This window comes from Pseudoalteromonas sp. APC 3355 (genome assembly GCF_030407615.1).
Lineage (GTDB): Bacteria > Pseudomonadota > Gammaproteobacteria > Enterobacterales > Alteromonadaceae > Pseudoalteromonas > Pseudoalteromonas distincta.
Genome location: NZ_JASDDB010000001.1, coordinates 559,914 through 675,256, shown reverse-complemented (window position 1 = coordinate 675,256; position 115,343 = coordinate 559,914). Strand labels below are relative to the sequence as shown.

Annotated in this window: 103 protein-coding genes and 2 pseudogenes (2 of these 105 cut by a window edge); 64 read left to right on the top strand and 41 right to left on the bottom strand. The window is 38.6% G+C overall.

Features of this window, described 5'->3' with window-relative positions; genetic code table 11:
- The 4 genes in view from ccoP to ccoN are tightly spaced (at most 12 nt apart) and all read right to left on the bottom strand, a layout consistent with a single transcriptional unit that may run on beyond the window.
- Positions 1-231: the 5' end (the start) of a cytochrome-c oxidase, cbb3-type subunit III gene (gene ccoP, locus QMA08_RS02950; protein ID WP_039490091.1), read on the bottom strand. It extends 804 nt beyond the left edge of the window; the window shows 231 of its 1,035 coding nt (coding positions 1-231); the start codon lies at positions 229-231; the stop codon falls past the left edge of the window.
- The gene (locus tag QMA08_RS02945) at positions 228-413 is read right to left on the bottom strand and encodes a CcoQ/FixQ family Cbb3-type cytochrome c oxidase assembly chaperone (RefSeq protein ID WP_024597380.1); all 186 of its coding nucleotides are present in this window, start codon (positions 411-413) and stop codon (positions 228-230) included. The genes ccoP and QMA08_RS02945 overlap by 4 nt, the downstream gene beginning before the upstream one ends.
- Positions 414-419: 6 nt before the next feature.
- Positions 420-1,094 (bottom strand): cytochrome-c oxidase, cbb3-type subunit II, encoded by a 675-nt coding sequence (gene ccoO, locus QMA08_RS02940; RefSeq protein WP_024597379.1) that lies wholly within the window; start codon positions 1,092-1,094, stop codon positions 420-422.
- Between the two features lie 12 nt (positions 1,095-1,106).
- Positions 1,107-2,540 carry a cytochrome-c oxidase, cbb3-type subunit I gene (ccoN, locus tag QMA08_RS02935; protein ID WP_002961515.1) on the bottom strand — a complete coding sequence of 478 codons (1,434 nt, stop codon included), beginning with the start codon at positions 2,538-2,540 and terminating at the stop codon, positions 1,107-1,109.
- 340 nt (positions 2,541-2,880) lie between these two features.
- Between ccoN and QMA08_RS02930 the strand changes: the two genes are divergently transcribed.
- From QMA08_RS02930 to QMA08_RS02920, 3 genes are all read left to right on the top strand, one after another.
- Positions 2,881-3,306, top strand: coding sequence for a hypothetical protein (locus QMA08_RS02930; protein ID WP_290173659.1), 426 nt, complete (start codon positions 2,881-2,883; stop codon positions 3,304-3,306).
- A 621-nt stretch (positions 3,307-3,927) separates the two neighbouring features.
- Positions 3,928-6,510 (top strand): TonB-dependent receptor, encoded by a 2,583-nt coding sequence (locus tag QMA08_RS02925; RefSeq protein WP_290173657.1) that lies wholly within the window; start codon positions 3,928-3,930, stop codon positions 6,508-6,510.
- Between the two features lie 104 nt (positions 6,511-6,614).
- Positions 6,615-7,967, top strand: coding sequence for a hypothetical protein (locus tag QMA08_RS02920; RefSeq protein WP_024597376.1), 1,353 nt, complete (start codon positions 6,615-6,617; stop codon positions 7,965-7,967).
- A 54-nt stretch (positions 7,968-8,021) separates the two neighbouring features.
- On the opposite strand, the gene QMA08_RS02915 is transcribed toward QMA08_RS02920, so the two are convergent.
- The 8 genes from QMA08_RS02915 to QMA08_RS02880 form a co-directional block, all read right to left on the bottom strand.
- Entirely contained in the window at positions 8,022-8,276 is a 255-nt protein-coding gene (locus tag QMA08_RS02915) for a hypothetical protein (RefSeq protein ID WP_002961511.1), read from the bottom strand.
- A 19-nt stretch (positions 8,277-8,295) separates the two neighbouring features.
- A complete protein-coding gene (locus tag QMA08_RS02910) occupies positions 8,296-9,132 on the bottom strand; it encodes a peptidoglycan binding protein CsiV (RefSeq protein WP_138488892.1) in 837 nt (278 codons plus the stop codon).
- The gene (mfd, locus tag QMA08_RS02905) at positions 9,132-12,605 is read right to left on the bottom strand and encodes a transcription-repair coupling factor (protein WP_290173652.1); all 3,474 of its coding nucleotides are present in this window, start codon (positions 12,603-12,605) and stop codon (positions 9,132-9,134) included. The genes QMA08_RS02910 and mfd overlap by 1 nt, the downstream gene beginning before the upstream one ends.
- A gap of 59 nt (positions 12,606-12,664) precedes the next feature.
- Entirely contained in the window at positions 12,665-13,558 is an 894-nt protein-coding gene (locus QMA08_RS02900; RefSeq protein WP_290173650.1) for a carbon-nitrogen hydrolase, read from the bottom strand.
- Complete coding sequence (locus tag QMA08_RS02895) at positions 13,555-14,610, bottom strand: agmatine deiminase family protein (protein ID WP_290173648.1); 1,056 nt, start codon at positions 14,608-14,610, stop codon at positions 13,555-13,557. The genes QMA08_RS02900 and QMA08_RS02895 overlap by 4 nt, the downstream gene beginning before the upstream one ends.
- Positions 14,611-14,667: 57 nt before the next feature.
- Positions 14,668-15,276, bottom strand: coding sequence for a PilZ domain-containing protein (locus QMA08_RS02890; protein WP_002961502.1), 609 nt, complete (start codon positions 15,274-15,276; stop codon positions 14,668-14,670).
- A gap of 219 nt (positions 15,277-15,495) precedes the next feature.
- Positions 15,496-16,263, bottom strand: coding sequence for a haloacid dehalogenase type II (locus tag QMA08_RS02885; protein ID WP_039490075.1), 768 nt, complete (start codon positions 16,261-16,263; stop codon positions 15,496-15,498).
- Entirely contained in the window at positions 16,263-16,913 is a 651-nt protein-coding gene (locus QMA08_RS02880; protein ID WP_039490073.1) for a peroxiredoxin-like family protein, read from the bottom strand. The genes QMA08_RS02885 and QMA08_RS02880 overlap by 1 nt, the downstream gene beginning before the upstream one ends.
- A gap of 122 nt (positions 16,914-17,035) precedes the next feature.
- Between QMA08_RS02880 and QMA08_RS02875 the strand changes: the two genes are divergently transcribed.
- Positions 17,036-17,923 carry a LysR family transcriptional regulator gene (locus QMA08_RS02875; RefSeq protein ID WP_002961497.1) on the top strand — a complete coding sequence of 296 codons (888 nt, stop codon included), beginning with the start codon at positions 17,036-17,038 and terminating at the stop codon, positions 17,921-17,923.
- Here the strand turns inward: QMA08_RS02875 and QMA08_RS02870 are convergent.
- The gene (locus QMA08_RS02870) at positions 17,903-18,418 is read right to left on the bottom strand and encodes a DUF2937 family protein (protein WP_290173643.1); all 516 of its coding nucleotides are present in this window, start codon (positions 18,416-18,418) and stop codon (positions 17,903-17,905) included. The genes QMA08_RS02875 and QMA08_RS02870 overlap by 21 nt on opposite strands.
- 52 nt (positions 18,419-18,470) lie before the next feature.
- On the opposite strand from QMA08_RS02870, the gene QMA08_RS02865 reads away from it, so the two are divergent.
- The 4 genes from QMA08_RS02865 to QMA08_RS02850 all read left to right on the top strand — a co-directional run bounded on the left by QMA08_RS02865 (position 18,471) and on the right by QMA08_RS02850 (position 23,379).
- Complete coding sequence (locus QMA08_RS02865) at positions 18,471-18,593, top strand: hypothetical protein (RefSeq protein ID WP_290173641.1); 123 nt, start codon at positions 18,471-18,473, stop codon at positions 18,591-18,593.
- A 98-nt stretch (positions 18,594-18,691) separates the two neighbouring features.
- Complete coding sequence (locus QMA08_RS02860; protein WP_182725168.1) at positions 18,692-19,258, top strand: RNA polymerase sigma factor; 567 nt, start codon at positions 18,692-18,694, stop codon at positions 19,256-19,258.
- Positions 19,255-20,334, top strand: a complete 1,080-nt coding sequence (locus tag QMA08_RS02855; RefSeq protein ID WP_002961493.1) for a FecR domain-containing protein — start codon at positions 19,255-19,257, stop codon at positions 20,332-20,334. Before QMA08_RS02860 ends, QMA08_RS02855 begins: the two co-directional genes overlap by 4 nt.
- A gap of 9 nt (positions 20,335-20,343) precedes the next feature.
- Positions 20,344-23,379: a TonB-dependent receptor gene (locus QMA08_RS02850; protein WP_290173637.1), complete on the top strand. Its 3,036-nt coding sequence runs from the start codon at positions 20,344-20,346 to the stop codon at positions 23,377-23,379.
- A 73-nt stretch (positions 23,380-23,452) separates the two neighbouring features.
- Here QMA08_RS02850 and QMA08_RS02845 read toward each other — a convergent pair whose 3' ends face one another.
- The 7 genes from QMA08_RS02845 to QMA08_RS02815 form a co-directional block, all read right to left on the bottom strand.
- Positions 23,453-23,845 (bottom strand): biopolymer transporter ExbD, encoded by a 393-nt coding sequence (locus tag QMA08_RS02845; protein ID WP_039490063.1) that lies wholly within the window; start codon positions 23,843-23,845, stop codon positions 23,453-23,455.
- A 313-nt stretch (positions 23,846-24,158) separates the two neighbouring features.
- A complete protein-coding gene (locus QMA08_RS02840; protein ID WP_002961486.1) occupies positions 24,159-24,602 on the bottom strand; it encodes a PA2169 family four-helix-bundle protein in 444 nt (147 codons plus the stop codon).
- A gap of 177 nt (positions 24,603-24,779) precedes the next feature.
- Positions 24,780-25,718 carry a LysR family transcriptional regulator gene (locus QMA08_RS02835; protein WP_002961484.1) on the bottom strand — a complete coding sequence of 313 codons (939 nt, stop codon included), beginning with the start codon at positions 25,716-25,718 and terminating at the stop codon, positions 24,780-24,782.
- 19 nt (positions 25,719-25,737) lie between these two features.
- Positions 25,738-27,456, bottom strand: a complete 1,719-nt coding sequence (gene aceK / locus QMA08_RS02830; RefSeq protein ID WP_002961482.1) for a bifunctional isocitrate dehydrogenase kinase/phosphatase — start codon at positions 27,454-27,456, stop codon at positions 25,738-25,740.
- Positions 27,457-27,559: 103 nt separating this feature from the next.
- Positions 27,560-28,039: a DUF4124 domain-containing protein gene (locus QMA08_RS02825; RefSeq protein WP_002961480.1), complete on the bottom strand. Its 480-nt coding sequence runs from the start codon at positions 28,037-28,039 to the stop codon at positions 27,560-27,562.
- 86 nt (positions 28,040-28,125) lie between these two features.
- Positions 28,126-29,622 carry a DUF3413 domain-containing protein gene (locus QMA08_RS02820; RefSeq protein WP_290173632.1) on the bottom strand — a complete coding sequence of 499 codons (1,497 nt, stop codon included), beginning with the start codon at positions 29,620-29,622 and terminating at the stop codon, positions 28,126-28,128.
- A 5-nt stretch (positions 29,623-29,627) separates the two neighbouring features.
- Positions 29,628-29,840 (bottom strand): DUF1414 domain-containing protein, encoded by a 213-nt coding sequence (locus tag QMA08_RS02815; protein WP_002961475.1) that lies wholly within the window; start codon positions 29,838-29,840, stop codon positions 29,628-29,630.
- Between the two features lie 62 nt (positions 29,841-29,902).
- Here QMA08_RS02815 and yejK point away from each other — a divergent pair, with 62 nt between their 5' ends.
- Positions 29,903-30,919 carry a nucleoid-associated protein YejK gene (gene yejK, locus QMA08_RS02810; RefSeq protein ID WP_002961473.1) on the top strand — a complete coding sequence of 339 codons (1,017 nt, stop codon included), beginning with the start codon at positions 29,903-29,905 and terminating at the stop codon, positions 30,917-30,919.
- A 949-nt stretch (positions 30,920-31,868) separates the two neighbouring features.
- On the opposite strand, the gene rne is transcribed toward yejK, so the two are convergent.
- Positions 31,869-35,162 carry a ribonuclease E gene (rne, locus tag QMA08_RS02805; protein WP_290173628.1) on the bottom strand — a complete coding sequence of 1,098 codons (3,294 nt, stop codon included), beginning with the start codon at positions 35,160-35,162 and terminating at the stop codon, positions 31,869-31,871.
- 772 nt (positions 35,163-35,934) lie between these two features.
- On the opposite strand from rne, the gene rluC reads away from it, so the two are divergent.
- From rluC to QMA08_RS02790, 3 genes and pseudogenes are all read left to right on the top strand, one after another.
- On the top strand, positions 35,935-36,894 hold the full coding sequence (gene rluC / locus QMA08_RS02800; RefSeq protein WP_024596136.1) for a 23S rRNA pseudouridine(955/2504/2580) synthase RluC: 960 nt from the start codon (positions 35,935-35,937) through the stop codon (positions 36,892-36,894).
- Positions 36,891-37,304: pseudogene (locus QMA08_RS02795) on the top strand (HAD hydrolase-like protein); the annotation flags it as partial. The gene rluC and the pseudogene QMA08_RS02795, both read left to right, overlap by 4 nt.
- Positions 37,305-37,620: 316 nt before the next feature.
- A pseudogene (locus QMA08_RS02790) lies at positions 37,621-37,866 on the top strand (HAD-IA family hydrolase); the annotation flags it as partial.
- Between the two features lie 9 nt (positions 37,867-37,875).
- Here the strand turns inward: QMA08_RS02790 and QMA08_RS02785 are convergent.
- The gene (locus QMA08_RS02785) at positions 37,876-38,475 is read right to left on the bottom strand and encodes a Maf family protein (RefSeq protein ID WP_138488900.1); all 600 of its coding nucleotides are present in this window, start codon (positions 38,473-38,475) and stop codon (positions 37,876-37,878) included.
- A gap of 131 nt (positions 38,476-38,606) precedes the next feature.
- On the opposite strand from QMA08_RS02785, the gene yceD reads away from it, so the two are divergent.
- The 14 genes from yceD to QMA08_RS02715 all read left to right on the top strand — a co-directional run bounded on the left by yceD (position 38,607) and on the right by QMA08_RS02715 (position 50,544).
- Positions 38,607-39,131 carry a 23S rRNA accumulation protein YceD gene (gene yceD / locus QMA08_RS02780; RefSeq protein ID WP_007375269.1) on the top strand — a complete coding sequence of 175 codons (525 nt, stop codon included), beginning with the start codon at positions 38,607-38,609 and terminating at the stop codon, positions 39,129-39,131.
- Between the two features lie 9 nt (positions 39,132-39,140).
- On the top strand, positions 39,141-39,311 hold the full coding sequence (gene rpmF / locus QMA08_RS02775; RefSeq protein ID WP_002962381.1) for a 50S ribosomal protein L32: 171 nt from the start codon (positions 39,141-39,143) through the stop codon (positions 39,309-39,311).
- 12 nt (positions 39,312-39,323) lie between these two features.
- The gene (gene plsX / locus QMA08_RS02770; RefSeq protein WP_290173624.1) at positions 39,324-40,364 is read left to right on the top strand and encodes a phosphate acyltransferase PlsX; all 1,041 of its coding nucleotides are present in this window, start codon (positions 39,324-39,326) and stop codon (positions 40,362-40,364) included.
- A 52-nt stretch (positions 40,365-40,416) separates the two neighbouring features.
- Entirely contained in the window at positions 40,417-41,343 is a 927-nt protein-coding gene (gene fabD, locus QMA08_RS02765; protein ID WP_039490050.1) for an ACP S-malonyltransferase, read from the top strand.
- Between the two features lie 11 nt (positions 41,344-41,354).
- On the top strand, positions 41,355-42,101 hold the full coding sequence (gene fabG / locus QMA08_RS02760; protein WP_002962378.1) for a 3-oxoacyl-ACP reductase FabG: 747 nt from the start codon (positions 41,355-41,357) through the stop codon (positions 42,099-42,101).
- A 250-nt stretch (positions 42,102-42,351) separates the two neighbouring features.
- Positions 42,352-42,588 (top strand): acyl carrier protein, encoded by a 237-nt coding sequence (acpP, locus tag QMA08_RS02755; RefSeq protein WP_002962377.1) that lies wholly within the window; start codon positions 42,352-42,354, stop codon positions 42,586-42,588.
- 216 nt (positions 42,589-42,804) lie between these two features.
- Positions 42,805-44,043, top strand: coding sequence for a beta-ketoacyl-ACP synthase II (gene fabF / locus QMA08_RS02750; protein WP_290173619.1), 1,239 nt, complete (start codon positions 42,805-42,807; stop codon positions 44,041-44,043).
- A gap of 59 nt (positions 44,044-44,102) precedes the next feature.
- Positions 44,103-44,918, top strand: coding sequence for an aminodeoxychorismate lyase (gene pabC, locus QMA08_RS02745; RefSeq protein ID WP_290173618.1), 816 nt, complete (start codon positions 44,103-44,105; stop codon positions 44,916-44,918).
- Complete coding sequence (gene mltG, locus QMA08_RS02740; RefSeq protein ID WP_149602836.1) at positions 44,912-45,898, top strand: endolytic transglycosylase MltG; 987 nt, start codon at positions 44,912-44,914, stop codon at positions 45,896-45,898. Before pabC ends, mltG begins: the two co-directional genes overlap by 7 nt.
- A gap of 6 nt (positions 45,899-45,904) precedes the next feature.
- Positions 45,905-46,531: a dTMP kinase gene (gene tmk, locus QMA08_RS02735; RefSeq protein ID WP_002962371.1), complete on the top strand. Its 627-nt coding sequence runs from the start codon at positions 45,905-45,907 to the stop codon at positions 46,529-46,531.
- Between the two features lies 1 nt (position 46,532).
- On the top strand, positions 46,533-47,447 hold the full coding sequence (locus tag QMA08_RS02730; RefSeq protein WP_290173615.1) for a DNA polymerase III subunit delta': 915 nt from the start codon (positions 46,533-46,535) through the stop codon (positions 47,445-47,447).
- An 11-nt stretch (positions 47,448-47,458) separates the two neighbouring features.
- On the top strand, positions 47,459-47,785 hold the full coding sequence (locus QMA08_RS02725) for a PilZ domain-containing protein (protein WP_002962367.1): 327 nt from the start codon (positions 47,459-47,461) through the stop codon (positions 47,783-47,785).
- 115 nt (positions 47,786-47,900) lie between these two features.
- The gene (locus tag QMA08_RS02720) at positions 47,901-48,680 is read left to right on the top strand and encodes a YchF/TatD family DNA exonuclease (RefSeq protein WP_024600474.1); all 780 of its coding nucleotides are present in this window, start codon (positions 47,901-47,903) and stop codon (positions 48,678-48,680) included.
- Positions 48,681-48,684: 4 nt separating this feature from the next.
- Entirely contained in the window at positions 48,685-50,544 is a 1,860-nt protein-coding gene (locus QMA08_RS02715) for an alkaline phosphatase D family protein (protein WP_290173612.1), read from the top strand.
- A 596-nt stretch (positions 50,545-51,140) separates the two neighbouring features.
- Here QMA08_RS02715 and QMA08_RS02710 read toward each other — a convergent pair.
- The 4 genes from QMA08_RS02710 to QMA08_RS02695 form a co-directional block, all read right to left on the bottom strand.
- Positions 51,141-52,457, bottom strand: coding sequence for an O-antigen ligase family protein (locus tag QMA08_RS02710; protein WP_290173610.1), 1,317 nt, complete (start codon positions 52,455-52,457; stop codon positions 51,141-51,143).
- Between the two features lie 99 nt (positions 52,458-52,556).
- Positions 52,557-53,108, bottom strand: coding sequence for a hypothetical protein (locus QMA08_RS02705; protein ID WP_169060106.1), 552 nt, complete (start codon positions 53,106-53,108; stop codon positions 52,557-52,559).
- Between the two features lie 23 nt (positions 53,109-53,131).
- On the bottom strand, positions 53,132-55,135 hold the full coding sequence (locus QMA08_RS02700) for an EAL domain-containing protein (protein WP_290173607.1): 2,004 nt from the start codon (positions 55,133-55,135) through the stop codon (positions 53,132-53,134).
- Positions 55,119-55,814, bottom strand: a complete 696-nt coding sequence (locus tag QMA08_RS02695; RefSeq protein WP_290173605.1) for a transglutaminase-like cysteine peptidase — start codon at positions 55,812-55,814, stop codon at positions 55,119-55,121. Before QMA08_RS02695 ends, QMA08_RS02700 begins: the two co-directional genes overlap by 17 nt.
- 298 nt (positions 55,815-56,112) lie before the next feature.
- Here QMA08_RS02695 and galU point away from each other — a divergent pair, with 298 nt between their 5' ends.
- The 21 genes from galU to QMA08_RS02590 all read left to right on the top strand — a co-directional run bounded on the left by galU (position 56,113) and on the right by QMA08_RS02590 (position 80,087).
- The gene (galU, locus tag QMA08_RS02690) at positions 56,113-57,012 is read left to right on the top strand and encodes a UTP--glucose-1-phosphate uridylyltransferase GalU (RefSeq protein ID WP_024590377.1); all 900 of its coding nucleotides are present in this window, start codon (positions 56,113-56,115) and stop codon (positions 57,010-57,012) included.
- A 30-nt stretch (positions 57,013-57,042) separates the two neighbouring features.
- Positions 57,043-58,179, top strand: a complete 1,137-nt coding sequence (gene wecB / locus QMA08_RS02685) for a UDP-N-acetylglucosamine 2-epimerase (non-hydrolyzing) (protein WP_290173603.1) — start codon at positions 57,043-57,045, stop codon at positions 58,177-58,179.
- A gap of 22 nt (positions 58,180-58,201) precedes the next feature.
- Complete coding sequence (gene wecC / locus QMA08_RS02680; RefSeq protein ID WP_290173602.1) at positions 58,202-59,452, top strand: UDP-N-acetyl-D-mannosamine dehydrogenase; 1,251 nt, start codon at positions 58,202-58,204, stop codon at positions 59,450-59,452.
- A gap of 5 nt (positions 59,453-59,457) precedes the next feature.
- On the top strand, positions 59,458-60,003 hold the full coding sequence (locus tag QMA08_RS02675) for a serine acetyltransferase (RefSeq protein ID WP_290173600.1): 546 nt from the start codon (positions 59,458-59,460) through the stop codon (positions 60,001-60,003).
- Positions 59,996-61,147 carry a VpsD family glycosyltransferase gene (locus QMA08_RS02670; RefSeq protein ID WP_290173599.1) on the top strand — a complete coding sequence of 384 codons (1,152 nt, stop codon included), beginning with the start codon at positions 59,996-59,998 and terminating at the stop codon, positions 61,145-61,147. The genes QMA08_RS02675 and QMA08_RS02670 overlap by 8 nt, the downstream gene beginning before the upstream one ends.
- Complete coding sequence (locus tag QMA08_RS02665) at positions 61,144-62,562, top strand: lipopolysaccharide biosynthesis protein (protein ID WP_290173597.1); 1,419 nt, start codon at positions 61,144-61,146, stop codon at positions 62,560-62,562. Before QMA08_RS02670 ends, QMA08_RS02665 begins: the two co-directional genes overlap by 4 nt.
- Positions 62,555-63,766, top strand: a complete 1,212-nt coding sequence (locus tag QMA08_RS02660) for a VpsF family polysaccharide biosynthesis protein (RefSeq protein ID WP_290173595.1) — start codon at positions 62,555-62,557, stop codon at positions 63,764-63,766. The genes QMA08_RS02665 and QMA08_RS02660 overlap by 8 nt, the downstream gene beginning before the upstream one ends.
- The gene (locus QMA08_RS02655; RefSeq protein WP_290173593.1) at positions 63,753-64,184 is read left to right on the top strand and encodes a DapH/DapD/GlmU-related protein; all 432 of its coding nucleotides are present in this window, start codon (positions 63,753-63,755) and stop codon (positions 64,182-64,184) included. Before QMA08_RS02660 ends, QMA08_RS02655 begins: the two co-directional genes overlap by 14 nt.
- Positions 64,184-65,521, top strand: a complete 1,338-nt coding sequence (locus QMA08_RS02650) for a phenylacetate--CoA ligase family protein (protein ID WP_290173592.1) — start codon at positions 64,184-64,186, stop codon at positions 65,519-65,521. Before QMA08_RS02655 ends, QMA08_RS02650 begins: the two co-directional genes overlap by 1 nt.
- Positions 65,522-65,525: 4 nt before the next feature.
- Positions 65,526-66,644: a sugar-transfer associated ATP-grasp domain-containing protein gene (locus tag QMA08_RS02645; protein ID WP_169043501.1), complete on the top strand. Its 1,119-nt coding sequence runs from the start codon at positions 65,526-65,528 to the stop codon at positions 66,642-66,644.
- Between the two features lie 12 nt (positions 66,645-66,656).
- On the top strand, positions 66,657-67,718 hold the full coding sequence (locus tag QMA08_RS02640; RefSeq protein WP_290173589.1) for a glycosyltransferase family 4 protein: 1,062 nt from the start codon (positions 66,657-66,659) through the stop codon (positions 67,716-67,718).
- Complete coding sequence (locus QMA08_RS02635) at positions 67,715-68,893, top strand: aspartate-semialdehyde dehydrogenase (RefSeq protein ID WP_290173587.1); 1,179 nt, start codon at positions 67,715-67,717, stop codon at positions 68,891-68,893. Before QMA08_RS02640 ends, QMA08_RS02635 begins: the two co-directional genes overlap by 4 nt.
- Before the next feature lie 39 nt (positions 68,894-68,932).
- The gene (locus tag QMA08_RS02630; protein WP_101162733.1) at positions 68,933-69,661 is read left to right on the top strand and encodes a WecB/TagA/CpsF family glycosyltransferase; all 729 of its coding nucleotides are present in this window, start codon (positions 68,933-68,935) and stop codon (positions 69,659-69,661) included.
- A gap of 700 nt (positions 69,662-70,361) precedes the next feature.
- The gene (locus QMA08_RS02625) at positions 70,362-72,578 is read left to right on the top strand and encodes a choice-of-anchor A family protein (RefSeq protein ID WP_290173585.1); all 2,217 of its coding nucleotides are present in this window, start codon (positions 70,362-70,364) and stop codon (positions 72,576-72,578) included.
- Between the two features lie 101 nt (positions 72,579-72,679).
- On the top strand, positions 72,680-73,078 hold the full coding sequence (locus QMA08_RS02620) for a 3-phosphoshikimate 1-carboxyvinyltransferase (protein ID WP_290173583.1): 399 nt from the start codon (positions 72,680-72,682) through the stop codon (positions 73,076-73,078).
- A 222-nt stretch (positions 73,079-73,300) separates the two neighbouring features.
- The gene (locus QMA08_RS02615; protein ID WP_290173582.1) at positions 73,301-74,704 is read left to right on the top strand and encodes an undecaprenyl-phosphate glucose phosphotransferase; all 1,404 of its coding nucleotides are present in this window, start codon (positions 73,301-73,303) and stop codon (positions 74,702-74,704) included.
- On the top strand, positions 74,688-75,902 hold the full coding sequence (locus tag QMA08_RS02610) for an outer membrane beta-barrel protein (RefSeq protein WP_290173581.1): 1,215 nt from the start codon (positions 74,688-74,690) through the stop codon (positions 75,900-75,902). The genes QMA08_RS02615 and QMA08_RS02610 overlap by 17 nt, the downstream gene beginning before the upstream one ends.
- Positions 75,902-76,420: a polysaccharide biosynthesis/export family protein gene (locus QMA08_RS02605; RefSeq protein WP_010554202.1), complete on the top strand. Its 519-nt coding sequence runs from the start codon at positions 75,902-75,904 to the stop codon at positions 76,418-76,420. The genes QMA08_RS02610 and QMA08_RS02605 overlap by 1 nt, the downstream gene beginning before the upstream one ends.
- A gap of 22 nt (positions 76,421-76,442) precedes the next feature.
- Positions 76,443-78,650: a polysaccharide biosynthesis tyrosine autokinase gene (locus tag QMA08_RS02600; RefSeq protein WP_290173578.1), complete on the top strand. Its 2,208-nt coding sequence runs from the start codon at positions 76,443-76,445 to the stop codon at positions 78,648-78,650.
- Between the two features lie 14 nt (positions 78,651-78,664).
- On the top strand, positions 78,665-79,393 hold the full coding sequence (locus QMA08_RS02595; protein ID WP_290173576.1) for a CpsB/CapC family capsule biosynthesis tyrosine phosphatase: 729 nt from the start codon (positions 78,665-78,667) through the stop codon (positions 79,391-79,393).
- Positions 79,386-80,087, top strand: coding sequence for a VpsP family polysaccharide biosynthesis protein (locus QMA08_RS02590; protein WP_290173574.1), 702 nt, complete (start codon positions 79,386-79,388; stop codon positions 80,085-80,087). The genes QMA08_RS02595 and QMA08_RS02590 overlap by 8 nt, the downstream gene beginning before the upstream one ends.
- Positions 80,088-80,499: 412 nt before the next feature.
- Here the strand turns inward: QMA08_RS02590 and rsmF are convergent, their stop codons facing one another.
- Positions 80,500-81,951: a 16S rRNA (cytosine(1407)-C(5))-methyltransferase RsmF gene (gene rsmF / locus QMA08_RS02585; protein ID WP_290173573.1), complete on the bottom strand. Its 1,452-nt coding sequence runs from the start codon at positions 81,949-81,951 to the stop codon at positions 80,500-80,502.
- A gap of 265 nt (positions 81,952-82,216) precedes the next feature.
- Between rsmF and QMA08_RS02580 the strand changes: the two genes are divergently transcribed.
- The 8 genes from QMA08_RS02580 to QMA08_RS02545 all read left to right on the top strand — a co-directional run bounded on the left by QMA08_RS02580 (position 82,217) and on the right by QMA08_RS02545 (position 95,897).
- Complete coding sequence (locus tag QMA08_RS02580; RefSeq protein ID WP_002962362.1) at positions 82,217-82,909, top strand: GntR family transcriptional regulator; 693 nt, start codon at positions 82,217-82,219, stop codon at positions 82,907-82,909.
- Positions 82,910-83,083: 174 nt separating this feature from the next.
- Complete coding sequence (gene prpB / locus QMA08_RS02575) at positions 83,084-83,962, top strand: methylisocitrate lyase (protein ID WP_138488929.1); 879 nt, start codon at positions 83,084-83,086, stop codon at positions 83,960-83,962.
- 312 nt (positions 83,963-84,274) lie between these two features.
- The gene (gene prpC, locus QMA08_RS02570; RefSeq protein ID WP_290173569.1) at positions 84,275-85,399 is read left to right on the top strand and encodes a 2-methylcitrate synthase; all 1,125 of its coding nucleotides are present in this window, start codon (positions 84,275-84,277) and stop codon (positions 85,397-85,399) included.
- 129 nt (positions 85,400-85,528) lie between these two features.
- Positions 85,529-88,138, top strand: a complete 2,610-nt coding sequence (acnD, locus tag QMA08_RS02565) for a Fe/S-dependent 2-methylisocitrate dehydratase AcnD (protein WP_290173568.1) — start codon at positions 85,529-85,531, stop codon at positions 88,136-88,138.
- A gap of 11 nt (positions 88,139-88,149) precedes the next feature.
- Entirely contained in the window at positions 88,150-89,316 is a 1,167-nt protein-coding gene (gene prpF, locus QMA08_RS02560) for a 2-methylaconitate cis-trans isomerase PrpF (RefSeq protein ID WP_290173567.1), read from the top strand.
- Between the two features lie 501 nt (positions 89,317-89,817).
- Positions 89,818-92,853 (top strand): hypothetical protein, encoded by a 3,036-nt coding sequence (locus QMA08_RS02555; protein WP_290173565.1) that lies wholly within the window; start codon positions 89,818-89,820, stop codon positions 92,851-92,853.
- A gap of 62 nt (positions 92,854-92,915) precedes the next feature.
- Positions 92,916-94,007 (top strand): hypothetical protein, encoded by a 1,092-nt coding sequence (locus QMA08_RS02550; RefSeq protein ID WP_290173563.1) that lies wholly within the window; start codon positions 92,916-92,918, stop codon positions 94,005-94,007.
- A 9-nt stretch (positions 94,008-94,016) separates the two neighbouring features.
- Positions 94,017-95,897: a hypothetical protein gene (locus tag QMA08_RS02545; RefSeq protein WP_290173562.1), complete on the top strand. Its 1,881-nt coding sequence runs from the start codon at positions 94,017-94,019 to the stop codon at positions 95,895-95,897.
- 134 nt (positions 95,898-96,031) lie between these two features.
- On the opposite strand, the gene QMA08_RS02540 is transcribed toward QMA08_RS02545, so the two are convergent.
- Together QMA08_RS02540 and QMA08_RS02535 are read right to left on the bottom strand one after the other, a co-directional pair.
- Entirely contained in the window at positions 96,032-96,673 is a 642-nt protein-coding gene (locus QMA08_RS02540; RefSeq protein ID WP_039489977.1) for a CPBP family intramembrane glutamic endopeptidase, read from the bottom strand.
- A 65-nt stretch (positions 96,674-96,738) separates the two neighbouring features.
- Positions 96,739-97,314 (bottom strand): inner membrane-spanning protein YciB, encoded by a 576-nt coding sequence (locus tag QMA08_RS02535; protein ID WP_033038311.1) that lies wholly within the window; start codon positions 97,312-97,314, stop codon positions 96,739-96,741.
- Between the two features lie 191 nt (positions 97,315-97,505).
- Here QMA08_RS02535 and QMA08_RS02530 point away from each other — a divergent pair, with 191 nt between their 5' ends.
- Complete coding sequence (locus tag QMA08_RS02530; protein ID WP_007375441.1) at positions 97,506-97,775, top strand: HU family DNA-binding protein; 270 nt, start codon at positions 97,506-97,508, stop codon at positions 97,773-97,775.
- A gap of 381 nt (positions 97,776-98,156) precedes the next feature.
- A complete protein-coding gene (locus tag QMA08_RS02525; protein ID WP_007582489.1) occupies positions 98,157-98,735 on the top strand; it encodes a type 1 glutamine amidotransferase domain-containing protein in 579 nt (192 codons plus the stop codon).
- Between the two features lie 66 nt (positions 98,736-98,801).
- Here the strand turns inward: QMA08_RS02525 and trpA are convergent, their stop codons facing one another.
- The 6 genes from trpA to QMA08_RS02495 are packed head-to-tail and all read right to left on the bottom strand — an operon-like array spanning position 98,802 to position 105,390.
- The gene (gene trpA / locus QMA08_RS02520) at positions 98,802-99,623 is read right to left on the bottom strand and encodes a tryptophan synthase subunit alpha (protein WP_024595006.1); all 822 of its coding nucleotides are present in this window, start codon (positions 99,621-99,623) and stop codon (positions 98,802-98,804) included.
- Positions 99,620-100,804, bottom strand: a complete 1,185-nt coding sequence (trpB, locus tag QMA08_RS02515; RefSeq protein WP_290173558.1) for a tryptophan synthase subunit beta — start codon at positions 100,802-100,804, stop codon at positions 99,620-99,622. The genes trpA and trpB overlap by 4 nt, the downstream gene beginning before the upstream one ends.
- A gap of 7 nt (positions 100,805-100,811) precedes the next feature.
- Positions 100,812-102,176, bottom strand: coding sequence for a bifunctional indole-3-glycerol-phosphate synthase TrpC/phosphoribosylanthranilate isomerase TrpF (gene trpCF / locus QMA08_RS02510; protein ID WP_002961581.1), 1,365 nt, complete (start codon positions 102,174-102,176; stop codon positions 100,812-100,814).
- Positions 102,169-103,206: an anthranilate phosphoribosyltransferase gene (trpD, locus tag QMA08_RS02505; RefSeq protein ID WP_290173555.1), complete on the bottom strand. Its 1,038-nt coding sequence runs from the start codon at positions 103,204-103,206 to the stop codon at positions 102,169-102,171. The genes trpCF and trpD overlap by 8 nt, the downstream gene beginning before the upstream one ends.
- An 11-nt stretch (positions 103,207-103,217) precedes the next feature.
- Entirely contained in the window at positions 103,218-103,820 is a 603-nt protein-coding gene (locus QMA08_RS02500; protein WP_024594803.1) for an aminodeoxychorismate/anthranilate synthase component II, read from the bottom strand.
- Position 103,821: 1 nt separating this feature from the next.
- Positions 103,822-105,390, bottom strand: a complete 1,569-nt coding sequence (locus tag QMA08_RS02495) for an anthranilate synthase component 1 (protein ID WP_182736529.1) — start codon at positions 105,388-105,390, stop codon at positions 103,822-103,824.
- Between the two features lie 464 nt (positions 105,391-105,854).
- Here QMA08_RS02495 and QMA08_RS02490 point away from each other — a divergent pair, with 464 nt between their 5' ends.
- From QMA08_RS02490 to QMA08_RS02470, 5 genes are all read left to right on the top strand, one after another.
- On the top strand, positions 105,855-106,709 hold the full coding sequence (locus QMA08_RS02490; protein ID WP_002961577.1) for a PHP domain-containing protein: 855 nt from the start codon (positions 105,855-105,857) through the stop codon (positions 106,707-106,709).
- Complete coding sequence (locus QMA08_RS02485; protein ID WP_002961576.1) at positions 106,706-107,326, top strand: L-threonylcarbamoyladenylate synthase; 621 nt, start codon at positions 106,706-106,708, stop codon at positions 107,324-107,326. The genes QMA08_RS02490 and QMA08_RS02485 overlap by 4 nt, the downstream gene beginning before the upstream one ends.
- A 6-nt stretch (positions 107,327-107,332) precedes the next feature.
- Positions 107,333-108,169: a ScpA family protein gene (locus tag QMA08_RS02480; protein WP_002961574.1), complete on the top strand. Its 837-nt coding sequence runs from the start codon at positions 107,333-107,335 to the stop codon at positions 108,167-108,169.
- A gap of 146 nt (positions 108,170-108,315) precedes the next feature.
- Positions 108,316-108,867, top strand: a complete 552-nt coding sequence (locus QMA08_RS02475) for a cytochrome b (RefSeq protein ID WP_290173551.1) — start codon at positions 108,316-108,318, stop codon at positions 108,865-108,867.
- Between the two features lies 1 nt (position 108,868).
- Positions 108,869-109,450, top strand: a complete 582-nt coding sequence (locus QMA08_RS02470; protein ID WP_272451270.1) for a YceI family protein — start codon at positions 108,869-108,871, stop codon at positions 109,448-109,450.
- An 84-nt stretch (positions 109,451-109,534) separates the two neighbouring features.
- Here the strand turns inward: QMA08_RS02470 and QMA08_RS02465 are convergent, their stop codons facing one another.
- Positions 109,535-110,377, bottom strand: a complete 843-nt coding sequence (locus tag QMA08_RS02465) for a transporter substrate-binding domain-containing protein (RefSeq protein ID WP_193226307.1) — start codon at positions 110,375-110,377, stop codon at positions 109,535-109,537.
- 139 nt (positions 110,378-110,516) lie between these two features.
- Positions 110,517-110,684 (bottom strand): hypothetical protein, encoded by a 168-nt coding sequence (locus QMA08_RS02460; RefSeq protein WP_002961566.1) that lies wholly within the window; start codon positions 110,682-110,684, stop codon positions 110,517-110,519.
- 371 nt (positions 110,685-111,055) lie between these two features.
- On the opposite strand from QMA08_RS02460, the gene QMA08_RS02455 reads away from it, so the two are divergent.
- Positions 111,056-111,556 carry a hypothetical protein gene (locus QMA08_RS02455; protein WP_290173548.1) on the top strand — a complete coding sequence of 167 codons (501 nt, stop codon included), beginning with the start codon at positions 111,056-111,058 and terminating at the stop codon, positions 111,554-111,556.
- Between the two features lie 48 nt (positions 111,557-111,604).
- Here the strand turns inward: QMA08_RS02455 and QMA08_RS02450 are convergent, their stop codons facing one another.
- Positions 111,605-112,408 (bottom strand): hypothetical protein, encoded by an 804-nt coding sequence (locus QMA08_RS02450; RefSeq protein WP_138488943.1) that lies wholly within the window; start codon positions 112,406-112,408, stop codon positions 111,605-111,607.
- Positions 112,409-112,596: 188 nt separating this feature from the next.
- Here QMA08_RS02450 and icd point away from each other — a divergent pair, with 188 nt between their 5' ends.
- Entirely contained in the window at positions 112,597-113,865 is a 1,269-nt protein-coding gene (gene icd / locus QMA08_RS02445) for an NADP-dependent isocitrate dehydrogenase (protein WP_138488944.1), read from the top strand.
- A 12-nt stretch (positions 113,866-113,877) separates the two neighbouring features.
- Here the strand turns inward: icd and QMA08_RS02440 are convergent, their stop codons facing one another.
- The 3 genes from QMA08_RS02440 to QMA08_RS02430 form a co-directional block, all read right to left on the bottom strand.
- On the bottom strand, positions 113,878-114,309 hold the full coding sequence (locus tag QMA08_RS02440; RefSeq protein WP_002961558.1) for a hypothetical protein: 432 nt from the start codon (positions 114,307-114,309) through the stop codon (positions 113,878-113,880).
- A gap of 421 nt (positions 114,310-114,730) precedes the next feature.
- Positions 114,731-114,937, bottom strand: coding sequence for a hypothetical protein (locus QMA08_RS02435; RefSeq protein WP_007375422.1), 207 nt, complete (start codon positions 114,935-114,937; stop codon positions 114,731-114,733).
- 74 nt (positions 114,938-115,011) lie between these two features.
- A protein-coding gene (locus QMA08_RS02430; RefSeq protein ID WP_290173545.1) for a LysR family transcriptional regulator crosses the window boundary here: on the bottom strand, positions 115,012-115,343 show its 3' portion. The gene runs 616 nt beyond the window's last position; 332 of the gene's 948 nt are visible here — the last part of the coding sequence; its start codon lies off the right edge, out of view; it ends in the stop codon at positions 115,012-115,014.

The following is a 115,343-nucleotide window of genomic DNA, read 5'->3' as shown; positions in this document are numbered from 1 at the left end:
TGGGTAAGCTGCAAGGTAATATACTGACCAAATAAAAGTTGCGAAAAACATGTAAGTCCACCATTTTGGTAGTGGATTATTTAGCTCTTCAATGCCGTCAAATTCATGTCCACAGCTTTCACCTTCTTTTACGCCAGCATAGTTTTTTAAGTTCCAAACTAATAGGCCAAAGATGATGCATAAGCATGCAAGGGTTAATACAATAACCCAAATACTCCAAAAGCTAGTCATTTTTCAGACTCCTTTTCCTCGTTAGAGAGTGTGTTGTTATGTTTTTTTTCATCTTCGAAAATGGCATTAGCAGCGCTATCAAAACGATTTTTGCTACGCTTGCTGTATGCCCATACAACAATCACAATAAACAATACTAAAATTACCAGAGTCAAAATGCCTCTGTATGTTCCGTAATCCATAATAATTTACTTCAAGTGGGTACCAAGTTGCTGTAAATACGCGATTAGAGCTTGGATTTCTGTTGCGCCTTCGCCGTTATTCATAGCGTTAACTTTTTCAACATCAGCTTTAAGTTCTTCGTCGCTGCCATAACCTAGGCCCGGGTGTTTAGGGTTTTCTGGGTTAATAGCAAAAGTATCACGGAAAATTTGTAGTTTTTTCAGAGTCAGGCTTGTATCTACCTTATCCTCTGCTAACCAAGGAAAACCTGGCATATTCGACTCAGGAACCACAGCACGTGGGTCAACTAAGTGAGCATAATGCCAATCGTCCGAGTAACGTTTACCAACGCGAGCAAGGTCAGGACCAGTACGTTTAGAACCCCATTGGAAAGGGTGATCCCATACTGATTCGCCCGCTACAGAGTAGTGACCGTAACGCTCAACTTCATCACGAAAAGGGCGGATCATTTGTGAGTGACAGTTATAACAACCTTCACGTACATATATGTCACGGCCTTCCATTTCTAAAGCATTAAGAGGGCGTAGGCCTTCTACTGGTTTAGTTGTGTCGTCTTGGAACATTAGCGGAGTAATTTCCACTAATGCACCAAAGCTGATAGCAAAAACAGTCAGAATAGCCATAAGGCCAACGTTCTTTTCTACTATTTCATGTTTGTTTTGTGAATTTTTATTGCTCATCATCTCACTCCGTTATGCTAATTGTGCTTGCGCGTCTAACTTCAGAGATTCTTTCTCAGCTGAAATTGTACGGAAAACGTTATAAGCCATAACTAACATGCCTGTTACGATGAATACACCGCCTACAAAACGCATAATGTAGAAAGGATGCGACGCTTCTAAAGACTGCACAAAGCTGTACATTAATGTACCGTCGGCATTTACCGCACGCCACATTAGACCTTGCATTACACCAGAGATCCACATTGCAACAATGTATAAAACAACACCTACAGTGTGTAACCAGAAGTGGGTGTTAACCAATTTAACGCTATACATACGACCTTGCGCAAATAACGCAGGAATTAAGTGGTAAATAGCACCAATTGAAATCATAGCAACCCAACCTAGTGCACCTGAGTGTACGTGGCCGATTGTCCAATCTGTGTAGTGAGATAACGCATTTACAGATTTAATTGCCATCATAGGGCCTTCGAACGTAGACATACCGTAGAAAGACAATGAAACAACTAAGAAGCGTAGTACTGGATCAGTACGCAGTTTATGCCATGCGCCTGATAGGGTCATAATACCGTTAATCATACCACCCCAAGACGGTACGAATAGGATAATAGACATAACCATACCTAAACTTTGCGTCCAATCAGGAAGTGCAGTGTAGTGAAGGTGGTGAGGACCTGCCCAGATGTATAATGAAATTAATGCCCAAAAGTGAACTACCGATAAACGGTATGAGTAAACTGGGCGACCTGCTTGTTTTGGTACAAAGTAATACATCATACCCAAGAAACCAGCAGTTAATAGGAAACCTACAGCGTTATGACCGTACCACCACTGAACCATAGCATCTACCGCACCTGCGTAGATTGAGTATGATTTAGTTAACGACACAGGCACTGCCATGCTGTTTACAATGTGTAGTACTGCAACAGTAATAATAAAACCAGCATAGAACCAGTTAGCAACATAAATGTGCGACACTTTACGCTTGATTAAAGTACCAAAGAATACAATAGCGTAAACAATCCAAACCACAGCGATTAAAATATCGATTGGCCATTCAAGTTCTGCGTATTCTTTTGAGCTAGTAATACCAAGTGGTAATGTAATTACTGCTAATACAATAACTAGCTGCCAGCCCCAAAATGAAAAGGCGGCGAGTTTGTCTGAGAAAAGACGCGTTTGACAAGTACGTTGTACGACGTAATAAGACGTCGCAAACAGTGCACTAGTACCAAATGCGAAAATTACTGCGTTCGTGTGTAACGGACGTAGTCGAGAGTAAGTTAACCATGGTGTATCAAAGTTAAGTGCTGGCCAAGCTAATTGGGCAGCAATCAGAACCCCAATACTCATGCCAACGATGCCCCAAATCACTGTCATAATAGCGAATTGGCGTACAACCTTATAGTTATACTCAGTTTGTGATGCTACTGTTTGGCTCATTTTCTGGCTTCCGCTGCAATAAATGCGTTTAGAAATGAATTACCCACTATTAAAAGTGGGGCCTACTATTTTTCTCAAGCGTGTTACCTAAAACTTTCAATACATGAAAACTTCAGAAAAAAAACTTGAGAAACCCTTATTTTTTGCGGGTGAAATGATAAATTTTTTGGCCTAAAAAAGATAGGTCAATTACATAAAATTATGACATCAATCAAATTTTGTGAGCTTGTTGTTTATTTTTTGATACAGTTTGTGCCTAATTTGGTCTAATAGTAACACTCGGACTTGTTATTTACAGTCACGATTATTAGTATTTGCTTTTCTTTAGTGCGAAATTGTTATGCTTATATATAGGTTAAGTTTATTCACTGTGGTGTTTTTTTTATTAACAGCGTGTGATTTTTCTAAAAATACAGATGAAAAATTTCTTAAAAACGCCCAGTGCGAAGCCAATTTACCGTGTACTTTTTCAAATGATGTTAAAGTATGGTTAAGCGAGAAAAACCTTTCCCCCGAAACCCCATTTACTATCTTTAGTGACTTACCTGCAAACGTTACAATTGAAGATGCCAAGCTTAAAGGCATCACTATGTACATGGGTTACATTCCCCAAAAATTTAAAAAACATAATGATGTTTGGCAAAGTAATACTATGGTTGGTATTTGTTCAGAGCAAAATATGCTTTGGAATTTAGAACTAACCGTTAAAGATAATGCCACCTCTGTAATACAAACACTCAATTACTCATTTTACGTAACGTATTAAAGTTGCGACAACAAACTCTTGTATACAGCTTACATTTTTGATGTGAGTTCGTTTTCTTATACATACGATTATTTGAGTGACAAGATCAATAAAATTGCCTTTTTAGGTTTTAATACTGACAAAACTTCAATAGTGAATAAGTGCTCTCAAAAAGTTCAACTTTAATTACGACTGAATAAAAAATCTAATCAAAAAACCTTCCAAAGAGGCTAAATAAGACTATTTAAGCACCAAGTATGCATAAATATGGTTATTAATTAACATTTAGTTTTGCGGTTTTAATAATGTGCTGTGATTAAGTTGTTAATTTGTCTGTTTTTGGTACATAGTTCAATTAATTACATTTGATTACAAAGTGAATCACTTTGGTTTCAGGTGTGTTTCTAATGTTTCCTTATCTTTTCAAGATGTTGTTTTTAAAGTGTATTTATTAATTAACACTGAAACATAATGTAACCTATGTACCTACTATGGTTATTCCATTTTATTTCTTGATATAAATTGAGCTGCCGTTAAGTTTTCGTTCAGTTAAAGGCGCCTAAGTTGCCCACCTGACTCACTATTCTAATAAAAAGTGAGCATTACCAATAAAGGTAAATTTCCAACAAGTAGGGTTCTTTCATGAAAAAATCAACTCTTGGTTTAGCTGTAATCGCAGCATTTCCAATGTTCTCAAGTGTGCAAGTTCTTGCTGCTGAAGACTCAGCACAAGCAATCGAAAAAATTCAAGTAACGGGTTCTCGCATTAAGCGCGCAGATATGGAAACCGCTAGCCCAGTTACTATTATCGGTGCTGACGATATTGCTGCTTCAGGCGCAGTATCAGTAGATTCTGTACTACAAAAAATGACCGCTACAGGCGGCGCAATGACAAACCCAGGTATCAATAATGGTTCTGGTGGTAATGCATCAATTGATTTACGTGGTTTAGGTTCACAACGTACTTTAGTACTTGTAAACGGCCGCCGTATGATCAACTCAGGTACAGGCGCAGCTTCTACAGTTGATTTAAATACTATCCCAGTATCTATGATCAAGCATATTGAAGTACTTAAAGATGGCGCATCTGCTGTTTATGGTACTGATGCTGTTGCGGGTGTTGTAAATATTATCTTAAAAGATAACTTTGAAGGCCTAGACCTTAATGTTAAATCAGCAATCACTACTGAAGGTGACGCAGATGAAACGTCTTTTGATATTACAATGGGTGGTAACTTCGGTCGTGGTAACGTTGTAATCGGTTTGCAGTATACAGACCGTGGCGATGCTTCTCAGGCTGATCGTAGCTTTTCTGATTGTCCATTAACTGAAGATGGCGATGGCAGTGCTCCATACTGTTCTGGTTCTTCTTATACTCCTAATGGCCATGTTTGGTCAGGTGATGAATCTTTACAAGGTCAAGCTGATAATGGTTGGCACGACTTTGGTACTAGTGATGCTTACAACTATTCGCAATCTAGCTACTTATACACGCCAATGCGTCGTTTAAACCTTACAGGTATTGGTAGTTTTGATTTAACTGATGACACGCGTTTATACTCTGAATTTACATACTCAAAACGTTGGTCAGAGCAGCAATTAGCACCTCAACCAGTATGGTTCGACTTTGACTACGCTGAGTGGATGGGTGATTCTTTAATCGACCAAAATATTAATTACGGTGATGAAGTTTCTTACGGCCGTCGTATGGTTGACACTGGTACACGTGATTCATCTCAAGTAGTTGATACAGTTCGTTCTGTTATCGGTGCTGCAGGTTATTTAGATAACGGTTTAGAGTGGGATACATCAGTAATTTTTGGTCGTAATGACTCAGTAGATCGCTTAAGCAACCTTCACAATATGGGTTCAATTCAAAGCGAAATTGAAGCTGGTAACTTTAACCCACTTTCACAAGCTTCATGGTCAAGCAGTAGATTTAGTGATTATGTTTACACTGAGCAAAACTCAGGCGGCAGTCAATTATTTATGATTACAGCTGCGCTTTCTGGTGAGTTAATGGAAGTACCTGCGGGCTTTGTAGGTTTTGCTGCAGGTCTTGAACGCCGTGAAGAAAAAGCGTGGTACACACCAGATTCGATCACTTCACAAGGTCTTGCAAATGACCCACGCGTTGATGCAACAAGCGGTCGTTTTGATGTAAACGAAGCATACCTTGAGCTGGCTATTCCTTTAGTTGCAGATGCTTATCTTGCACAAAATGTAGAATTAAGCGCTGCGATCCGTGCTTTTGATTACAGCACATTTGGTTCTGATGAAACGTGGAAACTTGGTTTAACTTGGCGTGTAAACGACGAATTAATGCTTCGTGGTGTTCGTTCTACAGCTTTCCGTGCTCCTACAGTCGCTGAGCTATACTCAGGTGATTCTCCATCTTATGAGCAAGTTAGCTTCACCGGTGCACAAGATCAGGCTGAAGTAACCGTTGGTGGTAATGACCAATTAACACCTGAATTAGCTGATACAGTTACCGTTGGTGTAGTTTACGAACCAGAATGGTTTGAAGGTTTCTCAATGACGTTAGATTACTACGACATTGAAATCGAAAACGCTATTGCTACAGTAAACAACCAATACATTGTTGATTCATGTCTTGCAACAGATGGCTCTTTAGCGAATCAATCAACAGCACTTTGTAGTTCAGCAAATATCGATTTTAACCAAAGTACAGGTCGTATCGCGTTTAATAACCAACTACAAAACGTAGGTTATGAGCAAACAAAAGGTTATGACTTAAACTTAAATTACAAATTTGATTTAGCAGACCTTGCTTGGAATACGTCATTAGATGTTACTTACCTTGACGAGTACACTGTTGATGTTATTGAATCAAGCATTGATTACGCTGGTTTAATTACTTCTGGTATAGGTGGTTATGCTGACGTAAAAGCAAACTTTGAGCTAGATGTTAAAGGTGATGCTTGGTCTGCTAACTACAAAGCACGTTACATTGCAGGAATGGATAGCTACAGCTGTTTAGGTAAAGAATCTACATGTTATGCACCAACAACACCATCTGTTGTTTACCATGATGTGAGCGGTTCTTACTTTATCAGTGACATGGTTTCGTTAACTGCGGGTGTAAATAACTTATTCGATAAGCAACCACCATACTACTCAGGTAACAACGATTCTAATACTGACCCGTACACATATGATGTACTTGGCCGTCGTGTATTTGCTGGTGTAAACGTTAAATTTTAACTAGCACATTAATCTTATTAAGGCTCAGTATTTACTGAGCCTTTTTTATTGAACAAAATAAAGGAGACAAGTACACTAAAACGATATTTTAGAAGGAGAACTGATTGTTAAAACAAGATGAAAACTTATCTTTTGTCATTGAACCAGAACTAACTCCTCGTTCTGAACAGCGCATAGATCTGTATTTTTCTATCCCTAATGAAATGGGGATTAATCCGCAAACACTTACCGAAGAATCTTATTTTAATAACCACTTTAAATCACACTTAGCGTATAACGCTAACAATATACATTTGCCTTTAGTGCGAAGCCGTTTTGTTAGTAAAAACAAAGGTGAGCAACAAGATTACCGGCAAAACCTTAATTTATTTTGTTACCAAGTACGTTTAGCCCTTGATGCCGATATAAAAGACGCGTTAAAAATTGATGAAGCCGAAGACTTTTATAAACGTGCTAACGAGGTATATGAGCAAAGCGAAGGGCTTTTAAAAAAGCTGCGTCGCTACACACCAGATGACGAAAAACTACTGCCATTTTTTACCAATGCTGATAACTATTTAAGTTGGCATGTTGAGCAATCTTTTTTAAAGCTTTTAGATGAAGGCCCACGTAGTAGCGATTATGCAAAAGAGCGTAACGATTTACTGCAGTTTTGTAAAAGCGAAAATACGTATCGAGCAGAGAAAAGCTACAACTCTGAAACCACTATGCAAGACGCAAATCGAATAACAAATAAAATGCGCTTGTTACAACGCTTAATTGAGCACGGCGTAATATTACAGCGTCAAACGCGGTTTCTTAACAGCTACCTTAAACGATTAGTTAAAGGCACTGTAACAGCTGTTATCATGGCATTTGTGATGGTTGTGATACTTAATGCCCGCTCAACGTTTACGGAAGTCACCGCGACGCTTATTTTAATTTTAGGGGTTATTTACGGGCTACGTGAAATATTTAAAGAGGATATTACACGTATGATTTGGCGAGCCATTGTACAAGGGCGACCTAAGTGGCGATTTAGTTTTAAAAATAGTATTACCAAAGACAAAGTAGCGAGTCAGTTAATTTGGCTTGAATACATGCGCTTTAAAAAAATACCTAAAGAAGTGAAATCTATTTTTTCAAAACGTCGTCAACAAAATAAACAAGCTGCGCAGTGGTTACACTTTGCAAGTGAGACACGTGTTAGTGCGAAAGAATTTTTGCCCGGCTACGATACACTACAGCACACGCTACAATTTAATCTTGCACCATTTGCACGTTATTTAAAACGTGGTGAAGGGAAGCTATATCATTTAGACAGTAATAAAATTTCTAAGCAGGCTGTAGAAAGGCGTTATCAATTAAACATGGTACTTGTTCTAACTGAGGAAGATAAAACACTCTATCAACGCTATAAAATAACGTTAAATCGCAGTAAAATCGTTAATATTGAGCTTATCTACTCCAAAAAATGAGTTATATTAATTTAAAAAGGGGCTGATACAATCAGCCCCTAATATTTGGTCAGTTTATTTATTAGCTAAGCCATGTTTGCTATATAAAGTTACTTTGTCTGATACTAGTGTGATCTCGATATTTTTTGCTTCATCGCCCCATATACAGTTAGTATGCAGTGTTTTTTCAACACAGTTATCAGCACTGCCTAAAATAGTTTCAACTTCAGTCTTATCCATGCCTACTTTAATTTTTTCATAATTTTCAAGACTTACCTTAGAACAAGCCGCAAGGCTTAATGTAGCTGCGATGATAAGGAGTTTTTTCATTGTTATATCCTACTTAATATTAATGTTTGAATTTTCTGATCTGGACAATCATGCCCATTCGTGGATGGTCAAAGTAATGTACTTCACCACTAATTACACGTCTAAACTGAGAAAAACGGGCTGACTCTATATCGCCGTTTTCTAGCTTTTGGCTAATATCAAAATTAGCTGTTATGTATAAATAATGTCGTAAATGTATTTTAAATAAACCGTCTAGTTCCCATTCTGCTTTTGATTGATCTGGGTCGTTAAATAGCGCCGGTTGTGAATTCAATAAACTTACAAAATCAGGATTTGAATAGCTAGGTGTTACATTGGGTTCATTTTTAAGATGCTTACCCGCTATTAAATGTATGCTTGGGGCGCGTGACTTGCTTGCACCTTCAAAGCGCCAGCCAGTATGTAGAATAGGTGTTAAGCCTTTGCGGTCTAGTTGCCTATACTGCGCTTTGAATTGCAGCTGTTGCGGCGCTAATAAATAGGTTTGCTGCATATCATCTTTAGCGGGTGCTAAAGGCGTTACAGGTAGCTCATCGTAGCTTTGTAGGTAGTTAATACTGTTGTCACATACACCCGATTGCGGGTTTGAATTAACTAATGAATCAGTAAAAGTGCGTTTTTGAAAACGCTCATCGCCATCTATGCAGGCCTGCATTGCTTGTTCAGTGTAAAGAGGGGTCAGTAAGTCTAACGTATTTTTATCTTCGATAGCTTTGTGCTTAAGGCTAAAGTCTTCTTGTAAATACGGGGCAGGGCGCTGTTTAAATACAAGCACCTCAACCTCAAACCAGCGTTCTGCAAATGCAGTGCTGCTAAATAAGCAGCATAAAACAATAAGCGATTTTTTTAGCAACATTAATGGCTAACCTTTTTTTCGAAATCTGCAATCATTGCAGTGACCATTTTTAAGCGTTCGCGGGCATTTGCCTCACTAATTGCAAAGCGCAGTTTATTTGCGCCATCCATTTTGTACACCTTAGGCGCACTTTGTATCAAGCCAATGATGAAGCTAGGGTTAACCTTGGTATCTTGGCTAAACTCAAAGTAACCACCTTTTGGGTTTGCCTCAATTTTAGTTATACCTAAATTACTAGCCTTCATTTTTAATAATTGTAGGCTAAATAGGTTTTTAGCCGCATCAGGTAGTAAACCAAAGCGGTCTATTAGTTCTACCTGAAGTTCATCCATATCATCAAGGTTAGCACAACTTGCAATGCGCTTATACATACCCAAGCGTGCATTAACATCGTGTATGTAGTCATCAGGTAATAATGCAGCCAGCTTTAAATCTACTTCGGTTTGTTTTTGAAGTAGGTTTTCAAGCGTTGGCTCTTTACCTTCACGCAGCGCATTTACTGCTTGTTCGAGCATTTCCATATATAAACTAAAGCCGATGGTTTGCATTTGGCCTGATTGATCATCGCCAAGTAGCTCACCCGCACCACGAATTTCTAAGTCGTGTGTAGCGAGGGCAAAGCCTGCACCTAAATCCTCTAATGATTCAATTGCTTGTAAGCGTTTACTCGCATCTTTAGAAAGCGCTTTAGGATCACCTGTTAGTAAGTAGGCATACGCTTGATGGTGGCTTCGACCAACTCGTCCACGTAATTGGTGTAACTGGGCAAGGCCGAGTTTGTCTGCTCTGTCCATGATAATGGTATTAGCCGTAGGCACATCAATACCGGTTTCGATAATCGTGGTACATACCAGCACGTTGTATTTTTGATGGTAAAAGTCAGTCATTATTTGCTCAAGCTCTTGCTCGCGCATTTGGCCATGGGCTGTAGTCACACTGGCTTCAGGTACCCATTCACTAATTTCTTGTGCAACACGCTCAATAGTTTCTACGTTGTTATGTAAAAAGTAAACTTGGCCACCGCGTTTAATTTCTCGCAGTACCGCTTCGCGTATTAGTTCTACTTCGCGTTGGCGTACAAAAGTTTTAACCGCTAAGCGTTTAGCAGGCGGCGTTGCGATAATTGATAAATCGCGCATGCCGCTCATGGCCATGTTGAGTGTACGCGGTATTGGCGTTGCAGTCAGTGTGAGTATGTCTACATCAGCGCGCAGTGCTTTAATTTTCTCTTTTTGGCGAACACCAAAGCGATGTTCTTCATCAACAATTAATAAGCCTAAATCGTTAAATTTAATGTCTTGCTGAATAAGTTTATGCGTGCCAATAACTATATCGAGCTTACCATTGGCCATTTTTTCAAGTGTGTCTTTTTGCTCTTTAGTGGAGTTAAAGCGCGAAAGCACACCTACTTCAATAGGAAAATCAGCAAAACGGTCTTTAAAGTTTTCATAGTGTTGTTGAGCCAGCAGGGTAGTTGGTACTAAAATGGCTACCTGTTTATCATCGTTAACTGCTACAAAAGCAGCGCGCATGGCCACTTCTGTTTTACCAAAGCCTACGTCACCACACACTAAGCGGTCCATGGCTTGTTTTGATTGCATATCACCTAATACGGCTTCAATGGCGTTGCGCTGATCGTCTGTTTCTTCAAACGGGAAGCTATCGCTAAATTGACGATATGCAGGGGCGTCTAGAGTAAATTTATTACCAGGCTTTGCTTGGCGCTGAGCATAAATGTCGAGTAATTCAGCGGCGACATCGCGAACTTTTTCAGCCGCACGTTTTTTTGCTTTTTCCCATGCATCTGAGCCAAGCTTATGCAGCGGGGCGCTGGCTTCTTCACCGCCAGAGTAACGACTAAGCATATGCAATGCAGATACTGGCACGTAAAGTTTAGCTTCACTTGCGTAAGTAATTGTTACAAATTCAGTAACTACACCTGCAGCATCAATTGTTTGCAACCCCTGATAACGGCCAACACCATGATCGAGATGCACAACAGGTTGACCTTCTTTAAGCTCGGCTAAATTACGGATTAGCGCATCTTGGCTGGCTTCGTACTTGTGCTTGCGGCGTCTGCGCTGAGATACTTTTATGCCAAGTAGTTCTTGCTCGGTAATAATGGAAAGGCTTGGTTTAGTGCCAAGTACTACACTTTGCTCGAGCGGGCTTACTATTAAGCCTACATCACTTGCACTTTTTATAAATTGTTCGAGTGTTTCAAATTCTTTAAATTTTAAACCGCTTGGCTTTAAAATGCTCAGCAATGATTCGCGACGACCGTCCGATTCAACACTGAGTAATATGCGGCCTTTTTTCTTTTTTTGCTCTGCTACATAATTTATAAACGCGCCATAAGGTTCATGCTGTTTATGATCAATTCGAATGGCTGGCAGCTCGCTAACGCTTAAGTTTTTATTACCTGCTTTAGTGCCAAGCTTTGCAAGGGATAATCTAATACGTGCAAAATTGCCTAAATTAGAAAATAGCTCTTCAATTGGCTGATAAAGCGCATTAGGTTCAAGTAATGGGCGAAGTGGGTCAACTCTGCGGTTTTCATAGCGTACATTTACATCGTGCCAAAAGTTATCTGCCGCGTGCTCTAAATCACCCAGCTGCATAACGGTTGTTGTATCTGGCAGGTAGTCAAAAATAGTCGCGAGCTTTTCAAAAAATAATGGCATGTAGTATTCAATACCTGCAGGCCAGTTACCTTTGCTTACTTGCATGTATACTGAATCTTGCTGCGAGCTTGCGCCAAATTTTTCACGGTAGCTTATTCTAAAACGTTCAATATCAGCGTCGTTAGTAGGAAATTCATGCGCTGGAAGTAGCTCAATTTTATCTACTTTTTCATCAGAGCGCTGTGTTTCTACATCAAATAAGCGAATGGTATCGAGTTCGTCATCAAAAAAGTCGAGTCTAAATGGGTGTGGGCTACCCATTGGGTATAAGTCAACGATTGAGCCGCGTATAGCATATTCGCCGTGCTCCATTACTTGTTGAACATTTAAATAACCAGCTTGCTCTAAGTTATCACGAAAGTTATGAGTGTCTAGTTTGTCGCCTACTTTAAAGTTTATTGTTGAACCGTAAATAAATGAGGCCGGGGCTGTGCGCAACATTAAAGTAGATACAGGCACAATTAACACACTTTGTTGTTCTTTTTTTAAGGTGTTTAAAGTGGCCAAACGGGCTGAAATAATATCTTGATGGGGAGAAAAATGATCGTATGGCAGAGTTTCCCAATCAGGAAATACCATGACTGGGTTATCGGGTAATAAATATTCTAATTCTGTTTCAAGGCGCAGTGCACTTGGTGTATCAGGCGTAACAATTAAGACTAAGTTATCTTGTTGTTTAACGCCTTCAGCAATAGCAATACTTAAACCACTTCCGCTTAGCTGGCCCCATTGAATTTTATCTTTATGAGATTTTACCCAAGGCAAGGCTGCCCATTGCTCAAACGCCATTTATTACTCCATTTATAGTTGGCTCTTAGCAAGTAAGAGCCATCTTGAGTTAAGGTTACTTAGTCTCGGTATATTTTTGTTAGGTCTTTATAGTGATCAATTCTTCGGTCACGTAAGAAAGGCCAGATACGTCTTACGTTTTCTGAGCGTTTTTGATCAATTTCTACTACTAAAATTTGCTCATCAGTATTATTAGCCTCTGCTAATAGTTCACCTTGTGGGCCTGCAATAAACGAATTGCCCCAAAACGAAATACCTTCGCTTTGCTCACTAGGGTCACTTTCATGGCCAACGCGGTTACAGCTAATTACCGGCACGCCATTGGCAACAGCATGGGCACGCTGGCTAATAACCCACGCATCTTTTTGACGAGTTTGCTCAGCCGAATCGTCGTTAGGATCCCAACCGATAGCGGTTGGGTAAATTAATACCTCAGCGCCAGCCATTGCCATTAAACGTGCAGCTTCAGGAAACCATTGATCCCAACATACTAGCACGCCTAATTTACCCACAGAGGTTTGAATAGGCTCAAAACCGATATCACCTGGGGTAAAGTAAAATTTTTCGTAAAAACCTGGATCATCAGGAATATGCATTTTGCGGTATTTACCTGCAATACTGCCGTCTTGCTCTAATACAACCGCAGTATTGTGATAAAGGCCCGTAGCGCGTTTTTCAAATAAAGACGCGACAATAACAATGCTTAGCTCTTTAGCAAGCTCACCTAAGGCATTACTGCTAGGGCCTGGAATGGTTTCGGCTAAATCAAATACGTCAACATTTTCGGTTTGGCAAAAATAGAGGCTTCGGTGTAGCTCTTGGAGTACAACCAGTTTTGCACCTTTTTGAGCGGCTTCACGAATGGCACTTATTGATTTTGCCATATTGTCCTGAGCGTTATCGGTATTGCTTTGTTGCACTAACGCAACGGTTAATTTTGCAGGGCTTGTCATTGTGCTGCTCCAGCTAAAAATCCACGAGGTAATTGCATTGTAATACAGTGCAGGCTGCCAAATTGTTCAATAATTGGTTGGCAATTTACGCCAATAATAGTGTGTTGTGGGTATGCTTTTTGAACTTGCGCAAGAGCACGCTCATCATTGGCATCATTATACGTTGGCACAAGCACAGCATTATTAATAATTAAGTAGTTAGCGTAGGTAGCCGGTAAGCGTGTTTGCTCATCGTCGAAAGCGGCTTTTGGCCACGGTAACTCAATTAAGTTATATGGGGTGTTATCGGCAGTTTTAAAGGTTTTTAGTTGTTTTTCCATCGCATCAAGTGCGCTAAAGTGCTCATCAGTTTTATCGTCACACTGCACATATACAAGGGTATTATTTGGTGCAAAACGCACTAAGGTATCAATGTGGCTGTCGGTGTCATCGCCCGCTAAATAGCCATGTTCAACCCATAAAAAACTCGTCGCGCCTAAGTGCTCTTTCAAAAGTGCTTCAATATCATTTGGGTTTAAATCAGGGTTACGGTTTTTATTAAGCAAACATTCGCTGGTTGTTAGCAACACACCGTGCTCGTTTATTTCAATACCGCCACCTTCAAGTACCATATCGAGCGCTTGATATTGGTTGTTTGTGCTACTTAGCTCTTTTACCAAAGTACGATTAATTTGATTGTCTAATGCGCTTTCAAACTTATTGCCCCAACCATTAAAAGTAAAATCATATACTTTTAGTTGCTCTGGTGAATCAATTGCGGCGCAAGTAAGCGGACCATGATCGCGCGCCCATGTATCGTTAGTAGGCGTTACTACAAAATGAACACGATTAAGAGAGACGTTAGCACTATTTAGTAATGCTGTAATATGCACTTTTAAGGCACTGTTATGCGCCACAATAACAAGCTGTTGCTGCGTTGTTATATGTTTAGCAAGTTCTATATATACAGGTTCTACACGCGCTAAGTTGTCGGCCCAATCGGTGTCTTTGTGAGGCCATGTAAGCATAACAGCGTCTTGCTCGGCCCATTCTGGTAAAAGTCTAAAGTTCATGAATTTTATATACTAATTAAGATGGCGCTAGTTTAGCATTTTACATAAAGATGTCAGCTAATTATCACTGTTTAGGTCGCCTTGGTTTTGATCAAGTTCTTGACGTTTTTTAAGTTGGCGGGTTTGAGCATGTAAACTCGCTCTAACAATAAGTTCTTGGTCTGTGGTTCTAATTGCGGTAAAGAGCATAGTGTATTGGTAGTGTTCGCTATCTTGTTTTTCTACTGCCACAACTTCGGTGTAACAATAAACCGCAGAGGCCTCGTGGTGCAAAAACAGTTTGGTTCTAAATGCTTGGCCAATTGAGTGTACTTCGGGTGATGTAAAACGAATACCGCCACCGCCGTAGCTATCACATTGTATTGCGTTATCTTGGGCTTGTTCTGAGGCCAAAATATGGCTCATTATTAAATCTATTTTACGTGACTGCGCTTGTAAAAAAGTAGCTAGCTCTTGTGCTATATCGCCTAAGTTACGCAGTGGGCGTAACGAGCTTTGCTCAAGCTCACTTACTTCATTTGCTAATCTAAATAGTGGGGGAATGTCGTCTTCAAGCTCAAGCTGCGATTTAGGAACTTGTCCGTTTGATACGGGGAATAAATTTACTCTTATACTTTCATTAATTTGAAAGTACTGCTCAAACTCACCTAATCTTTCACTATTCATTATGTTCTCCACCACGTATTTATTTAATAGTAGCGTTGTGAGTACTAAATTGCTAGCAGATAAAATAACGCATAGCGGGCTAAATGCTTTGTTTACATTCAATTTTTAACATACTGATTATGAAAATAAATACACTAAGACATATTAGGAGTAGTTACAAAAAAGCGGCCAATGTCATCCTAACATTGGCCGCTTGGGTATTGATTCATCAGCGTGTACTTATTTAAGTAGAGCGGCTAATTCATGTAAATCTTTCACAACATGATCTGGTTTTTTAGCTAATGGGTAAAGTGCTTTACCTGGGCGTGCTATAAAAGTGGTTTGTAAGCCAGCTTCTTTTGCACCAGCAACATCCCAGCCATGGGCTGCAACCATCATTGCTTCATTTGGTGCTACGTTTAGCTTTTTAAGTACCCACTCATACGCACGTAAGTCTGGTTTGTAAATTTTAATATCTTCAATGCTGTAACGCGCATCAAAGTAAGACATTAAACCAGCGCTTTCAAACTGTGCCTTTACACCTTTGTTTGAAGAATTTGTAAGGCTTACTAACTTATAGCCCTGTGCTTTGAGTTTTGCCAGTCCTTCTTTAACATCGCTGTGTGGAGGAAGCGTTAAAAGAGGCGTAACAATAGCTGTTTTAGCTTGTTCACTTGTAATATCAATGTTGTTGTTTTGAGCAACCATAAGAAGTGACGCCACACCGATTTGCCCAAAGTCGTGATAACTACCGCTTACAGTATCTACTAATGAATGGTGCAGCATAGTTGAAAACCACAGTGGTAATAAATCTTCACGTCCGCCTAGCGCTTTACCAATAGAGGTACGCATTGACGTTAAATCAAGTAGGGTTTCGTTTACATCAAAAATAAGCACTTTAGGTTTTGCTTGTTCTTTTGGTCCATCAGCGACTGCATAACCAGATACAAGGCTTGTGCCCACAAGTAGTGAAAGAGTAAGTGTTTTTAACGATTTTAAAATAGACATTAATTATTCTCCGATTCAAGTGCTGTCATAACATCAATAGGTTCTGCGCGTAGGGTGTAATCTTCGCTTAAAAATGCGTATGTAATTACACCTTCTTGGTTTATCACATAGGTGGCCGGTAGCGGTAATTTAAAGCTTTTATCGCCGTAGTAGTGTTCAAAATCAATACCAAATTGTGTGTATAACGCTTGAATACGCTCATCAAGTGTAAACAATAAACCAAATTGCTCAGCTACTTTATTGCTCACATCGCAAAGCACGTCAAATTCAAGGTCGTTTTTTTGTGCAGTTGAGAGAGTTTCATCAGGTAGTTGTGGTGATATTGCGACTAACTGAGCACTTTGAGTTTTAAATTGTGGTAAGTAGTCGTTAAGTGCTTTTAGCTCTAAATTACAATATGGGCACCAGCCACCACGGTAAAAACTAATGATTACCGGGCCTTTTTTTAATAAATCTGCAAGCTCAATGTTTTCGCCGTTATGGTTGGCTAAGCTAAAGTTTTCTACTTTTTGACCAATTTGCAATGCATTGTCTTTAATATGCTGTGCAATTAGCTCTTCGTTTGTAGTGTTCATTAGTGCCAAAACGTCAGCCGGCAATTTGGCATCTTTTTGTACGTTATAGGCATCTATTTGCGCTTTTAAACTCATGATTGAACCTCAATAATTAGACTATTTGCAATTATAGTGTTTTATATATTTAAATAAACATTGCAATACTGAAAGCTTCATTCGAAAATATTAAACATTGAAAAGTGCACAATGGCATCTTTATGTATAATTTAAGCGACCTAGAAACATTTATAGCTGTAGTTGAAAATAAGGGCGTACTTGCTGCTGCCCGCGAGCAGCGTTTATCGCCTGCAACGGTGAGCCATCGCTTAAGTAAACTAGAGCGTGAGCTTGCTACAGTACTTGTTTTTAGAGATAGCAGGCGAGTACGGTTATCTCCCGCAGGTGAAATATTTTATACGCGTGTGGGGGCTATAATAGAAGCTCTACACGATGCTGAGCATAGTATTGGCGCGCGTAGCTCATCGGTGAGTGGTTTACTACGCGTGACCATGCCGCCTTGGGTTTTTTCAAAATACGTAATGCCTAAACTCAATGAGTTTGAGCAAGCTTACCCTGAACTAAAGCTTGATTTTTTAATAACGGATCATTTTGTAAATGTGGTTGATGACGCGCAAGATGTTGCAATTAGGGTGGGAAAATTAAATGACTCAGGATTACTTTCTCGTAAAATCGTAAACAATAGTCGCATACTGTGTGCAGCCCCTAGCTATATAGAAAAGTACGGCATGCCTGAAAATTTAACGCAATTGAGTGAACATTATTGGGTTTGCCTGCCGTGGCAACGCCAGTTAAAGCTTTTTGACGAACACAAAAAAATACATACCTTTAATGCTAAAACTCGTTTTACTATTTCAAACTCCGATAATATGACACAAGCTGCTATTGCAGGTCATGGTATTGCTATTAAGTCAAAAATAGCGATTAATGAAGATCTTAAAAACGGTATTTTGGTTGAAGTTATGCCAGGGGTAATGGCACAAGATGATGCACCGGTTTGGTTTTTACGTCCGCAAAATAGTTTAACAACCCGCAAAACTGATGTATTTTATGATTTTATGAAATCACTATTTTTGAGCTGCGAATAAGTGTTTAAATGAGCGTTTTACTCCAGTTAAAAATAAATAACCAGTAAGCTCTGCAAGCAAGGCAACAATTATGGCTGCAACAATGGCGGCTATAATAGAGTCTTTTTTCAAAATGATTTGACCTTCAAAGCGTTGCCATACTTGTTGCTTTATATCGCTCATGCCACTGATCATAGTAAATATATACGGAGATTTTTCAAACCTATTTACGGCTATCTGTGAATCTTGCTGTCGCTCGTAAAGAGTACTGATATTACTTGCCCCTTTGTTCACAATTTCATCATCAATATTTTGATAGTGTTTTATTAGCTTATTTAAATCATTATTGAAATACTTAGCTGCATCGCTTTTAAAAGGCGCAACGGCATTATTAGCTTCAATTAATTGGGCTGATAGTGCTTGGCCAAAATCGCTTACAAATGCAGGAATTTGCACTCCAAGTAGTAAACCGAATGCAAAGAAACTAAGTCGGATATAATCTAAAAGTTTACTCATTTATCTTCCTATGCATTTAAATAACCCAGAATTAACATTTGGGCTTGTTTTTATGTCAAAAACTCGTAATCTAATGGGGCGTGTTGACCTTTGTGGATTGAACCCAACGGGCAGCGCATGTTTGGCATTTATGCTGCGTTATCACCTATTTATGGGGAGTAACCACACTACATAGGCTCTGCCTTGCCTAAATACCAAACGTACTGCTGCAAATTCAACCACGAAAGGCCAACACGCCCTAATAATAAAAATAACAACAGGTGGATGTTAAGGATGACGAAAAAAGTAAAGTTCACGTCAACATTTGTTGATATTTCTAAACAGCTCAAACGTTTTGTATCGCGCATTGTTCAACCCGACGATGTAGAAGATATTGTGCAAGAAACTTTTGTAAAAAGCTATGAAGCTGATTTAAAACAAGACATCCAGTTTACCCGCAGTTATATGCTAAAAACAGCAAAACATCTAGCACTCAACCATATAGCTAAGTGGGACAATAAATTTAATGATTCGTTAGAAAACGATAACGAATTGCCCGTATTACTCAAATCAATGAAGCTCGAAGACGAATACACATCTAAAGAGCGTTTTTTACTTTTTTGTAGAGCTACTGAGCAACTAAGCTCATCGATTCGTAAATGCTTTATATTAAAAAAAGTTTACGGTATGAGCCAAAAAGAGATAGCAGACCAAATGCAGTTAAGCCAAAGCACTGTTGAAAAACACATTGCCAAAGGGTTGTTACAAACCATGTTGTACATGCGTGAACATGAGCAAATCCCTCAAACGAACCCTAAAGCTCAGGCACATCCTATATCAGTTAAGAGGGTCGCAGAATGAGTAATGTTCATCAATTTAATTCAAAAGACTTAATCTTAGAAAAGTCATGTGATTGGATAAGCGCGATTGATCGTGGTTTAACTGATGATGAAAAAGAGCAATTTAAATTATGGATGATGCAAAGCACCGCACATCAAGACTCTATATACGAGCTTGCTCAGCTTTGGGATGAGCTTTCAGTATTAAACGAATTAAGTCATTTATTTCCTCAGCGAAACAATACTAAAACATCAAAAAACAAGTGGATGTTTTCTTACTCAATTGCAGCGAGCTTATTTGCAGCGTTAATGGTATGCAGCTACTTATTAATTAACTTAGAAAATGGCTACAACCAAGAGCTTGCAAAAGTTAATTACACTAAAATTTACAAAACAAAAGTAGGTGAGCAAGCAACGTATGTATTGCCAGACGGCACCATAGTGCAGCTTAATACTAATAGCTTACTAGAAGTTGCTTATAGCAAGGGCCGCAGGCAGTTATTACTTAGTCGTGGGGAAGGGCGCTTTAATGTAGCAAAAGATGCCACGCGTCCATTTAGTGTTATGGCTGGTGATAAAAGTTTTACCGCGTTAGGCACGGTATTTAATGTACAACGCAATACTTCATCAGATTTAGAACTGGTGGTTACTGAAGGCAAAGTGATGATCACCGACCCAAGTGTAGCGGTTGATGCAAATGACTTTAAAGATTATCAACTTGCAGATAATAGCACGCAAAAAATTCGTCAAATTAATGCCAATATTGTTACCTCAGGCGAAAAAGCAGTTATTGAGCAAAGTGTTACAAAGCCAATTACGCAGCTTTCAATGAACGACGTACAGCGCGATTTGGCATGGCAAAACGGTATGCTTATTTTTAATGGAGAAGAGCTAAGCGATGCTTTAAATGAAGTAAGCCGCTATACAGCCACACGTTTTGAGCTTTCATCAGCTGAGCTTGCCAGTATTAAAGTGGCTGGAGTATTTAAAGCCGGTGACGTTGAAGGTTTACTAGAAAGTTTACAAACTAACTTTTCGATTGATCATGAGCGTTTAGGTGAGCATGTAGTAACGCTAAAACACCATACAGAATCATAAGTAGACGTTATGCAAATCAAACTAATGTTAGGTAAAGTTGCATCAATAAAGATTGAACGTAAAAAAAACATTAAAAAAAAGAAACAAACCCATAGAGGATTTTTGTTTGTCAGCTGTTTATATAAGTTGCGCAGTAACCAAACGCATTTATTGAGTGGATTTAGTGTGCTTGCACCGGCTATTTTTAGTTTAAGTGTACAAGCAGCAACTCAAACCACTGGGCAAATGGTGCAATTTGATATAAAAGCGCAGCGAGCAGACAAAGCCTTAATTGAATATGCTAAACAAACAGAGCAAACCGTGGTGTTTTCTTATGAGTTGGCAAAGCAGTATGATGCAAATTCAGTTTATGGATTTTACACTCAGCTAGATGCTCTAGAGGCATTATTAGGTGGGACTGAGCTCGATGCGGTTGTTGATCAAAATGGTTTACTGAGTATAAAACTCAAACAAATCAACAGGAATGATAACAACATGATGAAGCTTTCAGCGGTCAGTGCAGCAGTATTACCAGCTTTACTTGCAGTAAATTCGCAAGGTGTAAACGCAGCAGAAGAAGTCGCTCAAGAAAAAATTGAAAAAATTGCTATTGTCGGTAGCCGTGTAGCAGGACGTTCAGTTGAAGATTTACCCGTTCCAGTAGATATCCTAAGTGCAGAAGCGCTTGAAAATACGGGCCAAACAGAAGTTGGTCGTATGCTACAGTCTATCGCCCCTTCATTTAACTTTTCAAGCTCTGCAATTAGTGATGGTACAGATGCTTTAAGACCTGCGACACTTCGCGGTTTGGGCCCTGATCAAACATTGGTGTTAATTAACGGCAAACGTCGTCACCAAGCAAGTATTATTCATATTAATGGCTCTGTTGGGCGTGGTACCGCAGGTACTGACATGAATGCAATTCCAGCCTCTGCAATTAAACGCATTGAAGTATTACGTGATGGCGCTGCTGCTCAGTATGGTTCTGATGCAATTGCAGGTGTTATTAATATTGTACTTAAAGATGGTAGCGAAGGTGGTAAAGCGGCTATTAACTACGGTCAATATTCTGAAGGCGATGGCGAAACCATTAACCTTGATTTTAATAAAGGCTTTGCGCTAGGTGATGACGGTTATTTAAATACAACTATTAATTACCGTGACCGTGCACCGACTAACCGTGCCGGTTTACATGGCTCTTGTCAGTTTTATGGTTGTACAGAACTAAGTGACGGCACTTTACTTGCTGGTGATCCGCGTGAGCTGACAGCCGATCGTGATACCTTTAGAATTGGTGATGCTGACTCTCAGCAGTTTGGTTTAACAATTAATACCGGTTACGAGTTAGGTGATGGCGAGCTTTACGGCTTTATTACTTACTCAACACGTGAAAATGAGTCGGCTGCATTTTTCCGTCATAATGCAAATGCAGGTGGTAACCCAGTACTACAAGATAACGATGCGACGATTCCGCTAGGTTTCTTACCAAAAATCAACACAACTATCGATGATATCTCGTACAACTTTGGTTATAAAACTGAATTTGATAACGATGCAAGCCTTGATTTATCTTACACCTATGGCGAGAACAGCATTGATTACACTACAAGTGACACTATCAATGCCTCATACGCTAACTTTTTACGTTATGACCAAGGTTTAAGTGCAGCTGATATTCGTACAACTATTCCACGTGAAGCGTACGCTTACGGCATGGAATTATCATTGCAAACAATCAATATTGATTTTACGCAAAACTTTGATGATTATTCGTTAGCGATGGGTGCTGAAATACGTACTGACGAATACCGTATTTTAGAAGGTAATGAATATGCGTACCGCGATTACGACACATTAAATGGTGTAAGTATTTACAGCGGTTTAAGTGGCGGTGTTGGCTCTGAAGATGCATCGGGTGGTTCACAAGGTTTTGGTGGTTCATCACCTGCGTCTTCAGTGGATGAGTCACGTGATGTAATTTCATTTTACGTAGATGCAGAATCTTATATAATTGAAGATGTGATTTTATCTGGTGCACTTCGCTACGATAACTACAAAGGTTTTGGCGATACAGTAAACTTTAAACTTGCTGGTAACTGGTCTATTACCGACGATATTTCATTACGTGGCGCATTAAGCTCAGGATTTAGAGCGCCTTCAATGCAGCAGCTTTACTTTAATAACGTAAGCACACAATTTGTTGTTGATACTAATGGGAATTTAGTTGCAGAAGAAGTTGGTACATTTAGAAATGATTCAACACTTGCGCAAAGTTTAGGTATTCCAAAACTTAAAGAAGAAAAATCACAAAACCGTAGTTTAGGTATTGTGTATAACGTTACCGATAATATTAATGTAACCGTTGATTACTACTCGATTGATATTGACGACCGTATTGTAATTAGTGATCGCTTAGGTAAAGGGTTATCTACAAGCCTTGATGCAGCACTAAATAGTGCTGGTGCTGGCGTAGGGCAGTTTTTCTTAAATGGTGCTGATACAGAAACTCGTGGTGTTGATTTTGTAGCAACGTGGAACACTGAAGGTTTAGGTGGCACGCTTGATTTTACACTTGCAGCTAACTTTACCAAAACAGATGTTGTATCGTTGTTCTCTCCTGCTGGCTCAAGCCTTGAGACAGTAAAAGTAGAAGATATATTCTCAGCTGAAGACATCTCTATTATAGAAGAGTGGCAACCAGAGGACCGTATTAACTTAAGTGCGCTTTATCAACGTGATGATTGGACTGTTAACCTGTCACTTAATCGTTTTGGTGAATACACAGTAGAAGATGGCGGTCGTCAAACGTATGGCGCAGAAATTTTAACTGACGTTAAAGTTAACTACTTCGTTACTGAAGATTTATCAGTAAATATTGGTGCAAATAACTTGTTCGATGTTTACCCAGATAAAAATGAAATAGGTAACTCTCGCTCAGGTACTATTGTGGATGCTAGTGGCAACACAGTAATAAGTAGCTCAGGTGTGTTTGACTACTCACGTCGTTCGGCTCCGTTTGGATTTAACGGTGCTTACTACTACGTAGGTGCAGAATACCGTTTTTAATTAATAACCTCCCTTTTGTTATTTAACTCAAAGGGCCGTAAGGCCCTTTTTTTGGTTTTAGCTTGGGCTGATTTTATTTAGAAATCAAACTTATTGGATAATCATCGTATTGCTTAATATTATTCATTACATTCATTAAAGTATTATGTGTACTGTTTTCGTCTGCGGTTATAAGTACCGAACTTATTTCATATTCAGCCGCGAACATAGCTAAATTAGTCGCAACTTGCTCTAAATCAATTAACCTCCCAGAAAAATATACTCCGTTACTTTCATCAATTTTAAATAAAGCATTTTTAACAGGCTTATCTATTTGAGGGCTGTCGAGTGGTCGGTTTAATTCAATAGCCACAGGTTTTACAAAAGATGTAGTTACAATAAAGAAAATTAGTAATATGAACACTATGTCTAACATCGGGGTCATATCTACATCAGCATTATTTTGTAGTTTGGTTAGTTTTTTCATATTGGACCTTATTTTTAATTAAATGCTGCGGCGCCACAGCAAGGTTTTAGGTACCTATTAACAAAATTAGCACAGCAAAAATAAAGCGTGGTTAAATAAATATTCTAATAACATTAAATATTTGTACTAATTATGTATTAAAATGTGGTGAAATAAGGCGGTGTTTATACCGTTCTGCTTATATATGGGGTCTATTTAGCATCGTTATAATGTAATGCAATTTGTTAAATTGCTTAAAAAACTATGTAGATTGGTATTAGAGGCAATAAAAAACCCAGCTCGAGGCTGGGTTCTAGTTATGCGCTATGTCAGCTTAATGCTTTTGCATACGGCTCATTTCTGCATGGCAGCTTTGCATTGTTAATAATGTTTTAGCCAGTGCAGCTTCGCAGTCAGCTGGTTGCGGTTTATCCATTGCTGCTTTAATTTCTTCAAGGGTTTTATCTTCTACCTCTTCGAGCTCTTTTACATACGTGCTGTCGTTGTGTGAGGTGAAAGTAGTCAATAGGGCTGTGTACGCACGTCGTGCTTCAACTGCGAAAGATGAGCCATCTTCGCGTTCGCCTTTTTCATTAATTGCATATGGCTGCAAGCGCTCAACACTCACTTTTCGGGCATCTATCATACGCTGAAAAAGTGCACCAATAGCAGGGTCTTCAACTTTTTCCTGTGCTTTTTGATAAAAATCGATGCCGCTGTTCATAACTTGAATGATGTCAGTAATATGATTTACTTCTGATCCTTGATGGGTGTTCATAATGACCTCTTTAATTAAATGAATGTATAGTTCAATTTAATAAAAGCAATGTATGTTCCACGTTTCAATAGTTATGTAGTCATTTGATTTTATTGGTTTAATTTTATTTTAGTAAGATGCTAAGTTAACAGGCAGAAAATTAACCTAGCAATTTTTACATTATATTGTGTAATAAAGTTATTTTAGCTCTTCAGCTACTTCAGCTACTTTTTGACGTAACCAAATGTGACTCGCATCGCGATGTAACAGTGGGCTCCAAATCATATCAAGCTCAAAAGGAGGGATTGGAAATGGTGGCTCTAAGATTTTAAGCCCCGGATCATCTAAATATATATTTGCGGCTTTTGAAGGAAGGGTCGCAATTAAATTTTTCTCTTTAGCTAAATGAATTGCCACATGGTAGTTACGCGTAAAAGTGGCAATATTACGATGCTTACCAAAGTGAGCAAGTGCTTCGTCAACCCAGCCAAGTTTTTGCACATCTTTAGGGTCCATGCCTACACCTACACCAAAACCTGTTTTGCTTACCCATATATGGCGCGCTTTTAAATAGCTGTCGAGGCTAAAGTTTTCAATTATAGGATTATCGGCTTTTACTAAGCAGCAAAAACTATCTTTCCAAATACGTTTATGATGAAAAGACTGCGGTAAGTTTTCAAAACGGTTGATTGCCATATCTACTTTACCGTTTTCTACATCATGAAAGGTGACATCACTTGGTGTGAGTATATCTAAAGTAGTATCGGGGGCTTCTTCGTGCAATTTACTTAAAAGCTTTGGTGCTAATGTACTTGCAGCGTAATCACTGGCCATTATTCTAAACACACGCTTACTTTGGCTTGCCTCAAATTCTCGATTAGGTGCTAGAGTTTCTTCAAGGGTCATTAATATGCCACGAATAACGGGTTGTAACTCCAAAGCACGCTCGGTAGGCACCATACCATCGCTGGTACGAACTAAAATAGGGTCGTTAAATAAGTTACGAAGACGTTTAAGGCCATTACTCATTGCAGGTTGCGTTATACTCAATTGATTAGCAGCGCGTGTTACGTTGCATTCTCGCAGCAATGTATCGAGGTAAACGAGTAAATTTAAATCTATTTTACTTATATTCATTGTGTGTGTCCTTTAGCGCTTACCAGTGGTGAATAAAGCGCTGTGCTGTCGGGTATGGGTAAATATGACTTACCTGACCATTTTTTATATTTTGTTGTGCCTGCTTCCAAAAGCTAACATCTATAAGCTCAGGATGAGTGCTGAGTAAAAACTTTTTATACATAGGGTTTGGCATTACAAATGTACAAAGTTGCTCAGGAAATACGTCCTGTGGTGCAACAGAGTAACTTTGTTCATCCATTAGATAGTCGTCATAGCTCTTTGCTTTTGGTAATGCTCTAAAGTTCATATCGGTTAGATATTGAACTTCATCGTAATCGTAAAAAATAATACGTTTGTGCTTACTTACACCAAAGTTTTTTAAGAGCATATCACCAGGGAATATATTAACAGCAATCATTTCTTTTAGGGCTTGCCCATATTCTTCAATCGCGTCGGCGACACTTTCTTCATCAGCATTTTCTAAAAACAAGTTAAGAGGTGTCATGCGCCGTTCAATATACAAATGCTTGATGATCAACCAATCGCCCTCAATTATCATTGATGAGCCAATTGTTTTATGTAATTGCGCAAGTAAATTACTATCAAAACGCGCTAAAGGAAATACGACGTTAGAATACTCTATGGTATCGGCCATTCTGCCAACGCGATCATGGTTTTTTACCAGTTGATAGCGTTTTAATACGGTATCACGGCCAAAGGGTTTACTCTCACCAAATTTGTCTTTTATTACTTTAAAAACATAGCCAAATGAGGGGAGGGTAAATACCATCATCACCATACCGGGAGTCCCCGGTGCAATTGTAAACTCATCACTAGAGTGAGATAAATGATTTAAAAACTCTCGGTAAAACTCAGTTTTACCCTGCTTATGAAAACCCACTGCGTTATAGAGCTCAGCAAGTGTTTTGTTTGGCATAAGTTGATTTAAAAACCGAACAAGTGCTGAAGGTGCATGAGTCTCTACCATAAAATAAGCGCGGGCAAAGCCAAAAATAACACGCATTTGAGATGACTTAGTTAAAAGTGCATCTAAATATAATCCGTTATCTTCATCGTGTAATACAGCGATTATAAAGGGCTGAACCCCACTTTTTGAAACAACACGACCAACAATATAGGCTGCTTTATTTCGATAAAAAGGCGTGTGTAAAATATCAAAGCGCATTTGCCAAGGTTGGTGATGTGTATCGGGGGCTTGTTTATAAAAAGCTTTAACAAGGAGGCGAATATCACGCTCTAAATTTACAAATGGGGCTTTAAAATCAAAATGACTAATAATGCGTTTTATTGTTGGTTTTAGGCCATCAACTACAGGAAAGTATGTTCTATATTCTGCTTCTACAGGCACTGAAGGAGCATCTTTTAAGGTTGCCTCTACAAATATAAAGTCATTATGAAAATAGCGCCTATGGTACAGCCGGCAAAATACAGAGTTATAAAAAGTTTCGGCGAGCTCTGCTTGGGGATGAAAACATAAAAAATGCTGATATATCTTTTTAACTTCAAGCCATAGGCTTTCATCGAGTTGTTCGGTTGGGGTTTCTTTTTTTAGCGCTTGCGTGGTTTCGTTAACACGATCATCATAATAGCTGATACGCAAACGGCTGATATCATTAATTGTTTGCCAATCTTTTTTTGCAAAGGCAAGAGGGGCTTTAGCTGTTGTTTTTTGAAATAACTGATAGTGCCTTTTAAAACCCGTTAAAATTAATTCAGCAATATGGCGAGGTTGCATTCGCACTCCTTAAAAGTCCCTAGAGTTTATACTCTATTGTGTTAAGGGTATGTTATTTTAAGTTTAAAACCAAGATAAATGTTACTTACTAACTAAGAGTAACTTATTGGAATTGAGCTATCTTTTTTTCGAGAATTTTAATTTGTTTAGTCACAGCCGATACGTTTTTCTTATATGTTTTATTAATTATTTTTAGTTTTTTAGTAATGTCTTTAGTAATACGCTTTTTATCATCAATGGCTAAGATATGATTTAACCGCTCTTGTTGTTTGTATTCAGCACGCTCTTTATTACGATCAAGTATTGTTAGTTTATGGTTATTACTGCGAAGCTCTGCCTGTAAGGCCGACAGAAGCCTTTCACGCTCAAGTTCGTTTAGTTGTTTAGTGTAGTCAACCTTAGGACCAGAATACTGATTACCCGTTGTGTTAACTTTATAAGTCGTTGCTTCGTCGTCACAGGGGAGTTGAGAAAAGACAGTGCCTTTTTCTGTTACACATTTGTAGTAAGTGGTATCGCTAAAGCTAAAAAAACTGATAAGTAAAAAGCTAGAATGGAGAATATAACGAGAAGTTTTAAACATACATGTCATCCTTGGTTTTTATATCTAACAACAATATAAAACTATAACCTAGCTTGGTGGTATATCAAGCTAGGTTAGGATAACTGTTATTGGGTAAAGGTTTTGAGCTTTTTAATACTCTGTACTAAAAATGGTATATCTAAACCTTGTTCAATAGAAAAACCTTCAGCGGCGGAAATGTTTTTAAAGTTACCATCTGAATCTATTAAGGTAATCCTATCTTTTTTATAGGCTATAACAACACCCTGAGAGTAGTTCACGCCCATATCGTCTTTTTTCTTGTATAGATTAACGCCTAGCATTGTTTGCTTGGCAATAGCTTTACAATTTAAATATTGCCCAACGCTTGTTGCAATTAAATCGCTAGGTTGAATTAACCCATCTACTTTAGAAATACGTTTGTCAGAGCTGTATAAAGTTGAGGTTGCTACTACTTCTTGCTTGTTATTGGCAAGACTAAAAGCAAAAACCTGTGTTTCATCATCTCGAACAGTAGGGGTATCACTCGCTTTAATTACTCGAATAGCACTAGAGCTATGTGCTTGATCATTAATAAAGCTTAGTTCTTCAATGCCAGTTACTTCAATGCTACGGCGCTGACTTTGCCAAACTGGGAGTGTCTGCTCGGTTAAAATTGCTGCTTTATAAAAAGCGGGTAAACCATACACTAAGCTAAATAACGTATCGTCATGATTTGTTGGCTGTAAAAACTGCTCTGTTTTGTGCATGTTTTTATTCTCGGCAACAAACTTTTCGAGTTGTTGTTGAGTTTCAAATACAAATATATCTACATTGGCTTGTGTGTAGTCCTCGCATTTTTCAAGCGGGCTTGGCATTTGATAACTAATATTTTGGTTATTAATTTTTACGTTGTGTGCTTGCTCGTAGCTTTCTATATCTAGCAGATCATTTTTAGCTAACAAGCTTTTAGCAGTAGTAGGGTATGAAAGTGGCAAAACATTATCTTGTTTTGTTACGTCAAAGTTTAAATTGGCGTCAGCCCAAATATGAATACTGTGGCTAAGCGAAAAACACACGATTAAAAAAGAAATTGCGTAACGTGCAAATTTATATTGCTTTAAACGCTCTAGGTGGTGCCATGTGTAATTACTAACAAGTAGCTGAAAGCCTAAAATAACAACAACAATACCACTGGCTAAAATGGTTGTTAAAGCAGGAGAGCTTGTTAAACGATGCCACAACAATGAAATGATTTCAGGTAAGGCAGATATACTTAGGTGATAGCCTAAATTAACATACACATAAGCATCAAGAGTAAGCAATGATGCGCCTACAGTGGCTATAACAGCGGCCATGCCACGAATGTGTCGTGGGTAGGGGAATACTAAACTAAGCGGAAATACCGTCAGCACAAACGCTAAAAAGGCTATAAAACTAGTGTGGCTTAGCCAAGTAACTAGCATATAAGTAATGCCTAAAAAGCTTGTAGGTGGCGAGTCTGCAAATAAATAGCTTAAGCTAATAAGTAGGGCTAAGCCGATATTGGCAAAGGTAAACCAATGGCCCCAACTTAGCAGCTGACTCGCTTTTGATGAAAATTGATTGTGCTGCGATAAATTCATAAATTTTACTTAACCGACTGCGCGAGCGCTTTTGCAAAGTTCTCGGTTACAGCTTGTCTTTTCCCTGTTGGTACATGCTCTTTTAAGATATGCGTGATAGAATTTCCTAAACACATAAGACTTAAATCAACCGGCGCATTGTGTTTAGTTAGCACATCAATAAGCTGATCGACGATTTGTTCTACTTCTTCATTAGAGTATTTTGATAAGATTGGCATTAGTTGGTTCAATAAAATAGTTATATTCTCGTATTTTAACACTAGAGGCGTGAAAAACAAAGATGACAACAGACGTTAAAAAATTAGTCGTTCACTATGTAGACAAAAAAGACGACGATACGCAAATTCACCTTCGAAATGATGAGATGGTAATTAACGATAAAGTAGCCGTTTTTATCGAACAATTACATCATGCATACAATGGTAAACCTGGTAAAGGTTATTGTGCTTTCAGTGGTGACAAAAACAGTGTTGTAGCATCTGCAATGCAAAGTTACCGTAATGATGAGTTAGGCTTTTGGCATATGACCGAGCAAGCCTCGACGGTTTTAAAAGAAGAGCTTGATAAGTATGCATTTAGTGAAACAGGCTATTTAGTATTTTGTCATTACCAGTACGTTGCAACTGATTACATGCTAATTGCGATGATTAACATCAAAGAGCATTATTCTATGACCTCAGAGCTTGATTTAGCCGCTTCTCGTCATTTAGACATATCACGCATGCAACTTGCTGCTCGTATCGATTTAACAGCGTGGGATACACAAGCTGACGACAACCGTTATATTTCATTTATCAAAGGGCGAGCTGGACGTAAAGTTGCCGACTTTTTCTTAGACTTTTTAGGTTGTGAAGAGGGTATTGATTCAAAACAGCAAAGCCAAGTAATGCTTAGCGCAGTAGAGGATTATTTATCTGAGCAACAATTTGATAAATCAGAAAAAGACGATTTACGTAAACAAGTTTTTGACTACTGTAATGACTGTGTGACAACTGGTGAAGATGCCAGCGTAAGCGAGCTATCTGCAACGCTTACAAAAGGCGATGACAGCCCGTTTGATAGTTTTTGTAAAGAGCAAAGTTACGATCTAGAAGAAACTTTCCCTGTTGATAAAAAAACCGTAACCAGCATGGTTAAGTTCTCAGGTCTTGGAGGTGGTGTGAGTGTAAGCTTTGAACGTAAGCACTTAGGTGAGCGCGTAACTTACAACGAGGCAACTGACACGCTTGTAATTAAAGGTATTCCGCCAAACTTAAAAGATCAGTTACAACGTTTTATGGAAAGTGAAAGCGAGTAAATTTCACAAGTTAAAAGGCTGATTTAAGAGCGCGGTATTTATATCGCGCTTTTTTATACCGGTATCTAAATTCGTTGCATCGGAAAAAACCTTAAAGATTTATTTCACATAGAGAAGTGAAAGAGGAGTAAATGAGAAACACAAGCGATGGTTTACTAGCGGGGCTTTTTAAAGTTAGCAAGACTTAGACTTATTACTACCTCTAAAAGCGCAGCGTCTCTTTACCTCTTTGTGAAAAAATTACTTTTTACGGGCTTTGTGCTCGTCACGTCAACAAGTTGTGCGTCTACAGGTTAATCTTATTCGGTTTTAAATTTCGGCTGAAGTCGTGAAGCTTGCTTACGCGAGAAGCAACGCTTCTGTTTATTTAATTTCTTTGCTAATAAAACCACTTAAAGATTTATTTCAAATAGAGAAGTGAAAGAGGAGTAAATGAGAAAACACAAGCGATGGTTTACTAGCTGGGCTTTTTAAAGTTAGCAAGACTTAGCTTTTTTACTACCTCTAAAAGCGAAGCGTCTCTTAACCTCTTTGTGATAAAATTACTTTTTACGGGCTTTGTGCTCGTCACGCCAACAAGTTGTGCGTCTACAGGTTAATCTTATTCGGTTTTAAATTTCGGCTGTAGTAGTGAAGCTTGCTTACGCGAGAAGCAACGCTTCTGTTTATTTAATTTCTTTGCTAACAAAACCACTAAAAGATCTATTTCACATAGAGAAGTGAAAGAGGAGTAAATGAGAAAACACAAGCGATGGTTTACTAGCGGGGCTTATTTAAGTTAGCAAGACTTAGCTTTTTTACTACCTCTAAAAGCGCAGCGCCTCTTAACCTCTTTGTGAATAAATCGCTTATTGTGGGCGTGAAGAAACTTTAATAATTATTCAAATCATATAAACAAAAAAGCCCCGCTATTTATTAAATAGCGGGGCTTTTAAATGAATGTTAGTTATTAATCAACACTCATTGTTTTAGTCATTGCAGAGCTTGCACGACCAGCAGGTTTGATTGAACCTGCACGTAAACCACTGTCTGGAACTAGTTCACGTTTATCGTGAGCCATTGCTACAGACGTATGTTTCACTTCGCTATCAGCTACAGGAGTAGGTTGTGCCATTGGCGCACTTGCTGACCCTTGAGTAATCGCTGTTTTAACATGCGGTGCTGATTTTTCAATTTTCACTTTTGCTTCAACTTCAGCAGGCTTTTCAGTGGCTACTGGTGTTTCAACTTTAGCAGGCTCTTCAGTTGCTGCTGGTGTTTCAACTTTAGCAGGCTCTTCAGTGGCTACTGGCGTTTCAGCTTTAGCAGGCTCTTCAGTTGCTACTGGTGTTTCTACTTTAGCAGGCTCTTCAGTTGCTACTGGCGTTTCAACTTTAGCAGGCTCTTCAGTGGCTACTGGTGTTTCAACTTTAGCAGGCTCTTCAGTGGCTACTGGTGTTTCAACTTTAGCTGGTTCTTCAGTTACTACTGGCGTTTTAACTTTAGCAGGCTCTTCAGTTGCTACTGGTGTTTCAACTTTAGCAGGCTCTTCAGTTGCTACTGGCGTTTCAGCTTTAGCAGGCTCTTCAGTTGCTACTGGCGCTTCAACTTTAGTAGGTTCTTCAGTGGCTACTGGCGTTTCAACTTTAGCCGGTTCTTTAGCTTTTACTGGCTCTTCTACAGCTTCAACTTTTGCTAAGTCTTCAACCGCAACGGCTTGTTCAACTTGTTGCGAGGCATCTACCGGTGTTTCTTCTGATTTAGCTTTAAGTTCTGCTTCGTATTCTGCAGCAGCTTGATCAGCAACTGGAATAAATGCAGGGGCTTCATCAGATTTAACTTCTGCTTCACCTTCAGGGCGACGACGACGTTGACCAGATGCACGAAGATGACGAGGAGAACGACGTGAACGTGTACGTGTTTGCTCTTGTTCGTCTTCAGTAGTTGCTGTTTCATCGTTAGAATCAACAACATCAACTTTTTCTTCTTTAATATGAGCTGTTTTTTCTGCCGGAGTTTGCTTTTGCTTTTCTACAGCAGGAGCTTGCTCTTGAACTTGTGAAGTTTCAGTTACAGCCGTTTGCTCAGGTGCTTGCTCTGTTGAGTTAGCTTGCTCAGCTTTTTCATCTTGCAGACGTACTTTTTTACGTATGTTACGACGTTGACGGCGAACTTTAGGCTTTTGCTCTTTAGGCTCTGCAGCTTGTGCTGGCTTAGAATCAGTTTCTACTTCCGCCTTTGCAGGGGCTTCAGTTTTAACTTGATCTTTTTCTTGGTTTTTATGCTCTGGGCGCTTACGAGAGTTAGGATTACGACGGCGCTTGTTGCGGTTCTCGCTTCTCTCTTGAGTCTCGGTGCTTGCTGCTGAGTCAGTTTTAGCTTCCTCTTCAGCGGCTGGACGCTCATTGCGCGGCTTGTTAGTGCGTGGGTTATTATTACGACGGCGTTGATTGTTATTACGACGACGATTATCGTTACCACGACGTGCATTATTGCGCGTTTCTTGCTGCTCTTTTTCTACAGCTTCTTTTTTCTCTTCTTCAGATTCACTTGCAAATAACGACTTAAACCAATTACCAATAGCAGCTAGTAAGCCACCTTCAGTTTTAGTTTGTGCTACCGCAGCAGGCTCTACGGCTTTAGCTGGCGCTGCTTGTGGAGCAGGAGTAGAAGGCATTACCACGCCTTTTAGCATCGGCTCTTCACGGACTGGCGTACTTGGAGATTTTGACATCTCGAATACTTCAGGCTCCGGTGCAACAACTTGTCCGTAACTTACAGTTTCAAGTGTTTCGTCTTTACGTAAGCGCATAACTTCATAATGTGGTGTTTCCATATGTTGATTTGGAATAATCACTACGTCACATTTATGATGTTTTTCAATGCGGTGAACACTACGACGTTGCTCATTTAATAAATAAGCAGCAACAGCAACAGGCACTTGTGCATTTACTTGTGCTGTATTGTCTTTAATTGCTTCTTCTTCAATTAAGCGAAGAATTGAAAGTGCTATTGATTCGTTTGAACGAATAGTACCTTGGCCACTACAACGTGGACATGGGCCTTGGCTTGCTTCACCTAATGAAGGACGCAAACGCTGGCGCGACATTTCAAGTAAACCAAAGCGTGAGATTTTACCAATTTGAACGCGAGCACGGTCTGGGCGCGCTGCATCTTTTAAACGATTCTCTACTTCACGTTGATGGCGTGGAGGAGTCATATCAATAAAGTCGATTACAATTAAACCACCTAGGTCACGAAGACGTAATTGACGTGCAATTTCATCGGCCGCTTCTAAGTTTGTATTAAGTGCTGTCTCTTCAATATCGCCGCCTTTAGTTGCCTTAGACGAGTTGATATCAATAGATGTCAGTGCTTCAGTAGGGTCAATTACAATTGAACCACCAGAAGGAAGACGTACTTCACGCTGGAATGCAGACTCAATTTGGCTTTCAATTTGGTAATGTGTAAATAAAGGCGTGTCACCTTGATAAAGCTTAACACGGCTCATAAAGTCAGGACGAAAACGCTCAATGTGCGCTTTAGCTTCTTCAAAAACACGTGGTTTATCAATCAAAATTTCGCCAATGTCACGACGTAAATAGTCGCGTATTGCGCGGAAAATCACGTTGCTTTCTTGGTGAATCAAAAACGGTGCTTTAGCACTGTCGGCTGCTTGTTTAATTGCATCCCAATGTACTAATAGTGCTTTTAAATCGTAGTTAAGTTCTTCAAATGACTTACCAACACCCGCTGTACGAACTATTAAGCCCATACCTTTAGGTAGTTCTAAACGACCTAATGCTTCTTTAAGTTCAGTTCGCTCATCACCTTCAATACGACGAGAAATACCGCCAGCACGAGGGTTATTAGGCATAAGAACTAAATAGCTACCAGCAACACTGATAAATGTAGTTAACGCTGCGCCTTTTTGGCCGCGTTCTTCTTTATCAACTTGTACTATTACTTCTTGACCTTCTTTTATTACGTCGCGAATGTTAGGGCGACCATGAAAAGTGTAACCTGCAGGGAAGTAAGTACGTGCAATTTCTTTTAAAGGAAGGAAACCATGGCGGTCAGCACCATAATCAACAAATGCTGCTTCAAGAGATGGTTCAATGCGAGTGATTTTGCCTTTATAAATATTGGCTTTTTTCTGTTCGTGACCTGGGCTTTCGATATCTAAATCATAAAGGCGCTGGCCATCAACCAGTGCTACGCGCATTTCTTCTTGCTGCGTTGCATTGATTAGCATACGTTTCATATTGTTACTCTACTTATTTATGTCGCTGACATGACGATGTTTTTCTCGCCTGTTCAGTTGTCCCTGTTTTTAGAATGTGCAGCCTCACGACTGGGTCTTTAACGGAACGGCTCTGTATCTCGTATGCAGTATTTTAAATGCTGGCAAACAATAGCGATTATTACCGCTATTAAATTCTTAATGGTGCTAAAACTGTCGGCTTTTCAGCTACGTTTACAAGTTTTACCCAGAAGTCGGCCTGTCATATTAATCTTACTAAATATCATTCATATTAGGCGCGTAGGGCTCATTAAGTTGGTGAGCAATACATACTGATGTATCGCTAATATCCGTTTTAAGAGCAAAAATCGCTGCCGATGTTAATGAACGCTTATTTATTAGATTTTTTTAATTCTAAATAAGCTGCTGTACGGTACTACAATAATTGAGCTAGTGCTGAACGACGTTTTTTACGTCGTCACTATCAGACAAATTATCTGTTCATTGCTTTCTCTAGCACATTAAAAATCGCTTCATGTTCAAACTTAACCAGCAATATATTACGCGCATTGCCGTTAATTGATCGCACGTGTTAACTGAGGAGGCATAAAAGCTTTGGAAAACTTAACTCGGATCTGTATGATCGGCTACCCAGAATGTGCATCACGAATGTTTTAATGTGTTAAAAAGCACCGTTGTTATTTGCAAATACTAAATATTTGCGCTGCTGATTATCCCACTATTATTACAGTGTTAGCAACTAAATTATTTTACTTAAATTAGTGATTAGGCAATGTCAGAAAAAAACGACTTACAAGTAACTTATGTCACGATCAATGAAGACCATTTAGGTCAGCGTATTGATAACTTTCTTATTACCCATTTAAAAGGGGTGCCTAAAAGCGCTATTTATAAACTTTTGCGCAAAGGTGAGGTACGCGTTAATAAAAAGCGTATTAAGCCTGTATATAAACTACAGCTTGACGATGTGCTTCGTATTGCACCTATCAGAGTTGCTGAGCGTGAAGAGTTTGTACCATCAAAGTTAGACAAAGTAACTCGCCTAGAAAACGATATTTTATTTGAAGATAAATACCTTATCGTCATAAATAAACCTTCAGGTATGGCTGTTCATGGTGGCAGTGGTTTAAGTTATGGTTTAATTGAAGCGCTGCGCGCGCTTCGCCCAGAAGAGCGCAATCTTGAGCTAGTTCACAGGCTCGACCGCGATACATCGGGCTGTTTACTTATTGCAAAGCGCCGTTCGGTGTTAACAGCATTGCATGAACAGCTTCGTGAAAAAACCATGGAAAAAAATTACTGGGCACTTGTAGAAGGGCAGTGGGACTCTAAAACTAAAAACGTTACCGAAGGGCTGCGTAAAAATACACTTAAATCGGGTGAACGCGTAGTACGTGTAGATAACACTGAGGGCAAGCCTTCGCATACGCGTTTTAAAGTACTTGAACGTTTTAACGATTGCTCACTTGTACAAGCATCGCCTGTTACAGGCCGTACGCACCAAATTCGTGTACATACGCAATGTAAAGGTCATCCTATCGCGTGCGATGATAAATACGGTGACCAGGGGTTTGATGAATCTATGCGTAAAGTTGGGTTAAACCGATTATTTTTACATGCACACGATTTAAGTTTTTATCATCCTAAAAACGAAACAACGATGCGTATTGAAGCGCCCCTTGATAAAACGCTTAAAAATACATTACTAAAATTACGAGACGCAAAACAGTGATTGCAGTGACGCCAAGTAAAAAATATAAGCTCGTCATTTTTGATTGGGATGGCACCGTTATGGATTCAGTGACTAAAATAGTTAACTGTATTCGTAGTAGTGCTGAGTCACTTAATTTAGTGGCGCCAAGTGATTTAGCAATTAAAAATATCATTGGTATGTCGCTTGAAAAAGCAATTGATGTTTTATTTCCCGATAATGCCGCGCAGCATCAAGCGCTAATTAAGGGGTATAAACACCAATATAGTGTTGATACCACGCCAACTCCTGTATTTGATAATGCTGTTAGCGTTTTAGGTGCCTTAAAAGAGCAGGGCATTGTTTTAGCGGTTGCAACAGGTAAAGGTCGAGATGGATTAGAACGTTTGCTTGATCAAAGCCAACTTAGACATTTTTTTAGTGCAACACGTATTAGGGCCTGTTGACCTTTCAGGATTAAAATTTGCTCAATCTAGGGGCGATTTAATCGCGGCGTGAGGTTTGTAACCTAGTGGGCTAAGTAAAAACCGAGCAAAGCTTCCGCGTCCTGCTCACGCCCCTTACCTACATCCATGTAGGCAACAAAGAGTAAATCGCCCCTAGGCAGAACCCTTCGGGCAGCGCATGTTTGGCATTTATGCTGCGTTATCGCCTATTTATGGGGAATAACCACACTACATAGGCTCTGCCTTGCCTAAATACCAAACAGTCTGCTGCAAATTTAACCTCGAAAGATAAACAGGCCCTAGCGACGACGCACTGTCTAAGCCGTCTGCGGATATGCTGTATCAATTACTTAAAGAACTTGGAATAAGTGCTCAAGACGCTGTAATGATTGGTGATACCCAAATAGACATGACAATGGCAAAAGCTGCAGGCATGGATAGAATTGGCGTAACAATGGGTGTACATAACGCACAGCAGCTGAACAAGCTTAGCCCTGTTGCAACGGTAGATAATTATCTGCAATTGCAACAGGTTTTGCTTGGCTAATTTATTTAATTAGAATTTGCTTTGAGCGGTAAGCACATCAATACCAAACTCAGCCAGTAATTGGCTGAGTTTAATTAATGGTAATCCAATTAAGCTATTAGGATCGTCTCCGCTTAGTTTTTCAAATAAACAGATACCCAATCCTTCACTTTTAAAGCTGCCAGCACAGTTATAAGGCTGCTCTGCGTCGCAATAAGCACTAATTTGTGCATCACTTAGGGTTTTAAACGTCACATTAAAAGGTTCTACGCAGGTTTTTTTTGTTCCAGTTACAATATCGTAAACACAAAGCCCAGTTAAAAATGTTACAGTATTACCGCTAAATAAATTTAGTTGTTTTAGAGCATTTTGTTTATTGTGCGGTTTACCTAAAATTTGATTGTTAAACACAGCGACTTGGTCTGATCCAATTGCTAACCCTTTTTTAAAGTGTTTATTAGCTGCTGAGGCTTTTAACTCACTTAAACGCTTAACCAGTTCAGTAGGTGTTTCGCATTCAAGTGCTGATTCGTCAACGTCGGGTGAAAACGTATCAAAGGGTAAATTAAATTTTTGTAATAAAGACTGCCTAAAAGGCGAGCTTGACGCTAAAATGAGTGGAAGCTTCATGGACTGTTTTCCTACGATAATTCAGATTGAGTTAGGATAAATCAGATCCGAGAGTAAAACACGTTAAAAACCAAGTAAAAATGGTTTTTTACTTTGACTAACAAACTAACTATCTATATGATGCAGCCCCTATGCAAAAGGTGAAAATTCCCATCACTCTTCATCCAGGCAAAGCAGCGCAGCACCGTTTAAAGTATGACGGAATTGTACCGCTTGAAAAACTTACTCGTTTAGAGAAAGTTGTGCAGGAAGAAGTAGGTGAAATAGCGGTAAAAATACATTGCAAAAACGATGATCAAGGTTTCGCTGTGATTAGAGGCAATTTGTCCACACATGTTACTGTCATTTGTCAACGTTGTAATGGTGATTTAGGGTTGGATTTGGTTCAAGACTTTGCATATTCACCAGTAGGTGAAGATACAGAGTTAGATATTTTTCCTGAAGACTACGACGAAGTAGCACTTGATGAAAATGGTGAAGTTAACGTTTTTGATTTAATTGAAGACGAACTAATTTTAGCAATTCCATTAGTGGCTACCCACAACGAAGCTTCATGCAGTTATTCAGCAAAGCCTGCCAGCTTTGGTGTATTAAAGGCGGAAGATGATAAACCTAATCCATTTGATATTTTGAAACAACTTAAGAAAGATTCTTAGGAGAAGACTATGGCTGTACAAAAAAGCAAAAAGTCTCGTGCAAGACGCGGCATGCGCCGTTCACACGATGCGATCAGTGGTCCAACTTTAACTGTAGATCAAACATCTGGTGAGACTCATCGTCGTCACCATGTGACTGCAGATGGTTACTACAAAGGCGTTCAAGTAATTTCTAAATAAGAGATTACTTATATGCTGAAAGATCTAACCATAGCGTTAGATATGATGGGGGGCGATTACGGCCCCCGTTCATCTATTCCTGCTGCCGTTCATGCGGTAAACGCTCATGCCAATTTAAGTCTCATTTTATGTGGCAATGAAGACGTTATATCTAAAGAACTCGAATCCCTCGATTCTTTATCTCATCCAAGACTCATAATTCGTCACTGTAGTGAAATAGTCACTAACGCCTGCGAACCTGCAATTGCTGTACGTTCAAAAAAAGATTCATCTATGCGTGTTGCCCTTGATTTAGTTAAGTCGGGCGAAGCTCAAGCGTGTGTTAGCTCAGGTAATACCGGCGCTTTATTTTTTATGGCTCACTACGTATTAAAAATGCTGCCAGGTGTTAAACGTGCCGCACTCATTTCATCTGTTCCAACAGAAAGCCAAAACCCAGTATATTTACTCGACTTAGGTGCTAATGTGCATTGCGATGCGCAAATGCTCTATCAGTTTGGCATTATGGGCTCTGTAGTTGCTGGTCAAGCACTTGGCTGCGATAACCCTCGCGTTAGCTTATTAAATATTGGCGCTGAGGACATTAAAGGCCACGACGACATTAAACAGGCTGCACAATTAATGCAGCAAAGCCCACATATTAATTACATTGGTTACAGCGAAGGAAGTGATATTTTTTCTGGCATGGCAGATGTTATTGTATGCGAAGGGTTTGTGGGTAACGTGGCGCTTAAAACATGCGAAGGCATTGCCAAGCTTATTATGAATAAGTTTACAGCTGCGCTCGAAAAGCACCTTTTGTATAAATGTATGGCGTTTATATTGCGTCCAATAATAAAAAAACTCTATAAAAGGGTGAACCCCGACCAGTATAACGGTGCTTCTCTGGTAGGATTGCGCGGTATTGTCGTTAAAAGTCATGGAAATGCGTCAGCTAAAGCATTTCAAGCAGCAATTGATGAAGCGGTAAAAGAGGTTGAACGTCAACTTCCTGATAAAATAGCCGCTATTTTCGAAAAGACACATTCTAAAGACACGGCGGTTAATCAATAATTGATGTGCCGTGTATTTCATTATTTATTTGTTTAATTAAAAAGAGCAAAGTATGGCACAAAAAATTGCACTTCTATTCCCAGGTCAAGGCTCGCAAAGCGTTGGTATGTTACAAGAGCTACTAGAGAGTTCTGACATTGTTAAAGCAACATTTGCAGAAGCATCAGATGCACTGGGTTACGACTTAGCAGAGCTAGTTCTTAATGGCCCAGAAGAAAAATTAAATCAAACTCATCGTACACAACCTGCATTATTAACTGCAAGTGTTGCTATTTACCGTGATTGGCTTGCAGCAAACCCAGATGCAGACGTTGTTATGGCCGGTCACAGCTTAGGTGAATATTCAGCACTAGTATGTAGCGACGTACTAAGCTTGAGCGAAGCTGTTAAGCTTGTTGAAAACCGTGGTTTATACATGCAAGAAGCTGTACCTGCAGGCGTAGGTTCAATGGCTGCGATTATTGGCTTAGGCGATGAAGAAATAAAAGCGGCATGTGCTGCCTCAGCGCAAGGTGAGGTTGTATCTCCAGTTAACTACAATTCTCCTGGTCAAGTTGTTATTGCAGGGCATAAAGCGGCAGTAGATAGAGCATCACAAGCATGTAAAGATGCTGGTGCTAAACGCGCATTACCACTTTCGGTTAGCGTACCTTCACATTGTGAACTAATGAAGCCAGCAGCTGATAAGCTAGCGGTAGACTTAGCCGCTTTAACATTTAATACACCTAAGTGTGATGTAATTAATAATGTTGATGTAAAAGCTGAATCGACCGCTGATGCAATTAAAGATGCACTAGTACGTCAACTATACAGCCCAGTTCGCTGGACAGAAACAGTACAAGCCTTGGTTGCACAAGATGTAACGCAAAGCTACGAATTTGGTCCTGGTAAAGTATTAACAGGGCTTGCGAAACGAATTGATAAAGCAATGGTTTGTGGCTCAGTAAACGATGCCGCTTCAATCGCTGCAGCTAAATAAGAGTATATAAAATGTCTAATTTATTTTCTTTAGAGGGCAAAATTGTCCTAATTACTGGCGCTAGCCGTGGTATTGGTAAAGCAATTGCAACAACATTAGTTGCGCAAGGTGCAAAAGTTGCAGGTACTGCTACAAGCGAGTCAGGCGCTGCTAAAATCAGCGAGTACTTAGGTGACAATGGTAAAGGTTATGCATTAAACGTAACGGATCCTGCATCTATTGAAGCGACACTTGCCGCAATAAAAGCTGATTTTGGCGATATTGACGTACTTGTTAATAACGCAGGTATCACACGTGACAACCTATTAATGCGTATGAAAGAGACTGAGTGGGACGATATAATCGACACTAACTTAAGCTCGATTTTCCGTTTATCTAAAGCAGTACTTCGTCCAATGATGAAGAAAAAGAAAGGTCGTATTATCAATATTGGCTCAGTAGTGGGCACTATGGGTAATGCAGGGCAAGCTAACTATGCAGCGGCTAAAGCAGGCGTAATTGGTTTTTCTAAGTCACTTGCACGCGAAGTGGCATCACGTGGTATTACAGTAAACGTAGTAGCACCTGGTTTTATTCAAACTGATATGACTGATGATTTAACTGACGAGCAAAAAGCAGCAACACTTGCAAATGTTCCAGCAGGGCGTTTAGGCCAACCAGACGAAATTGCAGCTGCGGTATGTTATTTAGCATCTGACGCGGCTGCGTACGTATCAGGTGAAACTTTGCATGTAAATGGCGCGATGTACATGGTTTAATAACCATTGTACCCACATTGTTACCTAATAAAGTTAAGTAAGTTACCTCAAAAACATTGAATTATTTGTGAACTTGCTTTAAACATACTTGAAATCGCTGCGAAAATAAGCGATAAAAGACAAAACACACACTCAGAGGTTTGACCAGACAATTATTTATGGTCAAATCATTGAATCAGAGAATTATGCCGCGTAAACTACGCGGCAATCTGAAAATAACGCATCGGCGTTTTTAATAAAGGAAAGAAGAATGAGCGATATCCAAGAACGCGTAAAGAAAATTATCATTGAACAACTAGGTGTTAAAGAAGAAGAAGTTAAAAATGAATCTTCTTTCGTAGATGACCTAGGTGCAGATTCTCTTGATACTGTTGAACTAGTAATGGCTCTTGAAGAAGAGTTTGATACTGAGATCCCAGATGAAGAAGCTGAGAAGATCACTACAGTACAAACTGCTATCGATTACGTAACAGCACACGCTGAGTAATTAATCGCACGTTAAAGGCAGCATCCGCTGCCTTTAATTTTTTATATCCAAACCACCTCAAAGTTCGTGATTCAAAACTTAAGCCTCAATGCTCAATTTTAGCTAAAAATTAATTTTGATTGTGTTATGCGTTTTTAATCTATTTTGGGACTAGCACTTTGAGGTAGCTTGGGTATGATCATCCCCTTGTAAAATATCCCTTATTGGAGGCAAACCGTGGCTAAACGTCGAGTCGTCGTAACTGGCTTAGGAATGTTGACGCCGCTAGGTAATGATGTTCAATCAACCTGGCAAGGCTTATTAGATGGCAAAAGTGGCATTCAAACAATAACCCACTTTGATACATCAAAATTTGGTACTAAATTCGCTGGCTTAATAAATGACTTTGATGCAACAGCATATATGTCAGCGAAAGATACTAAAAAAATGGACTTGTTTATTCAGTACGGCATTGCAGCGGGTGTTCAAGCCTTTAAAGATTCAGGCCTTGAAATTACTGAGCAAAACGCAACACGTATAGGTGTAGCTGTGGGCTCTGGTATTGGTGGCTTAACGCTTATCGAAGAAAACCACATTAAGCTATTAAATAGTGGTCCGCGCAAGTTATCGCCATTTTATGTGCCGTCTACCATTATTAATATGATCTCAGGTCACTTATCAATGATGCATGGACTTCGTGGTCCAAATATTTCAATTGTAACTGCCTGTACTACTGGTTTGCATAATATTGGCCATGCCGCGCGCATGATTGCCTACGGTGATGCAGATGCAATGGTTGCTGGCGGTGCAGAAAAAGCCTGTACCCCAATTGGTATGGGTGGCTTTAATGCTGCACGTGCACTTTCAACTCGCAATGACGATCCACAAGCGGCTTCTCGCCCTTGGGATAAAGACCGCGATGGCTTTGTGCTTTCTGACGGTGCAGGTGTTGTTGTAGTTGAAGAGTACGAACATGCTAAAGCACGTGGCGCTAAAATTTATGCTGAGCTTGTAGGCTTTGGTATGAGCGGCGATGCGTACCACATGACATCACCACCAGAAGATGGAGCGGGTGCTGCACTTGCAATGCAAAACGCACTAAATGATGCGCAAGTAAACGCTGAGCAAATTGGTTACATTAACGCACACGGTACATCTACAAATGCAGGCGATAAAGCAGAAACTGCCGCTGTTAAGTCTATTTTTGGTAATGCAGCTAAAGATGTAATGGTAGGCTCGTCTAAATCGATGATGGGTCACTTGTTAGGTGCTGCAGGCTCGGTTGAATCGATTATTTCGATTTTATCACTGACAGATCAAAGAGTGTCGCCAACTATCAACCTTGATAACCCAGACGAAGGGTGTGACTTAGATTATATTGCTCACACTGCACGTGATGCAAAGTTAGACTTTGCACTGTGTAACTCGTTCGGTTTTGGTGGTACTAATGGCTCGTTGCTATTTAAAAAGGTATAATCTTTTTTAACAACGAATCAAATTATAAGAGCTCAGTTGTTTAACTGGGCTTTTTTTATATGCCAAATAAAATGCAAACAATAATAGCAGTAGATCAAAACAGCACTTTAAGTACGCGTGACAGAGGCTTAAATTACGGTGACGGCTTTTTTACAACGGCTAAAGTTGTTAATGGGCAAGTACAGTATTGGGCTCATCATAAAGCGCGTTTGATTGAATGCGCACAGCGCCTGGGGTTTCCTGAGCTAGATTTTAATAGCCTTGAAAATCAAATTGCTTTGCATATAAAAGCAGCATCACTCAACGTGCTTAAAATACTTGTAACGCGAGGCGAAGGCGGACGTGGCTATGGGCTGCCAAGTGAGTGTAATATTACTATTTTATTGAGCATATTAGATTACCCTAGTAATTACGAAGCGCTTGTTAAAAAGGGTGTAAATCTAGAAATAAGCCCAATTAAATTAGCAGCACAGCCTTATTTAGCGGGTCTTAAAACACTAAACCGGCTTGAGCAAGTACTAGTTAAAAAAGCAATGCAAACGCAAAACTGCGACGATGTGTTAGTGCTTGATTGCAATAACAATGTAATTGAAGCTTCTGCAGCTAATATTTTTGCGATTAAAAATAAGTGTGTGTTTACGCCATTGCTTGATGAGTGCGGAATAAAGGGCGTTTATCTACAATCGTTATGTGATAAATTGCCTGTTGAATTTAAACGCGTGAAAGTAGAAGACTTAACCCAAGCAGACGCCGTATTTGTGTGCAATAGCTTAATGGGAGCAGTACCTGTAAAACGTATTGAGCAACAGGTATTTAATACAGATGAAAGCCACGCATTACTAACTAAATTATTAGCCAAGGAGGCTGAGTGTTAAAAGTTATTTTATCGGTACTTTTTTTAGCTGTTATAACCACTGCTGTTGGTTACCAGCAATTACAAGCAACAATAAATAGCCCGTTAAAGGTAGCACAAAGCACACAATTTGAAGTTAAGCATGGCACTGGCTTTAATAAGTTATGCCAACAATGGCAAGCTAATAACTGGGTAGAAAGTTGTTGGCGTTATCAGGTAATTGCCAAGTTAGATCCCACACTTACCGACTTAAAAGCGGGGCTTTACGAGCTAACAGCCGATAGCGTTATTAATAACGTAAAAAAAATTAACCAAGGCCAGCAAATTAGCTTTAGTTTTACCATAATTGAAGGGCAAAACTTACGTGAAGTACTAAGTGCTATTAAAAAAGCTGATAATTTACAAAACGATTTAAAAACTGACGAACTAAGTACTCAAATACTGGGTAATGACACGCACTTAGAAGGCTGGTTATTCCCCGACACTTACCATTATCATAATAACGATACTGCAAGCAGTGTATTAAAACGTGCAGCACAAAAAATGCAGCAAACGTTAGATGATGCTTGGCAGCAGCGCGGTGCTAATCTACCCTATAAAACAGCATACGAAGCACTAATAATGGCTTCAATTATTGAAAAAGAAACAGGCCTTGCCAGCGAGCGTCCGTTAATTGCATCAGCGTTTGTTAATCGATTAAACACCAATATGCGCCTGCAAACCGATCCAACCGTAATATACGGGCTAGGCGCTGATTTTGATGGTGATATTAAACGTAAAGATTTGCGCGATTATACGCCTTACAATACGTATCGTATTAATGGTTTACCGCCAACACCGATTGCAATGCCATCAAAAGCCGCTATTTTAGCTGCAGTTAATCCGCCGCAAAGTGAATATGTTTACTTTGTATCAAAAGGCGATGGTAGCCACCAATTTTCAACCACGTTAAAGCAGCATAACGCAGCAGTTAAAACGTATATATTAAATAAAAAGAATTAATTGTTTATGAAACCAAAATTTATAGTAATAGAAGGGCTAGAAGGCGCGGGTAAATCAACCGCTATTTCGTTATGCCAAGACTTTTTGAACAAACAAAAAATAGACTTCATTAACGTCCGCGAACCTGGCGGCACGCCACTGGCTGAATCGCTTCGTACGCTTGTAAAAGCAGAGCACGAAGAAGAGATTGCCTTTGAAACCGAGTTGCTTATTATGTATGCAGCTCGCTCGCAGCTAATGCACAATGTTATTACCCCAGCGCTTGATAAAGGCCAATGGGTACTTGCCGATCGTCATGATTTATCGTCTCAGGCGTATCAAGGTGGCGGGCGTGGCATTAGCTCAAATACATTAGCTTCACTTTCGTCAATGGTGTTAAAAGGCTTAAAGCCAGATTTAACTATTTACCTTGATATTGACCCAGTGATAGGCCTTGAACGTGCAAAAGGGCGTGGCGAGCTTGACCGTATTGAACAAGAAGCCATTGAGTTTTTTCAGCGTACACGTATGCGTTATGTTGAACTTGCTAATGACGACAATACAATTAAAACAGTTGATGCAAACCAAAGTATTGATAAAGTACATCGCGATATTACCAATGTACTGCATTCATTTTTTGAAGGCCTAAAATAATATGCCATTGCCTTGGCTACATGATACTCAAGCACGTTTAGCGAAAAGTTATCGCGCAGAGCGTTTTCATCATGCGCAATTATTTTGTGGGCCTGTTGGCGTAGGTAAGTTTGAGTTAAGTGATGAGCTTGGGAATGCTTTGTTATGCCAAAATATAGCTATGCAGGTAGCTGCGCAAAACAGTATGCTAAAACCTTGCGGACAGTGTAAAAGCTGTTTACTTACCCTGGCTGGCACTCACCCTGACAAACGTTTAACGCAAGTCGATGGGCAAAGTATTGGTGTAGATGATATTCGTGGTATTAGTGATTTTATGAATCACTCTGCAGCGCAAAATGGCAATAAAGTCGCGATAATCGAAAATTGCGAAAAAATGACCACAGCAGCAGCTAACGCATTATTAAAAACACTTGAAGAGCCAACTAATAGCCGCTTTTTAATATTAACCACAAGCCAACCAGAACAGCTCCCTGCAACTATTTTAAGTCGATGCGCTAAAAGTGACGTAAAAATAACTAATACAGCACTTGCTCAGCAATGGTTAGAGACATTAGATATTCCTAACTATAGTTGGTTAGCACTTTTTTATAACCAACCGCTGCAAGTAAAGCATTGGCAACAGCAAGACCAGCTGAAAAATATTGATACACTGTATAAGTTTGCAACTGAGTTTAAACAAAGCCATAATTTCAAAGCGTTAGTCGATATAATAAATAAACAGCCTGAACTTGTTCGTATATTTACTTTGTTTTTAAGCGTGCAACTAAAGCAGCAATTACTGCAAGGCATGAGTTTTGACGCTTATCAAAGTGCGCAAAATGCATTAGGCGAGTTTTTACAAAATAACACACAAGTACTTGGCCTTAATTTATCGCTTGCTGTATCACGATTAGCATACACATTGCGAAATTCTTAAAAGGATTAATCATGCAAGAACTACTAGTAGACATAGACGATTTAGACGAGTTATACCGTTGTTATATGCCTTACTTAAAAAAAGGTGGCTTATTTGTACGCACTAATATGCGTTACGAAGCAGGGCATTCATTAGCGCTTAGAGTTACTTTGCCCGATGCCTTAGAAGATGACGTAGTGACAGGTAAAGTGTCGTGGATCACGCCACAAGGTGCACAAAGCTCTAATCCTCCAGGTATTGGTATTAGCTTTTTAGATGATAAAACAAACCTAAACGCTAAAATCGAAAAGCTGCTTGGGACTATGTTAAACTCAGGCGATCAAACATATACCATGTAGTTATAGGGTCGGTTTTTCATTGAGATTAACGCCGCCCTATATTGGGTTCTTTTAATTACTAACATAATAAATTAAACGAACAAATTTAAACCCTGAACATAATACAGGCCTTATAGTGATTGTAGATTCTCATTGCCATTTAGACCGTCTTGATTTTGATAAACTAGACTTAAACCTTGACCAAGTTCTTGATAAAGCGCGTGCAAAGCAAATAGAGCACTTTTTATGTGTAAGCGTAACGCTTGATCAGTTTCCAAGCATGCTTGATAAAATTAAGCATTACGACGATGTATCAGCCTCATGCGGTGTACATCCACTTGATCAAAAAGACGCCCTTAATAAACAGCAACTAATTGACTTAGCTTCACATGAAAAAGTGGTTGCTATTGGCGAAACGGGTCTTGATTACTACTATTCAAAAGATACTCACGCAGTGCAGCAAGCAAGCTTTGTTGGGCATATTGAAGTGGCTAACGAATTACAAAAGCCGTTAATTATTCATACACGTGATGCCCGCAGCGATACCATTAATTTAATGCGTGAGCACAAGGCCGAAAACTGCGGTGGTGTATTACATTGCTTTACCGAAGATTGGGATATGGCAAAAAAAGCCATAGACATGGGCTTTTATATTTCTATTTCGGGCATTGTTACCTTTAAAAATGCTATTGAGCTAAAAGAAGTAGTAAAGCAAATACCGCTAGATAGACTACTAATAGAAACCGACTCGCCTTATTTAGCGCCGGTACCGTATCGTGGGCAAACAAATCAGCCAGCGTACGTAGAAGATGTTGCTTATTACATTAGCGAGCTTAAAGGCATTAGCTTTAATGAACTTGCTAAAGCGACTACCGAAAACTTTTATTCTTTATTTAAATTAGCAGCTAAAGGCTAAATACATGATTACTCACACGGCAAACCTTCCTATTTTACTAATGGGGCCAATGGTGCGCCGTGCAGAGCAAGCTGGAGTCTGTATTCAGTTTGCTACCTCCAAGCCTGCAAACTGCCAAATAAACTTATTAAATGTTGAGTGTTATAGCGATCAACACACTGTTTCTTTGGGCGAACATTTATACCTGCATTTCGTTATTATAAAGCCAATAGACAACAAACTTCCTGTCGATAGCTTATTAAGCTATGAGCTTGTAATTGACGATACAGCAATCGATTTATCGCCTTGGTGCTATAGCAATCAAATAACGCCTGCATTTGTAATCCCCAACAAACTGAGTGATATTTTGCATGGCTCGTGCCGTAATGCACATCATCCAGCAAAAGACAGCTTAGTGTCTGCAAGTCACTGGCAAAATACTCAGCGCGGTAATAATAATCAAGGCGCACAATTGCTATTACTGAGCGGTGACCAGGTTTATGCCGATGATGTAGCAGGCCCCATGTTATTAGCTATTCATCAGTTAATTAAAGCCTTAGGTATTTATAAAGAGCAACCACTTGCCATTGAGCTACCGAGCGATATAAATGAGCAACTTTATAATCGCCATTTGTTTTTACCAAAAACGCCTTGGCAAAAACGCTCAAAGTTAGGTGTTGGTTACTGGCTAAAAAAAGACGAACCTCATTTTTCAAGCGTAAAAGCCTACAATCACCTTATCCACTTTGAAGAATATATAGCACTGTATTTATTAAATTTTAGTGCTGCTGCTTGGCAATGCGTTGATATAAAAAACACAACGTATTCAGGTCAAAACAAGCAAAACAAAACTATTTTTGACGCTGAAAAAACAGCACTGATTGATTATGCAAAAGGCTTAAGTGAAGTAGAGCGATTGTTTGCCAATGTATCTACATTAATGATGTTTGACGATCACGATGTAACTGATGATTGGAACCTCACCGCTGGGTGGGAGCAAGCTATAAATGAAAACCCAAGTAGTAAACGGATCATCAATAACGGCTTAATTAGTTATTGGCTTTTTCAGGGAATGGGGAACGATGCACTAAATAAAACAGGCGAGTTACTAACACCTTTTAAGCAAAGCCGTACTGCTAATAATTTATGGCAGTTTAAAGCATTTGATAAACCACTAAACGATTTTAGTTTTTGGCATTATGAGTTAACTACAACCCCTAAAGTAGTGGTGCTAGATACACGTACGCACCGCTGGCGAAATGAGCAAAACTTTAATGAGCCTTCAGGTCTACTTGATTGGGAGCGCCTCACAGAGCTTGAGGAAAGCCTATTAAGCCACGACCAAGTTATTATTGTATCGCCAGCCCCCGTGTTTGGTGTTAAATCAATAGAAGCTATTCAAGCTATGTTTAATATATGTGGCCAACCGCTTATGGTAGATGTAGAAAACTGGATGGCGCACGAAGGCTCAGCCAAAAAGCTACTCGATACTTTTAGACGAACCGACACCCCAAACGAAACGCTTATTTTATCGGGTGATGTACATTACTCATTTTGCTTTTCGGTGCAAAAGCGTTTTGGCGATCACCCCAATCGAATTTGGCAGCTTACCGCCAGCGGTATTAAAAACGAGTTCCCGCGTAAATTAATAAACATACTCGATAAACTAGATTCAATTCTATACGGCCCAAAAAGCCCTTTAAACTTTTTTACCAAACGCTGGCACATGGAAGTAGATAAACACCAAACCATAGGTGAAGGGCAAAAATACTTAGTAAGCGACTCAGCTATTAGTTTAATAACACTAGAGCAAGGGAATTTAGCCCGCTATCAACTTATACACGGTGAAGGGCATCTAACTGAGTTTGATTTAGAAGAACAGTAATTCTTAATCAATAATTAAATAAATTAAAGATCTATTTTCGGTTTTATTACTTCCTCCAAAAGCGCAGCGCCTCATACCCTCTTAGTGAAAAAGTTACTAATTAAATGCGCTGCTGTTACAGTAAAAACCAGCTAAAGATCTATTTGCACAAAGAGAAGCGAAAGAGGAGTAAATGAGAAAACAGAATGCCAATCAGAGTATAGTTTCTGCTTTATTACTACCTCTAAAAGCGTAGCGCCTCTTAGCCTCTTTGTGAAAAAATCACTTATAACAGGTACGATTGTTACGAAAGCCACGCTTAAATTATTTAATCTATTCACCAATAAATCAATTAAAGAGCTATTTGCACAAAGAGAAGCGAAAGAGGAGTAAATGAGAAAACAGAATGCCAATCAGGATATAGTTTCGGTTTTATTACTTTCTCTAAAAGCGTAGCGCCTCTTAGCCTCTTAGTGAATAAATCTCTTATTACAGGCTTTGCTTGTCACGCTAACAAGTTAACCGTAAATTTAACCTTGGCGGTAGACGCTGAACTTGCTCGCGTGAGAAGCGCAGCTTCTAATCACTCTATATTAGCTAATTACTTGGCTTTGTATTTAACCATGCTCTTTTCGGCTTCGTTTAGACGCAGGTAACTTACTACTCAATATTGCTAAACATAAAATAGTCATAAACAACATCGAGTTTGCACCCGCTTGTAAAGAGTAATCTACCAACGAATGCAGCAACATATCTGTAATTGCAATGGCACAGCCAAAAGCAACGCCCTGAAACAACGCTGTTTTACGCTTTCGCATAGTCGCTATACATAACCATAAACAATAAAGTATAAGTGAGCCCAGTGCGGCTGTAGTGGGTATACCCAGCTCTACTGCAAACTGTACGTAATCGTTATGGGCATTATCGTAGTAACCAGAATAAGGCTCAGACTGATACGCCGGAAACGCAGTATAAAATGTACCACCACCAGAGCCCAACAAAGGCTTATCTAAAATGAGGGGTATTGAATCACGTACAACTTCGTCACGGGTTTCTGATGAAATACTGGTTTCGCTTATACGCTGTTTAACTTTTTCTACATCAAATATAGCGCCAATAATAATTAAATCGATTATAAAAAAACTAACTATAAGTAGTTTAAACGCTTTAGGTTTTTGCCTGTAAATAAAAAACGCGAGCAAGCTAATAACCATTAATGCAATAAAAAATGCCGAGTTACCCATACGGCTACGGGTTAAAATTAACGCAACAATAATAATAATTAACGAAATACGTAAAATTATTTTCGAGCTTAGAAGTATTTCGGCCCAAGCCCTAAACGTTTGTTTTAATGTTTGTTTGTAATCGCTATTAGAGCGTTTTAATTCGCTAACTAAAACACCAATACCCAAACATAAGCATAAAGCTAAAAAGTTAGCCAAAAAATTAGAGTAAGTAAACGTACCAATAGCACGGTCGGTATGCTTATAACCAAATAGTGGGCTAATAATATCAGGCGATAAATTTAAATAAGTAGCATATAAAGCCTGAAACACGCCGGCACTTATAATTGCATATATTAAATTTTTAATACGCTTTTCGCTATTGCAATAAATAAGTACAAGCCAACAAAATAAAATCATAAAACTTGTTTTAATAAGCATTTGTTTAGTTTGAAACGGGTCAACACTTACGGTAAATATTTGTACTGCGGATACGCCCGCCACTATACTGAGTACAGTAAATAAGGGCCAAGAATATAAAGGTGGGTATAAAGGCTGATCGTTATTAATACTGCTGTAAACTAAATGGGTGAGAAAGGTAGCGCTAATTAAGATCCCCATTGCTAAAATTGCCCAAGGGCGGTAGCTGCCTAATGGTAAGGGCAGCAAAAATAAAATAGCGCATAGTAAAAAAAATATAAAACGATTCACAGGATTCTCAAACAAGGAGCTAAAAGGTAGGAGCTTAAAGTAATGGGTCTAAAATAAAAACGCAGCCCAAAGGCCGCGTTATTATTATTTAGATAACTGTTAGTTGCCGACTTCAGATATACCTGCATCGCCACCAGTACCGCCAGCACCTTGCGGTAGTGGGGTTGTTGGTAGGTTTACAATTACAGGGCCAGTTGGTGCTGTAGGCTCAGTTGGGCCAGCTGCAGTGGCCTCCGAAGCTATTGTGGCATCAACTCCAGCAGTAATCGCGGCAAGCGTTACTGCATCACTATCAACACCTGCAGTTACTAACGCAGCTAAAAAGTCTGAAATAAATGGACTATCTACGCCAATTGCGGCAATTACTGCATTCATTATTATATCAAGTTGTTCAGGCGAGCAAGTTCCATTAGCTATTGGGGAGTCTAAATCCAATGGAGCAGTGTTCTGACATAGTTGTTCAATAGCAGCAACTAATTTTTTTTGTAGTTCTTCAGAAGGTATATCTGCAGATGCATTATTTAAAATATTAATTAACGTATTAAGGTTATCAGTCTGTACTATTACATCATTGTCTGATTGTGCATAAACTGGAAACGTTGCAAATGCAGATACGCTAACAAATAAACTAGCAAATAAAAGTGATTTCATCTTGTGTCCCTTTAAGAAATTATCTAATTACAAAATTTTAGCGTATCGGTGCAAAAAGTAAACTCTTTATTTACGCCATTATTATTAGTTTTTAGTATTTTAGAGGGGGGCATTATTAAATTGCCCTGTACGCCATCGCAACCTAAACCTTCAAGTACCTTTAAAGTTTCAGGTTTTTCAATTAAACAAGCTAAAACTTTAATACCAAAGCCATGACAAATATTATTAACTGTTTGAATAAAAAATTGGCTTTGGGTGTTATCTAACAAATCTTGAATATAGCTACCATCTATTTTTATATATTCTATATCTAACCCTTGCAAGTATCTAAACGAGGTTAAACTAGTGCCAAAGTGTTCAACACACACACTTATGCCAATATCTTTTATTGTATCTATATGTAAAGAGGCAACATGTACGTTATAAAGTAAGCTAATTTCATGCAATTCAAAAACCAAGTTTGTTTTAATAATTGGTTTAGTGTGAGCATAGAGAGTAAGCCATTCAATAAAGTCAGTTGAATACAACGAAGCTTTACTAATATTTAATGCGAATGTATCGTCAGGGTATTGCTCTTTAACGTTTACAAAGTTACGAATTATTTTTTTGTCTAACTCTTCGGTTAAGTTAAGCTTTTCGGCCATAGCAAATAAATGGCCATTATTAACCTTTTCGCCTTCATGCGTAAAATGAGCAAACACCTCAAAGTAGCACTGCTTGTTTTGTGAGTTAGTGCGTTTAACTGGCTGCACCGAAAAACTAACTTCACCAGTAGCAATAATTGATTTAATAAGCGAACGCCACTCTTTAACACTAAACAAAGTATCTTTATCTACTTTATTTACAGCCGAATCACCAATAGTACAGCCAGTATCAAGAGCTGAAAGTACACTCCCAATAGACGAGCCTTTATCAACACTTACTAACGCTAAGTTAGCAAAACCATTTACGTGTAAACTGTTTTTCTTTTTACTAAAAGCATCATTTATATCAAGGCGTGTTCTATTTAAAAATTGCATATCGAATGGTGCTAAAGCAATAAAAGTACTACCGTTAAGTCTAAATATTTTAGAATTAGTTAAAGCACCAATTACATTTTGCAAAGTAACGCTTACATCATGTACGTGCTCGTCACCATCTCGGTAACTTACAGTTTGGTTAATATTAGCAAGTGAGGGGAGAGTAATCATCATTGCAGTGATTGGAGTATCGCTAGTAATGGCGTCAACCACTGAGTTAAAGTGATTTTCAAACGAACGGCGGTTACCCAGTCCTGTGAGTGAGTCTACATATACCTCGTCGGTAAGTGCTTGTGTTTGCTTTGTTAAAGAGTCAAAGGTGCTTTGTAGGTTCATTACCATATTATTAATGGCTTTAGTCACAGTACGTAGCTCGCGCGCAACAGGTATTTCGTCGTTTAATGTAAAGCGTTTACGCGTTACCAAGTGTGCTTGGTTTTCTACTGCTTTTAAAGGTTTAAATACAGCACGTAATATTAAATATGCTACTGCAAGCGACGCTACTAATAATAATAAAGAACCATAAAAGCTGCGTTTAGTATGTTCCCATAGCGTTAAATACGATTGCCCAACATGGCTTGTTACTTCAAGGGTTCCTGCCATAATCCAGCCATTGTTTAATTCTGATTGCATAGTAGGGGCTTTGAGCTTTACTGCTGTAATAAACCAATTAGGTACAGACTCAACGCGTTTTGGGCTTGTTAGGTTAAATACCACGTTACTATCGGCGTTAGTAAATTTTATTTGTTTGTAATAACCTGAGTCGAAAATAGCGGTTGCCATGGTTTGGGCAATCATTAAGCTATCTTCTTCAAGGTAGGGTGAAATAGAGAGCCCTAAGCTTGTTGCTGTATCTTGCGCATGGCTACCCATTTGCGTTTGTAAGTATTGGCGAGTGGTATCAACGTCAGTAATTACGCGTACAAAAAACGAAAGTACCGAAATCAATATAATAAGACCATATACTTGGGTTTTTAAACTTAATCCATTTTTAAAAAGTCGAGACATAACTCGGTGTTCCTTTATCACTTTTGGCGGGCGCAAGCTCACCTTGTTCAATTCGCTCTAGCATGGTGTTCCACGCAGAAACACCACGGCTATTTTTTACTTTATTGCCTAACCCTTTTGATTTGGCTAACCATAAACCTTGGCCATTAAAACTATATATAGGTGTTAAATCAGGGCGTTTATTAGCGGGCAGTAGTTTAGTATTAAAGTTACCTAAAACAAAGGGGATTTGATTAGGAGTTTCAATATATATCAGCACCATGTGAGGTTGATTAACTGTTTTTTGACGTACATACATTAAACGTACTTTATCTTCGGGTACGCCAAGTGCTATTAGTGTAAAGTATTTGGCAATTACGTAGTCTTCACAATCACCCATACCAACGCCTAAACTTTCAAGTGGGGTGGCCCAATAATCTTTTTGGTGCCAAAGCTCATCATCTGTTTTGTATTTAATGTGCTTATTAAAAAAGTCATTCACCAAATGGATTTTTTGCCACTCACTTTTGTCAGCCGATTCATCTATAAAACTTAGCCAGTTTTTAATGCGTTTGTGGCCCTCATCACCATACTGTTTTTGAGCGCGCGCAATTATATCGCTATTGCGTAAATGCAAAAGCATATCTTGTGCGCATACAAACAAAGACACTAATAATAAAATGCAAAACCCTAAACGCACAAATGTTCCTTTAAGTCTGTTTTTCCAAATAACCAAACAAGCTAAGCCTAGTATAGTATTGCTAGCTTTGAAAAGGTAGATCACCAAAAAGTATGAGAGTACTGAAATAGTGTGATGAAATTGAATTCGATGCAACATAAATTTAACAAAAAAACAATCAAAAAGTACTCTTTAATTATTGAGTGCATTATTGTGTTGTGTATAATAGCAATCTCACAAGGCTTGTGAAGCGCTTAAAAGGGATTCAGCTTTAGTTATCCCTTTTTTTGCTGTTAGCAAAATAATGAAAGGAATTAAAGTGAAAGTTTTAAAAGCAGTATTACCTGTAGCAGGCCTTGGTACGCGTATGTTACCAGCCACAAAAGCCATCCCTAAAGAAATGCTCCCTCTGGTAGACAAACCTTTAATCCAATATGTAGTTAACGAAGCTGTAGCCGCTGGCATAAAAGAAATAGTATTGGTTACACACGCTTCAAAAAACTCAATAGAAAATCACTTTGATACTAGCTTTGAGCTAGAAGCCACGCTAGAAGCACGTGTAAAACGTAGCCTACTAGAAGAGGTTCGCTCAATAGTGCCAACAGATGTAACCGTAATTTCTGTTCGCCAATCAGCACCACTAGGCTTAGGCCACGCGGTATTAGCAGCGCGTCCAATTGTTGGTAATAACCCATTTGCGATAATGCTACCCGATGTAATTATCGATAAATATAAATCAAATTCAAAAACTGACAATTTAAGCCAAATGATCGACCGATTCGATAAAACAGGCTTCAACCAAGTAATGGTAGAGCCAGTGCCTCAAGAGCAAGTGCATCAATATGGTGTGGTTGATTTAGCCGGTAAAAAAATAAATGCAGGCGAAAATACTGCTATTAAAAACATGGTCGAAAAACCTAATAACGACGAAGCGCCAAGTAATTTAGCTATTACAGGGCGCTATGTTGTATCTACCGCTATTTGGGATTTGCTTGAGTACACCCCACCAGGTGCGGGCGGTGAAATACAGCTTACTGATGCATTATTACAATTACGTCATTTGGAAACTCTAGAAGCATACCATCTAAGAGGTAAGTCACATGATTGTGGTTCTAAGTTAGGTTATATGCTTGCTAATGTCGAATATGCAATGCAATCGAGTCAAATGGGTCAGGAATTTACCCAACAAGTTAAAAAGCTATTTGCTGTAAGCAACTAATAAATTGAATCATTCAAATTAAGGAAAGTAATGGCTATTAAGATATTGAGCATATTTGGTACGCGTCCTGAGGCTATTAAAATGGCACCATTAGTCAAAGCATTGAATTTAACTGATGGTTTCGAGGCTAAAGTATGCGTTACCGCGCAGCATAGAGAAATGCTAGACCAAGTTTTAGACTTGTTCGAAATTGTACCAGAATACGACTTAAACATAATGAAGCCAGGCCAAAGCTTATACGATGTAACTACAAACATCCTTTTAGGTTTAAAACCTATTTTAGAAGAGTTTAAGCCAGACCTAATACTTGTTCATGGCGATACAAGTACAACACTTTCAGCAAGCCTTGCTGCATTTTATCAACAAATTCCGGTAGGGCATGTAGAAGCAGGCTTACGCACAGGTAATTTAGGGTCTCCTTGGCCAGAAGAAGGAAATCGCAAATTAACAGGTGCAATTACAAAACTTCACTTTGCACCAACCGATACTTCACAGCAAAACTTACTTAACGAAGGCGTTAATTTAAGCGACATAGTTATAACGGGTAACACCGTAATAGATGCACTATTACAAGTTGTTGATAAAGTAAAAACAGATGAAGTATTAATAAGTACACTAAAAGCAAAGTTTCCAGAATTAGACGAAAGTAAAAAGTTAATTTTAGTAACAGGCCACAGACGAGAAAGTTTTGGTGGTGGTTTTGAACGTATTTGCGAAGCACTAGCAGAAATAGCACTTGCACATCCAGAGGCGCAAGTACTTTACCCTATGCATTTAAACCCAAATGTACGTGAGCCTGTAAATCGTATTTTAAAAGACGTTAAAAACGTACAGCTTATAGAACCTCAAGACTACTTGCCATTTGTATACCTGATGAGTAAAGCCCACATAATAGTAACCGATTCAGGCGGCGTACAAGAAGAAGCACCAAGCTTAGGTAAACCTGTTTTAGTAATGCGCGATACAACAGAACGTCCAGAAGCAGTTGCTGCAGGTACAGTTAAATTAGTAGGCACCGATAAAAATCGAATTATAGATGAAGTTAAAAACCTACTAACAAATCAAGCTGATTACCAAACAATGAGCCGAGCACATAATCCATATGGTGATGGGAAAGCGTGTGAGCGTATTATTTCAAAAATTAAACAACACTTTAACGTGCAATAAAAAGTTTTTAAAGGATTTTGTAATGACAATTAAAACAGTATCAGTAGTAGGTTTAGGCTACATAGGACTACCAACAGCAGCTGTAATAGCCTCAAGAGGGATCAACGTTATTGGTTTAGATGTAAATCAAAAAGCGGTTGATACAATTAACGCTGGTGAAATACATATTGTAGAGCCTGATTTAGATATTATTGTACGCGGTGTTGTTTCTACAGGTAACTTACGAGCAACAACGGTTCCAGAAAAAGCGGATGTATTTATGGTTGCAGTACCAACACCATTTATCCATAGCGAAAGCGGTGATCATAAAGCAGATTTAAGCTACATAGAATCTGCAGCTAAAACTATTGCCCCAGTACTCGAAAAAGGCAATTTAGTCATTTTAGAATCAACCTCGCCAGTAGGTGCAACAGAGCAACTAGCACAATGGCTAAGTGAAGCTCGCCCTGATTTATCGTTCCCACAAGATAAAGGCGATGCTGCCGACATTAACGTCGCACATTGCCCTGAACGCGTATTACCAGGTTATGTACTACAAGAGCTGGTATCTAACGACCGTGTTATCGGTGGTATGAGTAAAACGTGTAGTGAAAAAGCAGTAAAATTATATGAAACATTTGTGCGTGGTGAGTGCATCGTAACAAACGCACGTACAGCTGAAATGGCAAAACTAACAGAAAACTCATTTCGTGATGTAAACATAGCATTTGCTAATGAACTATCGGTAATTTGCGACAAGCTTAAAATTAACGTGTGGGAATTAGTTAAATTAGCTAATCGCCACCCTCGCGTAAATATACTTAACCCAGGCCCGGGTGTTGGAGGACACTGTATTGCTGTTGACCCGTGGTTTATTGTTGCTAGCTGCCCAGACGAAGCAAAAATAATTAAACAAGCGCGTTTAACAAATGATGCAAAACCGCATTACGTAATAAGTAAAATAGCTAAAGCCGCTGACGAGTTTAAACGCCCAGTTATAGCGTGTTTAGGGCTTGCATTTAAAGCCGATATTGACGACTTGCGTGAAAGCCCTGCATTACAAATAGTACAAGAGCTAGCCACACAAAACGTAGGTAAAATTTTAGCAGTAGAACCTAATATACAAGAATTACCTGAAAAGCTTTCATTAAAAGGTGTAGAGCTTACAACATTAGAAACAGCATTAGAGCAAGCTAATATTATAGTAGTGCTAGTAGATCACAAACAATTTAAAGCAGCAGATAAAACAGAATTTGCCTCAAAAGTTGTTATAGACACGCGCGGGATAATGTAAGTTAAATGATGACTCCATTTGAGCTAATTAAAAGTGACTTAAGCCGTCAAACTGGCCGTTATTCAAATAATTTATTAATAAAAGATTTGTTAAACAATAATCGATCTTTTAAATATACATTTTGGTTAAGGCTTACTAGCTCCAGTAATTCGATATTAAAACTTTTTGCTCGATATATGCATACTCATCTTTCAATTAAATATCAAATTCAAATACCTAAAGAAGCAAAAATTGGCGCCGGACTTTATTTAGGGCATGCAACTGGAATCGTTATTAGCCCATCAGTAGAAATTGGAATTAACTGCAATATCAGTCAATTTGTAAATATAGGCAGCAATCACGGCAAAGCTGCCTCTATTGGTAATAATGTATACATAGGGCCTATGGTATGTATTGTAGAAAATATTGTTATAGGCAATAACGTTACTATTGGTGCTGGTGCAGTAGTGGTTAAGGATATACCTGAAAATGCAACTGCAGTAGGCAACCCATCACATGTGGTGCATCAACATGATCCCGGTCGTTATATTATGAATAAGTATTATGGATAAAAAACATATAGCACTAATTATGCCCCTCTCAACTTATGAGTGGGGTACAGAAAACTGTGGTGGGGTAGACAGTGTTTGCCAAATGTTTGCCGAATATTTGGTTAATCATTCTGACACTAGCTTTAAGTTTACTATCATTGGGCTCGATCCGCAGAGTAAAACATCCTACACAGGTGAAGTTATTAACTTAGCCGATAATGTGGATTTTATTTGGTTGCCAGCATCTAGTAAACAAACGGGTTTAAAAATTCCAGGTATTCTTTGGCAAAATTGGCATATTCGTAAATTATTAAAGTTACTTAAACCAGATTTAGTTCATACGCATTTTTGGAGTTCATTAATTGGAAGCGGCTTTACAGGTAAAACAGTAGTTACAGTTCATAGTTATAAAAAAATAGCCCGTAGAGATGTTGGCTTAGTGAATAATTTTTTATATGAAAGGGTTATTCCGCTAATTTTAAAAACACGGAGTGACTTTGTAGTTGTCGTAGGTCAGCAGTTAGAGCAAGCACTATTTGAGGATAACTTCAAATCGAAAGTAATTCATAATCCAATTGATCAAAAATATTTTGAAGCTGACTATATAAAACGTGAACGAAAAGAAATAAAGCTTGTGACCTGTGCATTATTAACACCAAGAAAGAGGCTCGAAGATTCTATCGTTTTGTTTAATAAACTAGTCAAAAGTGGTCTTGGGTCTTCTCTAATTATTATCGGGCCAGCCGCCGATAGACTATACACTGAGCAACTTAAAAAGCAGGTGACTTCTTTGGGCTTAGAAGGAAAAGTGAGCTTTTTAGGTAAGCTAAACAAAACCCAAATTGTTGAGCAATACCTTAATTCTGATTTAGGTGTTTTTACTTCTAGCGAAGAGACTTTTGGCTTAGCTCCTTTAGAGATGTTAGCTGTTGGTCTACCTCTAGTTGCCACTGAGGTTGGCATACTTGAAGATGAGAAAACTTTCTTTGAAAAAATGGGGGTTTTATATTACTCAGACTCGTTGAGCCCCGACAAAATTAATAATCTTGTTTTAAAGCATAACGTAGACTACTCGAAACGCGCTCTCGAAACTAAATTTAATATTACATGCATTTTTGAGCAATACAGTGATTTATATGTAAAAGTTATAGATGAAGTTAAATGATGCTTAAACAACTATTAAAATATGCACCTGTTCAAATATTTGCAGCAATAAGTGTTTTCGCTTTAATTAGTATTCATACGAAGCTATTAACAACTACTGAATATGGTATGTTGTCACTAATGCTGCTTACCGTTGAAATAGTAAGAGCTGTTGCTGCTCAGTGGGTCAACTCGAGCATGCTACGTCTATTACCAAGTAAAACTAAAGAGCAACACTCACGTTTTGCTGCTATAGCGTGTTCTATAATTTTGTGTTGTACCATACCTGCATTTTTTTTGGTGGTTTTAGGGCTGTATTTAACCGATTTATTAAGTTTAAATATTTTAGTTACTACATTTATACTTTTTGTAACTAAAGCGTTGTACTTATTTTATTTAGAGTTAGCACGAGTTATGGAACGCTTGAATCCGTATCGCCTCGCTGTTTTAGTTCAATCTGTATTGGCGATAATATTTACCTGGTTTTTTCTAATAATTAAAGCAGATTTATTACTGGCTCTATTTGCTTTAGCCTTAAGTAATTTTATAGCAGGTATAATTGTATTTAAAAGCTTAAAGATAAGTATAAAAGAACTTTTTTCAGTTGATGCCAATATTATTTATACATATGGAATACCATTAATGGTAAGTGGCCTCGTAGCGTCCATATCAAGTCGTTTAGATCGTTACTTTATCGCTGATTCATTGAGTTTGGCTCAAACGGGCATTTATGCGGCTATTTCGAACATTCTTTTGGGGATAGGCGCATTAATTTTCATGGTTGTTGCTTTGCCGAGCTACCCTGAACTCACAAAAAAAATTAATAACAAGACTGAATTATATAAAGCCCATAGCGAGTATTTAACACTTCTAATGTTTATTACGTTACCAGGGCTATTAGGCTTTTGTATATTAGCTCAACCGATTACTCAATTACTGCTCAGCGAAGAATATTTGTCGCAAGGAACGACTATAATTTACATATTATGTGCAGCAGTTTTCATCTTGAATGTAAAAGCGCATTATATAGATCATGGTCTTCAATTTTCATTAAGTACTAAGTATATACCGAGAATAAGTTTAATATCATTACTATTAAATTTAGTGTTATTAACGATATTAATACCAAACTATGGGTTAACCGGTGCAGCATTCTCTTTTTTAATAACCAGTTTAATATCTTTTTTTCTAAGTTTATTTGTATCACTTAAAAAAGGTTATAAATTCATCATTCCTAGACAAGTATATAAAATAATTTTCTCATCTGCTTGTATGGGCTATTTACTCGATTTTTTTTATACAAAGCAATTCTTATATATAGAAATTCCAACTTTATATTTAGCCATAAATGTATTATTCGGAATATTAATATTCTTAGTAGTAATGGTTTTATTAAACTATAAAAAATGCCGACACTGGATTCGCAATCATGAATAGCCAAACCATGTATAGAGCAATGCTTTTCGTTTTTATATCTTCTTTTATTTTAGGCGGGTATCTGCTGGAAGATTTAGGTGTTAAATATGTTTCTGATGGCGGTAGCCCTTTAGTAAAAATCCATATATATAGTTATGTTTTATTGTTTTTTACTGTATTGCTTACGCTTAAAAAAGGCATCAGTAAACCGTTAGGTAATTTAAAAGAACTAAAGAGCGCTTGGCTAATAAGTTCGCTGAGTGTTTCTATTGTTGTATTATATGGATTATATCGATTTGGTACTTCAGGTATGGCCTATTTAATAGATACAATAGTGTCTGCATTGTTGGCTATATATATTTTAAGCCAATTAACAAACGAACATAAAGACAAGCTATTAAAGCTAGTAGCTTATTTGTTATTTATTAATGCCGTAATTGCTATCTTAGAATTTATATTAGGCAAAACTTTGGTTGATGTTAGTTTTTCAAGCTTTTCACATTTTCGTTCAACTGCTCTATTAACACATCCATTAAATAATGCATTAATTACTGCCTCTTTGGCTTTATTATTATTAAATAAAACGAAGATCCCTGTCTTTATTTATTTTACAGTTATGTTAATCGCGCTATTTGCTTTTGGTGGAAGAGGAGCCGCAGGAATGTTTTTGGCCGGTTTCGTAATAATGACGCTACCAAATTCGATGCGTTTTTTTACAGCTGGCATCAAAATGTCAAAACTTAAATTTGCATTAGCGCAAGCATTTTTTTTACTCACATTGATAGTAATAATCTTAATTTTAACACTTACACCAGTGGGTGAGCGGATTATAAGTAAACTGTATATAGATGGCAGCGCACAAGCGCGTTTTGATGTTTTTATTATTTTAGAACAATTAAGTATTAGTGAATGGCTGCTAGGTGCTTCAGCTTCAATTATGAATAATATAGAGTTTTATATTGGTATTAATGTAATAGAAAACTATGTAATAGGGTGGGTAGTCAGCTTTGGTTTATTTGGCACTATTTTACTTCTTCTTTCTAGTTTTTTAATATCAATAAAAATGGTTTGGAAAAATGATATTTATATGCAAGTTTCTTTACTCGTGTTATTTGCAGTATCGTTAACAAATAATGCACTGACCACTAAAACCCCTGTCATTATGTTATTTTTTTCGTGTTTATATTTAGTTTATTCAAGGAAATATAAAAATGATGTTATATAAAATAGGTTCTTGGTTTTATAAAAACAAAACCCCACTTTTACCAAAGTTATTTAATGCTTTAATTCGTATTTTCCACAATAGTGCTGTTTTTTCAGAGTGCGAAATTGGCAGTAACACTATATTCGCTTATGGTGGAATAGGGGTAGTGATACATAAAAGATCCATTATCGGCAAAAATTGTGTCATAGGATCTAATGTTACTATTGGCGGGAAATCTAAATCGAAAAATGTTCCCATTATTGGTGATAACTGTTTTATAGCTACAGGTGCTAAAATTTTGGGAGAAGTAAAAGTTGGCAATAATTGTGTTGTTGGAGCTAATAGCGTTGTAGTTATTGGCGTCCCAGACAATAGTGTAGTAGCTGGTATACCGGGTAAAGTAATTAAATCGAACGTTAATCCAAAGGACTACTTTTAATGTTTACGAATAAAATATATCAATCAAGCCCTATTTTAGTTCAAAATGTTTTATTAAGTATTAGAGCTCTCATAAGGCAGAAACTACGTGAGAATAAAGAGTGCGCAAAGCTTACTAGTGAACTGATGACTCACGATTTTGATATTAACGCATTAAGTAGTTACCAAACTAAAATGCAAAAAAAAATAATTAATGAAGCGACCCAAAATACTGAGTTTTATAAAACGAATGCAAAAGAAATAAACGATTTTTCTTTTATAGATAAAAAAACTATTAATGAAAATAAAGACCAGTTTTTATCTTCAAAAAGAAACGGACCAATAATTAAAGGTGCAACTAGTGGGACTACAGGCTCTCCGTTGACAATCTTACAGAATATGGAGTCTGTAGTTATTGAGCAAGCATTCGTCAACAGGATGATGGCTTGGGCTGGCTTTAAGGATGGTGATAAAAGAGCATGGATAAGAGGGGATATGATTGTTCCTTTAAATCAAAAAAAAGCGCCATTTTGGCGTTACTCTTATTTTGAAAACATGATTATGCTTTCTTCATTTCATATGAGTCAGCAGCATTTATCTAGTTATATTAAAGCAATGGCTGATTTTGATGCGCAAATAATTCAAGCATACCCATCTTCAATAGTTACACTCGCAAAATACTTAGATACTAATGATTTATATTATCCGGGTGTATTGAAGTCGATAGTTACCTCATCGGAGTCTTTGGCAAAAGAAGATAAAATATTAGTCGAAAAAAGATTTAAATGTACAGTATTTGATTGGTATGGCCTTTTTGAACGTGTTGCGGCTATTGGCAGTTGTGAGCACGGTTCTTATCATATTTTAACGGATTACTCGCACGTTGAATTAATTCCGGCAGGTGAAAGCGAAGAAGGTAAGGAAAGAGCAGAAATAATAGGCACTAATTACAATAATTCACTTTACCCATTAATACGCTATAAAACGGGTGATCATGTAATTTTATCGGATAAAACTTCATGTGCTTGTGGAAGAGTATTCCCTATTGTTGAGAGTATAGAAGGTCGGGTTGGAGATTACTTAGTCGCTGAAGATGGTCAAAAGGTACATATACTAAATCATATACCTAAAGGGGTTGATGGTTTATTAGGTACTCAATTCATTCAAAAAGAGTTAATGAAAATAGAAGTTTTAGTCACTTGTAATTCAGATTTTATCGACTCTGAACGCTTAAAACTAATTACTAATATTAAAGAGCGGTTAGGCCATAAAATGGAAGTCACTATAACTGTAGTTAATGATTTTATTAGAACTAAAAATGGCAAAATGAGACAAGCTATTTGTGAATTGCAAAGGTAGCAATATGAAAATGTTACAGTTATTAAAACATACAGTTATGGAAAAAATTCGGTGCCTTTATTTAATTAAATTTAATTATAGGTACAAAGCAAATATGCAGCGTTTTAAGCAATCTACGGATAAAAAAGATATTGCTGTAATTAAGTCTGAAATTAAAGCATTGAAAAAGTATTGGGGGTGTTTTCCTTTGCAATATTTCAATCATGATTTTTACTCAGCTAACTGTACGTTGACCATCGATGAGATGAAGCAATTTATACCTAGTTATTATTTTTATAAGATTATATTTCCGCAGTATGATAACTCTAAAGCATTACTTAATATTGTAGAAGATAAAATAGTAATGGATGTGTTGTTTGATGGAATGAACTTCCCAACGGCAAATGTCATAGCTAAGAAAAAGACTCGCTATATTTTTAATTCAAAAGGTATTGCACTAAATAACGATAGTTTTGCAGAATTATTAAGCTCCTCCCATAGTGCTAAATTATTTATTAAACCTGCAAATGGGCGGGGAGGTAGTGGAATTTTAATTGCTAAAAAGCAAGACGATGTTTATAAAATTAAAGGCTCAGATTTAGAGTTAAACTTTGATTATGTTAGTAAGTTGAAAGGTGATTTTGTTATAGAAGAAGCTATTTCACAGCATTTGGATATCGAAGCCGTCTACGCTCACAGTGTAAACACTCTTAGGGTTATTACAAAAAGAAATACTCAAGGGCAAGTAGAGATAATAGCTACAACGCTAAGAATGGGGTCGAAGGGTAGTGAAATAGACAATACATCTGCAGGAGGCCTTGTTATAGGTATTGATTTACTAACCGGTCACGCTTTTAGAGATTATGCAACACATGAATATGGCTCATCCCGTTTTTATGAGCACCCAGACTCCGGTTTTAAATTTAAAGATTTAATAATTCCTAATTGGTTAAATATTCAAAATGAAATATTAGAACTTGCGAATAAAAATATAATTTTGAATTTAACCGGCTGGGATATTGCTATAACAAATAATGGAATTGTAGTGATTGAAATCAATACATTATTTGGTATTGACGGATTACAGTCCGCATTAGGGGGCTTGAAAAATAAGTTTATGGAAAATTATACAGTAAAACTGTAAGGGATTATAAAATTGAAAAGTAAAATTTTAGTCATTAGTGTTTCTAATAAAGCTAAGGGTGGTGTTGCCTCAGTAGTTACCACATTTATGAATAATGATTTTTTAAATAAAGAGCATGATATAGAGTATTTTCACTCCCACAACCCAAGTGGGTGGGGTAATAAGTACTTTTCGTTATTAATTTCGGCAATATATTTTCCTTTCTTACTATTATTTAAACGATTTAATGTTGCGCATATACATGGTTCGTTAAAAGGAAGTTTTCAGCGTAAAAGTTATTTTTTATTTTGGTTGAGACTTTTTTCCATACCAACGATTTATCAATGCCATGCAGCGCAAGTGGATAATTTTTTTTATAATTTAAATAGTAAACAAAAAAGCAGAGTAATTAATACGTTTAAAAAGTATGAATTATGCTTGTGTTTAGGATCTAGTTGGGTAAAAGAATTTGAGCGATTAACGGATAGAAATTGGAATGTTTTATTCAACCCAGTTCCTGAAATTAAATTAAATAAAGTACAACACGATACTTGCAACTTTACTTTTATGGGAGAGTTATCACAGCGTAAGGGCATTAAAGATTTGTTAAATGCTTTTGCATTGTCACCTTGCGATAATGCTCGTTTACTAATTGCAGGTAATGGCAACATTCAAGAAATCCACGATTTATGTAGCACATTAAAAATTGCAGACAAAGTTGAAGTTTTGGGCTGGATCGATAAAGAACAAAAACTGGAGCTACTATCTCGCACTGATGTCGTTGTACTACCAAGTTATGCTGAAGGCCTACCTATGAGTATTCTTGAAGCTATGTCTGTAGGTTTGCCTGTTATAACAACACCCGTAGGTGCAGTAGAAGATGCAATTACACACAATGTTCATGGCTTGTTAGTACAACCAGGTAACATAGAACAAATTTCTGATGCATTAAATGAGCTCACACATAACATAGACAAGCGAATTCAATTTGGAAAGGCTGCCAAGGGTAAGTTTTTAGAGTGTTTTAAAGATGATGTAGTAGCTAAAAGCTTATCAAATTACTACCAGAAATTAATTATAAGGGCGGAGAAATGAGTTGTCAGGTTGGTTTAATAACAAAAAAAATGTTTCTTATCGCTAAAAGTGATGATTATGCAGGACAAGACCCTTTTGATGGACTCAATAGTAAGCTATTTGAATTATTCCCTCGTTTAAAAAGGGGTCTTGTTGGGCTTGCTTGGATTCAGTTACATAAACGTTCAGCAATAAACTTAAGACCATTATGCGGGGTACCAAAAAAGCGTAATCCTAAAGGAATTGGTTTATTTATTTTAGGTTTACTGGAAGACTATAAAGCAAAGAATGAGCAAATATATTTAGATGAAGCCAAAGAACTTGCTGACTGGTTGCTTACCCAACAAAGCGATAAAACTACTTGGTTACATAGTTGTTGGGGATATCATTTTGACTGGAATGCCCGCGCTTTTTTTGTGCCAAAGGGTAAGCCCAACGTTATTACCACTATTTATGTGGCACAAGCTTTATACGCATTAAGTGAAGTGACCGGCGAAAATAAATATAGAGAACCAGCGCTTGATAGTGCTCATTTTATAGTTAAAACTTTATACAAAGAAAGTGATGATAAACAGTTTTTTGGCTACATACCAGGTGAAAATACATTTGTACATAACGCAAGTCTATGGGGCGCTGCATGGGTAGCAAAAGTGGCTACACTTACAAGAAATGAAAATTATAAGCAGCTTGCTTTAAATGCTGCGCGTCAGTCAGTAAAAGGTCAGGGAACTGATGGCTCTTGGGTTTATGGCGCTCGCCATCATCATCAATTTATAGACGGTTTTCACACAGGCTACAATTTAGAAGCATTACGCTTATTAAGTGATGCTCTAAATACAGATGAATTTGAAGAGCCTATTAAGCTAGGATTACAATATTATAAAGAGCACCTATTCGAAAAAGACGGTACTGCTAAATATTATAATAACAACCGTTATCCATTAGACATGCATAGTGTGTCGCAAGCTATTTTTACGTTATTAAAAGTAGGTAAAACAGCCGATGACTTTGCTATGGCTGAAAAAATAATAAACCGATCTATTGAAACACTGTACCTATCAAAAGAGCAGCGTTTTATTTATCAAAAAAATAAGCTTTTTACTAATAAAATAAACTACATACGTTGGACCCAAGCGTGGGTTTATTATTCATTTGCTTACTTTCATAGTCAAAAACATAGCCAAAAAATTAGTTAACAAAGTAGAAGCTGAACCACTTTTAAAACGGATATAAAAATGAAACGAATTGAATTTCTAAAAGCACCAATGGATATAGCAACAATGGAAGAAACAGTTTCTTTTATTGAAAGTAGAATAGAGAAAAAGCAATTTTTACAGCACGTGGTAGTTAATGTGGCAAAAATTGTGAACATGCAAAAAGATCCTGTTTTAGCTGATTCAGTAAGAGCGTGCGATTTAATAAATATAGATGGGATGGGCGTCGTGTTTGGGGCCCGCTTTTTAGGTCATGATGTACCAGAACGTGTTGCTGGTGTTGATTTATTCCATGAGCTATTAACAATGAGTGCAAGACGAGATTTCCCTGTGTTTTTACTCGGTGCTACCGAAGATGTAGTTACTAAAACCGTTGATAAAGTGACAGCGCAAAATCCTAATTTAATAATCGCTGGGTATAACGATGGCTATTTTTGGGATGATGAGGAAGCTGTTGTTAATAAAATACGTGAATCAGGTGCAAAGTTATTATTTGTAGCAATTACCTCACCCAAAAAAGAAAACTTTATCAATAAGTGGCAAGACAAATTAGGTGTTGATTTTGTTATGGGCGTAGGAGGTACATTTGATGTAGTAGCTGGAAAAGTTAATCGTGCACCACGGTGGATGCAAAACGCAGGCTTAGAATGGTTTTATAGAGTTATGCAAGAACCTGGCAGAATGTGGAAGCGTTACTTAATTACAAACTCTAAATTTGCATATTTACTACTTAAAGATAAATCAAAATAATAAGTATATGAATGATTAAATCCTTAGAGTACTTCAGAGCTATAGTTGTGTTTTTATAGTTGCAGGCAACATTTAATATTGAAATTATCAAAGCAAATAATTCTTTGCACTAATTATTCAGAGTATTATTTTACTTCAATACTAAAGTGCTATTAATAATGATTGCCTAAAGACATATTAGTATACGCACAAGGATGGTGTTTTATTTTGGATGATTTCAAGTTTTAATTTTAAGTATGATAATTTTTGTAATACTACTTTGTTTGTTAATTGTGGTTATGGTAAAACTTTAAAAGTGTCGTCGCCCTATGATTGGCTTAGTTATGTAAGCTAGGTTTTATAACAATGAATTTATTTTTGCTATTTAAATTTTCTCTTGATACCTCGTACAGTAAATTGCTTCAGTATAAGAGGTTAACTAGAAAGCCCTTGCTCAACTTTATAAACTTAAATTAAACATTTTCTAGTTATTTGGTATTAAAGTTTTGCCCTGATTTCTTTGTTTATCATTGCTTTTAGCTTTTTTTGTTGTTTTACATTGTTATTTTAGTAATAAAGTAATCCTTTTGTAGTGTTTTTTGTTTTTTTTGATCTTGTTTGTATATATAATGTCCTGAATTAATAATAGGAATAGTAACCTTAATAAAGGTTACTTTAAATTTGATGCATGATAATGGACTTTTTATTTTCGAGGGAAGAAATGATTAAAACATTAACAAAATTTAAAAAATTAAGCGCAATGATTGCACTTACTTTAGCTAGCTCGCAAACATTAGCAGCAGACTTAGGTGTTGCAAATAACTTTTCTGCATTTGTATTTGACGAGTTTAAGTCTCACGTAGGCCGTGCTGATGGCGCTATTGCTGCTGGCGATATTAATTTAAAAGGTGTTTACAGTGTTGGCTATAACCGCTCATCGAGCCCTAATGAATATTACTTAATCAGCGAAACAGGCATTGAATTTGAGCGCGGTCGCCAGTTTGTTGGTAGCATGCTTGCCGGTGGTGGTATTGACACCCATTGGAGTGTGCGTTGGAGCATGGAGCAAGGTTCAAGCATTAAAAGCCACCAAGATGAATCTGCATTCCCGTTTAGCTTTGATGAGCAAGAAGAATACTATAAAAGTTTAAGCTCAGAACTCAATCAGCTTGACGAAACAGGTACAACTAAATGGACGTGGGGTGGGCTTTACCTAAAAGGTGATAGTACATCTGAAACTCAAGTATTTAATGTAGATGCTGAGCGATTTGCTAAAGCTCATACTTTTAAAGTTCGTGGTATACCTAAAGGAGCTACTGTTATTTTTAATATAACAGGCGATCAAAATGTAAATGTAAGAAGTAAAAGCTTTGCTAGGTTAAGAAAGCATACTTCTAAAACTGTATTTAATTTTGTTGATGCTCAAAATCTTAATATTAAAGGTAGCCGCTGGGAAGGGGTGATTTTAGCTCCTTATGCTGATATTAAAGCCTCTTTTGGTATCGCAAAAATGCCTGTAATTGGCCAGAGTTTTCGTGGTTCGATGGCATTATTAGGTGGTGAGTTTAAAGGGAACCTACCATCTGTTGCTGAACCAATTGCTCCATTTGCAATGGAACCAAAATGGCAATGGAATTCTAGTGACTTTATGCCGCAATACAATCAAGTAATGAGCACTCCAGTTATTGTTCAGCTAAATGATGATAACAATGACGGTGTTATCAATAATAGTGATGTGGCTGATATAGTCGTTGTTACCTTTAAAAATGGAGATTACTCACACGGAGTTGTAAGAGCGCTGAGCGGTATTAATGGCACTGAGTTATGGGATTACTCTCAAGGTGCGATTATGGCTGATGCGGCATTCTCGGTGGGGGCGGCTGACTTCGACAATGATGATATAGTTGAAATTATAGCTACGAGTAGGTTTGAAGATTTTGTATCTGTGATTGATAACAATGGAGTAGCAAAAAAACAAATAGGCAAGATCAATTCTGGCTGGAGAACCACCAGTGATATAGCTATAGCAGACATAAATAACGATGGTTCTTTAGAGTTTACGCTTGGAGATGCTGTTTATAATTATGATACTGGCTCGTTATTCAATTTTAATAGGTCACCAACATCTACTATTTTTGATTCAAACAATGATGGTATTCAGGAAGTATTTACCAAAGGTGAGTTACTAGATGAAAATGGCGCTGTTCTTTGGTCATATAAGGGCGAAAATGACGTATGGTTCTCATCTGTCGCCGATCTCGATGATGATAAAAAGCCTGAGATTATATTGTCAATTCCTTCTGGTACTTTATCACAAGAAAAAAGTCGAATAGTAGTACTTGAACATAATGGTAACGTTAAGTGGGAAGTTAATACTGAGGCTAACTCAGGTGGTGGTGCACAAGCCATATCAAACTTTTTAGGTTCAACTCGTATGGGCATTGTAAACGCGGGTTACACAGCTGTTACTATGTACGATAAAGATGGGCAGTTAGTGTGGTCTGTGGCTAACGATGACGAGTGGAGTGGTAAAATAGGTGTAAGCGCTTATGACTTTAATGGCGATGGTATTGATGAAGTAATAGTTCAAGATCATCTTACTGTTAGAGTGCTTAATGGTGTTAATGGTGAAGTTTTATCAACCGTTGATAATTCAACGGCATCACTTTGGGAATATCCAATAGTAGTAGATTTAGAAGGCGATAATAACGCTGAGTTAGTTGTTGTTTCTAATAACTATGATTCTCGCTGGTCAATTAAAAACGGTGTAACTGTATATGGTGCTGCTGATAGTAGTAAACCATGGAAAAATGCGACTAGAATATGGAATCAGCATTCTTACCATCAAACTAATATATCTCAAGATGGTCAAATTCCTAAAGTCGAAAAACCTAGTTGGTTAAATAATAATACATATCGCTCAAGTACAATTAAGTAAATATTTACTTTTTATTTAAAAAGCCAATTAAGTTTTTAATTGGCTTTTTTATTGTTTATATTATTAACATTTTGTATTTCAAAAATAAGTAGGATTTACGTTTGTCGAAATTAAAAGCAGATCCAGCTATACGCAGTTTACTAAATCGTATGCCTAGTAATGTGCAAGATAGCTTTACTGAAGAGCAGCTAGCTCATTTAAAAGTGGCTATAGGTGCAAGGCAGTGGGGTAAGCATGCTGTGGATTGCAGAGGTGTAATTAAGTTTTTTAAATACAGATACTATTTTGTTTTACTGGCTGGTCGTAACAGAAGAGAACTTAGTAAAAAAGAGCAAAAAATAGCAACTATATCGCAGGCAATCACTATATCTATGTTTAGTTTTTTTGTTATTACAACTTTGCTGCTTATTATTTATTTAGTTAAGTCGGCTTTAGGTATTGATATATTTAGTAATTACTCTTTTGGGGTATGGGCTTGGTTTAAAGATTTGTTTAAATAAAAATAAGATGCTTCTGTTTGGAGGTGTTTATGAATGTTTGTGTAAGTTTATATTTGTTTTGTTTTGTGTAAGTTCCTCGCTACTTAAAGACATTTTACATAATATTACTATATATAAAGTCATCCTTAATGTTGAATACTTTAGTATGATACTGTAACATTTGCCGCACAGTTTTGTGGAGCTTATTTCACTTTTAAGATATCTATAGGGATACATAGTATTATGACATCTTCAAGGACGTTTAAGCCTAATGGCTCGTCTGATGCGAATTTTTATCGGTTATTCGATATTTTTGCATTGTTTTTAGCCTTTCAGTGCTCGGCTTTGTTCTATAGCTTTGAGCTCACTCCTATTTATATGGTTTCGGTTTTAACCGTTGCTTTGAGCTATTTATACTGTGCTGAAATATTCTCCGCTTATCGCTCTTGGCGTGCTGGTAAATTTAGAACTATGGTGCTTTGTGCTTGGGGCTCTTTGTTTTCTGCATTTGTCGTTTTGTTTCTTATATCGTTTGCATTTAAGTTTACTGAGTCGCTTTCTCGTATTGGTCTGGGTTTGTGGTTTTTGTTAAGCGTAACTTTTTTATATGCTTGGCGCCTTGCTGCATACTTATTTAAAAGAAGTAGACGTAAACTAGGGTTAAATTTACGCAATGTTGCCATTGTTGGGGCTACCGAGTCAGCAGTACATTTATATAACGAGATTACTAAAAATGACGAACTTGGCTTTAAGTTTTTAGGTTTTTATGATGACAGGCAACCAGAGCGACTTTTTGAAAACTCAACAAAACACGATGTTGCAGGACGAATTCAAAATGCAGTAGATGCAGCCCGTGATGGTGTAATTAGCGTTTTATATATTGCTTTACCTATGAAAGCTGATAAGCGTATAGCTGATATTTTGCGTCAACTGGGTGATACAACGGTTGATGTGCATATAATTCCTGACTTTTTAATATCTAACTTAATACATGCTCGTATTGAGCATGTTGGGGATGTTGACACATTAAGTGTGTTTGAATCACCGTTTATAGGTGCTCGTGAATTTATAAAGCGTACTGAAGATATAGTTGTTGCCTCTATTATTTTAATGCTGATTTCTCCTGTACTTGTTGCAATTGCGTTTGCTGTTAAATTTACCTCAAAAGGCCCTGTGATTTTTAAGCAAGACCGGTACGGGCTTGATGGACGTAAAATTAAAGTATGGAAGTTTCGTTCAATGAGTGTTACAGAAAACAGTGCAGTGGTAACGCAAGCCACAAAAAATGATGTGCGTATTACACCTTTAGGTGGCTTTTTACGCCGCACAAGCCTTGACGAATTACCGCAATTTATAAATGTTTTAAAAGGCGATATGTCGATAGTCGGGCCAAGGCCTCACGCGGTTGCCCATAATGAGGAATACCGTAAAAAAGTAGAGTTTTATATGTTTAGGCATAAAGCAAAGCCAGGTATAACAGGCTGGGCTCAAATTAACGGATGGCGCGGCGAAACTGATACGCTGAACAAAATGGAAAAACGTGTTGAATTTGACTTACATTATATTAAGCACTGGTCGTTATGGTTTGATATAAAAATTATTTTTATGACAATTTTTAAAGGATTTAAGAATGCGAATGCATACTAAAACACTTGCACCTATATTTGCTTTGTTAAGTGTAGGGGTCGCAGCACCTGCGGCTGCTAATTTAAAACCAGGTAGTTTTATAACTAAAGATGGCGCCGAAATTACGCCAACGTTACAAACGGGTATAAGCAGTAATAATAACTTTTTTAGTACGCCAGAAAATGAAGAGTCACGTACAATTTGGACCATTACCCCTAATATAAAGGCAGCTATTGAAGACGGCCCCGATAGTTATAACCTTGATTTAGGCACAAGTAGCTCTTTGCATAATAAGGAGAGCGTTGATAATTTTACCCAAGTAAATATTGGTGTTGGTGTACATAAAGAGTTTACCAGCCAGCATCGCCTAGATGTTAATGGTAAAGCCGACTGGCTTTATGAGCCGCGTGGCAGTGGTTTAACTGAGGGCCTTGGGGATGCAGTAAATGAGCTTGTAAAATACCAGCAGCAAAATATTACAGCACGCTATGAATATGGTGCGCAAAGCTCAAAAGCACAAGTTGCTTTAAACGCGGGTTTTTATAGTAAAAAATATCAAAATTTTAGAGCCGTGTCACAGTTTCGTGATTACGATAAATCGTTGGTTGGTATTACCGGTTATTACAATACTCAAGCTGCTACACGTACATTTTTAGAAGTTAAGCAAGAAAATTATCGTTACGATTTTTTAGCAAGTAGCGGCATATCACGTGACTCAGACGACGTAAAGGTGCTGCTTGGTATGGAGTGGGAAGCAACAGCACTTACTTCAGGTTCATTTAAATTGGGTTATCAAAATAAAGATTTTAGTGCCAATGAACGTGAGAGTTTTAGCGGTTTAAGTTGGGAAGCTGGGGTTAACTGGCAGCCACTTAGTTATTCTACCGTTCAACTTATGACTAGCCGAGCAGCAAAAGACCCATTAGTACAAGGCGATTATATTAAAGAAAGTTTTTACGGTATTAATTGGACACATAGCTGGAGCGATTATTTAAGCTCGCTTGTAGGAGTTACTTATATTGACGAGCAATACACAGGTGATATTGGCCGAAAAGATAAAACTAAGAGTGCACGCTTAGGTTTAAATTATATTGCGAGTAGATTTGGTATGGTTTCTACTTATGTCGATTTTATTGATAAAAATTCTACACAAAATGCAATTGAGTTCGATCGAGTAGTTGTAGGTGTTAATTTTACGTTTGCTTTAAAGGCTAACTAATGAAGTTTATTTTTAGTTTAACACTTCTAATATTTAGTAGTGTTAGCTTTGCGCAAACAGCGCAAAGTTATGTAATTGGTGCTGGTGATAAGGTAGAAATAAAAGTATTTGGCCAACCCGATTTAGAGGTTACTGCACTTTTGGGTAATAGTGGGGAAGTTAATTATCCTTTTTTAGGTAAAGTTAAATTAGCTGGTCTTAACACTTCTGAAGTAGAACAAGTTATAACGCAAGGTTTAAAACCTGATTATTTAGTAAATCCAAATATATATGTTCAGGTAATTGAATACCGACCTTTTTATATTCATGGTGAAGTTAAAGAGCCTGGCGCTTACCCTTATCAACCCGCAATGACGGTTAACCAGGCGATTGCGCTTGCCGGTGGTTTAACTGAGCGCGCCTCTATTGATAAAATATACATATTTAAAGAGCAAACTAAACAGCAGCAACAAAAAGGTAGTTTAAATAGCCAAATTGCAGCGGGCGATACCATAAAAATTGAACAACGGTTGTTTTAAGCAGTTTACAGGGCAGTATTTAATGAACCAAACAAATGAAAACCTAAGTAATAATGAAGAAATTATTGATTTAGGATCTTACCTTAATGTAATTAAACTCGCTAAATGGCGTATTTTAGGGTTTGCTACAGTAGTTACTTTGTTAACTATTATGGTGGCTTTGACCTTAGTGCCAAAATACATTGCAACTGCTACTTTACTTATAGAAGCTGAGCAAACTAAGGCAGTAAGCTTTGAAGAGATATACGGTCTTGATTCGACAAAAAAAGAATATTATTTGACGCAGTTTGAGGTGATTAAATCGGACAGTATTGCCCGCGAAGTAATCACTAAGCTTAATTTAAAAGCGCATACAGACTTTATAGCTAAACCGTCTGCGTTGGGTGAACTTAAAACAGCTATAAAAGAGCAACTCCCTTTTTTAAATAAAAAGGAAGAAACGGTATATGATGCACAAGAACAAGCAGAACGAGAAATGCTTGGTTTATTAGCTGTGTTTAAGTCACGTCTTTCAGTCTCGCCTATTATTAAAACTCAACTCGTTAGAGTTAGCTTTGAATCGAGCGATCCTAAACTAGCAGCGCTTGTAGCGAATACCGTTGGTGAAGTTTATATAGATAGCCAAATGCGTGCAAAAATGGGGATTACTCAACAAGCCTCTAACTGGTTAAATACGCGTTTATCGCAATTACGAATTCAACTCGATGACTCAGAAGTGCGCTTACAAAACTACAGAGAGAAGCAAAAACTAGTTGATATTGAAGGTATAGCTGGGCTCGCCACACAAGAGCTTGAGCAAATATCACAACAGTTAATTGTAGCGCGCAATGAAAAAAATAATCTTGTGAGTATAAATCGCGTAATAACTGAGTACGGCAATAATAACTTGGAGTTATTAGGGAGTATGCCTGAAATTACATCCCACAAAGTAATACAGGATGTAAAGCGCGAAGTTATATTAGTAGAGCGTAAACTCAGTGATTTAGGCGAAGTGTACGGCCCTAAACATCCGCGTATGATCTCAGCTAAAGCAGAGTTAGCAACGGTAAAAAACAATTTAAATAAGCAAATTAAGGGCCTTATTACCGGCATTGAAAAAGAGCTAAACCGCATTACTCGTACTGTTAGTGCGCTTGAGCGTGACTTAGTTAAAATTCGTGCCGAATATCAAGATATTACCCGCAAAGAAACTCAATACAACCAATTAAAACGTGAAGTAGAAACAAATCGCAGTATATTTAACACGTTTTTATCTCGCTCAAAAGAAACAGAAGTAACGAGTGATTTTAGCTCTGCTGCTGCACGTTTTACTGATAGAGCTTATGCACCAAATGATCCAGCGAAACCAAATAAAAAATTAATTGTTATTTTAGCTTTTGTGGCAAGTTTTGGTTTTGCAGTAGTTATGAGCTTTATATTTGATGCACTTAACGATACGGTTAAAACGAAAAGTGATGTTGAAAGTAAGTTAGCACAGCGTATGCTTGGGCTTTTACCGCATGTACAAACACCAAAAAATAGCGTGTTTCCGATACATGCTTATCTGGATGATAACTATAGGCGTTTTGCAGAGTCGGTACGAACGTTCAGAACTAGTTTGCTATTAACTCAGTTAGAGCGCGATCATAAAGTAATAGCCGTAACATCAAGTGCTCCGGGTGAGGGTAAAACCACAACCTCAGCTAATTTAGCTATGTCGCTTGCTCAAATGGGTAAAGTTTTATTAATTGATGCCGATTTACGCAAACCAAGTATTGCAAAGCGATTTGATATACCGGTATTTCATCCGGGGTTAAGTAATTTAATTGTAGGTACTGAGCAGTTAAGTGAGTGTGTTCATGTAGATGGGCAGTCGGGTGTTGCTATTATGCCAAGCGGGCAGATCCCAGGTAATCCATTAGAGCTTTTATCTAACACGCGCTTTAGTGAAGTACTCGATATATTAAAAACTAAGTATGACCATATAATTATAGATACACCACCAACACAGGCTGTGAGTGACGCCTTAGTTATTGCACAGAGTGTAGACTCGGTAATTTATGTTGTTAAGTCGGATATTACGCGAATTAAACCGATTAAAGCGGGTATTGAACGTCTGTTTGAATCTAAAGCTCATGTTGCAGGTATTGTGCTTAACCAAGTAGATATGAGTAAAAGTAAAGACGAGCATAGCCATGGTTATTACGACTATTATGATTACTCGCAAAAACCTGAACAACCTAATGCATAGTTAAATGCAAATATATGATTGATATTCATTCTCATATTTTGCCAGGAATAGATGATGGCGCTAAAGATTTAAGTGATTCTTTAGCGCTATTGAATGTTGCACAAAATGATGGAATAACCCATATGGTTGCCACGCCACATATACATATTGGGCGATTTAATAACTCAGCCTCGCAATTGTATAGCGAGCTTGCTAATTTAAAAGCACAGGCATTAGTAAATAATATTGGTATTAAACTAGCTGTGGCCGCTGAAGTTAGGCTTGATGTAGAGCTAATGAGTTTAGTGCTTAGTAATAAACTCCCGTTTATTGGTACACTTAATTCAGTAAATTATTTATTATTAGAACTCCCGCACTCGCATGTACCGCAAGGTTACGATAAGTTTATAAATTGGCTAGCTAAACAAAATATAAAGGTGATTATTCCTCACCCTGAGCGTAATCGCGATATTCAAGCAAATCCTTTTTATATTGAGCGTTTAAAGCAATTAGGATGTGAGTTTCAATTAACGGCTTCAAGCATTGAAGGTGCATGGGGCGAAACTGCAAAAAATATTAGTATAGATATGCTAAAAAACGGTTTAGTAACTTATGTTGCATCTGATGCTCATTCAGTTAAGCGTAGGCCTCCTATTTTAAGTAAAGCTAAGCAAATAGTGAGCGAGCTAATTGGTCAAAATGATGCACACGATTTATTTTTTACTAACCCTAAGCGTTTAACTGAGTCGTTGTTTAATGATTAATATAAATACAAACCGCCTCACACAAATTACCATACTTGCAGTTATTACATTAGTAATAGGTTATCAAAGCTTACAAAGTATGCGTGCAAATACATGGTATTTTAATGCACTCAATATTTTAAAGCAGCCTGAAAGCACAATTACTCTCAAAGATCTAAAGCTTGCAGATAGGGCAATTACATATGCAACTACGCAAGACCCTTCACAGCCACATTACTGGCAGTTAAGTGCTTACATAAAAATGCACAATCTAGCTGTAACTAGCGGCCAAAATAAGAATAAGCTTTTGGTTTATCAACAAGCGGAAAAAGATTTATTAAAATCATTAGAGTTAAGGCAAACATGGTCAGAAACGTGGATTGCACTGGCACAAGTAGTTAGTTATCAAGAAGGGCCGACAGAGCGCGTATACGAGTATATTCAGCAGGCTAAAAAATTCGGGCCGTACAAGCTTGATGTGCAGCTTGGTATTATTCAAATAGCGCTAATGAACTGGCAGCAACTCCCTCCAAAGTATAAAGCATTGTATGTTGCTGAATTAAATTTAGCCGTTAAATATGGTTATAAATTTTATCAAGTTTTTGATGTTGCTAAGCAAGTTGATGCTTTGCCTATTTTATGTCTATCGCTTAAGTTTGGCTCTCACTTTGAACCGCTTAGAACTAGCTGGATGTTTAAAAAACATTGTAACTAGGTAGGTTTCGAATGCGTTAAGTTTGTTTACGTTAAAGTGAAAACCAATTGCACAAAGAGAAGTGAATGAGGAGTAAATGAGTAGACACCAAGTAAGCTATTCACGAATCGATAGACCACTTCTCTAAAAGCGCAGCGTCTCATAACCTCTTTGTGAATAATTGTCTTATTGGTAAAAGCTGAACTGTTATTATACGGCGTAAAAAATTGCCCAGAGGTTAAAAACCTCTGGGCTATAAATTGACTCTAAATTGAGCCTAGCGTTAACTAAAACACTTTCTTGGTTCATTAGGGAGAAGAAGAAAGTACTTTAAAGTGTAGTAAAACTACTAAATAAAGCATAACTAATTTTGCCCCTTGGTTACATTTGATAACAAAGGATTAGATTAATTATGTGTAATTTGTACTTTAGTTTAACCCCAGCTTATTAATTGTGTATTCTGCACGAGATCTCGTGGTAATGAGTTTTTAATCTTATTTTTTTGCCATTTACCCAGCCCAATAGGGCAGCCACACAGGGTTAATACCACCTCACCTATTGTCTGAGTGGCTTCAGCTAAGCGTATATCTTTACCTTGAAAATAATCATTTGCTTGCTCGTTATTTAACGCGTAAATATTAGTTTTACACTCATTGCCAAATACGGTTGCAAATTCGTGGGTGAGCCTGACGCCATTTTTATGAATAATGCCAATTTGAATACCTAAGCGTGCGTACTTAATTTTATTTTGCACAGCTTCAAATCCTTGTGGAAATAACCACAGTTCTTTGTCACGCTGCATTAGGCTGCCAGGCAGGTTAGTTAACCCAAAATGCTTTTTAAGTGATTGCATAAATGCGGCACTTTGCTTTTTATCAAACTCGTTAAACGGAAATGCACCTTTTTTAACTGTTTGATTTGGATTATTACAACTTGCGTGTTTTTTAAATTTAGCAATAAAAAAGCCTTCGCTGTCGAACGTTTGCGGCCATACATGCAAATAGCCTTCACTTGTTGTTGCTTTACTTGCACCTTCAAATAAATCACTTAGCGATTGTGGGGCAATATAGTCACCAAACTCACTCAGTAAATAATCGCACACTTGCTGGTTTTCGAGCGGTGTAAGTGTGCAGGTTGAATACACTAATGTGCCACCTGGCTTTAATGCATAAAATGCGCTTTTAATTAAGTCTTTTTGGACTTGGGCTATTTGTATGTTTGATTCTATGGACCAATTTTTTAGTGCGTCGGCGTCTTTACGTACCGTGCCTTCGCCAGAGCAGGGCGCGTCTAGCAATATGCTGTCAAAGCATTCAAACATATAGTTGCCAAATATAACGCCATCAAAATGCGAGAGCGCACAGTTACCTACTCCCATGCGTTTTAATGTAGCGCTGAGTGCCTTTAAACGAGATGACGATAGCTCATTTGCAACAAGCACGCCTTGGTTATTCATAAGTGCTGCTAGCTGCGATGTTTTAGAACCCGGTGCTGATGCCATATCAAGCACGGTGTTATTTTGAGAGTCTGCGAGTTTAATACTTTGCTTTAATGCGATAGGGGGCAGCATTGAACTTGCTTCTTGTACGTACATCGCACCGCTTAGGTGTAAGTCAGTATTACCAAGGGCTAGGTTTTGTTCTTCATCGTTTGGGCGCTCTAGCCAAAAGCCTTCACTGCACCATGGGATGGGGGTTAGCAGCCAATTTTTTTCAGTGGCACGTTTTACAAATTCTTCAATGCTAATTTTTAAAGTATTAACGCGGATAGATTTTCTGAGTGGCCTGCGACACGCATTTAAAAAGTCATCTAAGTTTAGATGCGCTGGTAAATAGGTTTTTACGTCATCAATAAAGTGCTCAGGAATAAAAGTGTTGGCGTTCACGCGTTAGCTCATACTATAAAAATAAAGCGCGATAATAGCATTTATATAATGCATTTTCAGCGCTTAAAGACGTAACATCTGATTTATTGCCCTGTCGACACTTCACTGTTTTAGTCTATTCTAAAACCATTTTTATGCGACTTTAGGTTAATAGTGTCGACAATGAGCGTGTTTTTTAGCCATTTTGATAGGTTTAAGGGTTGACATGATTTTTTAATAAGCCCATAGTAACCACATTAATTGTCGACAATCTAAAAAATAACTTATGACACACACATTTTTAAACGAAGCGCCTATAACTACCGCATCAGATCAAGTATTTGTAGATATGCGCCGTGAGATTGTTGAAGGCAGTATAGTTCAAGGCAGTAAAATATCAGAGCCTGAGCTTGCCAAACGTTATGGTGTAAGCCGTGCAACGCTTAGAGAGGCGTTAAATCGCCTAGAAAGTTGCTACCTTGTTGAGCGTAAAGCTAACGTAGGTTGCCGCGTAGTTGCCCTTACCGCTGAGCGTTTGATTGAAGTTTATCAAGTTCGCAGTTCACTTGAAGGTTTGGCATGTAGGCTTGCTGCCGACAATATGGAACCCGAAGAAGTAAAAGGCTTAAAGCAATTACTTAATCAGCACCTACAAACACAGCGTGTTAAAGAGGGCGAATCTTATTATCAAGAAGCCGGCGATTTAGATTTTCATTACCGTATTATTCAAGGCAGTAAAAACGCGCATTTAATTCATTTACTGTGTAATGAACTCTATCAATTAATACGCATGTACCGTGTACAAATGGGCATGGTGGGGCCGCGTGTATCAAAAGCATTTGATGAGCATTTAGCTATTATTAACGCCATTGAAAACCACGACGGTGAACTGGCCGAAATGCTCATGAAGCGCCATATCAGTGCGTCGCAAGCAAATATTCAAACCAAATTTGATTTATTAGCTAAGCAGAAAGCATAAGCTGTTAAAAGCTAAAAGCTAAAAGCTAAAAGCTAAAAGTTAAAAGTTAAAAGCTAAAAGTTAAAAGTTAAAAGTTAAAAGTTAAAAGCTAGCAAAAGCAGTTAAACAGTCACAATTACAGATTAAAACTATAAGTTACTCCACGTAGCAACCGTTCAAAGTGAGGAGAAAGTAATGTCAGCAGGATTAAAATTTAAACACGCTATTGCCAATAACCGCCCTTTACAAGTGGTAGGTACTATTAACGCCTACACAGCGATGATGGCTGAAAAAATGGGTCACCAAGCTATTTACCTCTCAGGTGCCGGTGTTGCAAACGCTTCGTTTGGTATGCCTGATTTAGGTATGACAAGCCTTGATAACGTGCTTGAAGATATTCGTCGTATTACTGGTGCGAGCGATTTACCACTACTTGTTGATGCCGATACCGGTTGGGGTGGGGCGTTTAACATTGCACGCACAGTAAAAGAAATGACTAAAGCCGGTGCGGCGGGTTTTCATATAGAAGACCAAGTAGCGCAAAAGCGTTGCGGGCATCGTCCTAATAAAGAAATTGTAAGCCAAGGTGAAATGGTTGACCGCATTAAAGCGGCGGTTGATGCAAAAACCGATAGCGATTTTTATATTATGGCGCGTACCGATGCATTTCAAAAAGAAGGTTTAAACGCCGCGATAGACCGTGCAGCTGCCTGTGTTGAAGCCGGTGCTGACGCTATTTTTGCAGAAGCCGTACACGACCTTGCTGATTACCAAGCATTTGCAAAAGCGATCAACGTTCCAATTTTGGCAAACATTACTGAGTTTGGTCAAACACCTATTTACACAAAAGAGCAGTTAAGCGATGTAGGTGTTGAAATGGTGCTTTACCCACTCAGTGCATTTAGAGCCATGAACAAAGCAGCGCTAAACGTGTATTCAGCAATTTTAAATGAAGGTTCTCAACAAAGCCAAATCGAAAATATGCAAACGCGTTCTGAGCTTTACGATTTTTTAGATTACCACACGTACGAGAACACACTCGATAACCTTTTTTCATCAAAATCTGACAAATAAAAACTATTAAATAAGGGCGTGTTGAACGTTGGTGGTTGAATTTGCAGCAGTATGTTTGGTTTTTAGGCAAGGCAGAGCCTATGCAGTGTGGTTATTCCCCATAAATAGGCGATAACGCAGCATAAATACCAAACATGCGCTGCCCGTCGGGTTCTTTCTAGGGACGATTATCTCTTTGTTGCTCGGTTTTTACTTAGTCCACTAGGTTACAAACCTCGCGCCGCGATTTAATCGCCCCTAGATTGAACAAATTCCAATCCACAAAGTTCAATACGCCCTAAATCACACACAAATTTAAGATAGGAGAAAATCATGGTAGATAAAGCATTAGGCGGCGCAGGTTTACGCGGACAAGTGGCTGGTCAAACAGCATTGTGTACTGTTGGACAAAGTGGTTCTGGTTTAACGTATTGTGGTTACGATATTAGTGAACTTGCCGAAAAAGCGCAGTTTGAAGAAGTGTCTTTTTTACTTTCACGTGGTGAGTTACCAACCACAAGCGAATTGGCAAAATATAAAGCAAAACTAAAAAATTTACGTGGCTTACCTGATGCGCTTAAAACCGTGCTTGAAAATATTCCTAAAGACGCGCACCCAATGGATGTAATGCGCACGGGTTGCTCAATGTTGGGGAACCTTGAAATGGAGCTTGATTTTAGCCAAGCTAATGATGCAATCGACCGTATGGTTGCTGTTTTCCCAAGTATTATTTGTTACTGGTACCGCTTTACACACGATGGCGTACGCATTGAAACACAAACTGATGACGACTCAGTTGGCGCACATTTTTTAAATTTATTACACGACAAAGCACCTAGTGAATTATTTGCACAGGTAATGAATGTATCACTAATTTTGTACGCAGAGCACGAGTTTAACGCCTCTACCTTTACAGGGCGTGTGTGTGCATCAACGCTTTCTGATATTCATTCTTGCGTAACTGGTGCGATTGGTACGCTACGTGGTCCATTACATGGTGGTGCTAACGAAGCGGCAATGGATATGATTCAAGGTTTTACAAGTGCTGAGCATGCTGAGCAAGAAGTAATGGGCATGCTTGAACGTAAAGATAAAATAATGGGCTTTGGTCATGCTATTTATCGCGAGTCTGATCCACGCAATGTAATTATTAAAAAATGGTCTGAAAAACTAGCGGCAGAGGTGGGCGATACCGTGCTTTACCCTGTGTCTGTTCGTTGTGAAGAAATTATGTGGCGCGAGAAAAAACTGTTTTGTAATGCCGATTTTTTCCATGCGTCTGCTTATCACTTTATGGATATTCCAACTAAATTATTTACGCCAATATTTGTAATGAGCCGTGTTACGGGCTGGACAGCACATGTAAAAGAGCAGCGCGCTAACAACCGTATTATTCGCCCAAGTGCCGATTACACTGGGCCTGACGCACGCAGTTACACACCAATAGAGTCACGTTAAAAAATGGGTGAGCACGCATGTGCTCACTTTTTTATTGCACATAGCCACTAGCGAGTAGTTTTTCTCAAACTTTTTATTAAACACGCTAGCTGTGAGCAAACACCGTCACCAAATTAGCGAACCCTTACCATGACCATAATTAATAATACCCAATACCGTAAACCTTTACCTGACTCAAACGTCGACTATTACGATACGCAAGAAGCCGTAGATGCAATTAAGCCAGGTGCATACGCCACACTACCTTATACATCGCGTGTATTTGCCGAAAACCTAGTACGCCGATGCGACCCTGCCATGTTAACCGATGCACTTAACCAGCTAATTGAGCGCAAGCAAGATTTAGATTTTCCGTGGTATCCGGCGCGCGTGGTGTGCCACGATATTTTAGGCCAAACAGCACTTGTTGATTTAGCTGGGCTTCGTGATGCAATTGCAGCAAAAGGCGGCGATCCGGCAAAAGTGAATCCGGTAGTACCTACGCAGTTAATAGTGGATCATTCACTGGCGGTAGAGCATGCCGGTTTTGATCCTGACGCATTTGAAAAAAACCGCGCCATTGAAGACAGACGCAATGATGATCGTTTTCATTTTATAAACTGGACTAAAACTGCGTTTAAAAATATTGACGTTATTCCACCGGGTAACGGCATTATGCATCAAATTAACCTTGAAAAAATGTCGCCGGTTATTCAAAGCCGTGATGGCATTGCATTCCCAGATACACTAGTTGGCACCGACAGCCACACGCCTCATGTTGATGCGCTGGGCGTTATTGCTGTGGGTGTAGGCGGGCTTGAAGCTGAAAGCGTAATGCTGGGCCGCGCTTCTTATATTCGCTTACCTGATATTGTTGGTGTTGAGTTAACAGGTAAGCGCCAACCAGGTATTACCGCAACCGATATTGTGTTGGCTATTACTGAATTTTTACGCGAACAACGTGTTGTATCTACTTATTTAGAGTTTTACGGTGAAGGTGCAGACGCGCTTACACTTGGCGACAGAGCAACCATTTCAAACATGACACCTGAATTTGGCGCAACTGCAGCCATGTTTTATATCGATGATAAAACAATAGATTATTTGCGATTAACAGGGCGTGAAGAAGAACAAATTGCCCTTGTAGAAAACTACGCAAAAACAGCAGGTCTTTGGAGCGATAGCTTAAAAACCGCAAAATACGAACGTGTACTTAAGTTTGATTTATCAAGCGTGGGGCGCAATATAGCGGGTCCATCTAATCCGCACCGCCGTGTATCGACAAGCGATTTAGCTAAAGAAGGTATTTCGGGCATTGTTGAAAATGAAGAAGGCTTAATGCCAGACGGCGCGTGTATTATTGCGGCTATTACTAGTTGTACCAATACCAGTAACCCACGCAATGTAATTGCCGCAGCACTCCTTGCCCGTAACGCAAATGCAAAAGGCTTAACTCGTAAACCTTGGGTTAAAACCTCATTAGCACCAGGTTCAAAAGCGGTGCAATCATACCTTGAAGATGCAAACCTACTAACAGAGCTTGAGCAACTTGGCTTTGGCATTGTTGGTTTTGCGTGTACTACCTGTAATGGTATGAGCGGGGCGCTTGACCCTGTTATTCAAAAAGAAGTGATCGATCGCGATTTATACACTACAGCGGTGCTTTCGGGTAATCGCAACTTTGACGGGCGTATTCACCCTTATGCTAAGCAAGCATTTTTAGCGTCACCTCCTTTAGTTGTTGCGTACGCCATTGCAGGTACTATTCGCTTTGATATTGAAAAAGGGGTACTAGGGCAAGATCAACAAGGCAACGATATTACGCTTAAAGATTTATGGCCATCGGATGAAGAGATTGATGCAGTAATTAAGCAAAGCGTTAAGCCAGAGCAATTTAGAAAAGTATACGAGCCAATGTTTAATTTAACCGTAGATTACGGTGAAGATAACGACCCTCTTTACGACTGGCGCCCAGAAAGTACGTACATTCGTCGTCCTCCTTATTGGGAAGGTGCACTTGCGGGTGAGCGTACTATGAGTGGTATGCGTGCGCTTGCAGTTCTTGGCGATAACATTACAACGGATCATTTATCGCCATCAAACGCAATTATGGCAAGTAGTGCTGCTGGCGAATACCTGACCAAAATGAACGTGCCAGAGGAAGACTATAACTCGTACGCAACGCACCGGGGCGATCATTTAACAGCGCAGCGTGCAACATTTGCAAATCCTAAACTACTTAATGAAATGGTGCTTGATGAAAACGGCGACGTTAAGCAAGGCTCTTACGCACGCTTAGAACCACAAGGTACTAATACTCGTATGTGGGAAGCAATCGAAGCCTATATGGAGCGTAAACAACCGCTTATTATTGTAGCCGGAGCCGATTACGGACAAGGTTCGTCGCGCGATTGGGCTGCAAAAGGCGTAAGACTTGCAGGCGTTGAAGTTATTGCAGCAGAGGGCTTTGAGCGTATTCACCGTACTAACTTAATTGGTATGGGGGTTTTACCGCTTGAGTTTAAAGCAGGCACAACGCGTAAAACCCTAAAGCTGGATGGCAGTGAAACATACGATGTAACGGGCGATTTAAAACCAGGTGCGACCGTTAATTTAAGTATTACCCGTAAAGACGGTGAAGTGCTTACTGTGCCTACGAAATGTCGTATAGATACCCAAGAAGAGCTTTCTATTTACGCAGCTGGTGGTGTGTTACAACGCTTTGCTCAAGACTTTTTAGAAGCAACGCAATCTGCATAAGGTCAAGCACTATGTTTAAACCGCAAATTAAAGTGCCTGCAACCTATATGCGTGGCGGCACCAGTAAAGGTGTATTTTTTAATTTAACCGATTTGCCAAAGCCTGCTCAAGTAGCAGGCGAGGCGCGCGATAATTTATTACTGCGTGTTATTGGCAGCCCCGATCCGTATGCCAAACAAACGGATGGAATGGGCGGCGCTACATCAAGCACTAGTAAAACCGTAATCCTAAGTAAAAGTGAGCAAGCCGACCACGATGTTGATTACTTGTTTGGTCAAGTGGCGATAGATAGACCTTTTGTAGATTGGAGCGGTAACTGCGGCAACTTAACGTCAGCAGTGGGGGCTTTTGCCATTAGTAATGGTTTGGTCGATACAAGCAAAGTACCCGATAACGGTGTTGCTATTGTGCGTGTGTGGCAGGCTAATATTAAAAAAAGCATATTAGTGCATGTCCCTATGACCAATGGCGAAGTACAAGAAACCGGTGACTTTGAGCTCGATGGCGTTACATTTGCTGCAGCTGAAGTAAAACTTGAATTTATAGACCCGGCTGATGGAGATGGCGCGTTATTCCCAACAGGTAACGTAGTTGATGACTTAGAGGTTCCAGGTGTTGGTACTTTAAAAGCCACGATGATAAATGCAGGTATTCCTACTGTATTTATTAACGCCACTGATATTAATTATACCGGCACAGAGCTGCAAGACGATATAAATAACGATGTTGCAGCGCTTGAAAAGCTTGAAACCATTCGTGCTTATGGCGCTGTTAAAATGGGCTTAATCACTAACATTAGTGAAGCGCAAGCTCGCCAACATACGCCAAAGGTTGCGTTTGTTGCAGCGCCTTTAGATTACAAAGCGTCTAGCGGTAAAATGATTGAGGCTGCCAATATCAACTTATTAGTACGCGCAATGTCGATGGGTAAACTGCATCATGCCATGATGGGCACAGCTGCTGTAGCTATTGGCACTGCTGCAGCAATTGAAGGCACACTCGTAAATATAGCCGCTGGTGGCGGTGCATTGAGTGAAGTTAACTTTGGTCATCCGTCGGGCACCCTAAAAGTAGGTGCTGAGGCTAAAAATACTGCAGGTAACTGGCTAGTTACCAAAGCAAGTATGAGCCGAAGTGCACGTGTATTAATGGAAGGGATTGTAAGAGTCCCTTACTAATCACTGGTGAAGTTAAGCGCAACTAAACATTTATTTTAGTTAAGCAAACAAATTTTATAAACGTTTGCTTAGCTAAAGTAAAACCTACTCATACTCGTTAGAAATAATCCTTTTTCATTAATTTTTCGAATTATCGTCTTTTTTAGCTCTCATCCACCGCATTTACTTGAAGAATATAATTAACAAACTAGATTGTATGTAATATTCATTTAATAAAGTGAATATATTGTATCAATATGTGCTGGTTCTTTATGAGTGTCTATAGGTTATTGAATAATAGAGATGCTGATAAAGAAGTAGCTCATAGAATAAAGATAAATACTTCTATAAAACGTATAAATATGTAGCATAACTATATAGCTTAATGGTATTTTTAATGTTCTAGTAACAAAAGTTATGATTGTGTACTTTTTTGATGCTTTTTGAATATAAAAGCTTACATAAATCACTATCAACTAAACTAATTTCTGATACTCATTCCAGGCTATCAAGGAGAAATAAATGGTAAAGCGTACGATCAAATTTACACCTATTGCAGCTTCAGTTGCACTTACATTAGGCTTAACAGCATGTGGTTCTGATAACGACAGAAATATTCCTGTTACACCTGTAGAATCTTTCACTGCAACGGGCGATGCACAATTTAACATTGAAGTAACAGGTAAAGCAGTTAAAGGTTCAATGAAAAGTGCAGTAGTAACTGTAATGACTTTAGATGCATCTGGTCAAAGCGTTCCTGTTGCATTTCGCTCAGCTGCTTCAGCAGAGGCTGAGTCTTTTTCTGAAGAAGCACTATCACAAGATGCTGCAGATGCAGCGGTAGAAGCAAGTAAAATTGCCGCTAACCCTGAAGTGCTAACTGATGAAAACGGTCGTTACAGCATCTACCTAGATGATGATTTTACTGGACCTGTTTACATTACTGTTAAAACGTCTGAAGAAGGCGATGATAGCTTTTTACGTTGTGATGCTTACGTAGGTTGTGGCACTTACGATGAAGCGCCAGAAGTTGACGACGAAAATGATGGTGATACTTATATTGAGTTTGGCGAATGGTACAAAACTGACCTAGAGCTTTCAGTTGTTAAGTTTATTCCAGCTGTTGAAGCAGATACATCTGGAGCGAGCGGTTCTGCAGGCGACGATAATGTTATAGGTTCTTATAAAGCTAATGTTACTTTTTTAACATCATTAGTGGCGGCTCTTCTTCTTGACTCAGGTTCAAGTGTAGATGAAGACGCTATTGCTACAGCTAGCTTAAACACTGTTGTACAAGTAATGGGTCAAGACGCAGCACTTTTACTTTCTGCTATTATTGGCGATTTATCTAACGGCGGCGCTGTAGATTTAAGTAATGTTGATGGCGAAGAAGAACTTACTGACGGTATTTTAGCAATTGCACAGCTTTCATCTTCAATTCAAGGTTTACCTTCAATTGGTGATGTAATGAGCAGCATTAAAGCTGGTATTAAATCAGGCCAGTTTAAAGGTAATGCTGACGCTGACATTGCTGCAATAGCTACAATGTTACAAACAGCTATTACAAATACTGCAAATGTTTTTGTTGCCATTGCTACTGGTACTGAAGATGACATTAAAACTGCGTTAGAAGCCGCTTTCGCAGCAAAAACTCCAGCTCCTACTGCTGGTGAGATAGTTGCATTTGCTGCTAACTCAGCTGATGTTGCTAAAAAAGCAAAAGCTGCTAAAGATAAAGCTGTTAAAAATGGTGCAGCAACTGATGCCGGCCTTGCAGCCGCTGCAGTAAAAGTTAAAAAAGCACTAGAAGTAATTGGTTGTACTGGTGCAGAATGTACAGTTGGAGATGATTTTTATACAGCTCTAGCAGCTGCTTTAACAGTAGAAGTTACAGCTTCACAAACTGCACTTACTGCATTAGAAATGGATATTGAGACAGCTCAAAGTTCACTTGCTGATGTTCAAGCAATGGGTGGCGACGCTCTTACAGCTGATAACGCAGCTGCATTTGTAAGTGCTGTAACATTACTGAAAAATGAAGCTGCTACAGCTGATTTAACAGTTAAAGCGGATTCTATTTTTGTTAAATCACAAGGTTATGTAACTGCTGCAAAAGCGCTAGTTACTCAAAGCTCTGATTACCAACAGATTCTTGATTCTGCAACGTCTTTACAAACAGATGCATTTGATGCTGTAACTGACACAGTTGCATACGACGCTGCATTAGCTGCACTAGTAGCGGAAGCAGAAGAAGCGATTGAAACGTTTGATATTGCTCTTGCCGCAGCAAAACTAGTTGCTGAAGATACTGCAGACGTTGCTGATGAGAAAAAATCAGCAGCAGACACAGCTGAAGCAGCTTCTACAAGCGCACTTGCTAACGCAGAAGGTGCAATGGTAGATACAGCCGCAAACGCAACTGAAGCTCTTGAGCTTGCAATGACTGCTGTTACTGCTGCGTCTGACTTTGCTGCTGCTGTTGATGCACTTGAAATTGCTATTGAGCAAGCACTTGTTGCTGCTAATGCTTACCTAGACCTTGAAGGCGAAGGCGCACAAGCAATGATTGATGCGCTTACAGCTATGCAAACAGCTGCTGTAGCTCAAGGTGACCTAGCTAGCGAGCAATTTGTAACAGCTTATAACCTACAACTTGTTGCTGAAGCGGCGGTTGCTAAACTTGAAGTACTAACTTCTGTTAAAGCTACATCAGAGTCATTATCGACTATGACTGTGCTTACTAACACTGGCGGTCAAGCGGTTATCGATGCAGCAGACGTTCTTGCTGACGTAATTGATGAACTAGCTGAAATGGGTAACTCAGGTGAAGGTACTTCTACTCGTCAACCTGATTGGTCATATAACTATGACTTAGATGCGTTAGTTTTAGAATTAGAGAACGAAACTACCGGTGAAATGATCAGTGCTTCAGCTTCTTACCAAGGCGAGCAATTAGTTGTTGCTTGGGGCGCTACATTAATGGGTGAAAATGACGCAACTGTTTCACTTGTTACTGCTGATACACAAGCACAAGCACTTGAAGATTGTGTTGATTTTGCTGCAGGCACAATTGATGCTACTCAAATTGATTCATGTTTAATATTCACATTTGACGGTGCAGTAAATGCTGACACAATTGATGATGCTGAAATTATCGATACGCAAGCTTGGAACCACGTTGAAATTATGGACGGTGATTCTGGTTTCACTGGTATGCTAAACCTTACTGCAACTGAAGAATCAGATTCTTCAAGTATTACACTTGAAGGTATGTCTGGCGACTTAGACTTTAAAGTAATGGGTATGGTTGACAGTAGTGGTGATGAAGATGAAAGTACATTAGAAGTTATGGTTAAAGGTGACGCAGCAATGGGTTACACATTATCTCTAACTGGTATGGAATCTACAGGTTACACTGGTGATGTTAAAGCTATGTACAATGGCGAAATGATGTCATTTGGTACTGCTTCTAAAGTTACTAACGGTGTATCTATCACTTACATCGATGGTGATGTAGTGCCTTACACTGATGTTGATTTAATTGATTCATCTAAGTAATATTTAAACTATAAAAGGGGAAAGCAGCGCTTTTCCCTTTTTTTATAGAAAGCGATTAAATTATGAAAAAAAAAATTCTCTTGTTAGGATTTTCAACAGCTTTTATTTCTCCTCTTGCTTCCGCAGATAACCAATTTCAAATATTTACTCATTTTGACGCAGAAATTTATACTGAAGCACAACCAGTACAAGCCTTTGTAGATGATTTTGATGCACCATTAAAATCGGGTGACAGTGCGTTTACCTATAATATTTTTGAAGTGGGTGTTGGCTACGGTAATTTTAAAGTGGGTTTACAAAGTCGTTATGACTATGTTCTTAACTTTGATCCTGATACAGCTAAATATACTCATACCGAAAAGAATGATTTAGAGTTTGAAGATAGATTTTATACTTATTACCTCGATGCTAAACAAGCAACGTCTAATGGTGTATTCGTATCTTATGATTTTAAATTTTTAGATAAAAATGCATTAACAATAACACCTAAGCTTTCTGTTTTTGCCAGCTCACACTATCAAGATGCCACTGTAAATGGTGAGATTTTTAGTGATGAAGTTGAAGGTGCTGTAACTGTCGATTACAACTTTTCAAAAGATATTTTATTTAAAGAATTTACACCTTCACAAAAGCCTGAAGGGCTAGGCTATAGCCTAGATATTTTTGCCGATTGGCAAGTAAATGACGAACTTAAAGTTGGTTTTAGCGTAAAAGATTTGCTCTATAAAACACAGTACGAAGACAGCGGCTCCGTAAAAGGTCAAACTACTGAAATTCCATTTAGCGAAGATGACAACGGCGATATTATTACTCAGCCAACAGTTTCATTAAAAACATCTGCATTTGGAAATACGGTATCTCATGATTTCGAAATGGAAATGCGACTCCAAGCATTTGCCGATTACAGAATAAACGACCGATTCTCGACTCAGTTAACTTTAAAACGTTACGATAAAGACACGTTTAGCCAACTAAAAGGCCGTATTCACTTTTGGGATCATTGGCGAGTACAAGCAGGCTACGAAACAAAAAGCGAAGCATTTTTAGTTGGTATAGAAAACGAATATTTTGGTCTTAATTTACAAACTGATAGCCTAGATTTAGATAAAGCCTATCATGCGAATGTGAATTGGTACGTGAACATTAAGTTTTAAGGAATGAAGATGTTAAAACAAATTATACCTTTAGGGGTCGCTATTGCATTGGCCGGTTGTGGTTCTTCATCAGACAGTGACAGTTCAGAATCTGTTGCAGTGAGTGAAATTCCTACATCTTCTTCTGTCAGTTTTTATGTATCTAATTGGCAATCACCACAGGGCACGCTTAATGTTTTAGATAGCGATGGGGTGGTGCAAGAATCAATTGAAGTCGAAAACATCAATACTGCGAGTGTAAGTGTAACTCCACTTACTTTTAATAGTTTTGAGTTTATACCTAGCGATACAGCTCTACCTTGTCCGCGATTTACAGGGTGTGGCAGAACTGTGCGTGGTGATGTAAATGACTTAAACGCAAACCGGTTAATCGACTATCAAGAATTGACAGCCGTTACCCTTAATTACAAAGCGGATGCATTTAGTGCACCGGGTGTAAATAAGGTTTATTTATCGCCATTGAGTAAAGCAATTACAGAAGAAGGCTTTAGTGCTACGCAGGCGAGTTTATCAGCCACGCCTTTTTATCATTTAACGCACAGTAATTTAAATGCAAGTGTTGAAGCAGAAATGGTTACAAATGCCTTCACCTACGCGGCAATTTTAGCTGGTGTTGCTGATAGTTCGTTTAGTGTTGAAAGTGCTTTTAATGCATTTACTAACTTGGAGACTGACCAGCAAGCATGGCAAGATTACAGCGATTTAGCAGCGCAGTATGTTACAGATAACTTATTTAGCGACCAAGGTAATGCTTTGCTGAAAAATGTAGCTGGTCAAGTTAAGCAAACGATTGCAAGTGTAACTACATTTACAAATTGGCAGGCTCGCTCAGCAGAAGTGCAAAGCTTAGACTCAAGAGAGTTACTTGTTGATACGCGAAATATAATTGGTGTTGCAAGACTTCAAGAAAAAAGCTATTCAGATGAATTAGACGCAAAATTTACTGAGCTTGAAGGTGCGTTTGATGACGATACACAAAGAACCCTTGATGCACTTAGTAATGCTTTAAACGAAGTTATCACAAATTATTCACCACTAGCTGATGGCTCTACACCATCAGGGCAATATAAGCTTCGTGATTTAGATATTGATTACAACCAATCACCTTATACTTGGGCTATTACTGGCACATATGATGAGTTACCTATAACCATTGATTTATCAATTCCAACTTTCAGAGTAAGTGGTGTATTAGGTAATAAAATCGAAGGTGTAATGAGCGCAACGGTCACAAATGGTGCTACGGTATTAAGTGTGGATGTAAGTGAGTTGCTGATTGAGTTTGATGGCATAGATGCTCAAAGTGAATTAAACCCAGAAGCCGATACGGGTATTACACAGGTAACCACCAACGTAATTATCAATAAAGCAGCGGGTAAACTCGAAGGTGATTTATCAGTAAACTTAAATCGTTTTGTTAATTCACTAGGTGAGGAGTCAACCACGTTATCTACTTTTGATTTTAATGGTGATTACGTAAGCGACATTCAAAGCACTGCATTTCATATCACAGCAGTAGAGGCTTCGCCTTTTGTTGGTGAAGATAATGACGATTTAGCATTTACTTTTGAATTAGATTTTCCATTGAGTGGTGCAAGCGATTTTAAATTTGCGTACGTAGGCGATGTGGAAAACTTATCAGAACTTACTTCTACAGATATATTTGTTAGCATAAAAAACCGCGCGTTAGATTTACGTATCCGTGATGTTAGTGGCAACATTAATCTAATAGCAAAAGGCGAAAATGGACGTTGGTTAGATGTAAAGCAAAAGGGCCGTAATTACAGTGGCGGTTTATATTTTGGTGATACTAAACTAGCTGATGTTACTGCGGTACGTGGTATTCCTGGTGTTTTATTTCCAAATGGTGAGTTTGAGTCGTTATTTTAACCATTAGATTAAATATTTAAAAACTCAGCATATGCCTTATAGCTCAGCGCTTTTTGCGATGAGTGAAGTGTTTTTATAACTATTCGAAATCCGGTATTAGTTTTCTAGTATCGGATTTTTTAATGTTTGTTATATTAGTTAAATGCGCCTGAATCGAGGTAGTTGCCAATCCCAAGTGTAAACATCCATAGCCCCCATAAGCTGTGCTCAATAACACACACGACCGTTGAGCGGCTTTGTGCGTAGGTATACGCAAACAGTAAACCGCCCAAAAAGGCTAAGGCTACTGCAATCCAATTTGCATACACAATATGCGCCAGCGCAAATACACTCGCACTGACTACAATACGCACTGCTTTTTTTGGCATGATGCGTTTATAACGATGAAAAAAATACGTTCTGAATATTAATTCTTGAGGAATAACCGACAGTATTGGGTAGAGCACCAACAGTAAAAGCCAATCATTAAACGAGTTACGGGGAAGGGTAAACCAGTTGCCTTGATGAATAATCCCGTAAAACATGCCTGAGAACAGCGCACCTAAAAAAAAGAAGCTAAACAAACGCCTTTTAACAGCAGAAAATTGCCCAAGGCTTGTGAGTCTAAACCGTTTAAAATGAGGATCGCCTAGTAGCAACATACAACACACACTCATAAGTATAATAAGCGCAGGGATAAGCCAATTAGCTAAATGCTCGCGTAATCCAAAACCCAACAAGGGCAGCAATATAAAAATGAGGGTAAATTCAAACCAGCGGTATTGATTAGCGTTCAAGGTCGTCTCAACTTGCTTTTTTTAATAAGCTAACAAGCTAAGACGACACTTTTATGACGAGGGGCTTACTTTGCAGGTTCTTCTTCATCAGGGAGGTATTTGTACAAGGCAATAATAGTGGCAAAAATACTTACAAAGGTAATACCCATTAAACCAAATACTTTAAAGTTAACCCAAAAGTCGAGCGAAAAATTATATGCAATATAAATGTTTAGTGCTGCGATGCCAGCAGTAATTACAACCCACATTAAATTAAGCTTATCCCATAATGGTTCTGGGACAACAATGGCTTGCTTTGTATCATTAGCATTTTCGAGGATTGAGCTAAGCGCTTTTTTAACGAGGTTTTTGTTAAGTACATAACGGCTAACAAGTAACGTTAAACTCAAACCTGCATATATGAGTGTTGCTTTCCATTTAATGTATTGCTCATCATGAAGTACCAGCGTTAGCGTACCAAACACGGCAGCAATGCCAAAAAATATCCAATGACGAGTAGGCACATTTCCATGTTTAAAGTAGCTATAAGCAACTTGAATAAGCGTAGTGGCCATTAATAAACCGGTAGCCCAATAAATATCGACGAGTTTAAACACTGCAAAAAACAGTATGAGTGGAATGTATTCAATTAATGCGTGCATATACTACCTAAATTATACAAAAAAGAGTCAAAGGCTTTTTACCACATAAAGCTTAGCAACTACAAGGTTGACTTGTTGCCCTGTAACCCTTAGCCTGCGTGGCTTTATTACCAATTTGGTTTGGTATTTTTCATATCATCATATTCCCACGCTTAACCAACACTGATTTGGCGTGTATTTAGGATCCTAAAATGAATAAAGCAGAACTCGTTGCTGCCATTGCACACAAAAGTGAATTAACAAAAAAAGATTCTCAAGCGGCACTTTCAAGCTTGCAAAAAGTCATTACTAAATCGCTTTCTGAGGGCGATCAAGTTCAAATTAATGGCTTTGGTACCTTTGCGCTAAGTTATTACCCAGCGCGTACTGGGCGTAACCCACAAACAGGGGCTGCAATTGAAATAGAAGGCGCAAATAAAGCGGTTTTTAAACCTGCTAAGGCGTTAAAAGATCTGCTTTAAATTTATTTAAGGTTTTAAACCTCGTATTGATAGATAAGCTACATGAGCGCGAAGTAAATTCGCACCTACGGGTATATACTGTAGGTCAGGATTACACGTCGCGTTTAATGGCTTTAAATTACATGAGCGCGAAGTAAACGCACCAATGGGGAAATATGCTGTAGGTGAGGTTTTATACCTCGCTTTTGGTGGTGTTAAATTACATGGGCTGGAAATAAAGTCGCACTTATGTACATTATTCATAATCTCTAAATAATTTACATGGATTATAAATCCTACTTAAATTAAATCCTTTATTTTCAATTGCTTGTTATCGGCACGCATCGTGCTTTTTTGATTGTGTATTTTAAATATACCTTTTAAGAAAATAAGGAGATCTCAATGAGTACATTACAAACAAGCACACGTTTACAAGGCAAAAAAATCGCAATTTTAGCCACTGATGGATTTGAGCAAAGTGAGCTTTTATCTCCACGCAGCGCATTACTTGATGCTGGTGCGAACATCGAAATAGTATCAATTAAAGAAGGTCAAATTACTGGCTGGGATGAAGACAAGTGGGGCGATAAAGTAACAGTAGATAAACTAGTTACAAACGCGGATCCCGCTGATTATGACGCGCTTATGCTTCCTGGTGGTTTATTTAATCCAGACAGTTTACGCCAAGATAAAGATGCTAAAGCATTTATTGATGGCTTTTTCGGCGCAGAAAAAAACAAACCCGTTGCTGCTATTTGCCACGCACCGTGGTTGTTAGCTGAAATTAATAAATTGCGCGACCGTACCATTACTTCTTTTCCTAGTATTAAAAGCGATTTAATTAATGCAGGTGCTAATTGGGTTGACCAAGAAGTATGTGTAGATAAAGGTTTAGTAACAAGCCGAAGCCCAGCTGATTTAGAAGCATTTAATGCTAAATTTATTGAAGAGATTTTAGAGGGTAAACACCAAGCTCACTAATTTGCTTTTTAAAAAACAAAAAAGGGCATTTTAAATGCCCTTTTTTAATGCGTAAATTTACACTTTTTATAATGCGGTTGCCGCTTTCATTTCACTAACAAATGCTTTTAACTGCGTTGTCATTGCGTCTAAATCGTTAAGGTTAGCTTCAATAATTTTAACTACAGCAGAGCCTGAAATAGCACCTGCTGCGCCTGCATTAAGTGCCGCTTTTACATCATCTGGTGTTGAAATACCAAACCCTAAAAGAGCAGGGGCTGCATGGTATTCTTTTAATTTAGTAACAATATTACCCGCTGGCATTTGTGCTTTTGTATCGGTACCGGTAACACCTGCGCGCGATAGTAAATACGTATAACCACGACCGTAAGAGGCGCATTGGCGAAGTGTGTCGTCATCCGCATTAGGTGTTGCTATAAAAATTGGGTCTACACCGTTATCCATCGCCGATTTTCTAAATATTTTAGATTCATGCAGAGGCACGTCAGCCACTAAAATAGAGTCTACACCTACCGCTTTTGCATCTTTGTAAAATGCTTCTATGCCGCGCTTAAAAACAAGGTTTGAGTAAAGCAATAATCCAATTGGAATATCGGCGTTATACTCGCGTATCTCTTTAATAACATCAAAGCAATCTTGCGTGTTAATGTGCACATCAAGTGCGCGAATATTAGCTTTTTGAATTACAGGACCATCCGCAATCGGATCAGAAAACGGAATACCAAGCTCAAGTGCATCAGCGCCGCCGTCAATTAAGCTTTTAATAATCGCAACACTTTGCTCTTTACCTGGGTCGCCAATTGTTACAAATGGTACAAACGCACCTTGTTTTTTCTCGTTAAGCGCTGCAAACATTTTACCGTAACGATCCGTTTTTACTTGGCTCATAGCTGACCTCTTTCAGATAGTACATTGTGAACGTGTGCTAAATCTTTATCGCCACGACCACTTAAATTAATAACTAAAACGCTTTCCTCGGTTTGCTCTTCTGCATACTTAAGTGCATAAGCAAGCGCATGGCTTGATTCAAGCGCCGGAATGATCCCTTCGTTTTTAGCAAGTGATTGAAACGCATCAAGCGCTTCTGTATCTGTGATACCCACGTATTGCGCTCGACCGGTTTCGTGTAAAAATGCGTGCTGAGGACCAACCGCAGGGTAATCAAGACCCGCTGATACAGAGTAAGACTCTTCAATTTGGCCATCGTCGTTTTGCATAATGTACGTGTAAGTACCGTGTAATATGCCTTTAGTGCCTTTACAAATTGTTGCACCGTGCTCATTTGTATCAAGCCCTTTCCCAGCAGGCTCAACACCAATTAATTTAACGCCTGGCTCGTCAATAAAGTCGGTGAACATACCAATTGCGTTTGAACCACCACCAACACAGGCAATAACAGCGTCAGGTAAACGACCTTCGGCTTTAAGTACTTGTTGTTTAGCTTCTTCACCAATAACTTTTTGATACTCACGTACAATTGTTGGGAATGGGTGAGGACCAGCGGCTGTGCCTAGTAGGTAATGCGCGCCTTGATAATTAGCTGACCAGTCACGCAGGGCTTCATTTACTGCATCTTTTAATGTGCCAGAACCCGCTGTAACAGGAATAACTTCTGCGCCCATTAACTTCATTCTAAATACGTTTGGTTGCTGACGTTCAACGTCTTTTGCGCCCATATAAATTCGACATTTTAAACCCAGTAGTGCACATGCAAGCGCGGTTGCAACGCCGTGTTGGCCCGCGCCTGTTTCAGCAATTACTTGTTTTTTACCCATGCGCTTAGTAAGTAACGCTTGGCCAAGTACTTGGTTGGTTTTATGTGCGCCGCCGTGTAATAAGTCTTCACGCTTTAGATACAGTTTTACTTTTGGGTTTTTAACTAAATTGCGCGTTAAAGTAAGTGGGGTAGGACGACCCGCATACTCGTTTAATAATTTACTTAGCTCAGCCTGAAACTCAGGATCTTTTTGTGCTTTGTTAAATTCGTTTTCTAACTGCTTAAGCGCAGGGACAAGTAACTCGGGTACAAACATACCGCCAAACTCGCCAAAATAAGCTGGATTTTGCATTTTAACCTCAATAATTTCTGATGCTTGTAAAAGCATTATGTAATTTGTTAGGGCATTTTTTACCCGCAGATTCTTCAACGCCTGAGTTTAAATCAAGGCCTAAGGCACCTTTAAAAAGCGCATCTTTAATATTGTCTGGATTTAAGCCTCCAGCGAGCATAAACGGTGTAGTTGCATCATGAAGCACCGACCAATCAAATGCTTTACCTGTACCGCCAGCTTGTGTATCGCTGTGTGTATCGTAAAGGTGTCGGTCAACGCCATTTACAGGCGTTGGCAATGCATCTTTTATTGCTTGGGCTTTCCAAATCTCGCAGCCGGTAGGTAACTGTGTACGCAACTGAGCGATGTAATCGTCACTTTCTTGACCATGTAATTGAACTGCCGCCAATTTTAGCACACTTGCGTATTGAGCAACTTGATCAATTGGGGCATCTACAAACACACCCACAAAATTAAGCGGGGCACTTTGGCTTAGCTCTTTTGCGCAATCTAAATCAACATAGCGTGGCGATTTAGGATGAAAAATTAAACCACCGTAAATAGCACCGTTTTGATATGCCGCTTGTGCATCTTTGGTACGTGTTAAACCACATACTTTATTGTCACCTAAAATAACACGGCGACATGCTTGCTCTAAATCACGCTCGCCCATAAGTGAGCTGCCAATTAAAAAACCATCGCATAATGGGGCTAAACGTTTTACGTCTTGATGGGTGTAAATACCCGATTCCGAAATAACCACTTTATCTGCCGGAATAAGCTTTCGTAGTTTTTCGGTAGTGGCTAAATCGGTGCTTAAATCGCGTAAATCGCGGTTATTAATACCAATAATTTGTGCATCAAGCGCAAGTGCACGGTGTACTTCCTCTTCATTACTTACTTCGGTTAATACCGACATATTCAGAGAATCGGCAACAGCGTGCAGTGCTTTATAGCTTTCGTCATCGAGTACTGAAAGCATTAATAATATAGCGTCACCGCCATAAATACGCGCCATATATACTTGGTATTCATCTATAAAAAAGTCTTTACAGATAAGCGGTTGTTCTACTTGGCTGCGCACAAATTCAAGATAGTCAAAACTGCCTTGAAAATATTTAGCATCAGTTAACACGCTCATGCAGGTAGCGTATTTTTTATAAACCGATGTGATTTCGGTTAAATCAAATGGCTCTCTAATTAACCCTTTTGAAGGCGATGCTTTTTTACACTCTAAAATAAACTGTGTGCCTGGGGCGGCTAATGCTTTGTAAAAACTACGGCTTGTAGGCACTGCAAGATGCTTAAAGCTTTCAAGCGGGCGTGCAGCTTTACGCTCAATGAGTTCTAATTTTTTATCAGCAACAATTTTGTCTAATACATTAGCCATTACTTACCTCAATAATTGCATTTAGTGTGTTCATGGCTTGCCCTGAACTTAATAATGTTTGTACTTGCTTTGCCCCTTCTTTTAACGTTTCTGCTTTACCTGTTAGGTATAAAAGGGCAGCTACGTTAACCACAATGGCAGCATTATGTGCATCTGTGCCTTTGCCTTGTAAGATGGCAAGGCTAGCATTTGCGTTGTATTGTGGGCCTTCACCAGCGAGTTGTTCAAGTGAATAGTTTGCAAGGTCAAAGTCGCTTGGGTTTAGCGTGTACTGTGTAAGCTCGCCATTATTTAGCTCAACTACCGTTGTTGGACCGTGTAGAGCTATTTCGTCAGTGCCCGAGCCGTGAACAATCATAGCGCGCTTTGTGCCAAGGGTTTTAAGTGTTTGTGCCATTGGCATACATAACGCTTCGTTGTACACACCTAACAATTGCACATCAGGTGCTGCTGGGTTAGCAAGCGGGCCTAAAATATTAAAAATAGTGCGTGTTTTAAGCGCTGTACGCACGCCCATCGCATGGCGTACGCCACTGTGATAGTGCGGTGCAAACAAAAAGGTAAAATTGGTTTGCTCAAGGCATTTTGCTGCCTGCTCTGGGCTCATATCTATATTAATGCCCAGGGCTTTTAGTAAGTCGGCAGAGCCTGAATTACTCGATACACTGCGATTACCATGTTTTACCATGTTAATACCGGCAGCAGCGGCAACTATGGCTGCTGTTGTGCTTATATTAATTGTGTTTGAGCCATCACCGCCAGTGCCACAGCTATCGGCAAGTTGTGTACTGCTGGTAGTAAAAGCAACAGCGTTTTCGCGCATTGAGGCTGCAGCACCTGCTATTTCATCGCTTACTTCGCCTTTAATTTTAAGGCTTATTAGTAGGGCGGTTAGCTCAATCTCGCTCATGTTACCTTGCATTATTTCATCAAATAGTGCTTTGGCGTCTGCGTAGTTTAATGATTGCCCTGTAATTAGTAGTTCAATCGCGTGTTGAACATTTATGGGTTGTTCTGGTTGTGTACTCATAATGTCCTCTTTTATTTAGCGCGTGTTAAGTAGGCGACACTTTGCTGAAGTAGCATTGCGCCGTTTGGCGTCAGTATAGATTCTGGATGAAATTGGTAACCCAATGCGTTGTCATCATGATGATAAATAGCCATAGGGATATCTTCATACTGGGCAATAACCTTTATATTACCAGGCACTTTTGTTGCCATTAATGAATGGTAACGTGCTACAGGCATTGTATTGCCCATACCATCAAATACAGGATGTTCGCCTAAATTAATAATTGAAGACTTACCATGTACGGTTTCACCGGCATGACCGATTACTCCGCCGTAGCTTTGGGTTAACGCTTGTTGGCCTAAACAAATGCCTAGCATTGGGAAGTGGCCTTTAGAGAGCTCAATAAGCTCCATTAAACAGCCTGCATCGCTTGGTGTTCCAGGGCCAGGCGAAAGTACTAAGAGTACTTGGCCTTGCTCTTGGCGCATTTTATTAAAAATAACCTCAGCGCTAATGTTGTTTCTATAAACAACCAGTTCGCAGCCAAGCATCGTAAGCTCATCAACTAAGTTATATGTAAATGAGTCAAAGTTATCTAAAAAATAGATTTTAATAGGATTCGTTTTACTCATTTTATACCGCCTTATACGTAGATTTTATGGCGGTGATAACCGCTTGTGCTTTAGCGCGAGTTTCGTTTGCTTCTGAAATAGGATCTGAGTCAAACACTACACCTGCACCTGCTTGCACGTAGGCTATGTTATTTTTAACAAAAGCAGAGCGAATAACAATACAGCTATCCATTGCGCCATCACCGGTTAAGTAACCTACAGCGCCGCCATAACTGCCACGGCGTTTCCCTTCAGTTTGACGAACAAGCTCAGCAGCACGTACTTTTGGTGCACCAACAAGGGTGCCCATATTCATACACGCTTGGTAAGCGTGCAGTGCATCAAGTTCTGGTTTTAATGTGCCAACAACGCGTGAAACTAAATGCATTACCTGTGAATAGCGGTCTACTTTTAATAACTCTTTGGCAAAACGAGTACCTGCAACACTAATGCGGGCTACGTCGTTACGCGCTAAATCAACAAGCATTAAATGCTCGGCGCGCTCTTTTTGATCGTTTCTTAGTTCCAGCTCAATGCGGCTGTCTAGGTCGGGGTTTATTTGCCCGTTAGCAAATTTGCCGCGCGCTCGAGTACCAGCAATTGGGTAAACTTCTACTTGCTGATTACTTACGTCGTACTTAAGGGCAGACTCAGGAGACGCGCCAAATAATGCAAAGTCTTCATCGCGCATATAAAACATGTAAGGGCTTGGGTTTTGCTTTTTAAGCTGGCTATACGCATGTAAAGAATCAGGGCAAGGTAGTGAAAATGTACGCGACGGCACTACCTGAAAAATATCGCCATCTACAATGTTCTTTTTAAGCTTAACAACTTGCTCGCAATACGTTTCGTCGCTTATATCAACGCTTACTTCACATTCGCCACTTTGCATATCCGCACTAAATTCTGCTGCGTTATCGCACAGCGTATTTAACCGCTCAAGCTCTTTACCTACTTCAAAGCAGTTAGCGTGTACGTCTGGGCCATTAAATACATTGCCAATGAGTTCGGTTGTTTGTTTTTGATGATCAATAACAACTAAGGTTTCGGCTAAATAAAATACGTAATCTGGGCAGGTGTTTTCGCCATCAGGTACATCACTTAATTGCTCAAAGTTTGCCACCATGTCGTAGGCAAACACACCGCCTAAAAATACCGAAAACGGATTTTCGGTAGTGCTTTGAATGCTGTTAATACAGGTACGAAGAGCACTGAAGGCGTTATCGGCAACAAGCTTACTTGCTTCGTCTATATCGCTGCTGGTGTCTTGGTAGTTAAGTGTAAGCGTTGTGTCGTTTAATTGTGAATCACAGCTCTTAACATTTGCTTGTAAGTAGCTTAATAATTGCTTGCCGTTATTAGATTGTGCGCTAACAGTTACCGTTTTACCCTTACATACAATGCGCAGGGCGCTATCAACTAAAATTAAACTTTTTACACTGTCTTTAGAATCAATCTCAGCCGATTCAAGCAGTAGTGAGTTAGGCTTATCAAGTGCCGCGTATAATGCAAGAGGGCTACTAATATAGTCGCGTACTTGCGTAATGCTTGTTACTTCGCCTGGTGTGGTAGTTATATGACTAAAAATCAAACCTCATTCCCTCAAAAAATTAAACCCCGCAGTGCTTTTGCAATGCGGGGTTTGAATAACGATATCTAAATTACAAACAGATCATTACCGTCCCGCTATATCAGGCGCCACCACCAACGATGTGTAAGAGTAAGACCGTTATTCATGTTTTTCTGCCTCAAAATTTATTAAATATTTTTAACGTATACGTTTCGTAAAATTTAGTTATAAAAAAACCCGCATAGTTGCGGGTTTTGAATTTTTGCTAGACACGACAATTCATCACCCGATAATTACGAGTGCCACCACCAAATAGTGTTTAAGTTTGAATTGATCATTATTGTTAATTCTTAATGTGTCTGAAAGTGGCTACAGTAAAACGTATCTTATGCTTTTGTGTCAAGTGTTTATTTAAAACAATTTAGTCAAAAAAGTTGTTATACTTACATAAACACCAGTAACCCTTAATTTTAAGCAGTTTTCTTTTGATAAAATACGATTTACATAGCCATACTACACATTCAGACGGGCGTTTGACGGTTGAAGAATTATTGCATCGCGCTGTTGATAAAAATATTGATGTGTTTGCTATTACCGATCATGACACTGTGGCGGCTATTAAGCCTGCTCAGCAATTTATTGAAGCAGAAAACTTACCGCTTTCATTAATAACGGGTACCGAAGTGTCTACCAAATGGGAAAGCTTCGAAATTCATATTGTAGGTTTAAATATTGATATTAATAATATTGACCTTACTTCTTTATTATCGGCTCAGCAGCAAAAGCGAGAAGAGCGTGCACTAGAAATAGGCGCACGCCTTGCAAAAAATGGCTTTGATGGCATTTACGAGCAAGCTAAAGAGCTGGCAAAAGACGCGCAAATTACGCGCGCACATTTTGCACGCGCCCTTATTGAGCGCGGTGTAGCTAAAAATTTCCCGGGTGTTTTTAAAAAGTACTTAGGGCGCGGCAAAACAGGCTATGTACCTAGTTGCTGGTGCACCATGCAAACCGCTGTGGAGGCAATACATGCCGCTGGTGGTGTTGCTGTACTTGCTCACCCAAGTAGCTATCAAATGTCAAACAAGTGGCTACGCAAATTATTAGTAGAATTTAAAAGTGTAGGAGGAGACGCAATGGAAGTTGCACAACCTCAACAGGCGCCAAGCGAACGTCAATTTTTAGGTGAACTCAGCCGTGAGTACGAACTACTTTGCTCGCAAGGGTCTGATTTTCATTTTCCGACAAGCTATTTAGAGCTTGGCAAAAATTTATACTTACCGAAAGACTGCCAAGGTGTTTGGCAAGTTTGGGAAGGACAAGAAGGGGCATTAACATGAGTCAATTATTCCATATTCATCCTGATAACCCGCAACCAAGATTGATTAGTCAAGCCGTTGATATTATTAAACAAGGCGGTGTTGTTGTTTACCCAACAGATTCGGGCTATGCCATTGGCTGTAACATTGGTAATAAGCAAGCCAAAGAGCGCATAGAGCGTATTCGTGGTATTGAAAAAAACGATAATTTTACGCTAGTTTGCCGTGATTTATCGGAGCTATCTACTTATGCACGTGTAGATAACCAGCTATTTAGATTAATTAAAAATAATACGCCAGGGCCTTATACCTTTATTTTTAAAGGCACAAAAGAAGTCCCTAAGCGTCTATTAAACGACAAGAAAAAAACCATTGGCATGCGTGTAATTGAACACCCAATTGCTTGTGCGTTACTTGCCGAACTTGGCGAGCCATTAATGTCGTGTTCTTTAATTTTACCCGGGCAGCAGTTTACTGAATCAGATCCGGATGAAATATTAGAGCGATTAGATAAACACGTTGATTTAATTATTCACGGTGGCCATTTAGCCGAGCAAGCAACCACAGTAATCGACTTGTCAGAAGATGAAGTTAAAATATTGCGTGTTGGCTGTGGTGATACAAGCCCGTTTGAGTAATAACAAGTGAGCGAAAGTACTGCTGATACAAAAAGTAGTGAAAAGCCAGTGCAGCAAAAGCTGCCACTGGCTTTTTTGCATGGTAAAGCGGTTGTAGATAAACCAGAAGACTTATATATTCCGCCCGATGCGCTCGAAATAATATTAGAAACCTTTGAAGGCCCGCTCGATTTACTGCTTTATTTAATTAAAAAGCATAAACTTGATGTGCTCGATCTTTCTATTTTTAGTATTACAGAGCAGTATGTAAGTTATGTTGAAATGATGACCGAGTTTCAACTCGAACTTGCCGGTGAATATTTAGTTATGGCTGCGTTACTTGCACAAATTAAGTCGCGCTTATTACTCCCTGTTCACGAAGAGCTTGAAGAGGAAGAAGACCCTCGCGCTGAGCTTATTAAACGTCTACAAGAATATGAGTTATTTAAAAAAGCCGCCGAAAACCTCGATGATATCCCCCGTGTTGGGCGTGATATTTTTATAGCGCATGCCGCTATGCCAATAAATGAAGACATAAGTCAAAACCTCCCCGATATTGAACTTAAAGACTTAATGCTGGCGTTGAGTGATGTTATGGCGCGAGCAAAAACGTTTGAACATCATCAAATTACTGCCGAAGTACTCTCAACCCGAGAGAGAATGAGCCAAATATTACAACAGCTATCGAAAGCAAATTCAGCGGTGGTATTTAATACGCTTTTTACGCCTGATGAAGGGCGTAGTGGTGTGGTGGTTAGTTTTATAGCCATGCTTGAGCTCATTAAAGAAGGACTTGTTACTTGTTTGCAAGTAAGCCCAGAGAGCTTAATTTATGTCAGCTTGAGCGAGCAATCCACCCTATAAACTTATCTGTTTAATCCTCAACTTCTAAAAACTGACTTTAATTATCAAAGTTCTGTGCGTATACGCACGTAAAGTGTTTGTAAATGTTATTTTCATTTACGGCTATGCACTATATTGTAACGTCATAGCATTATAGGACGTTACACATGTTTAAAAATACACCTTCATCTTACGGACTTGTCGCCATTATTTTACATTGGCTCATGGCGTTGACTATTTTTGGCCTGTTTGGTTTAGGTTTATATATGGTTGAGCTTACTTATTACGATAGCTGGTATAAAGGCTCGCTCGATTTACATAAAAGCATTGGTATTACGTTTGTGGCCGTATTTTTATTTAGAATTTTATGGCGTGCTTTATCTACACAACCTAAACCCTTAGGTGAAAGTAAAGGTATGAACCAATTAGCACACACCGCGCATATTGCTATGTATATTATTTTGGCCGTTATAGTTGTTGCAGGGTATTTAATATCAACCGCAGACGGACGTCCAATAGAAGTGTTTACCTTATTTAACGTATCAGCGCTTGATTTTGCTTTTGATGACCAAGCCGATATTGCAGGAAAAGTACATTATTACGGCGCGTGCACATTAATAGGGTTTGCAGTATTGCATGCACTAGGGGCGTTAAAACATCACTTTATCGATAAAGATAAAACCTTAATCAGAATGATCAAACCATTAAAGGATGATTAAAATGAAAAAATTATTAGTAAGCACAGCCGTTTCGGCTGCAATGATGTTATCGGCAACAGGCGCTAATGCAGCTGATTATGTAATTGATACAAAAGGCGGGCACGCATCTGTTAACTTTAAAATTAAACACTTAGGTTACAGCTGGTTATATGGTCGTTTTAATACTTTTGACGGCACATTTAGTTATGATGCTAAAAACCCTGATGCATCAAAAATTATGGTAAATATTGACACCACAAGCCTTGATTCTAACCATGCAGAGCGCGATAAGCACTTACACGGTAAAGATTTTTTAAATGTGGATAAATACCCAAAAGCGACATTTAAAAGCACCAGCATTAAATTTGATGAAGATGGTGAAGAGGCCGACGTAACCGGCGAATTTACGCTGCATGGCGTAACTAAAACTATTACCTTTGAAATAGATAAAGTGGGCGAAGGTAAAGATCCGTGGGGTGGATACCGCGTAGGTTTTGAAGGCGAAACCAGCCTTAAACTTACCGACTACGGTATTGATTACAACTTAGGGCCTGCATCTACTCATGTTGATATTATTTTATCAATAGAAGGCGTTCGTAAGTAATACAGTTATTGAATATAAAAACGCTACTTACTGTGGCGTTTTTTTTGCTTAACAGAAACTCAAATTAAGCGACTTTGAATTTGTTTATTTTGTGCTATTAATACGTGACTGTAATAGCGGCCTTAAATCCTCAGGCAACCAGCGCATAAGTAAATCGTTATAAGCCTGCGTTTTTTTAATAACTTTAAGCTGCTCATTAAGAATAGCGATGTCTTTTGCGCCTTGCTCGTTTTTAGTACAACCAATAAAGCCATAACTGAGCGCTGGAGATTCGGTTAATGGACGCTGCGTTAAGTTTTCTTCAAAGTGCATTGATTTAGCTAAATAGTAATGCTCGCTTGGGTAACCCAGCAAAATATCAATTCGTTTTAGGTTAAGCATATATGTGAGGCTCGCTAGGCTATCGCGTGTGGGTCTAATTACTAAATCAATGTTTGGTGTACTGTTTATTAAAGTATCTATCTCTTGGCCGTAAGAGCGGCTCATAGAAACTCCAAGAGTTAGTTTTTTATCTTGTATTAAATTGAGTAGTGATACTTCTTTTGATTCCGCTATATTTAGCGCTTTGGCGAGCTTTTTGTGCATTGCTATTGAAGGCGAGAGGCCCGTTGTTGAGCTCTCCTCTGTGAAATAAATATGCTCTTTTCTGTAATCATTTTTATAAAGCGATAACGCACAAACATTATTTGAAGTATTAGACAGCTCTTGAATTACTTTACCTGAGGGGATAAGCATGCGGTTAAAGGTAATATTAGGAAGTTGTTTTTCAAGTAAAGAAATTATGCTTTCGTCACGGCCTTGGTGTTGATATTGACCATTTAAAATATAATAGGGTGCAAAATCGTGCGCTAGCCAGTTTATGGTTCTAGCATTGCTTATTGAGCTCAGACAGAAAAAAAGTAAGAAAGTTAAAAATATACGGAGCATTACAACAGCTACCAGTAATTATTATTGTAAAACTATTGTAACCAATAAAGAGCTAAAAAGTAAAATGCCAGCAACAAGGCTGGCATAATATCTGATCAATAATTGCAATAATAGAATGGCAATTAAAATTATGTGTTGCTTAGTTAGCTTTTAGCCACTTAACAAACTGGCGTGCATCACTCGCTTTTTGAAATAATGCATTTTTTAAACCTTGTGTATCACTGAAGATTACACGATGTTTGTTTACTGAAATTGATTGCACTGGATGTGCTATTTGGATCATAGACCCATTATATTTATAAGACATAATAAAACTCACTTTATTCTTGTTATTTATTCTGCGCTATATTTTTATAGCAAATTGCAGTCAATAAATTAACGATGTTGTGTTTAGCTTCATTACAGTGTTGACGATCTTTATGACACTTTTGCGATGATAGTAAAAAATCATCTCGGTATTATTCAAGGGGTTCTCGCCGTACAATAACTTAGCTTTCAAATATACGTTTTGCGGGGCTTACTGGATCAGGGTAAATGGTTAACCGCGGCGGTTTCTTTAAACCAGAGAGGGAAGGTAACTTATATATAAATTGTGTGCAAGCTATTTATTATAAAAATATTTATAATAAATCTTATCAACTGCTTACAAAGCCCATTTTTAGTTACCAAAGGATAAGTATGAATTACCTGATAGTGAGTGATATTTATGGTTTAACCCCTGCTTTAAGTAAGTTATCACAGGCAATTAGTTCACATTTAGTGATTGTTGACCCTTACAATAACAAGATTCAAGCTATTGAAAGTGAACAAGATAGTTATAATAATTTTATACAGCAGTGTGGCCATGATAAATACACCGACAAACTTAAAAAATGCTTTGAGAGTTTAAAAGTACCTACCACGTGTATTGCTTTTAGTGCAGGGGCAAGCGCAGCATGGCGGGCACAGTTATTAACAGGCAATACACACCTTAAAAAGTTAATTGGCTTTTATCCGTCGCAAATTCGTAATTATTTAGCGTTAGATGCAAATGTACCCTGTGAATTCATATTCCCAGCAAGTGAGAGTCACTTTAATGTTGATGAAGTTATTAAAGCTTTAAGCACCAAAGCGGGTGTTAAGTGCTATAAAACCAATTTTTTGCATGGTTTTATGAACGAGTACTCAACCAATTTTTGATGCGCAAGGGCTGGTTGAATATAGTAACTATATAAAACAGAGCAGCTATTAAAGCGTGTTTAGCTGCTTTTTATTAATATCAGGAAAATCAGTACGGGTATTATATTTTGCATACAGCGTTGTAAAAATGCTGCTGCCGGATAGTTTATCTAACTCTTTTATAAAGGTTTTAGCACTAGAGCGAGCGGGTCTACAGCATGTTTGATACTGTTTTATTATACCCGCGACAGATAAACCTTGTTTTTGTAGCTTAAGGTCGGCCTGTGCAAAAAAAGCCGCACCCGTCCAATAAACACGTTGCTGGGCGCGTTGTTTCCACATATCGGCAGAGAGCTTATTGAGTGGCTGTGTTTTAGTTTTGGTTTGCTGGCGGGCACGATCAAATCCTGCATTTAAACGTTGTACAAACTGCGGCTGGGTGATTATACCGCTGTCACGCATTATTACGTTTTGCATATAACTGGCAAAACCTTCGCTTAGCCAAAAACCGGAGTAGGGAAGTAGCGGCAAATATAAATGCGAAAGTTCATGGTATAGCGTCCAATCTTTAGTGAATGCATTTAAACTGGCGTAGCGATCTACATGTAGTTCAAGCCCATCGGGGTTATTGCGTTTAACTGTAGCCCAAGGTACAGGCTCAAAAGCAAAGTATTGCGGTTTTAAATAAATAGGCAAAGTGGTTTGTTTTAAAGGCCCCAGTGTATTTTGTGTTTTTTCAACACTTTGGTTAACCCATGTAGATACTGTGTTTTGAGCATTACTTGAGAGCGAGCTAAGGTTATGTATGACTACTTCAACGGCTAATACGTTAAAAGAGCTGATTGATAGTAGCAGTACAAAAAAGTATTTCATTAAAATGCTCCACTGTAATTTAATAACTGGTACGCTAGGGTTAACATACAAGACCAACTAAATGGATAAATAATCACGCCTAATTCTTTATTTTTTAAAATGATAGTAACTATAAAAGTACAAATACAGACACTTCTAGCTAAGCATGGTTTAATCAATTAATCGTTATTTTAAGTTAGGTTTTAGCCATGACGTATCAGCATATTCAAGTTCCTGAGCACGGCCAAAATATCACTATTGATGCACAAGGACACTGGCAAATACCGTTAGAACCTATTATTGCTTTTATTGATGGCGATGGCGTGGGGCTGGATGTTATGCCGGTGATGCGCCACGTTGTTGATAGTGCAATTGAGCATTGTTATAAAAGTGCACGGAAAATTCATTGGATGCAAGTTTATAATGGCGAGCAGGCCGCAAAGCTGTATGACGGTGATTGGTTTCCGCAAGAAACAATTAACGCGGTACGTGCCTGCAAAATTGCCATAAAAGGGCCGTTAACCACACCACTGGGTGGTGGCTTTCGATCGCTTAATGTTGCACTCAGGCAAGAAATGGATTTGTTTGTAAATATGCGTACTATAAAAGGCTTTAGCGCACTTCCTTCTCCTTTAAAAAATCCTTTTTTAACAAACATAACAGTGCTTCGTGATAGCAGCGAAGACGTGTACTCAGGTATTGAGTGGCAAGCAGGCAGTGTAGAAAGCGAAAAAATGCTCGACTTTTTATGCGAAGAAATGGGCGTAACCCGCTTAAGGTTTTCACAAGAATGCGGTATTGGTATTAAAAATATATCTAAAGAAGGCTCTGAGCGACTAATGCGCTTTGCCATTAACTATGCACTTAAAAACGATAGTGAATCATTAACGCTAGTGCATAAAGGCAATGTACTTAAATTTACCGATGGGGCATTTAAGCGTTGGGGGTATGCACTTGCACAAAGCGAATTTAATGCCACTGCACATGAAAATGGGCGTTGGCTACAAATAGAGCGAGTAAATCAAGCACCTCTAATTATTAAAGAAGTTATAGCCGACAATATGCTGCAGCAATGTTTAATGCACCCAGAGCAATTTGATGTAGTGGTGACGACTAATCAAAACGGCGACTTTTTAGCGGATATGTTGAGCGCACAAGTTGGCGGTGTTGGCATAATGCCTGCTGCAAATTTAAATAACGATGTCGCATTTTTTGAGCCTACACACGGCACGTTTGAACGTATAGCAGGGCAAAATAAAGCAAACCCCAGCAGTAGTATTTTAAGTGCGGTATTAATGCTTAAATTTATGGGATGGGACGAGGCCGCATTACTGATAGAAAATGCGTTAGAGCAAACATTTAAAAGTGGTGAAGTAACCTTTGATTTAGCGCAAGAGCAGAGCGATAACTCAAGTATTCATAACTCGACAACCTTAACTTGTACTGGCTTTGCAAAGAAGGTTATCGAGCACTTTTAAACACATTCATTATTAAGCTGCTGAGGCAGTTTTTACTCTGTGCATGCAAGGGCGGTTGGTTAACTGCGCTGCACGATGGTAAATCTCATGTGCTTGAGGTTCATCGCACTGCGTACCACTAAGCGTATCCATTAACGCAACAACAATAATTGCAGGAACCTGGCAGCAATATTCGTCTAAAACGGCTTCCGTCGTTTGTGCATCAACATGGCAAAGTGGGTGGTTTTTAAGTTGGTATGCGTTTAGCAATGTATCCACTTCTAATACATCATTTGGTTGGTGCTTTGTTTTACGGCATTTACAACCAAACTCATCAACTAAAGTAGCTAATGCTTGGTAAGTTTCAGTGGTGTTAGTTTTTGCGCATAACTGCTCTTCAATAAACTGATGTAAGTTAGCATCAATAAATAACCCGTCTTGTTGTGTAAAGCTTGATGTTGTCATAATTATTACTCTTAGTTTGTTGGCTTAACTTCACTCTAGCGCTAAGTGTATTATTAATGAAATTGTTGTTTTCAATAACTGATATTGATTTTATCAATAGTGAGTTTAAAAACTAAATAAAAATAGGAAACATATCTAAATAATACTAATTAATTTGGTGCAAAATCGGAAAGGCGTGCACAAAACTGGAACAAGGGAGCCGTTGAGGTATAGATAGAAAATCTTAGTTAATTGTTTTTAATGAGTTTTAATTATTTCATTAAGTTGGTACCAAGCTTGCTAATAAAGTAATGTAGGTACATTCCTATATCGACGATTTCCAAAAGTGCCATTGTATTTTCCCAAAGTTGAATACCATGGCGCTTTTTTATTTTCTCGTGTATTTTATTTAGCCATAACAATTGCAATAACAGTAGTAATGTTAGATTTTAATAAAGTAGGGAATAGCCACTAAAATAGCGCCTACAATCAAGAGCATGCTAACACTGCTCATAAAATACGGAAATACCAATAGCGACAAACCAATACAAAGCGGTACTACGGCTTTTTTTCTTCGCCCGTAAGTAAGGTAGCCAATACCTATGCCTCCAAACAAAACACTCCACGCAATTATTGATGCACTATCCATTTTTACTCCATTTGAAGTTATTGTCTAAAACCGAGCTTGTTTGAAACTCATAACACAGCATATCTGTATTTAACTTATCTATCTGCAATCGTTTTGGCAAACGCTAATAACTCACGCCTTAACCATTGGTGCGCTGGCGCATGGTGTAGCAGTGGGCTCCATATCATTTTTACCTCAATAGGCACTATTTGGAATGGCACAGGGCTGATTACTAAATCAGTATGAGAGGTTAGTAACTTAGCTTGCCTGCGCGGTAGGGTGACAATAAGTTGCTCTGATTGGCAAAGCAGGCTTGCAACCATATAGTGGCGAGTAAAAACTCGTATTTTACGGGTTTGTTCTAGTTGCCAAAGCGCTTCGTCTACCCAGCCTAATTTTTGTTTTCCTGATTTATTAGTAACAGCGG

Bases quoted from the DNA above. Each gene is read 5' to 3' on its own strand.
- QMA08_RS02945 (WP_024597380.1), bottom strand. From the start codon at position 413: ATGGATTACGGAACATACAGAGGCATTTTGACTCTGGTAATTTTAGTA.
- ccoO (WP_024597379.1), bottom strand. From the start codon at position 1,094: ATGAGCAATAAAAATTCACAAAACAAACATGAAATAGTAGAAAAGAAC.
- ccoN (WP_002961515.1), bottom strand. From the start codon at position 2,540: ATGAGCCAAACAGTAGCATCACAAACTGAGTATAACTATAAGGTTGTA.
- QMA08_RS02930 (WP_290173659.1), top strand. From the start codon at position 2,881: ATGCTTATATATAGGTTAAGTTTATTCACTGTGGTGTTTTTTTTATTA.
- QMA08_RS02925 (WP_290173657.1), top strand. From the start codon at position 3,928: ATGAAAAAATCAACTCTTGGTTTAGCTGTAATCGCAGCATTTCCAATG.
- QMA08_RS02915 (WP_002961511.1), bottom strand. From the start codon at position 8,276: ATGAAAAAACTCCTTATCATCGCAGCTACATTAAGCCTTGCGGCTTGT.
- QMA08_RS02910 (WP_138488892.1), bottom strand. From the start codon at position 9,132: ATGTTGCTAAAAAAATCGCTTATTGTTTTATGCTGCTTATTTAGCAGC.
- mfd (WP_290173652.1), bottom strand. From the start codon at position 12,605: ATGGCGTTTGAGCAATGGGCAGCCTTGCCTTGGGTAAAATCTCATAAA.
- QMA08_RS02900 (WP_290173650.1), bottom strand. From the start codon at position 13,558: ATGACAAGCCCTGCAAAATTAACCGTTGCGTTAGTGCAACAAAGCAAT.
- QMA08_RS02895 (WP_290173648.1), bottom strand. From the start codon at position 14,610: ATGAACTTTAGACTTTTACCAGAATGGGCCGAGCAAGACGCTGTTATG.
- QMA08_RS02890 (WP_002961502.1), bottom strand. From the start codon at position 15,276: ATGAATAGTGAAAGATTAGGTGAGTTTGAGCAGTACTTTCAAATTAAT.
- QMA08_RS02885 (WP_039490075.1), bottom strand. From the start codon at position 16,263: ATGTCTATTTTAAAATCGTTAAAAACACTTACTCTTTCACTACTTGTG.
- QMA08_RS02880 (WP_039490073.1), bottom strand. From the start codon at position 16,913: ATGAGTTTAAAAGCGCAAATAGATGCCTATAACGTACAAAAAGATGCC.
- QMA08_RS02875 (WP_002961497.1), top strand. From the start codon at position 17,036: ATGTATAATTTAAGCGACCTAGAAACATTTATAGCTGTAGTTGAAAAT.
- QMA08_RS02870 (WP_290173643.1), bottom strand. From the start codon at position 18,418: ATGAGTAAACTTTTAGATTATATCCGACTTAGTTTCTTTGCATTCGGT.
- QMA08_RS02865 (WP_290173641.1), top strand. From the start codon at position 18,471: ATGTCAAAAACTCGTAATCTAATGGGGCGTGTTGACCTTTGTGGATTG.
- QMA08_RS02860 (WP_182725168.1), top strand. From the start codon at position 18,692: ATGACGAAAAAAGTAAAGTTCACGTCAACATTTGTTGATATTTCTAAA.
- QMA08_RS02855 (WP_002961493.1), top strand. From the start codon at position 19,255: ATGAGTAATGTTCATCAATTTAATTCAAAAGACTTAATCTTAGAAAAG.
- QMA08_RS02850 (WP_290173637.1), top strand. From the start codon at position 20,344: ATGCAAATCAAACTAATGTTAGGTAAAGTTGCATCAATAAAGATTGAA.
- QMA08_RS02845 (WP_039490063.1), bottom strand. From the start codon at position 23,845: ATGAAAAAACTAACCAAACTACAAAATAATGCTGATGTAGATATGACC.
- QMA08_RS02840 (WP_002961486.1), bottom strand. From the start codon at position 24,602: ATGAACACCCATCAAGGATCAGAAGTAAATCATATTACTGACATCATT.
- QMA08_RS02835 (WP_002961484.1), bottom strand. From the start codon at position 25,718: ATGAATATAAGTAAAATAGATTTAAATTTACTCGTTTACCTCGATACA.
- aceK (WP_002961482.1), bottom strand. From the start codon at position 27,456: ATGCAACCTCGCCATATTGCTGAATTAATTTTAACGGGTTTTAAAAGG.
- QMA08_RS02825 (WP_002961480.1), bottom strand. From the start codon at position 28,039: ATGTTTAAAACTTCTCGTTATATTCTCCATTCTAGCTTTTTACTTATC.
- QMA08_RS02820 (WP_290173632.1), bottom strand. From the start codon at position 29,622: ATGAATTTATCGCAGCACAATCAATTTTCATCAAAAGCGAGTCAGCTG.
- QMA08_RS02815 (WP_002961475.1), bottom strand. From the start codon at position 29,840: ATGCCAATCTTATCAAAATACTCTAATGAAGAAGTAGAACAAATCGTC.
- yejK (WP_002961473.1), top strand. From the start codon at position 29,903: ATGACAACAGACGTTAAAAAATTAGTCGTTCACTATGTAGACAAAAAA.
- rne (WP_290173628.1), bottom strand. From the start codon at position 35,162: ATGAAACGTATGCTAATCAATGCAACGCAGCAAGAAGAAATGCGCGTA.
- rluC (WP_024596136.1), top strand. From the start codon at position 35,935: ATGTCAGAAAAAAACGACTTACAAGTAACTTATGTCACGATCAATGAA.
- QMA08_RS02785 (WP_138488900.1), bottom strand. From the start codon at position 38,475: ATGAAGCTTCCACTCATTTTAGCGTCAAGCTCGCCTTTTAGGCAGTCT.
- yceD (WP_007375269.1), top strand. From the start codon at position 38,607: ATGCAAAAGGTGAAAATTCCCATCACTCTTCATCCAGGCAAAGCAGCG.
- rpmF (WP_002962381.1), top strand. From the start codon at position 39,141: ATGGCTGTACAAAAAAGCAAAAAGTCTCGTGCAAGACGCGGCATGCGC.
- plsX (WP_290173624.1), top strand. From the start codon at position 39,324: ATGCTGAAAGATCTAACCATAGCGTTAGATATGATGGGGGGCGATTAC.
- fabD (WP_039490050.1), top strand. From the start codon at position 40,417: ATGGCACAAAAAATTGCACTTCTATTCCCAGGTCAAGGCTCGCAAAGC.
- fabG (WP_002962378.1), top strand. From the start codon at position 41,355: ATGTCTAATTTATTTTCTTTAGAGGGCAAAATTGTCCTAATTACTGGC.
- acpP (WP_002962377.1), top strand. From the start codon at position 42,352: ATGAGCGATATCCAAGAACGCGTAAAGAAAATTATCATTGAACAACTA.
- pabC (WP_290173618.1), top strand. From the start codon at position 44,103: ATGCCAAATAAAATGCAAACAATAATAGCAGTAGATCAAAACAGCACT.
- tmk (WP_002962371.1), top strand. From the start codon at position 45,905: ATGAAACCAAAATTTATAGTAATAGAAGGGCTAGAAGGCGCGGGTAAA.
- QMA08_RS02730 (WP_290173615.1), top strand. From the start codon at position 46,533: ATGCCATTGCCTTGGCTACATGATACTCAAGCACGTTTAGCGAAAAGT.
- QMA08_RS02725 (WP_002962367.1), top strand. From the start codon at position 47,459: ATGCAAGAACTACTAGTAGACATAGACGATTTAGACGAGTTATACCGT.
- QMA08_RS02715 (WP_290173612.1), top strand. From the start codon at position 48,685: ATGATTACTCACACGGCAAACCTTCCTATTTTACTAATGGGGCCAATG.
- QMA08_RS02705 (WP_169060106.1), bottom strand. From the start codon at position 53,108: ATGAAATCACTTTTATTTGCTAGTTTATTTGTTAGCGTATCTGCATTT.
- QMA08_RS02700 (WP_290173607.1), bottom strand. From the start codon at position 55,135: ATGTCTCGACTTTTTAAAAATGGATTAAGTTTAAAAACCCAAGTATAT.
- wecB (WP_290173603.1), top strand. From the start codon at position 57,043: ATGGCTATTAAGATATTGAGCATATTTGGTACGCGTCCTGAGGCTATT.
- wecC (WP_290173602.1), top strand. From the start codon at position 58,202: ATGACAATTAAAACAGTATCAGTAGTAGGTTTAGGCTACATAGGACTA.
- QMA08_RS02675 (WP_290173600.1), top strand. From the start codon at position 59,458: ATGATGACTCCATTTGAGCTAATTAAAAGTGACTTAAGCCGTCAAACT.
- QMA08_RS02670 (WP_290173599.1), top strand. From the start codon at position 59,996: ATGGATAAAAAACATATAGCACTAATTATGCCCCTCTCAACTTATGAG.
- QMA08_RS02665 (WP_290173597.1), top strand. From the start codon at position 61,144: ATGATGCTTAAACAACTATTAAAATATGCACCTGTTCAAATATTTGCA.
- QMA08_RS02660 (WP_290173595.1), top strand. From the start codon at position 62,555: ATGAATAGCCAAACCATGTATAGAGCAATGCTTTTCGTTTTTATATCT.
- QMA08_RS02655 (WP_290173593.1), top strand. From the start codon at position 63,753: ATGATGTTATATAAAATAGGTTCTTGGTTTTATAAAAACAAAACCCCA.
- QMA08_RS02650 (WP_290173592.1), top strand. From the start codon at position 64,184: ATGTTTACGAATAAAATATATCAATCAAGCCCTATTTTAGTTCAAAAT.
- QMA08_RS02645 (WP_169043501.1), top strand. From the start codon at position 65,526: ATGAAAATGTTACAGTTATTAAAACATACAGTTATGGAAAAAATTCGG.
- QMA08_RS02635 (WP_290173587.1), top strand. From the start codon at position 67,715: ATGAGTTGTCAGGTTGGTTTAATAACAAAAAAAATGTTTCTTATCGCT.
- QMA08_RS02630 (WP_101162733.1), top strand. From the start codon at position 68,933: ATGAAACGAATTGAATTTCTAAAAGCACCAATGGATATAGCAACAATG.
- QMA08_RS02625 (WP_290173585.1), top strand. From the start codon at position 70,362: ATGATTAAAACATTAACAAAATTTAAAAAATTAAGCGCAATGATTGCA.
- QMA08_RS02615 (WP_290173582.1), top strand. From the start codon at position 73,301: ATGACATCTTCAAGGACGTTTAAGCCTAATGGCTCGTCTGATGCGAAT.
- QMA08_RS02610 (WP_290173581.1), top strand. From the start codon at position 74,688: ATGCGAATGCATACTAAAACACTTGCACCTATATTTGCTTTGTTAAGT.
- QMA08_RS02605 (WP_010554202.1), top strand. From the start codon at position 75,902: ATGAAGTTTATTTTTAGTTTAACACTTCTAATATTTAGTAGTGTTAGC.
- QMA08_RS02600 (WP_290173578.1), top strand. From the start codon at position 76,443: ATGAACCAAACAAATGAAAACCTAAGTAATAATGAAGAAATTATTGAT.
- QMA08_RS02595 (WP_290173576.1), top strand. From the start codon at position 78,665: ATGATTGATATTCATTCTCATATTTTGCCAGGAATAGATGATGGCGCT.
- QMA08_RS02590 (WP_290173574.1), top strand. From the start codon at position 79,386: ATGATTAATATAAATACAAACCGCCTCACACAAATTACCATACTTGCA.
- QMA08_RS02580 (WP_002962362.1), top strand. From the start codon at position 82,217: ATGACACACACATTTTTAAACGAAGCGCCTATAACTACCGCATCAGAT.
- prpB (WP_138488929.1), top strand. From the start codon at position 83,084: ATGTCAGCAGGATTAAAATTTAAACACGCTATTGCCAATAACCGCCCT.
- prpC (WP_290173569.1), top strand. From the start codon at position 84,275: ATGGTAGATAAAGCATTAGGCGGCGCAGGTTTACGCGGACAAGTGGCT.
- acnD (WP_290173568.1), top strand. From the start codon at position 85,529: ATGACCATAATTAATAATACCCAATACCGTAAACCTTTACCTGACTCA.
- prpF (WP_290173567.1), top strand. From the start codon at position 88,150: ATGTTTAAACCGCAAATTAAAGTGCCTGCAACCTATATGCGTGGCGGC.
- QMA08_RS02555 (WP_290173565.1), top strand. From the start codon at position 89,818: ATGGTAAAGCGTACGATCAAATTTACACCTATTGCAGCTTCAGTTGCA.
- QMA08_RS02550 (WP_290173563.1), top strand. From the start codon at position 92,916: ATGAAAAAAAAAATTCTCTTGTTAGGATTTTCAACAGCTTTTATTTCT.
- QMA08_RS02545 (WP_290173562.1), top strand. From the start codon at position 94,017: ATGTTAAAACAAATTATACCTTTAGGGGTCGCTATTGCATTGGCCGGT.
- QMA08_RS02535 (WP_033038311.1), bottom strand. From the start codon at position 97,314: ATGCACGCATTAATTGAATACATTCCACTCATACTGTTTTTTGCAGTG.
- QMA08_RS02530 (WP_007375441.1), top strand. From the start codon at position 97,506: ATGAATAAAGCAGAACTCGTTGCTGCCATTGCACACAAAAGTGAATTA.
- QMA08_RS02525 (WP_007582489.1), top strand. From the start codon at position 98,157: ATGAGTACATTACAAACAAGCACACGTTTACAAGGCAAAAAAATCGCA.
- trpA (WP_024595006.1), bottom strand. From the start codon at position 99,623: ATGAGCCAAGTAAAAACGGATCGTTACGGTAAAATGTTTGCAGCGCTT.
- trpB (WP_290173558.1), bottom strand. From the start codon at position 100,804: ATGCAAAATCCAGCTTATTTTGGCGAGTTTGGCGGTATGTTTGTACCC.
- trpCF (WP_002961581.1), bottom strand. From the start codon at position 102,176: ATGGCTAATGTATTAGACAAAATTGTTGCTGATAAAAAATTAGAACTC.
- trpD (WP_290173555.1), bottom strand. From the start codon at position 103,206: ATGAGTACACAACCAGAACAACCCATAAATGTTCAACACGCGATTGAA.
- QMA08_RS02500 (WP_024594803.1), bottom strand. From the start codon at position 103,820: ATGAGTAAAACGAATCCTATTAAAATCTATTTTTTAGATAACTTTGAC.
- QMA08_RS02485 (WP_002961576.1), top strand. From the start codon at position 106,706: ATGAGTCAATTATTCCATATTCATCCTGATAACCCGCAACCAAGATTG.
- QMA08_RS02475 (WP_290173551.1), top strand. From the start codon at position 108,316: ATGTTTAAAAATACACCTTCATCTTACGGACTTGTCGCCATTATTTTA.
- QMA08_RS02470 (WP_272451270.1), top strand. From the start codon at position 108,869: ATGAAAAAATTATTAGTAAGCACAGCCGTTTCGGCTGCAATGATGTTA.
- QMA08_RS02465 (WP_193226307.1), bottom strand. From the start codon at position 110,377: ATGCTCCGTATATTTTTAACTTTCTTACTTTTTTTCTGTCTGAGCTCA.
- QMA08_RS02460 (WP_002961566.1), bottom strand. From the start codon at position 110,684: ATGTCTTATAAATATAATGGGTCTATGATCCAAATAGCACATCCAGTG.
- QMA08_RS02455 (WP_290173548.1), top strand. From the start codon at position 111,056: ATGAATTACCTGATAGTGAGTGATATTTATGGTTTAACCCCTGCTTTA.
- QMA08_RS02450 (WP_138488943.1), bottom strand. From the start codon at position 112,408: ATGAAATACTTTTTTGTACTGCTACTATCAATCAGCTCTTTTAACGTA.
- icd (WP_138488944.1), top strand. From the start codon at position 112,597: ATGACGTATCAGCATATTCAAGTTCCTGAGCACGGCCAAAATATCACT.
- QMA08_RS02440 (WP_002961558.1), bottom strand. From the start codon at position 114,309: ATGACAACATCAAGCTTTACACAACAAGACGGGTTATTTATTGATGCT.
- QMA08_RS02435 (WP_007375422.1), bottom strand. From the start codon at position 114,937: ATGGATAGTGCATCAATAATTGCGTGGAGTGTTTTGTTTGGAGGCATA.